103 protein-coding genes, 1 tRNA gene and 2 riboswitches (1 of these 106 cut by a window edge) are annotated in these 109288 nt (G+C 67.5%); of the genes, 47 read left to right on the forward strand and 57 right to left on the reverse strand.

Going from position 1 to position 109288, the window contains the following annotated elements:
* Positions 1–193: 193 nt before the first annotated feature.
* Both C7389_RS12455 and C7389_RS12460 read right to left on the reverse strand, forming a co-directional pair.
* Positions 194–1654: a sensor histidine kinase gene (locus tag C7389_RS12455; RefSeq protein ID WP_133591875.1), complete on the reverse strand. Its 1461-nt coding sequence runs from the start codon at positions 1652–1654 to the stop codon at positions 194–196.
* The gene (locus C7389_RS12460) at positions 1651–2376 is read right to left on the reverse strand and encodes a response regulator transcription factor (RefSeq protein ID WP_133591878.1); all 726 of its coding nucleotides are present in this window, start codon (positions 2374–2376) and stop codon (positions 1651–1653) included. The genes C7389_RS12455 and C7389_RS12460 overlap by 4 nt, the downstream gene beginning before the upstream one ends.
* 152 nt (positions 2377–2528) lie before the next feature.
* Between C7389_RS12460 and C7389_RS12465 the strand changes: the two genes are divergently transcribed.
* The 3 genes from C7389_RS12465 to C7389_RS12475 all read left to right on the forward strand — a co-directional run bounded on the left by C7389_RS12465 (position 2529) and on the right by C7389_RS12475 (position 4330).
* Positions 2529–3146: a cytochrome b/b6 domain-containing protein gene (locus tag C7389_RS12465; protein ID WP_133591880.1), complete on the forward strand. Its 618-nt coding sequence runs from the start codon at positions 2529–2531 to the stop codon at positions 3144–3146.
* Between the two features lie 19 nt (positions 3147–3165).
* The gene (locus C7389_RS12470) at positions 3166–3975 is read left to right on the forward strand and encodes a molybdopterin-dependent oxidoreductase (protein WP_133591882.1); all 810 of its coding nucleotides are present in this window, start codon (positions 3166–3168) and stop codon (positions 3973–3975) included.
* 73 nt (positions 3976–4048) lie between these two features.
* Positions 4049–4330: a pentapeptide MXKDX repeat protein gene (locus tag C7389_RS12475; protein ID WP_133591884.1), complete on the forward strand. Its 282-nt coding sequence runs from the start codon at positions 4049–4051 to the stop codon at positions 4328–4330.
* Positions 4331–4445: 115 nt separating this feature from the next.
* Here the strand turns inward: C7389_RS12475 and C7389_RS12480 are convergent, their stop codons facing one another.
* The gene (locus C7389_RS12480) at positions 4446–8105 is read right to left on the reverse strand and encodes an indolepyruvate ferredoxin oxidoreductase family protein (protein WP_133591886.1); all 3660 of its coding nucleotides are present in this window, start codon (positions 8103–8105) and stop codon (positions 4446–4448) included.
* Positions 8106–8256: 151 nt separating this feature from the next.
* Between C7389_RS12480 and C7389_RS12485 the strand changes: the two genes are divergently transcribed.
* Entirely contained in the window at positions 8257–8727 is a 471-nt protein-coding gene (locus tag C7389_RS12485; protein WP_211168510.1) for an Lrp/AsnC family transcriptional regulator, read from the forward strand.
* Positions 8728–8964: 237 nt separating this feature from the next.
* Complete coding sequence (locus C7389_RS12490) at positions 8965–9357, forward strand: DUF4260 domain-containing protein (RefSeq protein WP_133591888.1); 393 nt, start codon at positions 8965–8967, stop codon at positions 9355–9357.
* Positions 9358–9545: 188 nt separating this feature from the next.
* Here C7389_RS12490 and C7389_RS12495 read toward each other — a convergent pair whose 3' ends face one another.
* From C7389_RS12495 to C7389_RS12505, 3 genes are all read right to left on the reverse strand, one after another.
* On the reverse strand, positions 9546–9908 hold the full coding sequence (locus C7389_RS12495; protein WP_133591890.1) for a PilZ domain-containing protein: 363 nt from the start codon (positions 9906–9908) through the stop codon (positions 9546–9548).
* Between the two features lie 124 nt (positions 9909–10032).
* Positions 10033–10671, reverse strand: a complete 639-nt coding sequence (locus C7389_RS12500) for a lytic transglycosylase domain-containing protein (protein WP_133591892.1) — start codon at positions 10669–10671, stop codon at positions 10033–10035.
* Positions 10672–10694: 23 nt separating this feature from the next.
* Positions 10695–12440 (reverse strand): proline--tRNA ligase, encoded by a 1746-nt coding sequence (locus tag C7389_RS12505; RefSeq protein WP_133591894.1) that lies wholly within the window; start codon positions 12438–12440, stop codon positions 10695–10697.
* Between the two features lie 163 nt (positions 12441–12603).
* Here C7389_RS12505 and C7389_RS12510 point away from each other — a divergent pair, with 163 nt between their 5' ends.
* From C7389_RS12510 to coq7, 4 genes are all read left to right on the forward strand, one after another.
* Positions 12604–13167 carry an RNA pyrophosphohydrolase gene (locus C7389_RS12510; RefSeq protein ID WP_133591896.1) on the forward strand — a complete coding sequence of 188 codons (564 nt, stop codon included), beginning with the start codon at positions 12604–12606 and terminating at the stop codon, positions 13165–13167.
* 307 nt (positions 13168–13474) lie between these two features.
* Entirely contained in the window at positions 13475–14023 is a 549-nt protein-coding gene (locus C7389_RS12515; protein ID WP_246034741.1) for a CBS domain-containing protein, read from the forward strand.
* A gap of 101 nt (positions 14024–14124) precedes the next feature.
* Positions 14125–14691, forward strand: a complete 567-nt coding sequence (locus C7389_RS12520) for a CNP1-like family protein (protein WP_246034743.1) — start codon at positions 14125–14127, stop codon at positions 14689–14691.
* The gene (coq7, locus tag C7389_RS12525; protein ID WP_133591901.1) at positions 14688–15308 is read left to right on the forward strand and encodes a 2-polyprenyl-3-methyl-6-methoxy-1,4-benzoquinone monooxygenase; all 621 of its coding nucleotides are present in this window, start codon (positions 14688–14690) and stop codon (positions 15306–15308) included. Before C7389_RS12520 ends, coq7 begins: the two co-directional genes overlap by 4 nt.
* Positions 15309–15347: 39 nt before the next feature.
* Here coq7 and C7389_RS12530 read toward each other — a convergent pair whose 3' ends face one another.
* Positions 15348–15767 carry an OsmC family protein gene (locus C7389_RS12530; RefSeq protein WP_133591903.1) on the reverse strand — a complete coding sequence of 140 codons (420 nt, stop codon included), beginning with the start codon at positions 15765–15767 and terminating at the stop codon, positions 15348–15350.
* A 536-nt stretch (positions 15768–16303) separates the two neighbouring features.
* Between C7389_RS12530 and rplM the strand changes: the two genes are divergently transcribed.
* The 3 genes from rplM to erpA all read left to right on the forward strand — a co-directional run bounded on the left by rplM (position 16304) and on the right by erpA (position 17750).
* Positions 16304–16732 (forward strand): 50S ribosomal protein L13, encoded by a 429-nt coding sequence (gene rplM / locus C7389_RS12535; protein WP_133591905.1) that lies wholly within the window; start codon positions 16304–16306, stop codon positions 16730–16732.
* A gap of 14 nt (positions 16733–16746) precedes the next feature.
* On the forward strand, positions 16747–17139 hold the full coding sequence (gene rpsI / locus C7389_RS12540; protein ID WP_133591907.1) for a 30S ribosomal protein S9: 393 nt from the start codon (positions 16747–16749) through the stop codon (positions 17137–17139).
* A gap of 260 nt (positions 17140–17399) precedes the next feature.
* The gene (gene erpA / locus C7389_RS12545) at positions 17400–17750 is read left to right on the forward strand and encodes an iron-sulfur cluster insertion protein ErpA (RefSeq protein ID WP_133591909.1); all 351 of its coding nucleotides are present in this window, start codon (positions 17400–17402) and stop codon (positions 17748–17750) included.
* 71 nt (positions 17751–17821) lie between these two features.
* Here erpA and C7389_RS12550 read toward each other — a convergent pair whose 3' ends face one another.
* Positions 17822–19156 (reverse strand): M23 family metallopeptidase, encoded by a 1335-nt coding sequence (locus C7389_RS12550; RefSeq protein ID WP_133591911.1) that lies wholly within the window; start codon positions 19154–19156, stop codon positions 17822–17824.
* 79 nt (positions 19157–19235) lie between these two features.
* Here C7389_RS12550 and tyrS point away from each other — a divergent pair, with 79 nt between their 5' ends.
* Both tyrS and murI read left to right on the forward strand, forming a co-directional pair.
* Positions 19236–20435, forward strand: coding sequence for a tyrosine--tRNA ligase (gene tyrS, locus C7389_RS12555; protein ID WP_133591913.1), 1200 nt, complete (start codon positions 19236–19238; stop codon positions 20433–20435).
* Positions 20432–21241 (forward strand): glutamate racemase, encoded by an 810-nt coding sequence (gene murI, locus C7389_RS12560; protein WP_133591915.1) that lies wholly within the window; start codon positions 20432–20434, stop codon positions 21239–21241. The genes tyrS and murI overlap by 4 nt, the downstream gene beginning before the upstream one ends.
* A 117-nt stretch (positions 21242–21358) precedes the next feature.
* On the opposite strand, the gene C7389_RS12565 is transcribed toward murI, so the two are convergent.
* The 4 genes from C7389_RS12565 to C7389_RS12580 form a co-directional block, all read right to left on the reverse strand.
* Positions 21359–22213: a sulfurtransferase gene (locus C7389_RS12565; protein WP_133591917.1), complete on the reverse strand. Its 855-nt coding sequence runs from the start codon at positions 22211–22213 to the stop codon at positions 21359–21361.
* Positions 22210–22572, reverse strand: coding sequence for a SpoIIAA family protein (locus tag C7389_RS12570; RefSeq protein ID WP_133591919.1), 363 nt, complete (start codon positions 22570–22572; stop codon positions 22210–22212). The genes C7389_RS12565 and C7389_RS12570 overlap by 4 nt, the downstream gene beginning before the upstream one ends.
* 59 nt (positions 22573–22631) lie before the next feature.
* Positions 22632–23540, reverse strand: coding sequence for a DMT family transporter (locus C7389_RS12575; RefSeq protein ID WP_133591921.1), 909 nt, complete (start codon positions 23538–23540; stop codon positions 22632–22634).
* Positions 23541–23637: 97 nt separating this feature from the next.
* Positions 23638–24573 carry a branched-chain amino acid transaminase gene (locus C7389_RS12580; protein ID WP_246034744.1) on the reverse strand — a complete coding sequence of 312 codons (936 nt, stop codon included), beginning with the start codon at positions 24571–24573 and terminating at the stop codon, positions 23638–23640.
* A 285-nt stretch (positions 24574–24858) separates the two neighbouring features.
* On the opposite strand from C7389_RS12580, the gene glpK reads away from it, so the two are divergent.
* Both glpK and C7389_RS12590 read left to right on the forward strand, forming a co-directional pair.
* Positions 24859–26352, forward strand: coding sequence for a glycerol kinase GlpK (gene glpK, locus C7389_RS12585; protein WP_133591923.1), 1494 nt, complete (start codon positions 24859–24861; stop codon positions 26350–26352).
* A gap of 220 nt (positions 26353–26572) precedes the next feature.
* The gene (locus C7389_RS12590) at positions 26573–28150 is read left to right on the forward strand and encodes a glycerol-3-phosphate dehydrogenase/oxidase (RefSeq protein ID WP_133591925.1); all 1578 of its coding nucleotides are present in this window, start codon (positions 26573–26575) and stop codon (positions 28148–28150) included.
* Positions 28151–28596: 446 nt separating this feature from the next.
* Here C7389_RS12590 and C7389_RS12595 read toward each other — a convergent pair whose 3' ends face one another.
* The 3 genes from C7389_RS12595 to C7389_RS12605 form a co-directional block, all read right to left on the reverse strand.
* Complete coding sequence (locus C7389_RS12595) at positions 28597–29472, reverse strand: LysR substrate-binding domain-containing protein (RefSeq protein ID WP_162851728.1); 876 nt, start codon at positions 29470–29472, stop codon at positions 28597–28599.
* Positions 29473–29710: 238 nt separating this feature from the next.
* Positions 29711–31042, reverse strand: coding sequence for an ATP-binding protein (locus C7389_RS12600; protein ID WP_133591927.1), 1332 nt, complete (start codon positions 31040–31042; stop codon positions 29711–29713).
* Positions 31039–31806, reverse strand: a complete 768-nt coding sequence (locus tag C7389_RS12605; protein ID WP_133591929.1) for a response regulator — start codon at positions 31804–31806, stop codon at positions 31039–31041. The genes C7389_RS12600 and C7389_RS12605 overlap by 4 nt, the downstream gene beginning before the upstream one ends.
* 190 nt (positions 31807–31996) lie before the next feature.
* Between C7389_RS12605 and C7389_RS12610 the strand changes: the two genes are divergently transcribed.
* Positions 31997–32524 carry a Spy/CpxP family protein refolding chaperone gene (locus C7389_RS12610; RefSeq protein WP_133591931.1) on the forward strand — a complete coding sequence of 176 codons (528 nt, stop codon included), beginning with the start codon at positions 31997–31999 and terminating at the stop codon, positions 32522–32524.
* A gap of 222 nt (positions 32525–32746) precedes the next feature.
* On the opposite strand, the gene C7389_RS12615 is transcribed toward C7389_RS12610, so the two are convergent.
* From C7389_RS12615 to C7389_RS12625, 3 genes are all read right to left on the reverse strand, one after another.
* The gene (locus tag C7389_RS12615) at positions 32747–34291 is read right to left on the reverse strand and encodes a diguanylate cyclase (protein WP_133591933.1); all 1545 of its coding nucleotides are present in this window, start codon (positions 34289–34291) and stop codon (positions 32747–32749) included.
* A 55-nt stretch (positions 34292–34346) separates the two neighbouring features.
* Entirely contained in the window at positions 34347–36995 is a 2649-nt protein-coding gene (locus tag C7389_RS12620; RefSeq protein ID WP_133591935.1) for an EAL domain-containing protein, read from the reverse strand.
* 166 nt (positions 36996–37161) lie between these two features.
* On the reverse strand, positions 37162–39705 hold the full coding sequence (locus C7389_RS12625) for a putative bifunctional diguanylate cyclase/phosphodiesterase (protein ID WP_133591938.1): 2544 nt from the start codon (positions 39703–39705) through the stop codon (positions 37162–37164).
* Positions 39706–39982: 277 nt separating this feature from the next.
* Here C7389_RS12625 and C7389_RS12630 point away from each other — a divergent pair, with 277 nt between their 5' ends.
* The gene (locus C7389_RS12630; protein WP_211168356.1) at positions 39983–40378 is read left to right on the forward strand and encodes a hypothetical protein; all 396 of its coding nucleotides are present in this window, start codon (positions 39983–39985) and stop codon (positions 40376–40378) included.
* A 42-nt stretch (positions 40379–40420) separates the two neighbouring features.
* Here the strand turns inward: C7389_RS12630 and C7389_RS12635 are convergent, their stop codons facing one another.
* Together C7389_RS12635 and aceA are read right to left on the reverse strand one after the other, a co-directional pair.
* Positions 40421–41035 carry a trimeric intracellular cation channel family protein gene (locus C7389_RS12635; protein ID WP_133591939.1) on the reverse strand — a complete coding sequence of 205 codons (615 nt, stop codon included), beginning with the start codon at positions 41033–41035 and terminating at the stop codon, positions 40421–40423.
* Between the two features lie 127 nt (positions 41036–41162).
* A riboswitch (glycine riboswitch) is annotated at positions 41163–41257 on the reverse strand.
* A gap of 6 nt (positions 41258–41263) precedes the next feature.
* A riboswitch (glycine riboswitch) is annotated at positions 41264–41359 on the reverse strand.
* Positions 41360–41538: 179 nt separating this feature from the next.
* The gene (gene aceA / locus C7389_RS12640) at positions 41539–42840 is read right to left on the reverse strand and encodes an isocitrate lyase (RefSeq protein ID WP_133591941.1); all 1302 of its coding nucleotides are present in this window, start codon (positions 42838–42840) and stop codon (positions 41539–41541) included.
* 582 nt (positions 42841–43422) lie between these two features.
* Between aceA and C7389_RS12645 the strand changes: the two genes are divergently transcribed.
* From C7389_RS12645 to C7389_RS12655, 3 genes are all read left to right on the forward strand, one after another.
* A complete protein-coding gene (locus tag C7389_RS12645) occupies positions 43423–44454 on the forward strand; it encodes an AraC family transcriptional regulator (RefSeq protein ID WP_133591943.1) in 1032 nt (343 codons plus the stop codon).
* A gap of 50 nt (positions 44455–44504) precedes the next feature.
* The gene (locus C7389_RS12650) at positions 44505–44876 is read left to right on the forward strand and encodes a VOC family protein (RefSeq protein ID WP_211168355.1); all 372 of its coding nucleotides are present in this window, start codon (positions 44505–44507) and stop codon (positions 44874–44876) included.
* A 236-nt stretch (positions 44877–45112) separates the two neighbouring features.
* Positions 45113–46693 (forward strand): phytoene desaturase family protein, encoded by a 1581-nt coding sequence (locus tag C7389_RS12655; protein WP_133591947.1) that lies wholly within the window; start codon positions 45113–45115, stop codon positions 46691–46693.
* 86 nt (positions 46694–46779) lie between these two features.
* Here C7389_RS12655 and C7389_RS12660 read toward each other — a convergent pair whose 3' ends face one another.
* From C7389_RS12660 to C7389_RS12690, 7 genes are all read right to left on the reverse strand, one after another.
* On the reverse strand, positions 46780–47457 hold the full coding sequence (locus C7389_RS12660; protein WP_133591949.1) for a DUF6933 domain-containing protein: 678 nt from the start codon (positions 47455–47457) through the stop codon (positions 46780–46782).
* A gap of 1 nt (position 47458) precedes the next feature.
* A complete protein-coding gene (locus C7389_RS25155) occupies positions 47459–47740 on the reverse strand; it encodes a hypothetical protein (RefSeq protein ID WP_211168354.1) in 282 nt (93 codons plus the stop codon).
* A gap of 147 nt (positions 47741–47887) precedes the next feature.
* Positions 47888–48724 (reverse strand): SDR family oxidoreductase, encoded by an 837-nt coding sequence (locus C7389_RS12670; RefSeq protein ID WP_133591951.1) that lies wholly within the window; start codon positions 48722–48724, stop codon positions 47888–47890.
* Entirely contained in the window at positions 48721–49332 is a 612-nt protein-coding gene (locus tag C7389_RS12675) for a cysteine hydrolase family protein (RefSeq protein ID WP_133591953.1), read from the reverse strand. Before C7389_RS12675 ends, C7389_RS12670 begins: the two co-directional genes overlap by 4 nt.
* A 152-nt stretch (positions 49333–49484) precedes the next feature.
* Positions 49485–50021, reverse strand: a complete 537-nt coding sequence (locus C7389_RS12680) for an aromatic-ring-hydroxylating dioxygenase subunit beta (protein WP_133591955.1) — start codon at positions 50019–50021, stop codon at positions 49485–49487.
* A complete protein-coding gene (locus tag C7389_RS12685) occupies positions 50008–51360 on the reverse strand; it encodes an aromatic ring-hydroxylating dioxygenase subunit alpha (protein ID WP_133591957.1) in 1353 nt (450 codons plus the stop codon). Before C7389_RS12685 ends, C7389_RS12680 begins: the two co-directional genes overlap by 14 nt.
* 29 nt (positions 51361–51389) lie before the next feature.
* Positions 51390–52337, reverse strand: coding sequence for a PDR/VanB family oxidoreductase (locus C7389_RS12690; RefSeq protein WP_133591959.1), 948 nt, complete (start codon positions 52335–52337; stop codon positions 51390–51392).
* 577 nt (positions 52338–52914) lie between these two features.
* Between C7389_RS12690 and C7389_RS12695 the strand changes: the two genes are divergently transcribed.
* From C7389_RS12695 to C7389_RS12715, 5 genes are all read left to right on the forward strand, one after another.
* Positions 52915–53835, forward strand: coding sequence for a branched-chain amino acid ABC transporter permease (locus C7389_RS12695; protein WP_133591961.1), 921 nt, complete (start codon positions 52915–52917; stop codon positions 53833–53835).
* A gap of 2 nt (positions 53836–53837) precedes the next feature.
* Positions 53838–54839, forward strand: a complete 1002-nt coding sequence (locus tag C7389_RS12700) for a branched-chain amino acid ABC transporter permease (protein ID WP_281275381.1) — start codon at positions 53838–53840, stop codon at positions 54837–54839.
* Positions 54836–55585: an ABC transporter ATP-binding protein gene (locus tag C7389_RS12705; protein WP_133591965.1), complete on the forward strand. Its 750-nt coding sequence runs from the start codon at positions 54836–54838 to the stop codon at positions 55583–55585. Before C7389_RS12700 ends, C7389_RS12705 begins: the two co-directional genes overlap by 4 nt.
* Positions 55582–56298, forward strand: a complete 717-nt coding sequence (locus tag C7389_RS12710; protein ID WP_133591967.1) for an ABC transporter ATP-binding protein — start codon at positions 55582–55584, stop codon at positions 56296–56298. The genes C7389_RS12705 and C7389_RS12710 overlap by 4 nt, the downstream gene beginning before the upstream one ends.
* 107 nt (positions 56299–56405) lie before the next feature.
* Positions 56406–57587, forward strand: a complete 1182-nt coding sequence (locus C7389_RS12715) for an ABC transporter substrate-binding protein (protein ID WP_133591969.1) — start codon at positions 56406–56408, stop codon at positions 57585–57587.
* 93 nt (positions 57588–57680) lie between these two features.
* On the opposite strand, the gene rraA is transcribed toward C7389_RS12715, so the two are convergent.
* From rraA to clpS, 4 genes are all read right to left on the reverse strand, one after another.
* Positions 57681–58166 carry a ribonuclease E activity regulator RraA gene (gene rraA / locus C7389_RS12720; RefSeq protein WP_133591971.1) on the reverse strand — a complete coding sequence of 162 codons (486 nt, stop codon included), beginning with the start codon at positions 58164–58166 and terminating at the stop codon, positions 57681–57683.
* 163 nt (positions 58167–58329) lie between these two features.
* Positions 58330–58893 carry a hypothetical protein gene (locus C7389_RS12725; protein ID WP_133591973.1) on the reverse strand — a complete coding sequence of 188 codons (564 nt, stop codon included), beginning with the start codon at positions 58891–58893 and terminating at the stop codon, positions 58330–58332.
* Between the two features lie 186 nt (positions 58894–59079).
* Positions 59080–61356 (reverse strand): ATP-dependent Clp protease ATP-binding subunit ClpA, encoded by a 2277-nt coding sequence (gene clpA, locus C7389_RS12730; protein WP_133591975.1) that lies wholly within the window; start codon positions 61354–61356, stop codon positions 59080–59082.
* A complete protein-coding gene (gene clpS / locus C7389_RS12735; RefSeq protein ID WP_133591977.1) occupies positions 61357–61665 on the reverse strand; it encodes an ATP-dependent Clp protease adapter ClpS in 309 nt (102 codons plus the stop codon).
* Positions 61666–62060: 395 nt separating this feature from the next.
* Here clpS and C7389_RS12740 point away from each other — a divergent pair, with 395 nt between their 5' ends.
* Positions 62061–62264, forward strand: a complete 204-nt coding sequence (locus C7389_RS12740; RefSeq protein WP_107493706.1) for a cold-shock protein — start codon at positions 62061–62063, stop codon at positions 62262–62264.
* A 148-nt stretch (positions 62265–62412) separates the two neighbouring features.
* Here C7389_RS12740 and rpmG read toward each other — a convergent pair whose 3' ends face one another.
* From rpmG to radC, 3 genes are all read right to left on the reverse strand, one after another.
* Positions 62413–62580, reverse strand: a complete 168-nt coding sequence (rpmG, locus tag C7389_RS12745; protein WP_004335521.1) for a 50S ribosomal protein L33 — start codon at positions 62578–62580, stop codon at positions 62413–62415.
* Positions 62581–62622: 42 nt separating this feature from the next.
* Positions 62623–62859 (reverse strand): 50S ribosomal protein L28, encoded by a 237-nt coding sequence (gene rpmB, locus C7389_RS12750; protein ID WP_133591978.1) that lies wholly within the window; start codon positions 62857–62859, stop codon positions 62623–62625.
* A 118-nt stretch (positions 62860–62977) separates the two neighbouring features.
* The gene (gene radC, locus C7389_RS12755) at positions 62978–63661 is read right to left on the reverse strand and encodes a RadC family protein (protein WP_133591980.1); all 684 of its coding nucleotides are present in this window, start codon (positions 63659–63661) and stop codon (positions 62978–62980) included.
* 43 nt (positions 63662–63704) lie between these two features.
* Between radC and coaBC the strand changes: the two genes are divergently transcribed.
* The 3 genes from coaBC to C7389_RS12770 are packed head-to-tail and all read left to right on the forward strand — an operon-like array spanning position 63705 to position 65814.
* The gene (coaBC, locus tag C7389_RS12760; protein ID WP_133591982.1) at positions 63705–64916 is read left to right on the forward strand and encodes a bifunctional phosphopantothenoylcysteine decarboxylase/phosphopantothenate--cysteine ligase CoaBC; all 1212 of its coding nucleotides are present in this window, start codon (positions 63705–63707) and stop codon (positions 64914–64916) included.
* Between the two features lie 18 nt (positions 64917–64934).
* Positions 64935–65384, forward strand: coding sequence for a dUTP diphosphatase (gene dut, locus C7389_RS12765; RefSeq protein WP_133591984.1), 450 nt, complete (start codon positions 64935–64937; stop codon positions 65382–65384).
* Between the two features lies 1 nt (position 65385).
* The gene (locus C7389_RS12770) at positions 65386–65814 is read left to right on the forward strand and encodes an NUDIX domain-containing protein (protein ID WP_281275382.1); all 429 of its coding nucleotides are present in this window, start codon (positions 65386–65388) and stop codon (positions 65812–65814) included.
* 87 nt (positions 65815–65901) lie between these two features.
* Here C7389_RS12770 and C7389_RS12775 read toward each other — a convergent pair whose 3' ends face one another.
* On the reverse strand, positions 65902–67179 hold the full coding sequence (locus tag C7389_RS12775) for an NAD(P)/FAD-dependent oxidoreductase (protein ID WP_133591988.1): 1278 nt from the start codon (positions 67177–67179) through the stop codon (positions 65902–65904).
* Positions 67180–67193: 14 nt separating this feature from the next.
* The gene (locus C7389_RS12780; protein ID WP_133591990.1) at positions 67194–67493 is read right to left on the reverse strand and encodes a c-type cytochrome; all 300 of its coding nucleotides are present in this window, start codon (positions 67491–67493) and stop codon (positions 67194–67196) included.
* A gap of 353 nt (positions 67494–67846) precedes the next feature.
* Between C7389_RS12780 and soxY the strand changes: the two genes are divergently transcribed.
* From soxY to soxB, 5 genes are all read left to right on the forward strand, one after another.
* Positions 67847–68314 carry a thiosulfate oxidation carrier protein SoxY gene (soxY, locus tag C7389_RS12785; RefSeq protein ID WP_133591992.1) on the forward strand — a complete coding sequence of 156 codons (468 nt, stop codon included), beginning with the start codon at positions 67847–67849 and terminating at the stop codon, positions 68312–68314.
* Positions 68315–68335: 21 nt separating this feature from the next.
* Positions 68336–68647: a thiosulfate oxidation carrier complex protein SoxZ gene (gene soxZ, locus C7389_RS12790; RefSeq protein WP_133591994.1), complete on the forward strand. Its 312-nt coding sequence runs from the start codon at positions 68336–68338 to the stop codon at positions 68645–68647.
* A 91-nt stretch (positions 68648–68738) separates the two neighbouring features.
* On the forward strand, positions 68739–69533 hold the full coding sequence (soxA, locus tag C7389_RS12795; protein WP_133591996.1) for a sulfur oxidation c-type cytochrome SoxA: 795 nt from the start codon (positions 68739–68741) through the stop codon (positions 69531–69533).
* Between the two features lie 10 nt (positions 69534–69543).
* Positions 69544–70161: a sulfur oxidation c-type cytochrome SoxX gene (soxX, locus tag C7389_RS12800; protein WP_211168353.1), complete on the forward strand. Its 618-nt coding sequence runs from the start codon at positions 69544–69546 to the stop codon at positions 70159–70161.
* Positions 70162–70261: 100 nt separating this feature from the next.
* A complete protein-coding gene (gene soxB, locus C7389_RS12805) occupies positions 70262–71983 on the forward strand; it encodes a thiosulfohydrolase SoxB (protein WP_133592000.1) in 1722 nt (573 codons plus the stop codon).
* 28 nt (positions 71984–72011) lie between these two features.
* Here soxB and aceK read toward each other — a convergent pair whose 3' ends face one another.
* Positions 72012–73781 (reverse strand): bifunctional isocitrate dehydrogenase kinase/phosphatase, encoded by a 1770-nt coding sequence (aceK, locus tag C7389_RS12810; protein ID WP_133592002.1) that lies wholly within the window; start codon positions 73779–73781, stop codon positions 72012–72014.
* 547 nt (positions 73782–74328) lie between these two features.
* On the opposite strand from aceK, the gene C7389_RS12815 reads away from it, so the two are divergent.
* Together C7389_RS12815 and icd are read left to right on the forward strand one after the other, a co-directional pair.
* Positions 74329–76563 (forward strand): NADP-dependent isocitrate dehydrogenase, encoded by a 2235-nt coding sequence (locus C7389_RS12815; protein ID WP_133592004.1) that lies wholly within the window; start codon positions 74329–74331, stop codon positions 76561–76563.
* A 275-nt stretch (positions 76564–76838) separates the two neighbouring features.
* A complete protein-coding gene (icd, locus tag C7389_RS12820) occupies positions 76839–78083 on the forward strand; it encodes an NADP-dependent isocitrate dehydrogenase (RefSeq protein ID WP_133592006.1) in 1245 nt (414 codons plus the stop codon).
* A gap of 125 nt (positions 78084–78208) precedes the next feature.
* Here the strand turns inward: icd and C7389_RS12825 are convergent, their stop codons facing one another.
* From C7389_RS12825 to C7389_RS12865, 9 genes are all read right to left on the reverse strand, one after another.
* Positions 78209–79996, reverse strand: coding sequence for a sodium:solute symporter family protein (locus tag C7389_RS12825; protein WP_133592008.1), 1788 nt, complete (start codon positions 79994–79996; stop codon positions 78209–78211).
* 13 nt (positions 79997–80009) lie between these two features.
* Complete coding sequence (locus tag C7389_RS12830; protein WP_133592010.1) at positions 80010–80270, reverse strand: DUF4212 domain-containing protein; 261 nt, start codon at positions 80268–80270, stop codon at positions 80010–80012.
* 169 nt (positions 80271–80439) lie between these two features.
* Positions 80440–80703, reverse strand: a complete 264-nt coding sequence (locus C7389_RS12835; RefSeq protein ID WP_133592012.1) for a DUF4212 domain-containing protein — start codon at positions 80701–80703, stop codon at positions 80440–80442.
* Positions 80704–80708: 5 nt separating this feature from the next.
* Entirely contained in the window at positions 80709–82757 is a 2049-nt protein-coding gene (gene fusA, locus C7389_RS12840) for an elongation factor G (protein ID WP_133592014.1), read from the reverse strand.
* A gap of 161 nt (positions 82758–82918) precedes the next feature.
* On the reverse strand, positions 82919–84484 hold the full coding sequence (locus C7389_RS12845; protein WP_133592206.1) for an MFS transporter: 1566 nt from the start codon (positions 84482–84484) through the stop codon (positions 82919–82921).
* Positions 84485–84601: 117 nt separating this feature from the next.
* Positions 84602–85336 carry an LrgB family protein gene (locus tag C7389_RS12850; protein WP_133592017.1) on the reverse strand — a complete coding sequence of 245 codons (735 nt, stop codon included), beginning with the start codon at positions 85334–85336 and terminating at the stop codon, positions 84602–84604.
* Positions 85333–85704, reverse strand: a complete 372-nt coding sequence (locus C7389_RS12855) for a CidA/LrgA family protein (RefSeq protein ID WP_133592019.1) — start codon at positions 85702–85704, stop codon at positions 85333–85335. The genes C7389_RS12850 and C7389_RS12855 overlap by 4 nt, the downstream gene beginning before the upstream one ends.
* A gap of 195 nt (positions 85705–85899) precedes the next feature.
* Positions 85900–86838: a nucleoside recognition family protein gene (locus C7389_RS12860; RefSeq protein ID WP_133592021.1), complete on the reverse strand. Its 939-nt coding sequence runs from the start codon at positions 86836–86838 to the stop codon at positions 85900–85902.
* Between the two features lie 124 nt (positions 86839–86962).
* A complete protein-coding gene (locus C7389_RS12865; protein WP_133592023.1) occupies positions 86963–87163 on the reverse strand; it encodes a hypothetical protein in 201 nt (66 codons plus the stop codon).
* Positions 87164–87608: 445 nt separating this feature from the next.
* Here C7389_RS12865 and C7389_RS12870 point away from each other — a divergent pair, with 445 nt between their 5' ends.
* The gene (locus tag C7389_RS12870) at positions 87609–89168 is read left to right on the forward strand and encodes an extracellular catalytic domain type 2 short-chain-length polyhydroxyalkanoate depolymerase (protein WP_162851729.1); all 1560 of its coding nucleotides are present in this window, start codon (positions 87609–87611) and stop codon (positions 89166–89168) included.
* 120 nt (positions 89169–89288) lie between these two features.
* Here C7389_RS12870 and C7389_RS12875 read toward each other — a convergent pair whose 3' ends face one another.
* From C7389_RS12875 to C7389_RS12885, 3 genes are all read right to left on the reverse strand, one after another.
* The gene (locus C7389_RS12875) at positions 89289–89609 is read right to left on the reverse strand and encodes a hypothetical protein (RefSeq protein WP_133592027.1); all 321 of its coding nucleotides are present in this window, start codon (positions 89607–89609) and stop codon (positions 89289–89291) included.
* A 304-nt stretch (positions 89610–89913) separates the two neighbouring features.
* Positions 89914–91518, reverse strand: coding sequence for a malate synthase A (gene aceB / locus C7389_RS12880; RefSeq protein ID WP_133592029.1), 1605 nt, complete (start codon positions 91516–91518; stop codon positions 89914–89916).
* A gap of 90 nt (positions 91519–91608) precedes the next feature.
* Positions 91609–92304, reverse strand: coding sequence for a haloacid dehalogenase type II (locus C7389_RS12885; protein WP_133592031.1), 696 nt, complete (start codon positions 92302–92304; stop codon positions 91609–91611).
* 211 nt (positions 92305–92515) lie between these two features.
* Between C7389_RS12885 and C7389_RS12890 the strand changes: the two genes are divergently transcribed.
* On the forward strand, positions 92516–93418 hold the full coding sequence (locus C7389_RS12890; RefSeq protein ID WP_133592208.1) for a LysR family transcriptional regulator: 903 nt from the start codon (positions 92516–92518) through the stop codon (positions 93416–93418).
* Between the two features lie 278 nt (positions 93419–93696).
* Here C7389_RS12890 and C7389_RS12895 read toward each other — a convergent pair whose 3' ends face one another.
* Positions 93697–95901 (reverse strand): OsmC domain/YcaO domain-containing protein, encoded by a 2205-nt coding sequence (locus tag C7389_RS12895; RefSeq protein WP_133592034.1) that lies wholly within the window; start codon positions 95899–95901, stop codon positions 93697–93699.
* 610 nt (positions 95902–96511) lie between these two features.
* On the opposite strand from C7389_RS12895, the gene pqqA reads away from it, so the two are divergent.
* The 6 genes from pqqA to C7389_RS12925 all read left to right on the forward strand — a co-directional run bounded on the left by pqqA (position 96512) and on the right by C7389_RS12925 (position 100270).
* A complete protein-coding gene (gene pqqA / locus C7389_RS12900; RefSeq protein ID WP_133592210.1) occupies positions 96512–96586 on the forward strand; it encodes a pyrroloquinoline quinone precursor peptide PqqA in 75 nt (24 codons plus the stop codon).
* 56 nt (positions 96587–96642) lie between these two features.
* Positions 96643–97554, forward strand: coding sequence for a pyrroloquinoline quinone biosynthesis protein PqqB (gene pqqB, locus C7389_RS12905; protein WP_133592036.1), 912 nt, complete (start codon positions 96643–96645; stop codon positions 97552–97554).
* 55 nt (positions 97555–97609) lie between these two features.
* On the forward strand, positions 97610–98374 hold the full coding sequence (gene pqqC, locus C7389_RS12910; RefSeq protein ID WP_133592212.1) for a pyrroloquinoline-quinone synthase PqqC: 765 nt from the start codon (positions 97610–97612) through the stop codon (positions 98372–98374).
* Complete coding sequence (gene pqqD / locus C7389_RS25860) at positions 98371–98829, forward strand: pyrroloquinoline quinone biosynthesis peptide chaperone PqqD (protein ID WP_211168351.1); 459 nt, start codon at positions 98371–98373, stop codon at positions 98827–98829. The genes pqqC and pqqD overlap by 4 nt, the downstream gene beginning before the upstream one ends.
* Positions 98830–98987: 158 nt before the next feature.
* The gene (pqqE, locus tag C7389_RS12920; protein ID WP_133592038.1) at positions 98988–100175 is read left to right on the forward strand and encodes a pyrroloquinoline quinone biosynthesis protein PqqE; all 1188 of its coding nucleotides are present in this window, start codon (positions 98988–98990) and stop codon (positions 100173–100175) included.
* Between the two features lie 19 nt (positions 100176–100194).
* Positions 100195–100270 (forward strand) — tRNA-Thr (locus C7389_RS12925).
* A 209-nt stretch (positions 100271–100479) separates the two neighbouring features.
* Here the strand turns inward: C7389_RS12925 and C7389_RS24875 are convergent.
* The 4 genes from C7389_RS24875 to C7389_RS12940 form a co-directional block, all read right to left on the reverse strand.
* Positions 100480–100644, reverse strand: coding sequence for a hypothetical protein (locus tag C7389_RS24875; RefSeq protein WP_162851730.1), 165 nt, complete (start codon positions 100642–100644; stop codon positions 100480–100482).
* A 121-nt stretch (positions 100645–100765) separates the two neighbouring features.
* Positions 100766–101746: a PDR/VanB family oxidoreductase gene (locus tag C7389_RS12930; protein WP_133592040.1), complete on the reverse strand. Its 981-nt coding sequence runs from the start codon at positions 101744–101746 to the stop codon at positions 100766–100768.
* Between the two features lie 85 nt (positions 101747–101831).
* Positions 101832–102854 (reverse strand): aromatic ring-hydroxylating dioxygenase subunit alpha, encoded by a 1023-nt coding sequence (locus tag C7389_RS12935; RefSeq protein ID WP_133592042.1) that lies wholly within the window; start codon positions 102852–102854, stop codon positions 101832–101834.
* Positions 102855–103032: 178 nt separating this feature from the next.
* On the reverse strand, positions 103033–104187 hold the full coding sequence (locus tag C7389_RS12940; RefSeq protein ID WP_133592044.1) for an ABC transporter substrate-binding protein: 1155 nt from the start codon (positions 104185–104187) through the stop codon (positions 103033–103035).
* A 101-nt stretch (positions 104188–104288) separates the two neighbouring features.
* On the opposite strand from C7389_RS12940, the gene C7389_RS12945 reads away from it, so the two are divergent.
* On the forward strand, positions 104289–105206 hold the full coding sequence (locus tag C7389_RS12945; protein WP_133592046.1) for a LysR family transcriptional regulator: 918 nt from the start codon (positions 104289–104291) through the stop codon (positions 105204–105206).
* Positions 105207–105264: 58 nt separating this feature from the next.
* On the opposite strand, the gene C7389_RS12950 is transcribed toward C7389_RS12945, so the two are convergent.
* Positions 105265–106635, reverse strand: a complete 1371-nt coding sequence (locus C7389_RS12950) for an MFS transporter (RefSeq protein WP_133592048.1) — start codon at positions 106633–106635, stop codon at positions 105265–105267.
* Between the two features lie 372 nt (positions 106636–107007).
* Between C7389_RS12950 and C7389_RS12955 the strand changes: the two genes are divergently transcribed.
* Positions 107008–107475, forward strand: a complete 468-nt coding sequence (locus tag C7389_RS12955) for a hemerythrin domain-containing protein (protein ID WP_133592050.1) — start codon at positions 107008–107010, stop codon at positions 107473–107475.
* 77 nt (positions 107476–107552) lie between these two features.
* Here the strand turns inward: C7389_RS12955 and C7389_RS24880 are convergent, their stop codons facing one another.
* Together C7389_RS24880 and C7389_RS12960 are read right to left on the reverse strand one after the other, a co-directional pair.
* The gene (locus C7389_RS24880) at positions 107553–107723 is read right to left on the reverse strand and encodes a hypothetical protein (RefSeq protein ID WP_162851731.1); all 171 of its coding nucleotides are present in this window, start codon (positions 107721–107723) and stop codon (positions 107553–107555) included.
* A gap of 173 nt (positions 107724–107896) precedes the next feature.
* On the reverse strand, positions 107897–109288 hold the 3' portion of the coding sequence (locus tag C7389_RS12960; protein ID WP_162851732.1) for a methyl-accepting chemotaxis protein. The gene runs 231 nt beyond the window's last position; the window shows 1392 of its 1623 coding nt (coding positions 232–1623); its start codon lies beyond the right edge, outside the window; it ends in the stop codon at positions 107897–107899.

A 109288-nucleotide genomic window follows, 5' to 3' on the forward strand; every position in this document is an offset into this window, starting at 1 on the left:
TTGCTCCTGAGATGAATCGACGACGTGGCCTTCCCAGAAGACCACGCCCAACATAGCATCGCGCATGACGGGGAAGAGGAAGGGGATCGGTTTGTTTGGCGACTGCCAATCTACCAACCTCCGAACCGTCAACCACTACTTCCCCCAGATTGCGCGAAGAACCTTTTTTTTCGCCGTGCCGGGGGCGCCTGCCTCAGCCGGCGGCCGGCAGGCTGAAGTCGAAGGCGGTGCCGCCGGCACCGCTGTCGGCGAGGATGATGTCGCTGCCGTGCAGCTGCAGCAGCCGATGGACGATGAGCAGGCCCAGTCCGCCGCCATGGCTGCCGTCCGAACGCCGTGCCATCGCGCGGATGAAGAGATTGTCGCGGGTGGCGGCCGGAATGCCGGGGCCGTTGTCGCTGATGCGCACCAGCACCCGCCCGCCGGCGGCGCGCAGGCGGACGGTGATGCGGGTGCCGGCCGGGGTGTGGCGGATGGCGTTGTCCAGCAGGTTGGTCAGCACGCGCTCTACCATGCCGAGATCGGCGTGGACCGGCGGCAGCGGGGTTTCGAGGTCCACCGCGAGGGATTGTTGCCGGGTCTGTGCGGCGAGTTCGAACTTCTGCGCCACGTCCTGCAGCAGTTCGGGCAGGGCGAAGGGCTCGGGGGCCGCCTGCACCAGGCCGGACTCCAGGCGGGCGAGGTCGAACAGCTCCTGCGCCAGGCGGCCCACCTTGCGGCTCTGGTCGAGGGCGATGTCGAGGTAGCGCTGGCGCGCCCCGGGGGCCAGCGCGGCGTCTTTCAGGCGCAGGGTTTCCAGGTAGCCGTGCAGCGCGGTCAGCGGTGTGCGCAGATCGTGCGAGATGTTGGCGATGAGCTCGCGCCGGCACTGGTCCTGCCGGCCCAGTTCGGCCCACTGCTGGGCGATGCGCCCGCCCATCTGGGCGAAGGCGCGGCGCAGCACGGCGATCTCGTCGCCGCCGGCCGGCTCGCTGGCGCTGGCGAGGGCGGCGGCGCGCTCGCCGTCGCCGTCGAAACGGCTCACCGCCTCGGTGAGGGCGCGCAGTGGGCGGGTGATGAGGCGGAAGGCGAGCAGACCCATCAGCAGCGCCAGCAGCGCCGCCAGCGCGGTGGTCCACAGCGCCATGCGCAACGCGGTGTCGCGCGCCAGCGGGGTGGAGACCGCCTCCAGGTCCTCGCCCTGCAGGATCACGTAGACCCAGCCCGCCGCTTGCCCGGCCACCTCCACCGGGGCGGCGCTGAAGACCTTGCGCGCCTGCGCGCTGCGCGGGTCGTCGCCCATCACCGGCAGGGCCGCGCCGGCCTGCAGGCTGCGCAGCGGGGCGAGGGCCACGCGCTGGCGGCGCAGGTGGCCCGGCGGCGCGGCGTGGGCGACGATAAGGCCGTCCTGGTCGAGCAGGTAGACCTCCACCGAGGGATTGACCGCCATCAGCTTGTCGAACAGCTCGCGCACCGCGGCCGAGCGCCAGCCGGCGGCGTCGGCGAGCTGGGCGTTGGCGGCGATGTGCGCCGCCAGCCCGCTGGACAGCTGCTGGATGGCGGCCTGCTCGTGGCGCTCGGCGGTGCGCATCTGCAGCCATACCGAAATGCCGCTGCAGGCCAGCAGCAGGCTGGCGAAAACGAGGAACAGGCGGTGGCTGATGGAGGCGGTCATGGCGCCTCTCCCGCTACCGGGCGGGCGGCGAACTTGTAGCCCTTGCCCCACACGGTGAGGATGCGGCGCGGCGCCGCCGGGTCGGCCTCGATCTTGGCGCGCAGGCGGTTGATGTGGGTGTTCACCGTGTGTTCGTAGCCCTCGTGGGCATAGCCCCACACCTTGTCCAGCAACTCCAGGCGGGAGAACACCCGGTCCGGGTGGCGGGCGAAGAAGTGCAGCAGGTCGAACTCGCGCGGGGTCAGGTCCAGCACGGCGCCGTCGGCGGCGGCGGTGCGCGCCACCGGGTCGATGGCGATGCCGTGGCAGGCCAGCGCGCCGGCGTCCAGGCGGGCGTTGCGGGCGAGCGCGTCGGCGCGGCGCAGCAGGGCCTTCACCCGGGCGACCAGTTCGAGCATGGAGAAGGGCTTGGCGAGGTAGTCGTCGGCGCCCAGCTCCAGCCCGAGGATGCGGTGCATCTCGCTGGAGCGCGCGCTGATGATGATGATGGGCAGGTAGCGGGCGAGGCCGCGGGCGCGCTTGCAGATCTCCAGCCCGTCCACCCCCGGCAGCATCAGGTCCAGCACCAGCAGGTCCCAGGCTTGTTCTTCCACCAGGCGCAGGCCGCGGTCGCCGTCGGCGGCGTGTTCGACCGCATAGCCTTCGTCGCCGAGGTGCATGCGCAGCAGTTCGGCGATGTGGGCGTCGTCCTCGACGACGAGCAGCCGCGGCGGCTTGTCCATGGTGATTCCGTAGGCCTGTCTGCGTGCATCTTCGCCGAATCGGCGCCGGCCAGGTATCACGGATTGTTTAACTCTGCGTGAGGACTCCGCGACCGCGGCGGCGGAACAATGCGCCGCATCGAGGCCGCCGTGCCGCCCACCGGAGTTACGCCATGTCCGCTCCCGCCGCTTCCCCGGCCCTGCCCGCCGCGCCCGTTCATGCGGCCTGGCTGCGGCTATGCCACTGGGCGAACGCCCTGGCCGTGGTGCTCATGATGGCGAGCGGCTGGCGCATCTACAACGCCTCGCCGCTGTTCGGTTTCACCTTTCCGCCGGGATGGACCCTGGGCGGCTGGCTGGGCGGCGCGCTGCAGTGGCACTTCGCCGCGATGTGGCTGCTGGTGGCCAACGGCCTGGTCTATCTGGCCGCGGGTATCGCCGGGGGCGGTTTGCGCCGGCGCCTGCTGCCGCTGTCGCCGGCGGGGCTGGGGTGTGACTTGCGCGCCGCCTTGCGCGGACGGCTGCAGCACCCGCAGGCCGGCCGCTACAACCAGCTGCAGCGCGCGGCTTACTTGTTCGCGCTGGCGGTGCTGGCGGTGCTGGCGATGTCCGGGCTGGTGTTGTGGAAGCCGGTGCAGTTCGAACTGCTGCGGGGCTTGCTGGGGGGTTATGAGGCTGCCCGCCGGGTGCATTTCTTCGCCATGGCGGCGCTGCTGGCGTTTGTTCTCGGCCATGCCGCGCTGGCCTTGCTGGTGCCGCGCACGCTGGTGGCGATGGTTCGCGGACGCTGAACGAACAGGACAAGCACACATGGAAACCGGCTTCTTCTCCCGCCCGCGCCCGGCGCCGCTGGCTCCCGCCGAGGAGGCCGCCGCGCTGAAGGCGGCGCGCGGCCTCCTCGCGGCGCGGCTGCCGTCGTCACGCCGCGGCTTCCTGCGCCGGCTCACCCTGGGCGGCGTCGCGCTGCTGTCGGGCTGTTCGCTGCGCGGCGACGATGGCGGCGACAGCGTGGAGCAGGCGCTGATGGCGATTTCGCGCTTCAACGACGCCGCGCAGGGCTGGCTGTTCGATCCGGCCGCGCTGGCGCCGACCTACCCCGGCAGCATGATCACCCGGCCTTTCCCGTTCAACGGCTTCTACCCGGAAGCGCTGGCGCCGGTGGTGGATGAGGCCGACTACCAGCTGGAGGTGCGCGGCCGGGTGGCCGACCGCCGGCCGTGGCGGCTGGCGCAGCTGTGGGCGCTGCCGCAGCAGGAACAGATAACCCGGCACATCTGCGTCGAAGGCTGGAGCGCCATCGGCCGCTGGGGCGGCGTGCCCTTTGCCGATTTCCTGCGCCGCGTGGGCGCCGATCTGGGCGCGCGCTATGTGGGCTTCGAATGCGCCGATGGTTACTACACCGCCATCGACATGCCGACCGCGCTGCACCCCCAGACCCTGATAGCGCTGAGCTACGACGGCCAGGTGCTGCCGCGCAGCTATGGCTTCCCGATGAAGCTGCGCATCCCCACCAAGCTTGGCTACAAGAACCCGAAGCATGTACGGGCGCTGTTCGTGACCGATCGCCGTCCCGGCGGCTATTGGGAGGACCAGGGCTACAACTGGTTCGGCGGCCTGTGAGCCGCAGGCATTTTCCGCGTCCGGCAGCGGCCGGGCGCTTCTTTCGCAGTTCCCTTCCTAGCAGGAGCACACCATGAAGAAGCCGACCGCAGCGACCCTCGTTCTGTCCCTGATGCTTGCCGCCTCCGCCGCGCTGGCTGCCGATATGGGCATGGACAAGACCACGACGCCGGAGACGATGAAGAAGGACGGCATGGCGGCCGACGGCATGAAGAAGGATGCCATGGGCCACGATGCGATGAAGAAACCCGAGGCGATGAAGAAGGACGGGATGACCAAGGACGGCATGAAGAAAGACGCCATGGGGCATGACACCATGGGCAAGCCGGCGGCAGACGAAATGATGAAGAAGTAAGCCGGTCGCAAGGGCCATAGGGCCATAGGGCCACAGCGCAGCGGGGGAGCAGGCGTGAGGCTGCTCCCCCGCTTTGCCGTGTTCACCGTTGCCCGGCCGACGGTCGGGCAACGGTTCAGCGCGCGGTGACCACCGGGATGCCCTTGAGGCGGGCACCGGCCGGCGGCAGCGCGTCTTCCGGCACCGCGCGCGCGAGGTGGGGCGACAGGCCGAGGCGGGGCGCCAGCCGGGCCTCCTGTGCCAGCACGCCGCGCAGGCTGGCGAGCTTGACGTGGCCGTAGCCGCGGACGCGCTCCGGCAGGGCGGCGAGCTCCACCGCGCTGGCGAGGTTTTCGGCGGTGAGGCGCGGCAGCAGGGCCTCCATCATCTCGGCGTAGCGGGCGGCCAGTTCGCGCTCCATGCGGCGTTCGGCGGTATGGCCGAAGGGGTCCAGCCAGCTCCCGCGCAGGAACTTGCCTTTGGCCAGCCAGCCCATGGCCTTGTGCATCCAGCCGCCGTAGCGCAGCTTGCGCGGCGCACCGCCGTCTTTGGCCCGCGCCAGCAGCGGCGGCGCCATGTGGAAGGAGAGTTTGAGCTCGCCTTCGAAGGTTTCTTCCAGCGCCTTGGTGAAGCGGCCGTCGGTGTAGAGGCGGGCGACTTCGTATTCGTCCTTGTAGGCCAGCAGCTTGGCGTAGCCCTGGGCGACGGCGCGGGTGAGCACCAGTTCGCCGGCGGGGGCGAGCTGGCTTTCGGCGGCGCGCACCGCGTCCACCAGCTTGCAGTAGCGCGCGGCGTAGGCGGCGTTCTGGTAGCCGGTGAGGAGTTCGCTGCGGTGGGCGATCAGGGCGTCCAGCGTCATCGCCTTGGGCGCCGGCTCTTCGGCCAGCTCCAGCACGGTGTCCGGCGCGTCGGCGGCGAGGCGGCCGAGGTGGAAGGCCATGCGGTTCATCTCCACCGCCACGCCGTTGAGCTGGATGGCGCGCTCCAGTGCCGCCAGCGACACCGGGACCCGGCCGCGCTGCCAGGCGTAGCCGAGCAGCAGGAGGTTGGCGCCGATGGAGTCGCCCAGCAGGCGCAGCGCGAGGTCGTAGGCATCCACCGTTTCCAGCGCGGCGGGGTCGTCGGCGGCGCCGGCGGCGTGGCGCAGCTTGTCGATCAGGGCGTCGGCATGGAGGCTGGCGTCGGGATCGCGCACGAACTTGTCGGTGGGGTTCTGGTGGCTGCTGGCGACGATGCGGGTGCGGCCGCGGCGCACCGTCTGCAGGGCGTCGGCGGAGGCGCCGACCACCAGGTCGCAGGCCAGCAGCAGGTCGGCCTGCTGGGTGTCGATGCGCACCTGGTTGAGCAGCTCCGGCCGCTTGGCCCAGCGGATGAAGGCGAGCACCGCGCCGCCCTTCTGGGCGAAGCCCATGAAGTCCAGCTGGGAGCTGGCCATGCCGTCCAGGTGGGCGGCCATGCTCACCAGCGCGCCGACGGTGACGACGCCGGTGCCGCCGACGCCGGTGATCAGCATGTCGTAGGGCGCTTCGTCCAGCCCGGTGGCTGGCTGCGGCAGGTGGGCGATGAGTTCGTCCAGGCGGGCGCCGGACAGCCTGGCGACGCGCTTCTTCAGCCTGGCGCCTTCCACCGAGACGAAGCTGGGGCAGAAGCCCTGCACGCAGGAGTAGTCCTTGTTGCAGGAGGATTGCTCGATCTGGCGCTTGCGCCCCAGCGGCGTTTCCAGCGGCAGTACCGACAGGCAGTTGGACTGCTGGCCGCAGTCGCCGCAGCCTTCGCACACTTCGGCGTTGATGAAGATGCGGCGGTCGGGGTCGGGGAAGGCGCCTTTCTTGCGCCGGCGGCGCTTCTCGGCGGCGCAGGTCTGGTCGTAGATGAGGCAGGTGACGCCGGCGATGTCGCGCAGCGTGCGCTGCACCGCGTCCAGCTCGCTGCGGTGGTGGAAGGTGGTGCCGGGTGGGAACAGGTTCTCCTGGCCCTGGTACTTCTCCGGCTCGTCGGACACCACCGCCAGCTTCTTCACCCCCTCGGCCTCGACTTGGCGGGCGATGCGCTCGACGCCGATGACGCCGTCCACCGGCTGGCCGCCGGTCATCGCCACCGCGTCGTTGTAGAGGATCTTGTAGGTGAGGTTGGCGCGGGCGGCGATGGCCTGGCGGATGGCGAGCAGGCCGGAATGGAAGTAGGTGCCGTCTCCCAGGTTCTGGAACACGTGCGGGCGCTTGGTGAAGCGGCCGTGGGCGGCCCAGTCCACGCCCTCGCCGCCCATCTGGATCAGGCCGGTGGTGTCGCGCTCCATCCACGAGGCCATGAAGTGGCAGCCGATGCCGGCCTGGGCGATGGAGCCTTCCGGCACCCGGGTGGAGGTGTTGTGCGGACAGCCGGAGCAGAAGTAGGGCAGGCGGCGCACCGCGTCGGCGGCGTTGGAGAGCAGCTCGGGGGCGGTGAAGTGGCGCACCCGGTCGCGGCGGTCCAGCGCCGGCTTGTGCCGCGCCAGCCAGTCGGCGAAGGCCGGCATGATGCGCGAGGGGCGCAGCTCGCCCAGCGCGGAGAGCAGCGCGCCGCCGGTGACGTCCTGCTTGCCGATGATGCGCGGGCGGGCGTCGGCGGCGCGGTTGAACAGCAGCTCCTTCAGCTGGCGCTCCACCACCGGCGCTTTCTCCTCGATCACCAGCACCTCGGCGAGGCCGTCGATGAAGGCTTCCATGCCCACCGTTTCCAGCGGGAACACCAGGCCGACCTTGTAGACGCGGATGCCGGCGGCTTCCAGGTCGGCCGGCGTCAGGTCCAGCCGGCGCAGCACTTCGAGGAAGTCGTAGTGGGCCTTGCCGACGGTGACGATGCCCAGGTCGGCGCCCGGCGTGGCGCATACCAGGCGGTCCAGCGGGTTGGCGCGGGCGAAGGCGCGCACCGCGTCCAGCTTGGCCGCCAGGCGCTGTTCGATGGTGAGGCTGGGCAGGTCCGGCCAGCGGTAGTGCAGGCCGCCGGCGGGAACGATGAACTCGGCCGGCGGCGGGAATTCGGTGCGCACCCGGGAGAGGTCCACCGTCATGCCGGATTCGACCACTTCCGAGATGGCCTTGAAGCCCACCCAGTTGCCGGAGAAGCGCGACAGCGCCCAGCCCCACAGGCCGAACTCCAGGTACTCGGCGACGTTGCCGGGATGGATCACCGGCATGCTCCAGGCCTGCATGGCGAGGTCGCTCTGGTGCGGCATGGAGGAAGAGACGCAGCCGTGGTCGTCGCCCGCCACCACCAGCACGCCGCCGCGTGGCGAAGCGCCGTAGGCGTTGCCGTGCTTGAGGGCGTCGCCGGCGCGGTCCACGCCCGGGCCCTTGCCGTACCACATGGCGAACACGCCATCGACGGTGCGCTCCGGGTCGCTCTCCACCTGCTGGCTGCCGAGCACCGCGGTGCCGCCCAGTTCCTCGTTGATGGCCGGCAGGAACTCGACGCGGGCGGCGTCCAGCATCTTCTTCGCCTTCCACATCGCCTGGTCCAGCCCGCCCAGCGGCGAGCCGCGGTAGCCGGAGACGAAGCCGGCGGTTTCCAGCCCGCGGGCGCGGTCCAGCGCCGCCTGCATCAGCGGCAGCCGCACCAGCGCCTGGATGCCGGTGAGGAAGACGGTGCCGGCGGTGGCGCGCAGATTGTCGGCGAGCTGGTAGTCCGGGCGGGCCAGCGGGGTGGCGGGTGCTGGCAGCGCGGCAGAGTGAGTGGGGGCCGCAGTCGGCTGCGGGGTGGTGCCCGGGCTGCTACAGGCGTCTTTTTCAGGGACGTGCTTGGGGCTGGGGGTGTGCATCGGTCTCTCCACTGGTGGGCGGTCGTGTAGCGGCCGCTCCTTGTCGTCATTGGAGAAAGCTTAGGGGGCGCGGGTGGATGATGTGTTCTTCAATTCGCCGGAATGGGGTTCAATCGAGTAGATTCATTCTCTGATTTGCCGGATTGGAGGAATGATGATGTTCGATCGGATGACGCGCCGCATCCTGGACGCGCTGCAGCGCGACGCCCGGCTGTCGGTGCAGGACCTGGCGGCGGCGGTCGGCCTGTCCGCCACGCCGTGCTGGCGGCGGTTGAAGGAGATCGAGAAATCCGGCGTGGTGCGGCGGCACACGGTGCTGCTGGACCGCGAGGCGCTGGGGCTGAAGGAGTGCCTGATGGCGCATGTGACGCTGCTGCGCCACGCCGGCAACACGGTGGAGGAGTTCGAGCGCGCGGTGCTCACCCATCCGGAGGTGATCGAGTGCTACAGCACCACCGGCGATGCGGACTACATCCTGAAGATCGTGGTGCCGGACATGAAGGCCTACGACGCCTTCCTGCACAAGCGCATCTTCAGCATTCCCGGCGTGGCCAACGTGCGCACGGCGGTGGTGCTGCGGGAGGTGAAGTACGACACGCTGCTGCCGATAGACACGGAATGAGGGATGGCCCCCGGCGTGTCGCCCCTGACCACACGGCTTCTTGCAATGGCCATGTGGCCACGAGCAAGGCCTTTGCTGGCGCCACTACGCTTGCCGTAGCATTCCAGCGCGGACGCGGCCTTTCCGCCCTGCGGAATTCGGTCCCGGCTTTCGATTCCGGGTGGGAAGAAGCCTCTTTGCCGTCACATTGAGCCGCGCTGCGGCCTATGCATACACTGTCAGGTGCAGGAGCGTTCCATGGCAAGTGCAGTATCCGGTGGTGTGCGGGTCTTGCTCCGCATCGAAGGCTTGTGCATGTTTGCGGCCAGCTTGCTGGCCTATGGGAAGTTCGGTGATGGCTGGGGCAGCTTCGCGCTGTTCTTCTTGGCGCCGGATCTGTCATTCCTGGCTTATCTGGCCGGGGCGAGAGTCGGGGCCGTGGCGTACAACCTGGCGCATTCCTTGGTCGGTCCCCTGGCGTTGTTGGCGGTGGGCGTCCTTGCGCCGGTGCCCGCGGCGCTCACCGCCGGCATCATCTGGCTGGCCCACATCGGCCTTGACCGTGCGCTGGGCTATGGGCTCAAGTATTCAGCCGGGTTCGGGTTCACCCACTTGGGGCGCATCGGACGGGTGCGGGCTGAGGCCGGATGACGCGTGGCATTCCGTTCTGCTAGCCCGGTTGTCGAACAGACCCCTGCCTTTGCGTTGGGCTTTGCCGCCCCAGGGCCCATCGGCGCGCATTCCAGTGCCGTTTGCGAAGCGGTACTCGCCCTTGAGCGAGGCGCCGCCGGCAGGAGTGACTCATGCGCAGACGGAATACCGGGAGCGGCGCCGGGCGCTTACTCTTCGACTTCCGGGTTCTCGCCGACGGTGAAGCGCTCCAGCAGGGTTTCCAGGGCCTTGGCGGTAGCGGGTTTGTCCAGGTTCACCAGGCGCAGGCCGGTGATCTGCAGGTCGGGCTGGGCGTCCGGGCCGCTCCACTGGGCGAGGGCTTCGAACACCACCGAGCGGGTCTTGCCGTTGGCATCCGGGTAATCGACCCGCAGCTTGTGCACCGGGCCGGCGGGCAGCGGCTTTTCCCCGTAGAGCAGGAAACCGCCGGGCGAGATGTCGCCAATGCGGCCGAGCAAGGCGTCGCTGTCGGCAGCGTGCACCCGGAAGTTGAGGGAGATGGCGCGGCGGCGGTAGAGGCGTCTGTCCATGGTGGCGCTCTCAGTGGGCCGCTTGCTGCTGCGGCTGGGTGGCGGCTTGGTCCATCGGTCTCCTCCTCAAGGCGTCAGTTCTTGTTGGCGGGCCCGGTGATGGCTGCGCCGTGGCCGGTCTTGCTCAGTTCACCGGGGCCGCGTCGCCGACGGCGAGGCGGGCCGGCGCCCAGCTCCAGTGCTTTTCCCAGGCGGTGCGGACCAGGTTGGGATACTCCGGCTTGCCCAGGCTGCCGTTGTAGCGGCCCAGGGCGCGGAAGAGGTCTCCCTTTTCGATGTCCAGGTAGTGGCGCAGGATGGTGCAGCCGTAGCGCAGGTTGGTGCGCAGGTGGAAGAGGTTGTCGTTCGGCCGGCCGAGCACGTCCAGCCAGAAGGGCATTACCTGCATGAAGCCGCGCGCACCGGCGCTGGAGATGGCGTATTTGCGGAAGTTGCTTTCGACCTGGATCAGGCCCAGCACCAGCTGCGGGTCCAGCCCGGCGCGGGTGGCTTCGTAATGCACGCTGACCAGCAACTCGCTGCGGTAGGCGGCATCCGGGATGCGTTTCTCCAGCCGGCGCGACATCTCCGCCAGCCAGCGGGCGCGCTCGCCGGCGTCCGGAATCGGCAGCGTCGGCGCTGCCGAATCGCTCACCGCCGCATGCAGCGCCGCCTGCACGCTGGCCGCCAGCGGCTCGTACTGCTGCGCGCCCGCCAGAGCGAAGCCGCTGGTGGCAGAGAGCAGCGCGAAGACGAGCGGGCGCAGGAGGCGGAGGGCGTGCATGCCGACGTTATAGTCGAGGCGGATCAGCCGCGGCAACGGGCAATGACGTGGGCGGCGATGTCGGCCGGCGCCAGCTTGCTGGCCTCGGTGTCACGCCGGCCCTGGTATTCCACCACGCCGTCCTTGAGGCCACGGTCGCCAATGGTGACGCGGTGGGGGACGCCAATGAGCTCCCAGTCGGCGAACATCACGCCGGGGCGCTCGTCGCGGTCGTCGAGGATGACGTCGATGCCGGCGGCCAGCAGCGCTTCGTAGAGCTTCTCCGCCTCCGCGCGCACCGCTTCGGACTTGCTCCAGCCCACCGGGCAGAGCACGACTTCGAAGGGGGCAATGGCGTTCGGCCAGATGATGCCGCGCTCGTCGTTGTTCTGTTCGATGGCGGCGCCGACGATGCGGGTGACGCCGATGCCGTAGCAGCCCATCTCGAAGTGGCGCGGCTTGCCATCCTCGGCGAGGAAGGTGGCATTCATTGCCTTGGAGTACTTGGTGCCGAGGTAGAACACATGGCCGACCTCGATCCCGCGCTGGATGGCGAGCACGCCCTTGCCGTCCGGCGAGGGGTCGCCTTCGACCACGTTGCGGAGGTCGGCGACCAGTTCCGGCTCCGGCAGGTCGCGGCCCCAGTTCACGCCGGTGTAGTGGAAGTCCGCCTCGTTGGCGCCGCAGACGAAGTTGCCCATGTCGGCAACGGTGCGGTCGGCGACGATGCGCACCGGCTTCTTCAGGCCGATGGGGCCGAGGTAGCCGGGCTTGCAGCCGAAGTGTTCCAGGATCTCGGCTTCGGTGGCGAAGCGGAAGCCGGCCTTCAGGCCTTCCACCTTGCCCGCCTTCACTTCGTTCAGCTCGTGGTCGCCGCGCACCAGCAGCAGCCAGACGGTGGTCTTGACCACGCGGCCAGCCTCGTCCGTTTCCTCGGTGGCCAGCACCAGGGACTTCACCGTCTGCGCCAGCGGCAGGCCGAGCAGTCCGGCCACGTCCTCGCAGCGTTCCTTGCCCGGCGTTGGCGCCTTCTCCAGCGCGGCGGTGGGGGATACGCGGCCCGGCAGCAGCGATACCGCTTCGGCCAGCTCGATGTTGGCGGCGTAGTCGGAGGTGGGACAGTAGACCAGCGCGTCTTCGCCGGTGTCGGCGATCACCTGGAACTCGTGCGAGCGGTCGCCGCCGATGGCGCCGGTGTCGGCCGCCACCGCGCGGTAGGTGAGGCCCAGGCGCTCGAAGATGCGGCCGTAGGCGGCGTACATGCGGTCGTAGCTCACGCCGGCGGCGGCTTCGTCGCGGTCGAAGGAATAGCCGTCCTTCATCACGAACTCGCGGCCGCGCATGACGCCGAAGCGGGGGCGGCGTTCGTCGCGGAACTTGGTCTGGATCTGGTAGAAGTTCTTCGGCAGCTGGCGGTAGCTCTTCAGCTCCTGGCGGGCGATGTCGGTCACCACTTCCTCGGAGGTGGGCTGCAGCGCGAAGTCGCGTTCATGGCGGTCCTTCAAGCGAAGCAGTTCGGGGCCCATCTTGTCCCAGCGGCCGGTCTCCTGCCACAGCTCGGCGGGCTGCACCAGCGGCATCACCAACTCGATGGCGCCGGCGCGGTTCAGCTCTTCGCGGATGATGGCTTCCACCTTGCGGATGCTGCGCAGGCCCATCGGCATGTAGTTGTAGATGCCGGCGGCGACCTTGCGGATCATCCCGGCGCGCAGCATCAGCTTCTGGCTGATCACTTCGGCGTCGGAGGGGGCTTCCTTCAGGGTGGAAATATGGAACTGGCTCGCGCGCATGCTGGGTCGGAATTCTTGGTAGGTGGAATCGGCGGATTCTAGCGCATGGCAGGCGTGCCGGCGCCTTCCGGACGATGCTCAAAACCGCCCCGGGCGCAAGCTTTCCAACCCCGGGCAAGTGTGGAAGAATCGAGACAGTCCATCAAATTCAGAAGGTTCCATCATGCTCGATCGTGAAGGCTATCGCCCGAACGTCGGCATCCTCCTGGTCAATACGCGCAACGAGGTTTTCTGGGGCAAACGCATCCGCGAACATTCCTGGCAGTTCCCGCAAGGCGGCATCAAGCACGGCGAAACGCCGGAGCAGGCGATGTACCGGGAGCTTCACGAGGAAGTGGGTCTGCGCCCCGAGCACGTGAAAATCCTCGGCCGTACCCGGGGCTGGTTGCGTTACGACGTCCCCAAGCACTGGATCAAGCGCGAATGGCGTAATACCTACCGCGGCCAGAAGCAGATCTGGTTCCTGCTGCGGCTGGTGGGGCGGGATTCGGATGTGTGCCTGCGGGCCAGTTCGCATCCGGAATTCGACGCCTGGCGCTGGAGCGACTACTGGGTGCCGCTGGATGCGGTGATCGAGTTCAAGCGCCAGGTTTATCAGCAGGCGTTGACCGAGCTCTCGCGCATCCTGTTCCGCTCGCGGCCCTGCGAGTTGCCTGAGAGCTACCAGCAACTGGCGGCGACCCAGCCGCCGGTGCAACTGCAGGCGGCGATCACGCAGCGTCCCTGATCTCCGCTTTGCGTATGAACGAATCCCCCGGTCGGCGCTGCCAACCGGGGGATTCTGCTTTCGCAGCGTCCCTCGTGCCGTCTTTTCCCCCGGCGGCACCTCGAAGCTTCCCATTGCAAGCAGTGCCCAGCGAACTCCCCTGAGGTCTGCTGGTCCTTGCGCGTATGCCGGGGCGTTCCCGGTTGTTCGGTGCGTCCCCGGCAGGGCTGCCCGGTAAAAGGCCGGGCGAGGTGTTGTTGTGCCGTGCGGGAGGTGTGCCATGTTGAGGGAACGTTTCGAACCCATGCGCAGGGTCGAGCTTACGGGAATGAGTTGCAGCATCGCCGACGTGATCGAGGAGGGTCGCGTCCATCTGGATTCCCCGGCAATCGAGGTCATGACGGACCTCAAGCGAATTCCCGCTGCAAGCCTGGCCGCCGCGGAGTCACATGAGGAGGCGCTGCGGGTGATGCAGATGCGGGGCGTGAGGCTGCTACTGGTGGTGGATGGGAGTGACATGGTCGTCGGAGTGGTGACCGCTGCGGATCTGCTTGGCGAGCGTCCGCTGCGCGCTGCGCGGGAACAGGGCTTGCGTCGCGGGGAGGTGATGGTGGCGCGTGTGATGACGCCGCTGTCGGCTATGGATGCGGTGCGCTACGAGGATGTGCTGCGCGCGGAGGTGGGGGACGTCATCGCAACGCTTGGACGCTCCGGGCGTCAGCATGCCTTGGTAATAGAGATCATGCTGGAGGGCAGGGTAAGCGTCCGCGGAATCTTCTCGCGAACGCAGATCGCTCGCCAATTGCGCGTGGCCTTGCCCGAAGGGACGGAAATCGCTCGTAACTTCGCGGAGATCGAAGCTGCCATCGCTGCCTAGCTCTTGGCCCTTAGCGGCAGGATGTGGCGCGAGCGCTTACAATGCGGCTGGAAGCCCGGCACTGCCGGGCTGCTTCGGCTTCATTGTGGAGAGCAACAGGTTTGAATCGTTTGCCGAATTTGCTGCGCTGCCTGGGAGCAGCGGTCGTGGTGGGAGCGGTATCACAGGCTCTCGCCGTAGGCCCGCTGGATGACCGGCGGGAGAATACTCTGAACGTGGATCCCGAGGACGAAATCTGGAAGGAGCAGGGCTACGAGATGCCGGGGGCGCCGGATCCGGCGAACTATGTCGGCTTCTTCGTAAATGCAACCGCGACCAGCCAGTTCTTCGTCGACCGCAGCCATTTGAGCGTCGGGGAGGACGGGATCGTCCGCTACGTGTTGGTGGTGCGTTCTCCCTCCGGTGCGGAAAGCGTCACCTTCGAGGGCATCCGTTGCGATACCCGCGAACGGCGCCTCTATGCAAGCTGGCATGCCCAGGGCGGTTGGGCCCCGCTGAAGAACAGCAGTTGGCAGCTAATGGGGCAGAGCGCCTATAACCGGCCCCGCGCGGCTCTGGCGGAAGATTACTTCTGCGATGGGAATGCGCCGCCGCGCGACAAGAAAGCCGCCTTGCTCCGCCTCGAAGGAGGCGCGGAATACACCGATCCGAGGAAGAGGATGCCATGATCGACAACGCTATCCTGCAGTTCGACAGGGCGCTGAGGACTGTCTTCGCGCCGGCTCGCTCGCTCAGGCCGGTCCCGGGTGACGACATGCCGGACGCCGTCATGGACGACACGCAGCGCAAGCATGTGGCCGGGCTGATGCGGATAAATCATTGCGGTGAGATCTGCGCTCAAGCCCTCTACCAGGGCCAGGCGATCATGTCGGAGGATCCAGCCACTCGCGAGGCATTGGAGCAGGCGTCCCGCGAGGAGACGGAACATTTGGCCTGGACGGAGCAGCGTCTGGGTGAATTGGGGAGCCGCAAGAGTCTGCTGAATCCCCTCTGGTACGGAGGTGCGTTGGCGATCGGCTTGCTGGCGGGGCGCTTCGGGGATCGCTGGAACCTGGGCTTCCTGGCAGAGACCGAGCGTCAGGTCGAGGCCCACTTGAAGGGGCACCTGGACAAATTGCCGGAGGAGGATCGCAAATCCCGGGCTATCCTTGATCAGATGAAAGTGGACGAAGCCGGTCACGCCGACACCGCCGTCCATCTTGGCGCCCATGAACTGCCTGCGCCGGTGAAGGTGGCTATGAAGGTGGCATCAAAAGTGATGACGCGCACGGCTTACTATCTGTAAGCGGCATGACGTCCTTCCCTGGAAGGGCGTCATCCTCAATCAGGCTGCCTCGATGATCTTCCATTCATGGATTATTTCGGCGGTCTTGCCCAGCATGATGGAAGCTGAGCAGTACTTCTCCGCGGAGAGGTGGATTGCACGCTCCACCGCTTCGGGTTTCAGGTTACGGCCGATCACCGTGTAGAGAAAGCGGATTCGGGTGAATACCTTGGGGTCGGTTTCCGCACGCTCGGCTTCCAGTTTCACCTGGCAGCCGGTCACATCTTGCCGCCCCCGTTTCAGGATGAGGACAACGTCGTAGGCGGTGCATCCGCCCGCTCCCGCAAGCATGAGTTCCATTGGACGAGGGGCGAGGTCGCGGCCCCCTCCCTCCGGGGCGCCGTCCATCGTCACCAGATGGCCGCTTCCGGTCTCCGCCATGAAGCTCATGCCGTCAACCCATTTGATGGTGCATTCCATTTCTTGACTCCCTCAGGGGCTGCTGTGTTTCCGCCTGCGCAATGGCGGCGGATTCTACCGGAGGTTGGCGCTGGTCAGGGGCGCGCGGGCGTCTCATGCAGTGCAAGTTGCCATGAGGAAAAAATGACTTTGGTATCTCTCTGTGCGAGGTGCTGAGGCCATGGTGCCGGGCAGTTTCTGTAGATGCGAGCAGGGGTTTGGGGAAATAAGAGAGGTTTATGCTGAGATCAAAACTTTTATAGTGCAATGCACAAAAATCGCTTGCGCCATGTTTGGCCTTTCCGGATAATTCGCTTCAGTCGGATCCAAAGCGCAGCAATCAGAGCAAAAGTAATGCGGCGCTGATCCAAAGGTGTCTCCTCCACCCTCCTCCTTTGGTGTGGATTTAACGCAGTCCCAAGAGGGCTGCGTTTTTTTTTCTGCGCCCCGATGCGTGTTCAATTAGTAAATTGACACAGCGGGCGGTTTCGCTTTAGGATTGCGAGCTTTCCGTTTGGTGGCCGGCTCGCCAGGCCTGACAAAGATCGAGGATTCGAATGAAAACGTTTTCTGCCAAGCCGCACGAGGTTCAGCGCGACTGGTTCGTTGTCGACGGCACGGACAAGGTGCTTGGCCGTCTGGCCGCCGAGGTTGCTCGCCGCCTGCGTGGCAAGCATAAAGCCATCTACACGCCGCACGTGGATACCGGTGACTACATCATCGTTGTCAACGTCGAAAAGCTGCGTGTGACCGGCAACAAGGCGCTGGACAAGAAGTACTACCGTCACTCCGGCTATCCGGGCGGGATCTACGAGACCAACTTCACCAAGCTGCAGCAACGCTTCCCGGAGCGCGTGCTGGAGAAAGCGGTGAAGGGCATGCTGCCGAAGGGTCCGCTGGGCTATGCCATGCTGAAGAAGCTGAAGTGCTATGCGGGGCCCGCTCATCCGCACACCGCTCAGCAGCCCCAAGTTCTCGAGATCTGACAGGAGCCTAGATAATGGCTGTGACTTACAACTACGGAACCGGTCGCCGCAAGACCGCGGTCGCCCGTGTGTTCATCAAGCCGGGCTCCGGCAACATCGTCGTCAACGGCAAGCCGGTCGACGAGTTCTTCTCCCGCGAAACAGGCCGCATGATCGTACGTCAGCCGCTGGTTCTGACCGGCAACGAAGGCCGTTTCGACATCATGGTGAATGTCACTGGCGGTGGTGAATCCGGCCAAGCTGGCGCTGTGCGCCACGGCATCACCCGCGCGCTGATCGATTACAGCGCCGAGCTCAAGGGCGAACTGCGCACCGCCGGTTTCGTGACTCGCGATGCGCGTGAAGTCGAGCGTAAGAAGGTTGGTCTGCGCAAGGCGCGCCGCCGGAAGCAGTTCTCCAAGCGCTGATACGCGCGGGTGCTGTATCAAAAGCCGCCTCTGGGCGGCTTTTTGCATTCCAAGCCAGGTGCATACGTAGGTGGTGGTTTGGTCCGCGCCCTGGTCGTTGGTCTTGCGTTATGCCGGGTGTGCCCACATATTGGTCAGAGGTTTTTGCGTAATTCGTGCCGTTAGCCTCTGAGGAACTTTGGTGGTTGTTGTAGGATCCGATTTTGACGACTGAGGGCGGGAAAGCGCATCATCCGCTTCAGCCCCGACAAGGAGAGAATATGAGCGAAGTGATCGATACCCCCGAAATCCTGGTCTTCACCGACAGTGCTGCCAACAAGGTGCGCGAGCTGATCGACGAGGAAGGCAACCCCGAGTTGAAGCTGCGTGTATTCGTGACTGGCGGTGGTTGCTCCGGCTTCCAGTACGGCTTCACCTTCGATGAAGAAGTGAACGAAGACGACACCACCTTCGAGAAGAATGGCGTGATGCTGCTGATCGATCCGATGAGCTACCAGTATCTGGTTGGCGCTGAAATCGATTACAGCGAAGGCTTGGAGGGGTCGCAGTTCGTGATTCGCAATCCGAACGCCACCAGTACCTGCGGTTGCGGTTCTTCCTTCTCGGCCTGATCGGCGATCGGCAGCAAATAGCAAACGGGGCGCCCAGGCGCCCCGTTTGCTTTGGGAGGCCGAGAAAAGACTCAGTTCTTGCTGGCGACCGGTGCCGGCGCGTTGTTCAGCAGGCTCAGGCGGTTCAGCAGGGGCGCGCTGGCCGTACGGAACTGGCCCAGTTCCTGGGGCGTCAGCGGGTCGGCGGTCGGCAGGGCGATCTTCATGGGATCCTGGGCGATGTTGTTCACCCGGACTTCATAGTGCAGATGCGGGCCTGTGGCCCAGCCGGTGGAGCCGACGAAGGCGATGAGGTCCCCCTGGCTCACCGACATGCCTTTCTTCAGCCCGGTGGCGAAGCGGCTGAGGTGGGCATAGGCGGTGGCGTAGCGGTTGCTGTGACGCAGGACGACGATGTTGCCGTAGCCGTTCTGGGTGCCGACGAACTCCACCACGCCGTCCGAACTCGCCTTTACCGGAGTGCCGGTGGGGGCGGCGAAGTCCACGCCGGCATGGGTGCGCCAGTTCTTGTGGATGGGGTGGAAGCGGCGGCCGAAGCCGGAAGAGATCCGGGTGAAGGCCAGCGGCGAGCGCAGGAAGCCCTGGCGCAGGCTGCGGCCATCGGCGGTGTAATACTGCTCCTTGCCGCTGGCGCCCTTGTAGAGCACGACGACGTGGCGCTTGCCCTGGTTCACGAATTCCGCCGCCAGCACGCGGCCGGTGCGTACCGGCACGCCGTGGTCGTAGATGGTTTCGTAGACGACGCTGAACTGGTCGCCGCTGCGCAGGTCAGTATGGAAGTCGATCTCGGTGCCGAAGAGATCCGCCAGTTTGGTGGCGATGCTGTCGGGCAGGCCGACCGAGTCGGTGGCGCCGAAGAGCGAGTGGCGGATGGTGGCTGAGCGCATCTCGACCACGGTCATCGCAGGCGCGGCGGCTTCCTTGCGTACGCGGATGGTGCCGGCGCTGTCCCGCTCTATGGTCAGCCGGTCGCCGCTCTGGGAGGTCGGCAGGCTGAGCGTGGCGAGGCGGCCGTTGCCGTGGACCAGTGCAGTGACGGACAAGCCGGCACGCAATTGTCGTAGCGCCAGCTTGCCTTCCGGCGACGATAGCAAGAAGTCCAGTGCTTCCGGGTCGGCGATGCCGAGGCGGCGGAAAATGGAATTCACCGTATCGCCCGGCATCACCCTGTCATCATGGACGTAGGGCAACTCCCCCGCGCCGTCCAGTGTGGTGGCCTGGGGAGCCGCAAGGGTTTCAACCACCGAGGTCAGATTGAGCGGACCGGGGTCATTCGGGACGACTGCGGTGGCCGCGACCACGCCGAGAAGGGAGGTGCCGAAGACGCCCGCCAGCAGCCAGGGCCGCTTGCGACTGAAGAGATGCGCCGGCAGTTCGGCTAGAATCCTGCTTTTTCTGGCCTGCATTGGCTTTCACGGACAAAAAACTTCGTGGAGTCTATCAAAGTTTTTGCAGGCCCCGCTGTGCGAATTTTGGAGAGAGGAAATGAGTGACGTCCAGGCCGCGCTGGCGCTGATCAAACGCGGTGCAGACGGGCTGCTGGTCGAGTCCGAGCTGGTGCAGAAACTGGAGAGCGGACGGCCGCTGCGGGTGAAGGCGGGCTTCGACCCCACCGCGCCCGACCTGCACTTTGGTCATACGGTATTGATCAACAAGCTGCGCCATTTCCAGGACCTGGGCCACCAGGTGCAGTTCCTGATCGGCGACTTCACCGGGATGATCGGCGACCCCAGCGGCAAGAACGCCACCCGCCCGCCTTTGTCGCGCGAGCAGGTGCTGGAGAATGCCCGCACCTACCAGGAGCAGGTGTTCAAGATCCTGGACCCGGAAAAGACCGAGATCTGCTTCAACTCCACCTGGATGCAAAGCATGAATGCGGCGGACATGATTCGCCTCGCCTCCCTGCAGACGGTGGCGCGCATGCTGGAGCGCGACGACTTCGCCAAGCGCTACGCCGGCCAGCAGCCGATCTCCATCCACGAGTTCCTCTACCCGCTGTGCCAGGGCTACGACTCGGTGGCGATGAAAGCGGACGTCGAACTCGGCGGCACCGACCAGCGTTTCAACCTGCTGATGGGCCGCGAGTTGCAGAAGCACTATGGCCAGACGCCGCAGTGTGTGCTGATGATGCCGCTACTGGAAGGCTTGGACGGCGTGAACAAGATGTCCAAGTCGCTCGGCAATTACATCGGCATCGCCGAGCCGGCGAAGGAGATCTTCGGCAAGGTGATGTCGGTGTCCGACACGCTGATGTGGCGCTATTTCGAGTTGTTGTCCTTCCGCAGCCTGGAGGAGATCGCCGGGCTGCGCCGCGGCGTCGAGCAGGAAGGCCGCAACCCGCGCGACGTGAAGGTGATGCTGGCACAGGAGTTGGTGGCCCGCTTCCACGGTGCTGCTGCCGCTGACGAAGCGCTGGCTGACTTCGAAGCCCGCTTCCAGCGCAACGCCATTCCCGACGACATCCCGGAAGTGCGGGTCGCCGTGGGCGAGGGCATGCCGGTGTTCCAGGTGATCAAGCAGGCCGGCCTCACTGGCAGCACCTCGGAGGCGATGCGCATGATCGACCAGGGCGCGGTGAAGCTGAACGGCGAGCGGGTGGATGACAAGGCGCGGCTGCTGCCGGCGGGCGAAACCGTGGTGCTGCAGGTGGGCAAGCGCAAGTTCGCTTCCGTGGTGCTGGAGTGAGCGGCGGCGCCGGCCGCCCGATCGGCGTCTTCGATTCGGGCATCGGCGGCCTCACCGTGGTGCGGGCGCTGATGGAGCGCCTGCCGATGGAAGACATCGTCTATTTCGGCGACACCGCCCGCGTGCCTTACGGTGTCAAGTCGGTGGCCACCATCGGGCAATTCACCGCACAGATCACCGACTTCCTGCTGCAGCAGGACGTGAAGATGCTGATCGTCGCCTGCAACACCATGGCAGCGGTCGCTGCCGAGGTGGTGCGCCAGCGCGCCGGCGACATCCCGGTGCTGGACGTGATCGAGGCCGGCGCGCGTGCTGCGGTGGCCGAGGCGCCGGGCGGGCGTATCGGCGTCATCGGCACCCCGACCACCATCAACAGCAACGCCTACGCCCGCCGCATCCATGCACTGGACCCGACGGTGCGAGTCTATTCACGCGCCTGTCCGCTGTTCGTGCCGCTGGTGGAAGAGGGCTGGCTGGATCACGAGGTGACCCGGCTGACCGCGCAGGAATATCTGCGCCCGGTGTTGGCGGAAGAGGTGGATGGGCTGGTGTTGGGCTGTACTCACTACCCGCTGCTGAAACCGCTGCTGCGCGACGTGGTGGGGTCGGGAGTGAAGCTGATCGACTCCGCCTACACGACTGCCGAGTTCGCCGCCGCCAGCCTGCAGGCCGCCGGTCTGGCGCATGTCAGCGAGCTGCCGGCGCGCTACCGCTACGTGGTCACCGACGTGCCCTTGCGCTTCCAGACCATAGGTGAGCGCTTCCTCGGCCGTTCGCTGGGCAGGGTGGAGAAGGTCGACTGGTAGTGCTCCGGTTCGGGGCGGGAGCAACGGATAGGAAAAACGGCAGGGGCGATTCGCCACCTGCCGTTTTTCTTATCCGCGCATCCAGTCTGGTTGCCGCGTTCCTTGCTGCTCTCCCGCTCAGCCCGGCCCGGTCGCCACCGGCCGCTTCGGGTCGGCGCACCATTCGCTCCACGAACCGGCGTACAGCCGCGAGCCGCTGAGGCCGGCGGCCTCCATTGCCAGCAGGTTGTGGCAGGCGGTGACGCCGGATCCGCACTGGTGCACCACCTTGTGGATGTCGTGGCCCTTCAGCAGCGCGCCGAATTCCTCGCGTAATACCGAAGCCTGCTTGAAGCAGCCGTCGCCGCCGAGGTTGTCCTTGAAGAAGCGGTTGGTGGCGCCGGGGATGTGGCCGCCCACCGGGTCCAGCGTCTCGTTCTCGCCGCGGAAGCGGTCCGGGCTGCGGGCGTCCAGCAGCAGCATGTCCGGGCGGTTCAGATGGGCGTACACATAGTCGGCATCCACTCGCGAGGGCTGCAGCGCCAGCGTGTAGGTGGCGGGGCGGGCCTCCGGTGTTTCGGTGGACAGCGCCTGGCTGGCGCGGCACCAGGCCTGGAAGCCGCCGTCCAGCACCGCGACGCGGTGGTGGCCCAGCCAGCGCAGCAGCCACCACAGACGGGCGGCGAACATGCCGCCGGCGTCGTCATAGGCGACGACCTGGGTGTGGTTGCCGACGCCGCACTCGGCGAGCCGTGCTGCCAGGTGGGCGGGGTCCGGCAGCGGATGGCGGCCATTGTGGCCGTTCTTGGGGCCGGAGAGGTCGTCATCCAGGTCGAGGTAGAAGGCGCCAGGCAGGTGGCCGACGCTGTAGGCATCGAAACCGAAGTCCGGGTTGGTGAGGTCGAAGCGGCAGTCGAACAGCACCCAGTCGGGATCATGCAGATGCTGGGCGAGCTCGTTGGCGCCGATCAGCGTCGCATAGGAGGCGCTCACCGCGCTTCCTCCGCGGTCTCCTCCAGCCAGGCGCGGGCGGAGGCTTCGTCCTCGAACACCTGCACGTCGGCATCGACGAAGAGTTGGGAAACCCAGGCGCTCCAGGTGATCCACTGGTCGTTGGTCAGCAGCGCGATGCGGCGGAAGTCGCGGGCGTGGGCGCGGGAGAACTTGATCTCCTCCCAGGCAACGTCCAGCGTGAAGCCCAGCATCTCGCGCAGATCGAAGAGCAGGTCCACCGGACCCTCGAAGCGGATCTTGTAGCTGACGAGCTCCTCGAACTCCTTGTAGTCGGCCAGGGTGAACTCGCCGAAAACGCTGACGGCAACCAGGCTGTCGCTGTGCTCGGTGCTGATCATGGTGGCCTCCTGAGGGCGTTAAATGGTGTCTGCCACTATAGCCCCAGGCTGGAAAGCGCTCAATCCGGGGTCTGGCTGGCGGCGTTTCCTGCGGGCGCGGGGCGCTGCCCTCCGGCTTGCGCCGAGGGCGGCCGCGGCCGGGTGGCCAGCGAAGTGGCGATGCCGCTGGCGACGATGAGGGCGATGGCGAACCAGGCGGCCAGCGGCAGCAGCTCGTTCCACAGCAGCACGCCGAATAGGCTGGAGAACAGCACGGTGGTGTAGCTGAGGTTGGCGGAGACCACGGTGCGGCCGTAGCGGTAGGAGCGCGTCATCGCCAGTTGCGCGCAGCCGCCGAACAGGCCGGCGCCAGCGAGCAGGGCGAAGCCGCGCAGGTCCGGCAGGTGCAGGCCGCGCGCCAGCGCCCAGGGCAGGCCGAGCGCGGCGGTGAGGGCGGAGAACCAGAACACAGTGCGCACTTCCGGCTCGCCGGCGCGGCCCAATTCGCGCACGCTGACGTAGGCCAGGCTGGCGAGCAGGCCGCCGCACAAGCCGGCCACCGCGCCCGGCCATTGCTCCGGCTGCACCGTGGGGCGCAGCAGCAGGGCGACGCCGACGAAGCCCATCGCCACCGAGGCCAGCGCCGGCCAGCGCAGGCGCTCGCCGAACCACAGCACCAGCAGCAGGGCGACGAAGATGGGCGAGGTGTAGCTCAGGGTGACGGCGCTGGCCAGCGGCAGGATGCCGAGAGCGAAGAAGTAGCACATCAGCGCCAGCGAGCCGGAAAAGCCGCGGGAGAGCTGCAGCCGCCAGTGCGGCGTGCGCAGCGGAATGCCGCCGAGGCGGGCGACGATCCACATCATCAGCACGCCGACCGCGCCGCGGTAGAACACCAGCTCGCCGGTAGAAAACTCGTCCGACCCCAGTTTCACGCACACGCCCATGCAGGCGAACAGGAAGCTGGCGACGATCATCCACAGGGAAGGCATGGTGCGCTGCAAAAGGAACGGAAGGCCGGCATTGGACCACAGCCGCCGCACCGGCGACAGTCCGGCGCGGCGGTCGCGGCAGCGCTTCGCGGCGCCTTTAGGCCAGCGTCAGCCAGTCCGCATGGCGTTCGTCCTCGCCGCGCACGCAGGCGAAGAAGCGCCGTTGCAGCTCGCGGGTGATGGCGCCGGGCTGGCCGCTGCCGACGCGGCGCCTGTCCACCTCCACCACCGGGGTGATCTCCGCCGCAGTGCCGGTGAAGAACACTTCATCGGCGATGTAGAGCTCGTCGCGGGTGATGCGGCGGGCGACGATCTCGTAGCCAGCCTCGCGCGCCAGCGTGTGCAGCGTGCGGCGGGTGATGCCGTCCAGCGCCGAGGTGATCTCCGGCTCGTAGATCACGCCGCGCTTCACCAGGAAGACGTTCTCGCCCGGCCCTTCGGCGACGAAGCCGTCGGTATCCAGCAGCAGCGCTTCGTCATAGCCCTCCTGGCGCGCCTCGCGGCAGGCGAGGATGGAGTTGGTGTAGGTAGACACCGCCTTGGCGCGGCACATCTGCACGTTCACATGGTGCCGGGCGAAGCTCGCCACCTTGACGCGGATGCCGCGCTCCAGCCCGTTGTCGCCCAAGTAGGCGCCCCAGGCCCAGGCCGCCACCATTACATGCACCGCCGCGCCCAGCGGATCGACGCCGACCTTCTCGGCGCCGAGGAAAACCAGCGGGCGGATGTAGCCGCCGGCAAGTGCGTTGCGGCGGATGGCGTCGCGGCAGGCCTGGCGCAGGGCGTCGCGGTCGAAGGGCATGTCCAGGCCGAGGATGTGGGCGGATTCGAACAGCCGCTCGACATGGTCGTCCAGCCGGAAGATGGCGGCGCCGCGCGGCGTCGCATAGGCGCGCAGGCCCTCGAAGCAGCCGAGGCCGTAGTGCAGGGTGTGGGTCAGCGCGTGCACCCTGGCTTCGCGCCAGGGCAGCCATTGGCCGTCCAGCCAGATCCAGCCGTCGCGGTCTTCCATCGTGGTGGGGGTGATGCTCATGAGGTCGCACTCCTGGTGTCGGATCGAAGGGGAAAAGGCCGCGGGCGGTGGGAGCGGCTTCGATCGGCGGAGGAAAACGGGGTGCGCTTTGCCGGGCAACGCCGCCGGGGTGGGGCGGCGCTGGAGGTGCCGAAGAGGAGGTCCAGATTGCGCGCTGCAGCAGCGGCTTTCAAACGAAAGCGGCGTGGCGTCGGATGAGCCTGATTCATCCGAATGGTCCGACTTGGGTGGTCAGCCGCAGCCGCTGGGGCTAGGCTAGGGTCATGTCCAAGCGAGGAGAGGCCGATGTCCTACGTGCTGGCGCTGGACCAGGGCACCACCAGTTCGCGTGCCATGGTGTTCGATGCCGACGGCCGGGTGCGCAGTGTCGCCCGGCGCGACTTCCCGCAGCATTTCCCGCGGCCCGGCTGGGTGGAGCACGACCCCGCCGACATTCTGCGCAGCCAGCTGGAATGCGCCCGCGCGGCGCTGGCGGATGCCGGCCTGCGCGCCGGCCAGCTGGCGGCGGTGGGCATCGCCAACCAGCGCGAAACCACCGTGCTGTGGGAGCGCGCCAGCGGCCGCGCGGTGGCGCCGGCCATCGTCTGGCAGGACCGCCGCACCGCCGCCGACTGCGAACGCCTGCGCAGCCAGGGCTGGAGCGCGGCCCTGCGCGAACGCACCGGGCTGGAGCTGGACCCCTACTTCTCCGCCACCAAGCTCGCCTGGCTGCTGGACCATGTGCCCGGCGCCCGCGAGCGCGCCGAGGCCGGCGAACTTGCCTTCGGCACGGTGGATAGCTGGCTGCTGTGGCATCTGAGCGGTGGTCAGCTGCACCTCACCGACCGCGGCAACGCCTCCCGCACCCTGCTGCTGGACGTGCACGCCCGCGAGTGGGACGCCGATCTGCTCGCTCGCTTCCGCATCCCGGCGGCGGTGCTGCCGCGGCTGGTGGACAGCCTGGGCGTTTGCGGCGAAACCGCGCCCGAAGTGCTGGGCGCCGCGGTGCCCATCGCCGGCATCGCCGGCGACCAGCAGGCCGCCACCTTCGGCCAGGCCTGCTTTGCCCCCGGCATGGCCAAGAACACCTACGGCACCGGCTGCTTCCTGCTGATGAACACCGGCGAAGCGCCGGTCGCCTCGCACAACCGCCTGCTCTCCACCGTCGGCTGGACCGGCGGCGGCCGCCACGCCTACGCGCTGGAAGGCAGCGTGTTCATGGCCGGCGCCGTCGTGCAATGGCTGCGCGACAGCCTGGGCCTGATCCGCAACGCCAACGACATCGAAGCCCTGGCCGCCAGCGTGGAAGACAGCGCCGGCGTGGTCTTCGTGCCCGCCTTCACCGGCCTGGGCGCGCCGCACTGGGATGCCCGTGCCCGTGGCACCCTGCTCGGCCTCACCCGCGGCGCCGGCCCCGGCCACATCGCCCGCGCCGCGCTGGAAGCCATCGCCCTGCAGACGGTGGACTTGGTCGCCGCCATGCGCCGCGACGGCGCCCAGTCGCTCACCGAGCTGCGGGTGGATGGCGGTGCCGCCGCCAACGATCTGCTGATGCAGCTGCAGGCCGACCTGCTGGGCGTGCCGGTGCTGCGCCCGCGCATGCTGGAGACCACCGCGCTGGGCGCCGCCTGGCTGGCCGGGCTGGGCGTTGGCCTGTGGCGCGATACCGATGCGTTGGCGACCCAATGGCGGCTGGATCGCCGCTTCGAGCCGAGCTGGAGCGACGACCGCCGCGCGGCGGTGATCGCCCGCTGGGCACGGGCGGTGGAGCGCGCCAAAGACTGGGCGGAGGAGGAATGAGGCGGCTGGCCATGGGAAGGGAGCGCATGCGGCCCGCCGTGCTGCCGGCCGGCGCGGTGGAGGCAAGCGGGCGGGCAGCTGCTCCGGCCGATGTTGAAGCGGTGCTTGCCTCGCCAGCCGGCGGCTGCGGGCGTTGCCGGCGCGGGCGCCGTGCAAGCCGGCGGTTCCGCGGCGGCCTGCGTGTTCCGCGCCGGCCGGGGCCGGAGGCAGGGGAGGCGGGATGGCGCTGACGCCCGCCGCCGCAAGCCGCGCCGCCGCGCTCGCCCGGCTGGCGGAAACGCCGGAGTGGGACATGCTCGTCATCGGCGGCGGCGCCACCGGCCTGGGCTGCGCGGTGGATGCCGCCGCCCGCGGCTACAAGGTGCTGCTGGTGGAAGCGCAGGACTTCGCCAAGGGCACCAGTTCGCGCGCCACCAAGCTGGTACACGGCGGCGTGCGCTACCTCGCCCAGGGCAATCTGCCGCTGGTGCGCGAGGCGCTGGCCGAGCGCGCCCGCCTGCTGGCCAACGCGCCCCATCTGGTGCATCCGCTGCGCTTCGTCGTGCCCAGCTACCGCCGGCGCGACACCGCCCTGCTGGCCGTAGGCCTGGGCGCCTACGATCTCCTCGGCGGCTTCGGCAGTCAGGGCGGCATCGCCCGCAGCCGGGTGCTGGACGTGGCGCAGACGCGCGCCGCCCTGCCGACGGTGAAGACCGCCGGCCTGCGGGGCGGCATCGCCTACTGGGACGCGCAGTTCGACGACGCCCGCCTGGCGCTGGCCCTGGCGCGCACGGTGGAAGACCTGGGCGGCCTCGCCCTCAACTACTGCGCGCTTGCCGATCTGCTGGTGGAGGGCGGCCGGCTGCGCGGCGCGGTGTTGCAGGAGGCGGGCGGGCGCGTGTTCCGGGTGGCCGCCCGGGTGGTCATCAACGCCACCGGCGTGTGGGCGGACAGCGTGCGCCGCCTCGCCCAGCCGGCGACGCCGCCGCTGCTGCGGCCCAGCCAGGGCATCCACCTGGTGGTAGACCGCGGTTTCCTGCCCGGCACGGACGCCCTGCTGGTGCCGCGCACCGCCGACGGCCGGGTGCTGTTCATGATTCCCTGGCAGGGCCGGCTGCTGCTGGGCACCACCGACAGCCTGCGTGCAGACTTGCCGCTGGAGCCGCAGCCTTTGCCGGGCGAGGTGGATTTCGTGCTCGATACCGCCGCCGCCTACCTCGAACGCCCGCCGCGGCGGCAGGATGTACTCAGCCAGTTCGCCGGCCTGCGGCCCTTGATCGGCGGGGGCATGGGCAATGACGAGCGCCCCACTGGCGGCCTGTCGCGGGAGCATCTGATCGAGGTTTCCGCCACCGGCCTGGTCAGCGTGCTGGGCGGCAAGTGGACCACCTATCGCCATATGGCCGAAGAGGCGGTGGACCGCGCCCTGGCGGTGGCTGGCCTGCCACGGCGGGCCGCGGCGACCGCCACCTTGAGGCTGCATGGCGCGCGGGAGGGCGACGACCCCTACGGCAGCGACCGCGAGGCGGTGGAAGCCCTGCCCGGCGCCGGCCGCCGCCTGCTGGAGGGCCTGACGCTGACCGAGGCCGAGGTGCGCCACGCCGCGCGGGCGGAATACGCGCTGAGCGTGGAGGATGTGCTGGCGCGGCGGCACCGCGCGCTCTTCCTGGATGTTCGTTTGGCGGAACAGATTGCCGGGCAAGTGGCCGTCATCTTGGCCGACGAGCTTGGCCGGGACGGAAATTGGTGCGAGCTACAGGTGAAGCGTTTTCGCATGCTGGCGCAAAGCTATGCGGCCGCCTCTGCTACTTCACGGTAGGCGCCGCTGTTGGCTGCTTTGCCATTCCTTGCCGGGTTTGAAAAGCCTTGACAGCAGAAATAGGCAAGGAGAAAGAGTAGCCATTACTGCAGCTCACGACGATGAGGTTCTCACCGTGCCCTTTGGACTCCAACCGGGCTTTTGGCGAATGGTCGCATTCGGCTGAAAGTCGTGCGGTATGTGTGGCTGCTTCAAGCAGGGAGCGGGTATCTGCGGAATCGGGGCCGAGGTCAGCTTGAGCAGGGAAGGAGAGGCTGAAGAGGGCTGCCAAGCAGAGAAATCCGGAAAGCGAACGAGCGCGATGCAAAGGCATTTATTCTTAATTGAAGAGGGTAGATATACCCATTTTGGGCCTTTGAGCTAGACTTTTGTACTACTCCAATCAATTTATCTATTGAGGTGCGAAATCAGTCACGTATTAACTGTACTTGCTTTGCGGTTAATTGCTAATCGGAAGTGGTAGCCCGTGCCCGCGCTTGCAACCAGCGCACGAAGTGCCGCACCCAGGGCAGGGTCTGCGCCGCTGGCGAGACGACGGCATAGAAACCCTTGTCCGCCACTTCGATGTCGAACGGCTTTACCAGCGTGCCGGCGGCGAGATAGGGCTTGGCCAGCAGGCTGACGGTGAGGGCGATGCCGGCGCCGGCGGCGGCGGCCTCCAGCATCATCATCGAGTCCTCGAACAGCGGGCCTTCGGCCGGCTCGCCACGGGCCAGGTCGGCGGCAGCGAACCAGGGCGACCACGCCAGCAGCGGATGGCGCAGCAGGCGCTGGCCGTCCAGGTCGGCGGGCCGGGCGAGGCGGTCGGCGAGGGCGGGGCTGCACACAGGGAAGACGGTTTCGCGCCGCAGCTCGTAGGCCTCCAGCCCCGGCCAGGGCGGATCGCCGTAGCGCAGGCCGACGTCGGCCTCGCCGGCGGTGAGCGGCGCCAGGCTGGTGGAGGTGGAGAGCACGAAGTCGATGCGCGGGTCTTCCTGCGGGTAGTCGGCGAGCTGGCCGACCAGCCATTTGGCGCCGATCGCTGGCGCCACCGACAGGCGCAGCGGCCGTGCTTCCAGGCGGCGCAGACGGGTGCTGGCGGTTTCCAGCCGGCGCAGGGCGGCGCGGACTTCGACCAGGTAATCCTGGCCGGCGGCGGTCAGCGTCACCAGCCGGTTGTGGCGCTCGAACAGCGGCAGGCCCAGCCAGTCTTCCAGCGCGTGGATGCGGTGGCTGATGGCGGAGGGCGTGAGGTGCAGCTCCTCGGCCGCAGCCAGGAAGCTGCCGCTGCGGGCGGCGGCCTCGAAGGCGACCAGGGCGGGCAGGGGCGGCAGGCGGATCATGGCTGGGTGGCGGCGGGCATGGTAGCGATACTACCGCCGCGGGCGAGAGGCGGCGAAGCGGCGGCGGCGCTGCGAAAGGCTGCAATTGGCCGTTCGGGGGCGCCAGCCGCATCAGCAGGCAAGCCGGCAACTCAATAGCCGGTGGCCCTCCACCCCGCCTTCTTCGGCAGGCTCCGGGGCAGGCCCGCATCCTGCAGCGCCCTGCACCCGCCGCGGGGCTCAGGGCGAATGGCCGTGCTTACCTGCTTGCTGGGTCACTAACTGCCCGCGGCAGCGTCACCCGCGCTTCCAGCCCGCCCTCGGGATGGTTGCCCAGCGCCACCTCGCCACGCTGGGCGCGCAGCAGGTTGCGGGCGATCGCCAGGCCCAGGCCGGTGCCACCGGTTTCGCGGTTGCGGGAGGACTCGGTGCGGTAGAACGGCTCGAACACCTTCTCCAACTCATCCGCCGGCAGGCCGGGGCCGTGGTCGCGGATGCGGATCTCGTAGCGGTCCGGCAACTCGGCCAGCGTGATGTTGACCTCGCCGCCGAACTTCACCCCGTTCTCCACCAGGTTCCACAGCGCCCGGCGCAGCGCCGTAGGGCGGCTGGGGCAGGGCGTGGGCGCGCTGCCGCTGACGGTGACCGTCCAGCCGAGGTCGGCGGCGTCGGCGCGCAGCACGTCGGCCAGGCTTTCCAGGCTCACCGGCTGCGGCGGGCTGGAGGCGTCCATGCTGCGGGCGTAGGCCAGTCCTTCCTTGACCAGCGATTGCATGGCGTCGAGGTCGGCCTGGATGCGGTCGCGCAGGTTTTCCTCGTCCACCATCTCGGCGCGCAGGCGCAGGCGGGTGATGGGCGTCTGCAGATCGTGGGAGATGGCGGCGAGGATGCGGGTGCGCTCGGCCACATGCTCGCGGATGCGCTGCTGCATCTGGTTGAAGGCGGCGGCGGCCTGGGCTACCTCGGTGGGGCCGCTGGAGCTCATCGGCGCGCGCTCCGGGTCTTCGCCCAGGGCGCGGGCGGCGGCGGCCAGCCGCGACAGCGGCCGGGTGGCGATGCGCACCGCCAGCCAGGTGAGCAGGGCGACGCCGATGACCAGCGCCGCCAGCGCGGCGATGAGGCGATCCGGCGGCGCCAGCGGCGGGCCGGGTTCCGGGCCGATGCCGGGCAGGCGCACGCTCAAGGGCGTGCCGTCGCGCAGCGGGATGGTGACCAGGTAGAAGGGATGGTTGTCCGGCCGCTGGACGACGGTGAGGCTGGCCTTGTGGTCCGGCAGGGCGGTGCCTAGCGCGCGCAGCAGGGCGTGGTCGCGCACCGGCTGGGCGTTGTCCGGCGGCGGGCGCAGGGCCAGGCGCAGGCGGCGGCGGCCGAGGTCGTCTATCCAGCCGGCGCGCTCCTGGGGCGGCAGGCGCTCCAGCACCTGCACGGTGGCGGCGATTTCCTGGGCGATGCCCTCGAACAGCACGTTGCGGCCGACGCGGTCGCGCTCGCCGACGAAGAGGGCGAAGCTCACCGCCAGCACCACTGCCATGCCCAGCAGCCAGATCAGCATCAGGCGGGCGAACAGGCTGCGCGGCAGCGGCAGCCTCATTGCGCGCCCTCGCCGCCGAGTTGGCCGACGCTGTGCACCTCGCTGCTCAGCACATAGCCTTCATTGCGCACCGTCTTGATGATGGCCGGCTCGCGGGCGTTGTCGCCCAGGCGCTGGCGCAGCCGGCTCACCAGCAGGTCGATGGAGCGGTCGAACACGTCCGCCTCGCGGCCCTGGGTGAATTCCATCAGCTGGTCGCGCGACAGCACCCGCTGCGGATGGGCGAGGAACACGCCCAGCATGCGGTATTCGGCGCCGGACAGCGGCACCACCGTGCCGGCCCCGTCGATGAGGTGGCGGTTCACCGTATCCAGCCGCCAGCCGGCGAAGTGCAGCTCGCGCGCCTGCCCGGGCGGGGAGGCTTCCAGGTTGGGCGGCAGCGCGCGGGCACGGCGCAGGATGGCGCGGATGCGGGCGTACAGCTCGCGCGGCACGAAGGGCTTGGGCAGGTAATCGTCGGCGCCCATCTCCAGGCCGATGATGCGGTCCATGTCTTCGCCGCGGGCGGTCAGCATCAGGATGGGCGTGTTGGCGTGGGCGTGGGTGGCGCGCAGGTTGCGGCACAGGGTGAGGCCGTCCTCGCCGGGCATCATCAGGTCGAGCACGATGAGGTCCACCCGGTGTTTCTCCAGCGCCGCCTTCATCTCGCGGCCGTCGGCGGCGGTGGTGCAGCGCAGGCCCTGCTTTTCGAGGTAGTCGGCCAGCAGGCCGCGGATGTCGCGGTCGTCATCGACGATCAGGATGTGGTCTTGCTGATTGCTCATGGTCGTGATCTCTCCGTGGGACGCATCTTAAGGTCCGGCTGTGGTGGCTTTGTATCCCTGCGTATCCGGAGCGGGCCGGGAGACATGTTCATGCAAAAGCAGCCCTTGCGAGACAAATGCGGCTTACACGGCGCTGTTCAAATGGCTCCGTCGCCCGAACGAACGGGCACATCAACGCAAGGAGAGACACATGAAGACCTGGATGAAGACCTCGATTGCCGCCGCCGTCATCGCCGTTCATGCGCTGGGCACCACCGCTGCATTCGCCCGGGACGACGACCACCGCGGCCCGGGCCGTGGGCCGGGCTGGACCCAGACCTCGCCGGAGAAGGCCCAGCAGCACGCCGAGCTGCGCCTCGCCAGGCTGGAGCTGGCGCTGGCGATCAAGCCGGAACAGCAAGCCGCGTGGGATCAGTTCAAGACCAGCATCGCCGCCCAGCAGGCCAAGGCTGGCGAACGCTTCGCCGCACGCAAGGACAAGGCGGAGGCGCCCCGTACCGCCAGCGAGCGTCTGGCGAAGATGGAGGAAATGAGCCAGCTGCGCCTGGCCGAGCTGGCCGAGACCCGCAAGGCGGTGGATACGCTCTACCCGCGGCTGAGCGACGCGCAGAAGAAGGTGTTCGACGCCGAGTTCATGAAGGGCCCCGACCCGCGTGGCGACCACCGTGGTCCGGGCAAGGGCCCGGGCCGCGATGCTGGCCCGCAGCAGGGCCACTGAGCTTCAGTCGCAGTACACACCCGCCCGCGTCGATGGCGGCGCGGGGAGGCGGAACGGCCCGGCGACGGGCCGTTCCGCCGTTCACGCGGTGCGACGCCTTTGGCGTGGAGGGGCGCCGGGAGAAGGCCAGGGAGGCCGGGCTTGGGCGCCCGGTCGGAGGAAAGATGGCCCCTTGCTGCCGGGCGCGGGCGGAAGGCCTGCTGCTTGAAGCCGCCGCCCGCTTCAGCCGGCCTGGCTCAGCGGCGCGGGGGAAACCCGCTGACGGGGCAGGTAAGGCAGCGCCGCCGCGGTCGGTACCTCTTCGTTCAACTGCGTCAGCACCATCAGGATCCAGCCGGCACAGGTGCTCTCGGTGACGCGGAAGCGGCGGCCGTCGACCATGTAAACGTCGAATACATGGTTGGGGTGGCTGTGGCGCTTGCGCTCGGTGAGGCGCAGCCAGGTGTCCAGCTCGGCATCGCCGATGCGGGGGCCGACCTGCTTGCTGTGGCAGTGGCGGATCAGGCCGGCGTAGGTGCTGACGGTGGGTGGCAGCTGGTGGAGTTCGCGGAAGGCGTCGTTGGTGAGCACCAGGCGGTCGGATGCGTCCAGCAGCGCCATCGGCTGGCGCATGCTGTCCAGCCCGCTCAGCAGGGCGGTGAGGGCGAAGCCGTTCTCGCGCGCGCTGCCGAACTGCCGTGCCGGCGGGAGGGGCGGCGTGGTGGCGGCTGGCGGCTCGCCGAAGTCCAGGCCGGCGACGCGGTCCCGCCCTTGGTGCTTGGCGCGGTACAGCATCTGGTCGGCCAGCCGCATCCAGGCTTCGTGGCTGTCCAGGTCGGGGCTGAGTTCGGCGACGCCAAAGCTGGCGGTGACCAGGGTGTCGTCCAGCAGCGGGGTTTCATGCAGGCGGGCGCGCAGGCGCTCGATCAGCACGCGTGCTTCCTTGGCGCGGGTCTGCGGCAGCAGCATGCCGAATTCCTCGCCGCCGTAGCGGCCGGCGATGTCGGTGGTGCGCAGGCACTCGCGCAGCAGGCCGGCGAAGCGGCGTATGGCGTCGTCGCCGGCTTCGTGGCCGTGATCGTCGTTGATGCGCTTGAAGTGGTCGATGTCCGTCAGCACCAGGGTGGCCGGCAGGCCGGCGCGGCGGTAGCGGGCGAATTCGTTGCGTACCTGGGCTTCCCAATGGCTGCGGTTGTAGAGGCCGGAAAGGCCGTCGTGGCGCGTCTGGTGCTCCAGTTCGGCGCGCTTGTTGCGCAACTTGGTGATGGCCTGGTGGGCGGTGTGCGCCACCAGCAGCGGGTGGGTGAGCAGCAGCGGCAGGCAGGACAGTATGTTGGCCATGGTGGATTCCGGCAGCCAGCGGAAGCCGCCGAGGAGCAGCCCCAACACCAGGCCGGCGGCCTGCCAGGCGAGGCCGCGGCCGAGCAGCTGCATGCCGCCGGCGGTCAGGCTGCTCATGCACAGCAGGGTGATGGTGAGCGCGCTGGGCAGGGCGTTGAAGCCGATCAGCGCAATCCAGAAGCCACCGGCGAACTGGTCGACCAGCAGGTTGCGCTGTTCGGCGCGGAAGGGATTGCCTGCCCGCCGCGCCCAGGCCCAGGCCAGGTGCGGCCAGACGAAGCAATAGAGCAGCAGGCCTATCCATTCCGCCAGCGGGGCGCCGGTGTGATGGAAGACGGTGAGAACCAGTGGCGAACCCACGGCCAGCCCTAGCACGCGCGGCAAGTAGGACTTGCGGGCGAAGCCGAGCTGGGCAGCATGGAGGCTGGGTTCGTTGGCGGTAAGCATGGGGCTAGCATGCCATGCGCCGAAAGTATTACCCGTGTGATTCTTGGCAGCTGCCTTATCGCCCTGCCAGCCACTGTTCCAGCGTATCCGGGGCTAGCGGACGGGCATAGAGATAACCCTGCCCGATGTGGCAGCCGTGCCGGGCGAGGAAGCGGGCCTGCTCTTGCCGCTCTATGCCTTCGGCGACGACGGTGAGGTTGAGGCTCTCGCCCATGCGGATGACTGCGTCCACCAGCGCGCCGGTCTTGTCGTCGCGGCCGAGGTCGCGGATGAAGCTGCGGTCCAGCTTCAGCTCGCTCACCGGCAGGCTGCGCAGGTAGCCCAGGCTGGAGTAGCCGGTGCCGAAATCGTCCAGCGCCAGATGCACGCCGGCGGCGTGGATGGCGGCGACGTTCTCCTGGGTGATGGGGTGGGCGTCCATCACCATGCTCTCGGTGGCTTCCAGGGTGATGTCGCGCGGGGTGAGGCAGTGGCGGGCCAGGGTGTCGGCGATCAGCGCCGGCAGTGTGGGGTCGCGGAAGTGGGGCGAAGAGAGGTTGAGCGATACCGAAGGAATCGGCACGCCGCGCCGGCGCCAGTCGGCGAGCTGGCGACAGGCTTCGTCCAGCACCACCCGGCCGAGCTCGACGATGAGGCCGCATTCCTCTGCCAGCGGAATGAAGTGGGAGGGCGGCACGTCGCCGAAGTGCGGATCGCGCCAGCGCGCCAGCGCTTCCACGCCGTACAGGCGGTTGTCGTCCAGCCGCAGCTGGGGCTGGTAGTGCAGGTACAGGCCGCCGCCGCTGAGGGCGTCGCGCAGCGCCGCCTCCAGCGCCATGCGCTCGTGGGCGTAGCGGTTCATCTCCGGGCTGAAGAATTCGTAGGCGTTGCGGCCGGCGGCCTTGGCCTGGTACATGGCGACATCGGCGTGGCGCAGCAGGGTGTCTACATCGCAGCCGTTGTCCGGGAACAGGCTGACGCCGATGCTGGCGGAGGGATTGAGCCGGGCGCCGGCCACCTGCAGCGGGCGGGCGAGGCTGGCGAGCAGCCGCTCCACCGCCGCGCAGGCCTGCTCGGCGTTGGTCTGCGGCAGCACGATGGCGAACTCGTCGCCGGACAGGCGGCCGACCAGGTCGGCGTCGCGCACGCATTCCTGCAGGCGCTGGGCGATCTCGCGCAGCAGGGCGTCGCCGCTGTCGTGGCCCAGGGTGTCGTTCACCTGCTTGAAGCGGTCGAGGTCGATGAACAGCATCGCCAGCGGCGTACCGTGGCGGGCGCACAGGGCAAGGGCGCGGCTGGCCTGGGCGAGCAGCAGGCGGCGGTTGGGCAGGCCGGTGAGGGCGTCGTAGAAGGCGAGGCGCTCGATGTGGATCTTGGCCGCTTCGCGTTCTATCGCCACCGCGCACAGCGGCGCACACAACTCCACCAGTTGGCGGTGCAGATCGTCCGGCCGGCGCTGGTCCACGAAGTAGCAGGCGAGCGTGCCCAGCACCCGGCCGTTGCGCGCCTTGATGGGGTGCGCCCAGCAGGCGGCGATGCCGGCCGCCGCCGCCAGCTCGCGGTAGGGCGCCCAGGCCGGCGAACTGGCCACCGAGCTGGCCTCCACCGACGTGCCGTACCAGGCGGCGGTGCCGCTGGAGGCGGAGTCCGGCGCGATCGGCAACTGGTGCAGCACCGGCCTGAACACCTCCGGCACGCTGGGGGCGGCGAGCAGGCGCAGGTATTTGCTGTCGTCCGAGGCCACCAGGATGGCCACCCGCAGTTCCGGGGCGATGCTCTCCACCTTGCGGCAGACGGTGTCCATCACCTCCCGCACCGGGCGGTCCTGGATCATGGTTTCGAGCACGCTGCGCTGGAGCAGCTCGTACATCTTGCTGCGGGTGATCTCGGTGAGGGCGATCACGCAGTTGCGCAGGCTGCCGTCCTCGCGGTGTATCGGGTCCATGACCAGCGAGGCCCACAGCGGCCGTCCGTCCTTGCGATAGACGATCTCGTCGGCGCGGAAGGTTTCGCCGCGGTGCTGCTGGCCATCCAGGCGGGCGAGGCTGGCGGCCTCGGTGTGGGCGCCGGCCAGCAGCTCTCCGGGCCTGCGGCCACAGGCTTCCTCGGCGTCGTGGCCGAACAGGCGGCGGAAGCCGGCGTTGATGAAGACGATGCGGTGTTCGTCGTCGGTGATGATCACCGCGTTGCCGGTGGCGTCGGTGCCCAGCGACAGCAGTCGCAGCTGCTCCTGGTCTTCATGCTCGCGGGTGACGTCGCGCAGGAAGGCGGTGTACATCACCCGCCTGTCCACCGTGATGCGCGACAGCGACAGCGTGGCCCACAGGGCCCGGCCGTCCTTGCGCTCCAGCCTCACCTTGCGGCTGGAGCCGACGATGTGGCTCTCATTGGTGCGCCGGTTGCGCTCTATGAGTTCGTCGTGGCGCGGCTGGATGTCGGCGGGCACCAGCATGGTGACGCTGCGGCCGATGACTTCCCGGTTGCCCCAGCCCCATAGCCGCTCGGCGGCCGCATTGAAGAACACCACCCGGTTGTGCTCGTCGATGACCACCACCGCGTCTATCGCCTGCTCCAGCGTCTGCACCAGGATCTCGCCGGCGTTGGTGGCGCCGGTGAGCGCGGTGTGGCGCAGCAGCGGCAACTCCGGCAGGGGCGGGCGTTTTTCCGTTGCGTGTGTCGGCTTGACGACATCGGCGGGCGTCAGCGTGATCGGGGGTGGCGGCATCGTCGAGCAGGCTCAGCTAGGCAAGTCGTTGTATTTCCGGGCGCACAGCGGTTTTTTCCCCGACGGGCAGGGGCGGCTGCACGTTCGGCTCGGATTACGGCCGCAACGGCTTTCCCGCTAAAGCAAGTTCGATACCGCTTTGGGCTTAGCACGGCCGCGCTGTTGTTCAGCGCGGGCGTTTTTCCGCCCGCTGGCCCAGCCACTGTTCGAACTCGGCGGCGGCCATGGGCCGGGCGAACAGGAAGCCCTGCGCGAGCTGGCAGCCCAGCGCCTGCAGCCGGCGGCGCTGGGCTTCGGTTTCCACGCCTTCGGCCAGCACCGAGAGGCCCAGGCTCTCGCCCATGCGGATCACGGTGTCGGTAAGCGCCAGGGCGCGGTCGTCGCCCGCCAGGTCGGCGACGAAGCGGCGGTCCAGCTTCAGCTCGCTGATCGGTAGGCGGCAGAGGTCGCCCAGGCTGGAGTAGCCGGTGCCGAAGTCGTCCATGGCAATGCGCAGCCCGGCGCGGTGCAGGGCGTGCAGGATGTCCAGCGTGCCGCCGTCGCTGTCCATCATCACGCTTTCGGTGGCTTCGATGATGAGGTCGGCCGGCTGCAGCCCGTGCTGCAGCAGCAGGCGGGCGATCTGTGCTGGCAGTGCCGGATCGCGGAAGTGGTGGGCGGAGAGGTTGACCGCCACCGCCGGTACCGCCAGGCCGCGGCGGCGCCAGTCGGCGAGTTGGCGGCAGGCGCCGTCCAGCATGTGCAGGCCGAGGCGGTCGATGAGGCCGCATTCCTCGGCCAGGGCGATGAAGCGGGCCGGCTGGATGTCGCCGTATTGCGGGTGGCGCCAGCGGGCGAGGACTTCCACGCCCCGCAGCACCCCGCTGGCCAGGCGGACCTGCGGCTGGTAATGCAGCTGCAGGCCCTCGGGCTGGGCGAGGGCTTCGCGCAGGGCGATCTCCAGTGCCAGGCGTTCGCGCGCCAGCCGGTTCATGTCGGCGCGGAAGAAGTGGATGGCATGGACGGCGGGGCGCTGGCCGTTCTTGGCCTGATGCATGGCGAGGTCGGCGTGGCGCAGCAGGGTATCCAGCTCCTGGCCGTCCTCCGGGAACAGGCTGATGCCTATGCTGGCGGTGGGTGTCAGCGTGATGCCGTTCAACGGATAAGTGCAGGCCAGCGCGGCGAGCAGGCGTTCGGCGCTGGCGGCGGCGCGCAGTGCATCGGCCTGGGGGAGGACGAGGGCGAATTCGTCGCCACCGAGGTGGCCAAGCAGATCGCCGCCGCGGGCGCTTTCGCGCAGGCGGCGGGCGGTTTCGCGCAGCAGGGTGTCGCCGGCGGCGTGGCCCAGCGTGTCGTTGACCTGCTTGAAGCGGTCCAGGTTGAGGAAAAGCACTGCCAGCGGGGCACGGGCGCGCGCGACCTGGGCGATCAGCCGGCCAGCCTGGGCGGCGAGCAGCCGGCGGTTGGGCAGGCGGGTGAGCGGGTCGTAGAAAGCGAGGTGGTGGATGCGCGAGCGCGCCAGCTCGCGTTCCAGCGCGAGGGTGCAGAGCGGTTGGCAGACTTCGGCCAGGCGCAGTTGCAGCTCGTCCGGCCGGGCATCGGCGTTCGGATAGTGGAAGACCAGCGCGCCCAGGGGGCTGCCATCGCTGCCACTGAGGAGGCCGACCCAACTGGCGGGATAGCCGGCGTTGGAGAGGCGCGCGTGGTAGCCGCTCCAGTCCGCGAGTTCGCGGCTGTCGGTGAGGGTGGCGGTCAGGCTGGTCAGGGTAGGCGCCGGCGGCGCGGTGGCGGCGGCCAGCGCGGCGGGCGTGGAAAGCGCAGGCGCGGCGAGCAGCTTGAGCGGAGTGGCACTGGCGGTGGACTCCTCAGTCCAGGTCTCGGGGCTGGCGGGGCCGAAGACGGCAAGCGCCACCGCCGGCGCAATGCGGCCCGCCTCGCGGCACAGGATGTCCAGCAGCGCTGCCAGGGGTGCGTCCCGGGTGAGGGCGTCGAGGGCGCGCTGGCGGAGTGTTTCCGGCATCTTGCGCGAGGTGACGTCGCTCAGCAGGCAGAGCAGGCGGCGGTGGCGGCCGTCGCGCAGGGGTATCAGGGTGATGCTGGCCCAGCGTGGCTGGCCGGCGCGGTCGTAGAGCAGCTCTTCGCCCTGCCACTGCTGCGGATGGCGGAGCAGGCGGCGCAGGCTGGCGAGGGTGGCCGGGTCGGAATGCGGGCCGCCGAGCAGTTCGTTCGGCCACCGTCCCAGGCTTTCCGCCGCCGGGTAACCGAAGAGATGCTCGAAGCCGGCGCTGGCATGGGCGATGCGCAGCGTTGCATCGAGGATGAGGACGGCCTGGCCAGCCTGTAGCAGTCCGAGGGTGGTCAGGTGCGCGGCGGCGGTGTCGGACAGGCCCGCGGGGCCGCCACCCGGGGACGCTGGTGCGCCTGTCGGAACAGCGGGTGCGGTGCTTTCGGCCGGAATGGGCTGTCGCGCCGGGGGTGAAGTCGCGGGTGCGGTGGGAGAGGGGGCGGAGTGGGTGGCAGAGTGGGGGCTGGGGGTGGCCAGGGCGGCGTCCGGAGTGCTACCGGATGCGCCTGGGGCCGGGATGGCGGTGGGGTTTGCCATGCCCGGCGCCAGCGCCTTGGGGGCGGCGGCCTCGTCGTCGGGAGCCGGTTCGGCCGCGATCAGCGTGCTAGTGCCCACCCTGCAGCAGGGCGGCGCGGGGTAGCGGTCGCGGGGCAGGGCGGCATGCACCGGATCGGGCGCCGGTTATCATGCCGGCCCGCTTGAGGGCGCAGGGGCGTGCGTCCGCAGGCGGGCGGGGCTCGGCAGGGCTGTCTGCGGGCCGCCGGGCGGGGAGGGGGGAGGTTGCGGCGCCCGGCGCTGGATTCCTTTGCTGTTGGTGGTTTGTGTCATCTGGTTATTCATTTCAAGTCGACCGTTAGTCAAATTGATTGTGCGCGAAAGTCGACAGTTGGTCAATCGGCAGGGAGCGGCTGATTGGCGGTTACCGGGTTGTTAGTTTCCGCGCATGCAATCGAGCATCGAACGAGAGGCCTTCAGTACGCGCCTGCGGCAGACGCTGGAGCGGGCTGGCATGGTGGAACCCGGCGCGACCGACCTGGCGCGGGAGTTCAACCGCCGCTATCCGGGCACGCCGGTGACGCCGCATGCGACGCGCAAATGGCTGCTGGGTGAGTCCATACCGGCGCAGGCGCGGCTGCGGGTGCTGGCGCGCTGGCTGGGCGTGAGCGCCGAGTGGCTGCGCTTCGGCGAGGGGGCGATGAGCGTGACGGCCAGCGACGAGCCGCAACCGGAAGTCGATTTCCAGCTCGCCCGTGAGATCGCGGCGCTGTCGGCGCCGCATCGCGAAGTGGTGCGGGAGATGGTGCGCGCACTGCGGCGCGCGGAAGGCGGCAAGGACTGACTTCCCGCCGCCGCGGGCGTTAAAGCAGCGGCGCCCGCTCCTTCATTCCCAGCGTTCCCGATAGGAAAAGGTCGGTAGCTTCCAGCCCCGCCACAGCGCCGCCATGCGCAGGCTGAGGCCCAGGCCGAAGGCCGCCGGCAGTGCGATCTGCTGCCCCACGCCAACGGCCTGCAGGCCCAGGTAGAGCGCGCAGACGGCGAGCGACACGCTGGCATACAGCTCGCGCCGGAACACCACCGGCACCTGGTTGCACAGCACATCCCGCAGCACGCCGCCGCAGATGCCGGTGATCATGCCGGCCATCACCACCACCGGCAGGGCGTAGCCCATCGCCAGCGCCACCTGGCAGCCGATGACGGAGAAGGCGACCAGCCCCAGCGCGTCCAGCACCAGGAAGAGCCGCTTCAGGTGGTGCAGGTGGCGCGCCAACAGGATGGTCGCCAGGCCGGCGCCTATCACCAGGTAGATGTATTCCGGATGCTGCGTCCACGACAGCGGGAAGTGGCCGAGCACCAGGTCGCGCACGGTGCCGCCGCCCAGCGCGGTGACGAAGGCGATCACCGCCACGCCGAAGGCGTCCATGTTGCGGCGGCCGGCAGCCAGTGCGCCGGACATGGCTTCGGCGACGATGGCGATGAGGTAGATGGTGGTCAGCATGGCAGGCCCCCGCGGAAGGGGGCGCGCCGAAGGGCAAGGCAGCGCATGGGAAGCTCCACGAGACGCGGCACCGGCGGGCCGAGCCTGTTGCTCGCGCCTGCTGCAATGCTGCGTAACGCCGCTCCCCCTGTCCCTTGTGCCTGAGCGTTTCGCCCGTTGCGGGCTTGCGTCTTCGGCGGATCGGCTACGCGGCCCTTACGGGCTGCGCCGATCGCTCTCCAGTCGGCGAATGCTTCCGCGGTCCTTGCTGCCTGAGCGATTACGGGAGTCTGCGCCTTCGGCGGAAGCGGGCGGTGGCCTGCTTCGCTCTCCCACGGAAGCGGTGGATTATCCCGGCCGGCGGTGGCCGGGTCAAACCCTGTTGCACCAATTCGGGGCGCGGCCTTGCGCGGGCGGGCGAGGACGCAAAAAAGCCCCCGCCCCTTGCGGGGCGGAGGCGAATGCGCATTACAAGGGCGCAGGGAACATCATGGGCAGACCGGCCTGGCCGGCCCGACCCGCGATCAGTGGAATTGCTCTTCTTCGGTGGAGCCGGTGAGGGCGGTGACGCTGGATTTGCCGCCCTGGATCACGGTGGTGACGTCGTCGAAGTAGCCGGTGCCGACTTCCTGCTGGTGCGACACGAAGGTGTAGCCACGGTCGCGGGCGGCGAATTCCGGCTCCTGCACCTTCTCGACGTAGGCCGACATGCCGCGCTTGGCGTAGTCCTGGGCCAGATCGAACATGTTGTACCACATGGAGTGGATGCCAGCGAGGGTGATGAACTGGTACTTGTAGCCCATGGCGCCCAACTCGCGCTGGAACTTGGCGATGGTGGCATCGTCCAGGTTCTTCTTCCAGTTGAAGGAGGGCGAGCAGTTGTAGGCCAGCAGCTTGCCCGGGTGCTTGGCATGCACCGCCTCAGCGAACTTGCGGGCGAACTCCAGATCCGGCGTGCCGGTTTCGCACCACACCAGGTCGGCGTACTCGGCGTAGGCGACGGCGCGGGAGATGGCCTGCTCCAGGCCCTTCTTGGTCTTGTAGAAGCCTTCGGCGGTGCGCTCGCCGGTGAGGAAGGGCTTGTCGTTCTCGTCGTAGTCGGAGGTGATCAGGTCGGCCGCTTCCGCGTCGGTACGGGCGATCACCAGCGTCGGCACGCCATAGACGTCGGCAGCCATGCGGGCGGCGATCAGCTTCTGCACCGCTTCGGTGGTCGGAACCAGCACCTTGCCGCCCATGTGGCCGCACTTCTTCACGGAAGCCAGCTGGTCTTCCCAATGCACGCCAGCGGCACCGGCACGAATCATGGCCTTCATCAGCTCGTAGGCGTTCAGCACGCCGCCGAAGCCGGCTTCAGCGTCGGCAACGATGGGCAGGTGGTATTCCACATGGCCGGCATCACCCGGGTTGATGTTCTTGGACCACTGGATTTCGTCGGCGCGGTTGAAGGCGTTGTTGATGCGCTCCACCACCTTCGGCACGGAGTCCACCGGGTACAGGGACTGGTCCGGGTACATGGCGGCGTATTCGTTGTTGTCGGCGGCGACCTGCCAGCCGGACAGGTAGATGGCCTTGATGCCGGCCTTGGCTTGCTGCACCGCCTGGCCGCCGGTGAGGGCACCCAGACAGTTCACATAAGGTTCGGTGTTCACCAGGCTCCACAGCTTCTCGGCACCGCGGCGGGCCAGGGTGTGTTCGACCTGGAAGGAGCCACGCAGGCGGACGACGTCGGCAGCGGTGTAGCCACGCTTGATGCCTTTCCAGCGCGGGTTTTCGGCCCAGTCTTTCTCGATGGCGGCAATTTGCTGTTCGCGGGTCAGGGTCATGATGCTTCCTTGTCGAAAGGTTGGATTTGATGTCCGGCGTGTATCCGGGGGCTGTCCGGCAGGCCGGCGGGTGGTGAGGCCCGCCGGTTTCGACTGCGCTACCGCCGCGTTTCCGAGGGAGAAAAGCCGCGTCGGTTGAAGGGCAGTATAGGGAGCATCCCGCGCAGCAGCAATATGTCTTATATAAGATATAAGAAAAAATGTTTTTATTTAAAATCAGTGTGTTGAAAATATCGGTCCGCATTGTGAAACGTCGGTCAGCGTGGTGAAACGAAAAGGCGCCCCGGCGCTGTTGCGGCGCACATCCGGGTGGCAGCGGGGCCGGTAGGCAAGGGGCTGCCCCCGGGTCTGTCTTTGGTGATAGGCAGCTGGTCCGGTGCTTGCTTTAAGGAAGGCGGAGAATGCGTCCTCCGGCTGCAAGCGCTGGCTAGGGTAGCCGCCCCTCGTCAGGTTTGCGGGAGACCCCGAGGGCGTGTAAATTCAGCTTATAAGTACATAAAAGGACTTTCTTGCTGACGGTGCCTCCCTTCTCCACATGGGATAGGGCACGGGCCGGAAAGCCAACGGAGAGGCGGACACACCATGAGTCTTTCGTCCAATCTGGACCTGACCAAGGTCTATCGGAACTGCGTTTTCCAGTCCCGTTCGGCGGTCACTTCCCATGCTCAACTCAGCCATGAGTTCTCTGAGCACGACCTGGAGTGGCGCCGTGGCAGCGTGGACACCGCGCTTTTTCGCGCGGCCATCAACCGCATGAGCTTCTTCGTGCTGCGCTATGGGCCGGAGGTGGAGGTGCGCCCGGAGCCGTTCAAGGACTTCGCTTTGGTGCAGATGCCCCTTCGTGGTGCAGCCGAGATCGAGTGCGACGGCGTGCGCCTCACGGTACAGCAGGGCGAGACGGCGATCGTGGCGCCGCGACGGAACATCCGCCTGGTGTGGCAGCCGGGTTGCGAGCAGCTGATCCTGAAAGTGCCCTTCGATCTGCTCAAGCAGGTGTCCTGTTACACCTGTCCGCGCAGCCACTGCCCGCCGAACGTGCCGGACTGCGAAGTACAGCTGGAGTCTGCCTTCATCCTCAATTCCGGCCTGCTGGGGCAATGGCAGGCGCTGGTGCAGCAGTTGCTGAACCTGCTGCCGGCACCGGGCGACGTCGCCCTGCACCCCGGCTGGCTCAACCAGTTTGAACAGACCGTGGCGATGTTCCTGCTCGCCCATCAACCCGCTGCCCTGGAGCGCGATCTGCGCGGCAGCGAGGAGGAAGTCATCGAGATGTCCTCGTCCGCCCGCCTGGCGGCGCGCAAGCTGGAGGCGGTGGAAGAGTACATGCGCGGCCGGCTGTTCGCGCCCATCTCCCTTGCGGACCTGGCCAAGGCGGCCGGCGTCAGCGCACGCACGCTCAACATCCTGTGCCATCGCTACCGTGGCGTGGCGCCCATGGTTCTGCTGCGCAATATGCGGCTGGAGGCGGCGCGCGCCAAGCTGCTCACCAATCCGGCGGTGAGCGTGACCGAAGTGGCGCTGGAGTACGGCTTCGGCCATCTGGGGCGCTTCTCCGCCTATTACCGCGAGCGCTTCGGCGAACTGCCGCGGGAAACCTGTTTCCTGCGCCATTGAGGTGTGCGTGTGCGGATGAGCCTTGCCTATATGTATGAGGAAGGGCGTTGATGGATCTCGGCGCCGGTGAGCTGCGCACCTTCGTGCCAGCGCAGGACTTCGCGCTGTCCCAGGCTTTCTACTCGGCGCTGGGCTGCGAGCTGGAATGGTCGGACGACAGCCTGGCGCTGTTCAGGGTGGGGGCATCTCGCTTCTACCTGCAGCGCTACTACCTGAAGGAATGGGCGGAGAACTGCGCGCTGCACATCTCGGTGCAGGATGCGGCGGCCTGCCACGCCGACATTTCCGCACTGGTGGAGTCCGGCCGCTTTCCCACTGTGCGGGTGGCGGCGCCGAAGCGGGAGCCCTATGGCGCGCTGGTCACTTACGTGTGGGATCCGGCGGGCGTGCTGCTGCACCTGGCCCAGTGGGACGAGGGCTGAGCGGACTCCCACGCTGCGCGTTTTCCCGCTGCGCTGAGCGCTCCTCCATCAGCCCGCGAAGCCCTGCTCAAAGCGGATAGCCGGTGTGCGCGAATCGGCTAGTCGCCTCCTTTCGGCGACAGGCACCCTGAGGGGGCGAATTTCCCCAACTGCCTGGAGCCCGAAAACATGAACACGCTCTTCCCCCGCATGCCGTTCGCAACGCCGGCTGAACCCGAGATGGCGGAGGTGCGCGCATGAGCGCCCATGACGTCATCGTCGTCGGCAGCGGCATCAACTCGCTGGTGTGCGCCGGCGTGCTGGCCAAGCGCGGCAAGAAGGTGCTGGTGCTGGAGCGGGAGGCCGTGCTGGGCGGCTGCATCCGCAGCGAGGAACTGACCGCGCCCGGCTATCTGCACGACACCCTGTCCGCCGCGCATCCGCTGTTCGTGACCTCGCCCGGCTATGCCGAGCTGAAGGACGGGCTGCACGCCAACGGACTGGACTACTGCAACAACAACACCCCCACCGGCGTGCTGCTGCCGGACGGCCGCTCGCTCATCCTGCGCCGCGACCGCGCCGCCAACATCGCGGCGATGAACGCGCTGGCCACCGGCGATGGCGACAGCTACGCCGAGGCGATGGCCTTCATCGAGCAGAACGCGCCCTTCATCTTCGCCATGCTGGGCAGCGAGCTGTGGAGCAAGGACATCGCCAAGACGGTGGCGGGGCGGGTGTGGAAGCAGGGCGCGCATGAAACCCTGGCCTTCTTCGGCCCGGCGATGCAGAGCGGCCGCGCCTGGCTGGAAGCGCGCTTCAAGTCGGACCTGGTGCATGCGCTGCTGGCGCCGTGGATACTGCACACCGGCCTGGGGCCGGAGAGCGCCATGTCGGCGCTGATGGCGCAGGTCATCGCCTTCTCCATCGAGGCGGTGGGCGTGCCGCTGGTGAAGGGCGGCAACGCGCGCACGGTGGACGCCTTCCGCGCCATCATCGAGGCCGGCGGCGGCCGCCTCGAAACCGGCGCCGACGTCGCCGAAGTGCTGGTGCAGAACGGCCGCGCCCGTGGCGTGCGCACCAGCGACGGCCGCATCTTCGAGGCCGCGCAGGTGGTGTGCAACGTCACCCCCACCCAGCTCTACGGCCGCCTGCTGGCGTCGGCGCACACCACCGAGCCGCTGCGTCGCCAGGCGGCGGAATACCGCTACGGCAAGGGCAACATGCAGATCCACCTCGCCCTGTCGGAGCCGCCGCAGTGGGCCGATCCGGCGCTGCGCGAGATCACCTACCTGCACCTCACCGCCGGGCTGGACGGGGTGTCGCGCGCGGTGAACGAAGCCGAACGCGGCCTGCTGCCGGCCGACGGCACCATCTGCGTCTCCCAGCCCACCGCGCTGGACCCCTCGCGTGCGCCCGCCGGCGGCTGGGTGATGTGGATACAGCTGCCGGAATGCCCGCGTGAAATCCGCGGCGACGCCGCCGGCGAGATCGCCGCCCCGGCCGACGGCCGGTGGACCGAGGAAGTGCGCGAGCGCTACGCTGACCGCATCCTCGCCCGCATCGCTCAGCATGTGCCCAACCTCATGGGCAGCATCGTCGGCCGCAAAGTGATCTCGCCGGGCGACCTGGCGAGCATGAACATCAACCTGGTCGGCGGCGATCCCTACTCCGGCGAGTGCTCGCTGAGCCAGTACCTGTTCTGGCGCCCGCTCGCCGGGGCGAAGAACCACGCCACGCCGGTGAAGGGCCTGTACCACATCGGCGCCTCCACCCATCCGGGGCCGGGGCTGGGCGGGGTGTCGGGCTTCCACGTCGCCAACGCGCTGGCGAAGGGCTGACGGAACTCAGGGCCGGGCGTCGTTTCTGCCCGGCCCGTTCCTGGCCCATCTCCGGCCGGGATCAGGGCCGCGCTCGCCGCCGCGGTTCAAGCGCAGCGGCGATTCCGCTTGCCACGCGAGATCTTATCCAGCAGCGCTTCACGATCCGGCGCGACGCCGGCGTAGTAGGTGATGAGCCAGTCGACCAGCATCTCTTCGCCTGGGTAGAAATAGTCCTCCGACGTGCTGGTTTTTCTCGGCGTACGGTTGGCAATGGCGTCGACGGCTGCGCACGCTTCATGGCCAACAGGCAGGCCGCCGGCTTCGTCGCTGCAGTGTGCCAGTTGCCAGGCGATTTCTTTCAGGTGCGCCTGGGCGCTGCGGTGGGCACGCAGGAAGAAGCGGAATGCATGGTGATGCGCCAGAAAGCGAGCGATCGGCGCTTGAGGATGCAGCGCCATGCCGGCCTCGTTGGCGGCAAAAGCCATCTCATTGGCGAGGCGTTCGATCAGCGCGTTGATGAAGCCGGCCGCATCCCCTTTCTTCAGTCCGGTGAACACCATCGCGTAGCGGGTGCGCAACTCCATCGCCAGCACGCAGGGCTTGCGGCGCAGCCGTACGAGGTGGACCAGCCATTGCTGCACCGGTGCGGCCCCGGTGCGCAGCGCGGCGGCGTCCTCGTCCGGGTCGGGCGAGGGGGCGGGCGTCACCAGCGTCTCCACCCCATGTCGCGCGGCGGGCTCGAGGAAGTCGGCGAAGGCCCTGGAGCAGTTGAAGATCAGCATTTCAGCCTGGCCAGGGCTGTGCCCAGCTCGTCAGTTCGCAGCCACCCGGCTGTCTCCTGCCGCAGGCCTTGCAGCCAGGCGTTGGCCTTGGGCGGCTGGTAAAGCAGATCGTCCGGCTGCCAGCCGGCCTTCGGTGGGCCTTGTTGCCGCGCACGACGACGCGGCCATCGGTGAGATTCACCTCTTCGCGCATCTGCACATCGGTGCGCCAGCCACCCGCGGCGATGGCGGGCGTGATGAACCTGGTGCAGATATCGCGTTCGGACAGCGCCTTTTTATCCATGAGCCCGTGTGTTTGCCGTATTCATCCGCGAAGCGGAATGATACCAACACGGGTTTTTGATGCGATCCGGATGCTGGGCCGCCGCCGTGGCGATGGGAGGGCGGCGGTTTGTCCGGATGGCGGCTGGGCGGTGTTGCGCGGGGCGCGTCAGCTTTCCGGCAACAGCTTGCCGAACCACTCCCGCGGCGAGCGCCCCTGGTCCGGGCCGAGGATGGAGAAGCCGCCGTCCACCGGGATGTCGATGCCGGTGATCCACGACGCATCCGAGCTGGCGGCGAAGGCGATGGCGCGGCCGATTTCCTCGCCGCGGCCGACGCGGCCCAGCGGGTGGAAGTGGGCGCCGACGGCGTCGGCCTTGGCGATGTCGCCGCCCGTCATGCTTTCCACCGAGGGCGACCAAGTCCAGGCCGGTGAGATGGAGACCACGCGGATGCCCAGCGGCGCCAGGCTGACGGCGAAGTTCTTGGTGATCTGGATGATGGCGGCCTTGGAGGCGGGATAGACGGCGCGGCCGTCGGCGCCGAACTTGCCGCCGGTGCTGCCGAGATTGATGACCACGCTGCCGGGCCGCATCACCTCGGCGGCCTTCTGGGTGAAGATGGCGCCGGATACCAGGTTCACGTTCAGCGTGGCCAGCCATTCGGCGCGGGAGGAGGCCAGGCCGCGGTCGTTGTAGCTGCAGGCGTTGTTCACCAGTAGGTCCAGCCGGCCGCAGTCGTCCATCACCGTGCGGATGCAGCGTTCGATGGCGGCATCGTCGGTGATGTCGGCTTCCAGGTAGCGGGCGCTGCCGCCGACGGCTGCGGCTCCACTCTCGCCGATGCCGGCGGCGACGGCCTCGCCGGCTTCGCGGCCGCGGCCGACGATGTACACGGTGGCGCCGGCACCGGCGAGCACGCGGGCGATGTCGGCGCCCAGGCCCTGGGTGGCGCCGGTGACGATGGCGACCTTGTCGGCCAGCCGCTGTGTTTCGGTGGTGCTCATGCGGATTTCCCCTGCGCGCTCAGCGCGGCGAGCGCGCCTTCCACGTCGCTGACCTCGGCGATCAGCTTCATGCTGGCGAGCGCATTGTCATGGGCGGAGCCGGCGGCGGCGCAGGCATCGGCGGCCACGGTGACTTCGAAGCCGCGGTCGGCGGCGTCACGCACGGTGCTTTCCACCACCGAGTGGGTGGCGATGCCGCCGATCACCAGCCGGGTGGCGCCGAGCAGGCGCAGCAGCGCTTCCAGCTCGGTGCCGTAGAAGGCGCTGATGCGGTTGTGCTTGAAGGCGAACTCGCGCGGGCTGTCTGGCAGCGGCGCGAGTTCGGCGAAGAATTCGGAGCCCCAGTGGCCGTCGCGCACCGCGCCAATTTCCGCCGTCTTGCGGAAGATGGGGGTGTTGCGGGCGAGGTCGGCGTAGTCCGGGCGGAAGGCCATGCGCACGTGGATGACGGGCCACCCGCGTTCGCGGGCGCCCGCCAGCAGCCGCCCGGCGGCGGCGATGAGGCGGGCGCGCGCCGGATCGTCCTCACTGAGGCCCACACGGATGCGGCCCTCGGGGTGCAGCTGGTCGTTCTGGTAGTGCAGAGCGAGGACAACCGGCGCTGTCATGTTTCTGCCCTCCCGTCCAGGCGCACCGGAGCGCCGGCTTTGCGCAGCCGGCTCGTTACGCAGGCGCGGAGCGGGGCGCCGCGAAACCCCTGCTCCACCCTCCCCAGGGGAGGGGCGCACTTTCCTTCGGGCGGCCGTGCGGACGCGCGCATTTAGATGAACACCTCGAGGTTGGCGAACACGTCGTCGCAATTCACCAGGTTCACCCGCTTGAGCACGATCTTCCAGCCGCCGTCTTCGGTGGCCGCCAGCTTGTGGAACACCGAGCCGGCGAGCTGGCGCTGGTCGATGCGCCATTCGGTGAGCTGCAACGTGGAGCGCACGATGAGGTGGCCGGCGGCGTCCAGGCCTTCGATGGTGATGTTGCCGACGAGGTGGGCGCTGCGGGTGAGCGGCTGCTGCGACCAGTTGCGGGCGTTCTCGACGCGGCGCACGCGTACCTCGCGCAGCATCTTGTCTTCCCAGAACAGGGAGATCTGCTCGAAGGGGTTGGCCTGGTCGTGGAAGCGCGGCACCCAGTAGCGGCCGTCTTCGGTCCACAGCGCCAGCCATTCGGCGAACTTGCGTTCGTCGAGCAGGCGGGCTTCGCGGAACAGGAACTGCTCGACGCCACGGATGGCTTCCAGCGACAGGGTGGCGCCGGCGACCGGCGTGGTGGAGACGTCGAAACTACGATCAAGCAGCTGCACGGTCGGCCTCCTTGTTGTCAGCCTGGGTGGGAGTCTTGGCGGGGTTCAGCATGTACTGCTTCCAGGCGGCGAACTGGTTGCGCATCGGCAGTTCGCTGGTGCCGTTGGTGGACACCATGCCGTCCGGCGTTTCCTTGTCGGTGCCGAGGTAGCGGTGCAGGCTCACCCAGTCGCCGCCGCGGGTCTGGTTGCCTTCCTGGCAGCGCTTGTACACCTCGACGTCGTCCGGCATGACGTTGGAGGAGGGCGAGTTGATCAGGTTGGCGTAGGTCAGCGCACGGTCGAACACCGCGTCCGGCGCGCCCTTCAGGCGGAAGGTCTGGATCTCGATCATGGTGCGGTCCACGCTGATCGGGCGGATCACGCGGAATTGCTGGAACACCGTGTGCGGCGAGCCGCTGCCGTAGATGATGGTGTTGTGGCGGTTCATGCCCATGATCTGGCGCGCCTTCTCTTCGCCGTAGGCTTCGGTGAGCACCGCAAAGTGCTCGCGCGACACCGGGTCGCGGGTGGCGGCGGCCGGGTCGAAGATGGCTTCCATGTAGCCGTGGCCGTTGTGGTAGGCGCGCAGCTCCAGCTTTTCCCAGAATTCGTAGGGCTCGCCGTTGCCGTCCATGATCAGCAGCTCAAAGGGCATTTCGCCGATTTCCTTGGCTTCCTCGCGCGCGGCGACGAAGGAGGATTCATGGGTGACGCGGGCGTGCATGGTGTCGTGCAGGTTCTCGTAGAACACCTTCCAGTTCGATTTCTGCATGACGCGGAAGGTGCCGCCGGCCACTTCCACCTCGCCCACCGGCGAGCGCTCGCACAGGTTGTCGATGGAGGAGGCGACGCCGCCGAGGAAGGTCTTGAGGTCCGGGCCTTCGGCCGACTGGCTGGCGAAGACGAAGCCGCGGTAGCTGTCGACGCGGGCCACCGCCTTCATCGAGAAGTCGGGGTTGGCGGGGTCGTAGCAGGTGCCTTCCAGGCCGTTCTTCAGCGGCAGCGACAGATGCGAGCCGTCGAGCTTGAAGGTCCAGGCGTGGTAGGGGCAGCGGAAGAACTTGCCGGTACAGCCATCGCCATCGGGCACGACCTTGGCGCCCTTGTGCGGGCAGCGGTTGTACACCACGTGCACCTTGCCGTCGGCGGCGCGGACCATGATGACGTCCTGGTCGCCGATGCGGGTGGTGTGGTAGTCGCCGGTCTTCTTCACCTGGCTTTCATGGCCGACGTAGATCCAGGCCTGGCCGTAGATGCGCTCCATCTCCAGGGCGAAGATCTCGGGGTCGGTGTACACGCGCTTGTGCACGCTGTCGTCGCGCACCATGGCGGCAAGCGCTTCGGTGGTCAGACTCATGGCTGCTCTCCTGATGACAAGGTTATTGGTTAAAGCTCGAGCACCAGCCGCTCGGACCGGGCACGGGAAACACAGGTACAAAAGCCGCCTTCCTTGCGCTCGCGCTCGGACAGGCAGATGTCGCGGTGGTCGGCCTCGCCATCCAGCACCTTGGCGACGCAGATGCCGCATTCGCCGCGGCGGCAGTCGAACATCGGGTCGAGGCCGGCTTCCTCCATCACGTCCATCACCGTCTTGCCCACCGGCACTTCCAGGGTGACGCCGCTGGTGCTGAGTTCCACGGTGAAGGGGCGGTCGCCGGCTTCATCCAGCGCGCCGGTGAAGAGTTCGCAGTGCAGGTTGGCGTCCGCCCAGCCGAGCTGGCGGCCGGTATCCAGTACCGCGGCGATGAAGCCCTTGGGGCCGCAGACGTAGAGGTGTCGGCCGGCGGCCGGCGCGGCTATGACTTCGGCCAGCGGCATGCCCTTGGCGGGATCGCCGCCGTCGAACCAGCAGCGCGCGTGCTCCAGCGCCTCGACCTCGGTGCAGTAAGCGGCGCGCTCGCGGTCGCGGGCGGCGTAGTGCATGGCGTAGCGCTTGCCGGCGGCGGCCAGCGCCCGCGCCATACAGAGGATGGGGGTGATGCCGATGCCGCCGGCGAACAGCAGGTGTTCCTCGGCGGCCTCTTCCAGCGGAAAGAGGTTTTTCGGCGGCGACACTTCCACCACCTCGCCCACGCTCAGGCTGTGTACCCAGCGCGAACCACCGGTGCCTTCGGCTTCCAGCTGCACCGCGATTTCCAGCGCATCGCCGCCGCTCGCCGGGGTCACCAGCGAGTAGGCGCGGCGCAGCGGGCGCTCGCCCGGCACATGCAGTTCGATATGGGCGCCAGCGGTGTAGTCCGGCGCCGGGGTGCCGTCGGTGGTGCGCAGGATGAGCCTGCGGATCAGCGGGGTGAGCGTGTCGATCTGGTCGACGCGCAGGGAAAGCGGGGTCATGAACAAAGCTCCGTGAAATGCCGCCGGCTGTGCCAGCGAGGAAAAATTTATTCGTCCCGGCGGTAGGGGAATAGCCGCGATTGGCAGCACTTGTCCGCTTATTGCACCGCCGCGGTGCGGGCCGCCGGGCGGCCGGCTCCTGCAGGGGTGGAAATCGGCTGCTGGCAGTGCGGTGGAGGAGGGCCGCCGGCAGGGCGTGGCGCCAGACTGCGTATGGATTTGCCGCTTGCGGGCCGGGGCGGCGGCGGCGGCCCGGCCCGCAAGGTGTGCGCTGCAGCGCCGATTTGGTGCTTGCCTGATTCGGACAAAGCGGTTTTTGCAGCTTGCCTATTCCGGATAGTCCCTGCCGGGAAATTCCCCAAGAATCGTTTTCAGGCTGGCGGGAAAGCAATCCCCCCGAACGCCGGGCTAGCCCGGCAAAGAGGCCGCGCAGCGGGCCGCTCCCAATGGAGAGATCAACTTGAAAGCAGAAGCATCGATTGCGGAGAGCCGCCGCGGCAGTGTTGCGCCGGCCCCTTCCTGTAGCCCTTGTTTCCGCATGCGGACTGCCTGACGGCGGACACGGCGGAGAACGGCAATGGACAGCATTTTCATCATCGAGCAGTTGATCAACGGCATCGGCTACGGCCTGATGCTGTTCCTGCTCGCTGCGGGCCTGACCCTGGTGTTCGGGGTCATGGATACGATGAACCTGGCGCACGGCACCCTCTTCATGTTCGGTGCCTACATCGCCGCCACCGTGCATGAGGCCAGCCATTCCTTCCTGGCGGCGGTGCTGTGCGGCGTGCTGGTCACCATGCTGATCGGCGCGCTGCTGGAGGTGACGCTGATGCGCCGCCTCTACAAGCGCAACCACCTCAACCAGGTGGTGGCCACCTTCGGCGTGATCCTGCTCGCCGATGACTTCGTCAAGTGGATGTGGGGCGCCTCGCCCATCATGGCGTCCACCCCGGCCGCGCTCGCGGGCCCGGTGCAGCTGCTGCCGGACCTGCCCTATCCCTCCTACCGCCTGTTGATCCTGGTGGCGGGCGTGGTGGCGGCGCTGGCGCTGTACGTTGTGGTGAACCACACCCGGTTGGGCATGCTGGTGCGCGCCGGTGCTTCGGACCGGCCGATGGCCGAGCTGATGGGCGTGCGGGTGCAGTCGGTATTCACCCTGGTGTTCGTGATTGGTGCCGCGCTGGCCGGCGTGGCCGGCGCCTTGATGGGGCCGCTGACCTCGGTGCAGATCGGCATGGGCGAGGGCATTCTGATTCCGGCGCTGGTGGTGATCGTGATCGGCGGCATCGGCTCGGTGCGCGGCTCCTTCGTCGCCGCCATGCTGGTCGGCGTGGTGGATACCGCCGGCCGCGCCTTCGTGCCGCCGCTGCTGCGCGAGGTGATGGCGCCGGCGCTGGCGGCCGACGTGGGCCCGGCGCTGGCCGGCATCGCCATGTATGTGTTGATGGCGGTGGTTCTTTGCTTCAAGCCGGGCGGCCTGTTCCCGGCCAGGGGATGAGCATGACGACGAAAGAGACGAATCCCATGGCCGTCGCCGGACCGGCGCTGGTGCTGCTGGGCCTGGCGGTATTCCCGGCGGTGGCGCCGCACTTCGGGCTGGACTACTACACCGGCTTCGTGATGCGCATGCTGATCGTGATGCTGATCGCGACCAGCCTGAACTACCTGATGGGCTACGGCGGCATGGTGGCGCTGGGCCACGCCGGCTTCGTCGGCGTCGGCGCCTATGCGCTGGTGGCGATGACCGAGGCCGGCGTCACCAACGCCTGGGCGCTGTGGGGCGGGGCGATGCTGGCGGCGGCGGTGGCTGCGCTGCTGATCGGCGCGGTGTCGCTGCGCACCAAGGGGGTGTATTTCATCATGATCACCCTGGCCTTTGCCCAGATGCTCTATTACCTGGCGGTGTCGCTGCGGGTGTATGGCGGCGACGACGGCTACAACCTGTACTCCCGGCCGGTGCTGGGCTTCGGCCTGGATGCGGCGGACGATGCCACGCTGTACTGGGTAGTGCTGGCGGTGTGCGCGGCCTGCTTCCTGTTCTTCCACCGCAGCGTGGGCTCGCGCTTCGGCCAGGCGCTGGTCGGCATCCGCGACAACGAGTCGCGCATGATGGCGCTGGGCTATCCGGTATTCCTGCTCAAGCTCCAGGCCTTCGTCATTGCCGCGGCGGTGGCCGGGCTGGGCGGCGCGCTGATGGTGACGCAGAACAGCTTCATCAGCCCGAGCAGCATGCACTGGTCGCAGTCGGCGGTGCTCATCGTCATCGTCGTGCTCGGCGGGCTGGGGCATCGCTGGGGCGGCGTCATCGGCGCTGCGGTGTGGGTGTCGCTGGAAGAAACCCTGCGCATGAGCACCGAGTACTGGCACTGGCCGCTGGGCGCGCTGCTGATCACCATCATCCTGTTCGCGCCGGAGGGGCTGGGCGCGCTGTTCCACCGTTCGCCGGCGGGCAAGGGCGAAGGCCGCGGCGGCATCTTCTATCTGCTGCGGAGGTCGGCATGACGCTGTTTTCCACCCGTGGCCTGGTCAAGCAGTTCGGCAGCCTGCGCGCCACCGACGATGTTTCCATCGAGGTCGCGCCGAACGAGGTGCATGCGCTGATCGGCCCCAACGGCGCCGGCAAGAGCACGCTGGTGAACCTCATCTCCGGCATGCTGCCGGCCGATGGCGGCAGCATTGTGCTGGATGGCGTCGATCTCACCGGCATGCCGCCGCACAAGCGGGTGCGGGCGGGGCTGTCGCGCTGCTTCCAGGTCACCAATCTGTTCAAGAAGGCCACCGTGCTCAGCAACCTGATGCTGGCGGTGCAGTCGCATCGCGGCAGCAGTTTCCTGCCGCTGGGGCGGCGCGATGGCGAGGCGGAGTTGATCGAGCGGGCGGTTGCGCTGGCGGGCCGCGTCGGCCTGGGCAGCGAGCTGGACCGCATTGCCGGCAGCCTGCCGCACGGCGCCCAGCGCCAACTGGACGTGGCGCTGGCGTTGGCGGCCAATCCCAAGCTGCTGTTGCTGGACGAGCCGATGGCCGGCATGGGGCCGGACGAGTCCGCGCGCATGGTGGAGCTGATCCAGCTCCTGCGCCGCGACATGGCCATCCTGTTGATCGAGCACGACATGGACGCCGTGTTCAGGCTGGCCGACCGCATTTCGGTGCTGGTGTACGGCAAGGTGCTGGCCAGCGGCAATGCCGAGCAGATCAAGTCCCATCCGGAAGTGCAGGCGGTGTATCTCGGTTCGGAGGTGGAGGCATGAAGCACGAGGCCCTTCTGTCCTGTTCCGGCCTGCAGGCCGGTTATGGCGGCAGCCAGGTATTGTTCGGGCTGGATTTCGAGATCCAGCCGGGCGAGGTGATCGGCCTGCTGGGCCGCAACGGCATGGGCAAGAGCACCACGATCAAGAGCATCGTCGGCCTGCTCGCGCCCAGCCGCGGCGACATCCGCTTCCTTGGCAAGCCCATTGGCGGCCAGCGCCCGGACGCCATCGCCCGCATGGGCGTGGCCATCGTGCCGGAAGGCCGCCACTGCTTCCCCAACCTCACGGTGCGGGAACACTTGGTGGCCTTCGCCGACAACCGTAACGACCTACGTGATGGCTGGACGCTGGAGCGCATCTACGCCCTCTTCCCGCGCCTGAAGGAGCGTGCCGACAACCTCGGCAACCAGCTCTCCGGCGGCGAGCAGCAGATGCTGGCCATAGGGCGTGCGCTGTCGACCAATCCCCGGCTGTTGATCCTGGACGAGGCCACCGAAGGCTTGGCGCCGGTGATCCGCGACGAGATCTGGCGCTGCCTGGCGCTGCTCAAGGAGCAGGGGCAAACCACGCTGGTGGTGGACAAGTATGTGGATCGGCTGGTGCAACTGGCCGACCGCCACCTCATCGTCGAGCGCGGCCGCATCGTGTGGTCGGGTTCGTCTGCAGAACTGGCTGCGGACCGCAGCCTGTGGCACCGCTACATGGGCGTATGAACACGCGCCCGGCTTTGGTGGCAGGGACGGCGCGATCCACGAGACGCGCTGCCATGCCGTTCTTCATCCGCCGTTCCGCATCCCAAACCCCCCCACGGAGATTCACGATGAAAGGCACGCTTACCCGTACCGCCGCCGCCTTGCTGGCGCTTGGCCTGACCTGCGCCCCGGCGCTGGCCGCCGACGAGATCAAGATCGGCTTCCTCACCACCCTGTCCGGCCCCGGCGCCTCCCTTGGCTCCGACGTGCGCGACGGCTTCAAGCTGGCGTTGACCCATTCCGGCGACAAGCTGGGCGGCCTGCCGGTGAAGCTGGACGTAGTCGATGACCAGCAGAACCCGCAGACCGGCCGCCAGACGGTGGAGCGCTTCCTCAAGCGCGACAAGGTGGACCTGGTGACCGGCGTGGTCTTCTCCAACGTGCTGCTGCCGGTGCTGCCGGGCATCCTGCAGGCCAATGTGCCCTACCTGTCGGTGAACACCGGTCCGCGCGACTACGCCGGGGAAAAGTGTGACCCCAACTTCTTCGCCGTGGCCTGGCAGAACGAAGACATTCCGGCGGCCATGGGCAAGTTCGCCACCGACAAGGGTTACAAGCGCGTCGCCATGATCGCGCCCAACTACCCCGGTGGCCGCGAATCCCTGGATGGCTTCAAGCGCCTCTACAAGGGCGAGATCGTCGAGGAGATCTACACCAAGCTCGGCCAGCTGGACTATGCCGCCGAGCTGGCGACCATCCGCGTCGCCAAGCCGGACGCGGTGTTCTTCTTCCTGCCGGGCGGCATGGGCGTGAACTTCATCAAGCAGTTCGACGGTGCCGGCCTCAACAAGCAGATGGCGCTGCTCGCCCCCGGCTTCTCGGCGGACGAAGACACCATCAAGGCGGTGGGCGAATCCATCGTCGGCCTGTACAACTCCTCCCAGTGGGCAGCCGACCTGGACAACCCGGCGAACAAGCGCTTCGTCGCCGACTTCGTGAAGACCTACGGCCGCACGCCGACCATGTACGCCGCCCAGGCCTACGACACTGCCCTGCTGATCGACAGCGCGGTGAAGAAGGTCGGCGGCAAGATCGAAGACCATGCGGCCTTCCAGAAGGCGCTGAAGGCGGCGGACTTCCAGTCGGTACGCGGCAAGTTCAGCTTCAACAACAACCAGTACCCCATCCACGATCTGTATATGCGCGAGGTCTACAAGACCGCGGACGGCAAGATCACCAACAAGACGGTGAGCACGGTGGTGCAGGGCTACAAGGACCCGTTTGCCGGCGAGTGCAAGATGGGCGGCTGATCCCGGCGGCGGGATGGCGCGGCCGGACGGCCGCGCCGGTGTTTTTCGCAAGATGGGCGCGGTGGCCGCAAGGCTCCGCGCCCTTCGTCCTTCTTACAGCAGGGCTTCGGCGGAAACGATGACGCCGTCCTCGTCCGCGTACAGATAGTGGCCGGGCGCGAAGGTGACGCCACCGAAGGTGACGGGTATGTCGACCTCGCCGACGTTGCGCTTGATGGACTTGCGCGGATGGGTGCCGAGGGCGAACACGCCCAGGTCCATGCCGCCCAGCATCTTGGAATCGCGGATGCAGCCGTACACCACCACGCCCGCCCAGCCGTTCTTCACGCCCAGCTCGCCGAGCTGGTCGCCGACCAGGGCGCAACGCTGCGAGCCGCCGCCATCCACCACCAGCACGCGGCCATTGCCGGGCGAGGCGAGGGCGGTGCGGACGAGGGCGTTGTCCTCGAACAGCTTGAGGGTGGAGATGGGGCCGCCGAAGGCGCTACGGCCGCCAAAGCTGCGGAACATGGGGGCGACGACGCTGACCTTGTCTTCGTGGGCGTCGCACAGATCTGCGGTCTGAATGGCGAGGGACATGCTGGCTCCGTGATGAGGCGGGGACAAACCGGAAGCGGGGTCCGGACCCGGCGGCGCCGGGGCGTCCGCATCATAACGGATGCTGAGGGAGCTTCGGGCGGCCCGCCGGCCGTCCGTTGTAGGACAGCCGACAGGGCCGAACGCGACAAGTCGCGCGAAGGACTCAGACCGGACCGCGTGCCTCGCGCACCGCGTTGGTCTTGGTGGCCACCACTTCGTCCCAGCCCACGGTCGGATACTTGGGGGCGTAGTCACCAAAGGCAGCCGCCACGGTCAGCACCTTGTCGGCGGCGGACTGGCCCTTGAAGTCGCCCTTTTCCAGCTTCAGCTCATCGATCAGCTCGTTCCACACCATGCCGTCCTGCAGCGGGATCAGAGTGGCGGAACTGCCATTGAACTCGGTGAACAGCGGCTTGGCGACGTTCACCACGAAGAACAGCAGCTTGCTGTCGGGGGTGAGGTCGGCACCGTACTTCTGGAAGAAGAGCGGCACTTCATCGATGTCGTTCAGCATGCCGCCGGCCATGACGACCTTGTCGCCATCCGACAGCAGCACCGCGCCCCGCATCACCACCGTGGGCGGCTTGCGGCGGCCCGCCGCATCACCGACCTCGCCTTCGACCAGGACAAGCTCGCCCCGGTAGGCGGCCTTGCCGGCCTCGCTGGTGGCTTCCTTGAAGTTCATGTTGAACAGCAGCCCTTGTTGCTCATAGCGGTCGAACAGCATCTAACACTCCTGCTTGGTTTGAGTTAAGAAATGCCAAGCAGTCCTGCAATAACCGCGCCAGGAGAAAGGAAATAGGGCTGGACATGACCGGGGGAAGGGAGCGCGTCCGCCAAGAACGGAGCCGAAGCAGGGCACAAAAAAACAGCCCCATAAAGGGGCTGTGTTGCCTGTGACCTTGCTGCGGGATCAGGCGGTGACCGCCTCCGTCTCGTCGAACACCAGCTTGACCTTCTGCTCGTCGTCCAGGTCGATGGTGACCCTGCCGCCGTTGACCAGCCGGCCGAACAGCAACTCGTCCGCCAGCGCCGACCGGATGGTGTCCTGGATCAGACGGGCCATCGGGCGGGCACCCATCAGCGGGTCGAAGCCCTTCTCCGCCAGCCAGGTCTTCAACTCGTCGGAGAAGTGGGCCTCGACCTTCTTCTCGTGGAGCTGGGCTTCCAACTGCATCAGGAACTTGTCCACCACCCGCAGGATGATCTCGTTGTCCAGCGCCTTGAACGGGATGATGGCGTCCAGGCGGTTGCGGAATTCCGGTGAGAACATCCGCTTGATCTCCGACATCTCGTCGCCCACCTCGCGCTTGGCGGAGAAGCCGATCACCGACTTCTGCATCACGTCCGCCCCTGCGTTGGTGGTCATGATCACGATCACGTTGCGGAAATCCGCCTGTCGGCCGTTGTTGTCGGTCAGCGTGCCATGGTCCATGACCTGCAGCAGGATGTTGTAGATGTCCGGATGTGCCTTTTCGATTTCGTCAAGCAGCAGTACGCAATGCGGCTTCTTGGTGATCTGCTCGGTCAGTAGCCCGCCCTGGTCGAAGCCGACATATCCCGGTGGCGCGCCGATCAGCCGGCTCACCGCATGACGTTCCATGTATTCCGACATATCGAAGCGCACCAGCTCGATGCCCAGCGTATAGGCAAGCTGGCGGGCCACTTCCGTCTTGCCGACGCCGGTGGGGCCGGAGAACAGGAAGGAACCGATCGGCTTCTGCGGGTTGCCCAGGCCGGAACGCGACATCTTGATCGCCTTGGCGAGCGCGTCGATGGCGTTGTTCTGGCCGAACACCACGTTCTTCAGGTCGCGGTCCAGCGTCTTCAGCGCGGCCTTGTCGTCGTTGGACACGGTGCGCGGCGGGATACGGGCGATCTTGGCGACGATCTCCTCGATCTCGTTCTTGCCGATGGTCTTCTTCTGCTTGGACTTCGGCAGGATGCGTTGGGCCGCGCCCGCCTCGTCGATCACGTCGATGGCCTTGTCGGGAAGGTGACGATCGTTGATGTACTTGGCCGACAACTCCGCAGCGCTGGACAGCGCCGAACTGGAGTACTTGACGCCGTGATGCTCCTCGAAGCGGCTCTTCAGCCCCTTCAGGATTTCCACCGTTTCATTCACCGATGGTTCGACCACATCGACCTTCTGGAAACGCCGGGACAGGGCGTGATCCTTCTCGAAGATCTGACGGAACTCGGTGTAGGTCGTCGCGCCGATGCACTTCAACTGACCGGAGGAGAGCGCAGGCTTCAATAGGTTGGATGCATCCAGGGTGCCGCCGGAGGCTGCACCGGCACCGATCAGCGTGTGGATCTCGTCGATGAACAGGATGGCATCCTGGTTCTCGACCAGTTGCTTCAGTACCGCCTTGAGGCGTTGCTCGAAGTCGCCGCGGTACTTGGTGCCGGCCAGCAGGGCACCCATGTCCAGCGAATAGACTTGCGCATTCTCCAGGATTTCCGGCACGCGGCCTTCGACGATGCGGCGGGCCAGACCTTCGGCGATCGCGGTCTTGCCAACGCCAGCCTCGCCGACCAGCAGCGGGTTGTTCTTGCGCCGACGGCACAGGGTCTGGATGACGCGCTCGACTTCCTTCTCGCGGCCGATCAGCGGGTCGATCTTGCCCACCAGCGCTTGCTGGTTGAGATTCTGCGTGTAGTTTTCCAGCGCGCCGCCCGGGGCCTTCTCCTCGTGCTCCTGCTCGCCCTGTTCGGACTCGCTGCGTCCGGAAGGCGTGCCCGCACCGTGTTGGGGCGTCTTGGCGATGCCGTGGGAGATGAAATTCACCACGTCGAGGCGGGAGATGTTCTGGCGCTGCAGGAAATAGACCGCATGCGAATCCTTCTCGCCGAAGATTGCGACCAGCACATTGGCGCCGGTCACTTCCTTCTTGCCGGAGGATTGCACATGGAGGATCGCGCGCTGAATCACACGCTGGAAGCCAAGGGTCGGCTGGGTATCGATCTCTTCGCTACCTTCGACCTTCGGCGTGTGCTCGTTGATGAAGTTGGTCAACTCGCGCCGCAGTTCGTCCAGATTGGCTGCGCAGGCGCGCAGAACCTCGGCGGCGGAAGGATTGTCGAGCAGGGCGAGCAGCAGATGTTCCACGGTGATGAACTCGTGGCGTTTCTGCCGAGCCTCTACGAAGGCCATATGCAGACTGACTTCAAGCTCTTGCGCGATCATTCAGTTTTCCTCCATCACGCATGCCAGCGGATGCTGGTGCTGGCGGGCATAGGAGACGACCTGTTCCACCTTGGTCGAGGCGATGTCCCGGGGGAAGACACCGCACACCCCCATACCCTCTCTGTGGACTTGGAGCATGACCCGCGTGGCACGTTCGCGGTCCATGCCGAAATATTTCTGGAGGACGACGATCACGAAATCCATGGGTGTGAAGTCATCGTTCAACAGAAGCACCTTGTACATCGGCGGCGGACGGGTGCGCGTCCGTTGCGCTTCCAACACGAAATCGTCTTGTTTATGCGTGGCCATGCGGACCATTCTAATCAAGTCGAAGCAGAGTGCAACACGCCGCCACGGGACCTATTTGGGGGTATTCCGGCAATTTGCAACACCCCTGAATGCGGTGCCGCAGCGAGGTTCTGCCGCCCTTCTCAAAGCCAGAAACGTGCCATCAAAAAGGTGCAAATCCGGCTGCCGTATTGATGCAACGCAGAATTATGAGACTGGAAAGAAATCGTTGACGGTGTGCTGACAAGTGCGTAAAAGCTAGCCGGTGCATCGTTCAAGACGTAATGCGCTGGTTCTGTTTGTTGTGGCCGTCCCTTCGGTCCGAATCGGCAGTGCTGGTTGCGCTTGACTTGACATGAAGCATCGGCCGGGAGGGACCCGGTCTTGTACCAAGTAACTTTAAGGATTAGGGCAATATGGCAACTGGCACTGTTAAGTGGTTCAATGATTCCAAGGGCTTCGGCTTCATTACCCCTGACGATGGCAGCGAAGACCTGTTCGCGCACTTCTCGGCCATCAACATGAGCGGCTTCAAGACCCTGAAGGAAGGCGAGAAGGTTTCCTTCGAGGTCACGCAGGGGCCCAAGGGCAAGCAGGCTTCCAACATCCAGAAGGCCTGATCGTCTCGGCGGGGCCGTCGCTTACAGGCAACGGTCTGCCAGAAAAAGCAGAAGGCCGCCGGGGAACCGGCGGCCTTCTGCTTTTTCTGGAGTGCGTACGGCCGATGCCGTAGGTGTTACGGGGCGGGCTGGGCCCGCCCGGTGCTGCTTACTTCAGTTTGACTTCCTTGTACGGCACGTGCTTGCGAGCAACCGGGTCATACTTGTTGAACTCGAGCTTACCCGGGGTGGTGCGCTTGTTCTTAGAGGTCGTGTAGAAATGACCGGTGCCGGCAGTGGATTCCAGCTTGATCTTTTCGCGGATGCCTTTGGCCATGGCTTTCTCCGTTCTGTTCGGTACGGCGGGGTGGACCCGCGGTTACAGCTTCTCGCCGCGGGCGCGAAGCTCGGCAACGACGACGTCGATGCCTTTCTTGTCGATGGTGCGCAGACCCGCGTTGGAAACGCGCAGGCGGATCCAGCGGTTTTCGCTCTCGCTCCAGAACCGGCGGTTTTGCAGGTTGGGCAGGAAGCGGCGCTTGGTTTTGTTGTTGGCGTGGGAAACGTGATTTCCCACCATCGGTGCTTTACCGGTCACTTGGCAGACGCGAGCCATACGATGCTCCAGGGGAATTCGGATTGCGAAAAGCGTTCGAATATACCGTAGGTGACTAGGCAAAAGCAAGACCTTGAACGAGCATGCCTCATGCCCGGGCAGGGGAGCCGAACCGGATTCACCTGCGTAGCAGTCCGTGCTCGGCGAAAGAGTAGGGGCGACCATGGGCTGGGATAATGAAATGGTCCAGAACCCGGACATCCACCAGCCCGAGCGCGTCCGTGAGCGTGCGGGTGAGTACCTGGTCAGCGGTGCTCGGTTCGGCGGCCCCCGAGGGGTGATTGTGGGCGAGGATGACCGCCGCGGCGTTGCGGGACAGGGCGAGCTTCACTACCTCGCGGGGATAAACGCTGGTCTGCGTCAGCGTTCCCCTGAAGAGATCCACCGCTTCGATCAGGCTGTGACGGGCGTCCAGCAGTAGCACGCAGAAGGTCTCATGGGGAAGGTGACCCAGCCGCAGTTGCAGCCACTCGCGCACTGCAGCGGGCGAGTCGAAGATGTCACGCTCGCTGAGGCGTTCGCTGAGGGCGCGGCGGGCCAGTTCCATCACCGCCTGCAGTTGGGCATACTTCGCCAGCCCCATGCCGGGGATGGCCGAGAACTCTTCGGCGCCGGCCGCGCAGAGGCGGGTCAGCGTGCCGAAATGGGCGATGAGGTCGCGGGCCAGGTCCACCGCACTGCGGCCTTTCACTCCGACGCGCAGGAACAGCGCGAGCAGTTCTGCATCCGACAGGGCGTCCGGGCCGCGGCTGAGTAGTTTTTCCCGCGGTCTTTCTGTTTCGGGCCAGTCCGTGATCGCCATCGCCTTATCCTGTTTGGGTACAACCCGATTTTAGCTGAATGTCATGATTGATCTGCAAGGCAAGAAACTGGTGCTGGGAGTGACCGGCGGCGTGGCGGCCTACAAGGCGGCGGAATTGGTGCGTCTGCTGGGCAAGGCCGGCGCCGAGGTACACGTGGTGCTGACCGAGGCTGGCGCGCATTTTGTCGGCGCGCCGACCTTTCAGGCCCTGTCCGGCAATCCGGTGTGGACCGACCTGTGGGACGTCCGCATGGACAACGGCATGGCACACATCGATCTCAGCCGCGACGCGGACGCGATCCTGGTGGCGCCGGCGACGGCAGACTTCATCGCCAAGCTGGCGCAGGGACGGGCGGACGACCTGCTTTCCACCCTGTGTCTGGCACGCGACTGTCCGCTGCTGCTGGCGCCGGCGATGAACCGGCAGATGTGGGAGCACCCGGCAACCCGCCGCAACGCCGACACCGTCGCCGCCGACGGCGCGGTGCTGTTCGGCCCCGCCGCGGGCGACCAGGCCTGCGGCGAGATCGGCATGGGGCGCATGGAGGAGCCGGAGGCGTTGCTGGAACGCACGCTTGCCTTTTTCACGCCGAAGCAACTGGCGGGGCGCAAGGTGGTGCTGACTGCCGGCCCCACCTTCGAGGCGATAGACCCGGTGCGTGGGATTACCAACAGCAGCTCCGGCAAGATGGGCTATGCGCTGGCCCGCGCCTGTATTCGCGCCGGGGCCGAGGTGATACTGGTCAGCGGGCCGGTGGCGCTGCCAGTACCGCCTGGCGCGCGGCGGGTGCCGGTGGCGAGCGCGCTGCAGATGCGCGATGCGGTGCTGGCGGCATTGCCGGGCACGGACGTCTTCATCGGTGTGGCCGCGGTAGCGGATTACCGGCCGGCGGAGTCGGCCGAGCACAAGATCAAGAAATCCGCAGTCGACCGCAGCCTGGCGCTGACGCCCAATCCGGACATCCTGGCCGAAGTCGCCGCGCTGCCGGATGCGCCCTTCTGCGTCGGCTTCGCCGCCGAGAGCCGCGATCTCGACACTTATGCCGAAGGCAAGCGCCGCAACAAGAAGCTGCCGCTGCTGGTCGGCAACCTGGTGGGCGATGGCCTGGGCGGCGACGACAACACCATCATCCTGTATGACGATGCTGGCCGCCATCCGCTGCCGCGGGCGCCCAAGGCTGAGTTGGCGCAGCACATCGTCACCCACCTTGCTGCCTTGCTGGATGCGCGCGCCGCGTCCGGCAAGGTGGTCTGACGCAACCAAGGAACCCAAATGCATCGCATCGACGTCAAGCTTCTCGACCCCCGCCTCAAGTCGCATCCGCCGGCCTACGCTACGGCCGGTTCCGCCGGACTGGACCTGAGGGCCTGTCTGGATGCGCCGGTGGTGCTGCACCCGGGCGAGACTACGCTGGTCCCGAGCGGCCTGGCCATCCACCTGGCCGATCCCGGGCTGGCGGCGATGGTGCTGCCGCGTTCCGGCCTGGGACACAAGCACGGCATCGTGCTCGGCAACCTCGTCGGCTTGATCGATTCGGACTACCAGGGCCAGATCTTCGTCTCGGTGTGGAACCGCGGCCGGGACGCCTTCACCATCCAGCCGATGGAGCGCATCGCTCAGCTGGTGGTGGTGCCGGTGCTGCAGGTGGGGTTCAACGTCGTCGATGACTTTGCGGCGAGCGACCGAGGCGCCGGTGGATTCGGCAGCACCGGCAAGCACTGAGGTGCGGCGGCACGCCGGGATCCCGACCGGCGTCCATGTCGTCTGCGAACGGGGAGGCCGGGTATTGCTGATGCGCCGCGCCGGCACCGGCTTCTTCGATGGCCTCTACAGCCTGCCTGGCGGGCATGTGGAGGAGGGCGAGTCGGTGCGGGCCGCGGCGGCGCGGGAGCTGGCCGAGGAGACGGGCCTGAGGGTGCAGGCGGGGGCGCTGGAGTGGCTGGGCGTGGTGCATCGCCGCTCCGACAGCAACCGCATCGATTTCTTCCTGCGCGCCCGCGAATGGCAGGGCGAAGCGCAGATCCTGGAGCCGGACAAGTGCGACCGCTTGGTCTGGTGCGACGCGGCCGCAGTGCCGGCGGAAACCGTGCCTTATGTGCGTGTCGCGTTGAGCCAGCCGCAGGCGCCGTGGATGCTGGAGCTGGGCTGGTAGGTGCTGCCCGGGCGGCGGGATGAAGCAGAAGGGCCGGCAATTGCCGGCCCTTGCCACGTCTGTCGTGCGCCTGGAGCAGCCTGCAGGTCAGCCCAGCATGTCCGCCCAGATGTTGCGCGCCCAGGACAGCGCGTATTCCCCTTCCAGCTCGCTGGCTGCGGTTGATACGCCGCCTGCGCCGGCAACCGGCACCGGCTGTTTCTTCTCTGCGTCGTACTGGTGCACCGAGGCGATGTGGATCACCCGCTTGGCATCGACGAAGCTGTAGCAGGTGTTCATCACCACTGGTGCCGGGTTGGGCGCCTCGCCAGCGAGCAGGTTGAGAATGGCGGCGGTGGCGACCTTGGCATGCTGGTTGGCCATGTGGCCGGACTTCGGCATGGCCGGGCCGGGGAACAGTGCGTCGCCTAGCACGTGCACGCCGGGAACGCCCTTGGCCTCGTAGCTCAGCCAGTCGATCTCCACCCACCGCTCATTGAGCAGCGGCAGGCCGGCGTTGCGGGCGATGTCGCCGGCGCGCATCGGCGGGATCACGTTCAGCACGTCGGCGTGGATCCTGTCGAACTCCAGCTCCGCCGTCAGGCTGGCGGCATCCACGCTGCGCAGCTCGCTGTTCGGGTGGTACTCCAGCAGCGCGCCGTACTCGGCGAAGGCGGCGGTGAACAGCGCTTTCTTGGACTGGATCTCCGGGTTGGCGTCGAACACCAGCACCTTGGATTTGGGTTTGTTGCGGCGCAGGTAGTCGGCCACCACACTGGCGCGCTCGTAGGGGCCGGGCGGGCAGCGGTAGGGCGTCTGGGGGATGTGCATGGCGAAGACGCCGCCGTCTGGCATGGCTTCCAGTTGCTGGCGCAGCAGCACCGTCTGGCGGCCGGCTTTCCAGGCGTGGGGAATGCGCTCCTGCTGGCCGTCCAGGCCGGCGACCGCGCCGGGAATGAAGTCGACGCCAGGGGAGAGCACCAGGCGGTCGTAGCTCAGCGTACCGCTGGCGGAGGTATGGACCTGGCGGCTGGTGGTATCGATGCGGGTGACTTCGTCCTGCACCAACCTCACGCCCCAGCGGCTGCGCAGGGTGTCGTAGCCCACCGTGATGTCGCCCATCTGCTTCACGCCGCCCACCACCAGGTTGGAGATGGGGCAGGAGATGAACACCGGGTTGCGCTCCACCAGGGTGACGGCGACGGTGCCCTGGCTCCACATGCGCAGGTATTTGGCGGCGGTGGCGCCGCCGTAGCCGCCGCCGACGATGACTACATGGCCCGCATTGCGGCTGCCACCGCCGGCGCAGGCGGAGAGGCCCGCCAGCATCGTGCTTCCGGCGGCCAGCGCGGCGGCGGACTTGATGAAGTTGCGTCTGCTCGACATGGCTGCGCTCCGGATCAGTGGCGGGTGGAGAGGTGATCGACGATCAGTGCGATCTGCTCGTCGGAATAGCCCTTGGCGATCTGGTGCATGATCGTCGCCGGCCGTTTGCCCGCCTTGAAATCCTGCATCTTCTGCAGCAGTTCGGCGCGGGATTGTCCGGCCAGCCGCGGCATCGCGCCGGTGCTGGCGCCTTCGGTGCCGTGGCAGCTGGCACAGGTGGCGGCGAGGTTGCGCGCCAGCTGCGGGTCCTGCGCCCGGGCGGCGGTCGCGGCCAGGACGCAGAGCGCGGCGCCCAGCATGGTATGAAGCTTCATCGGTCTCTCCTGGTTCTCCTGGGTTTGGGGGCGCGCAACGATGGGCTGCGAGTATATCCCGGCGGAATGAGCGGATCGGGCCGCGGGCTCGCCGGCCTGCCTCCGACAAGATGGGGTGGGCAGGCGTTCTCGGCCGCCGCGCGTCGCGGCGCCGCCAAGGGATATGCGCGTCTGTCCTGGCTATGCCCTTGGCGTGGATTCTCCGGGTTTGCCACGCCGCACGGAGGGCGAGCCGGGCGTATTGGAAAAATAGCTCGCGGCGCTAAGGTAAAATGTGCGGTTTCGCGTTCCAAGCCGCTGCGCTGTAGCCCCGGGCGGGTAAGGGAAAACGCGTTCATGAACAGGAGAAGCAGATGGACCACAAGCGCAGGGATACCCTGAAGGCGGGCGGCGGGCTGGGCATTTTCGGCCTGCTGGTCGCGGCTGGCCTGATCAAGCCGGAACTGGCCGAAGCGGCCTGGAACAAGAGCGCCTTCGAGGCCAAGAACCTGGAAAGTGCGCTGGCGGCGCTGGGTGCCGGCAAGCCGGGCGACAGTGCGGATGTGCAGCTGAACACGCCGGACATCGCCGAGAACGGCGCGGTGGTGCCGGTGGGCGTGATCAGCAAGCTGCCCAACACCGAGCAGATCGCCATCCTGATCGAGAAGAACCCCAATCTGCTGGCGGCCAAGTTCGAGATTCCCGCCGGTACCGCGGCCGAAGTGCAGACCCGGGTGAAGATGGGCCAGACCTCCGACATCTACGCGGTGGTGAAGGCGGACGGCAAGTTCTACGTTACCAAGAAGGAAGTGAAGGTCACCCTCGGCGGCTGCGGCGGCTGAACCGGGCACAGGAGAAAGAGAATGGCAAACCCGATGCGTATCCGCGCCGCGGTGAAGGATGGCTTTACCGAAGTGCGCGTGCTCATGTCCCACGTCATGGAAACCGGCCAGCGCAAGGATTCCAGCGGCGCGCTGGTGCCGGCCCACTTCATCACCGAGCTCACCGCCAAGCACAACGACAAGGTGGTGCTGTCGGCCCAGTTCGGCCCCTCGGTGTCCACCAACCCCTACCTGTCCTTCAAGTTCGAGGGCGGGGCCAAGGGCGACAAGATCGTCGTCAGCTGGGTGGACAACAAGGGCGACAGCCGCAGCGACGAAGCCCAGATCGCCTGACGGGGCCGCGTGCCGGGCCTCGCCGGCCACGCCGCGGGCCCTTGGCGGTCCGCTCAAAACCAGACCAATCATCCGTCCCCGGAGACGCAGCATGAGAAAGACCCTGGGCATGGCCGCGCTGGCGGCGATGCTGGCGGGCGGCGCACAGGCGCAATCCACCGCCGATGAGATCGCCAAGTACCGCGAGATGATCGCTGACGGCAACCCTGCCGAACTGTTCGAGATGGAAGGCGAAAGCCTGTGGAAGACGCCGCGCGGGCCGAAGAAGGCCACGCTGGAGCAATGCGACCTTGGCCAGGGGCCGGGCGTGGTGGATGGCGCTTTCGCCCGGATGCCGCGCTATTTCGCCGATACCGGCCGGGTGCAGGACCTCGAATCCCGCCTGCTCACCTGCATGGAAACCCTGCAGGGCATTCCCGCCTCCGCGGTGGTGGACGGCGACTGGAACAAGGGCGAGCGCAAGACCATGGATGCGCTGGCGGCCTACGTCGTCACCCATTCCCGTGGCCAGAAAATCCAGCTGGACCTCGCCAATCCCCAGACCCGCCGCATGTACGAGCTGGGCAAGCGCGCCTTCCACTACCGCAGCGGGCCGATGGACTTCTCCTGTGCCACCTGCCACGGCGAGGACGGCAAACGCATCCGCCTGCAGGATCTGCCCAACCTCACCCACAAGGAAGGCGCCATCGCCGCCTGGGGCAGCTGGCCGGCCTACCGGGTGTCCAATAGCCAGTTCTGGACCATGCAGCACCGCCTCAACGACTGCTTCCGCCAGCAGCGCACCGCCGAGCCGGTGTTCGCCTCCGAAGTGACGGTGGCGCTGTCGGTCTACATGGCGGCCACCGCCCAGGGCGGCGTGCTGCAAACCCCTGGACTGAAGCGTTGAGGTGCCCACGATGAAAGCTGTTTCCATCCTGCGGCCGGCGCTTGCCGCCCTGCTGGCCGCCACCGCCGGCCTGAGCGCCGCCGCCGGCGAAGACTACGACGCGCAGGTGCGCGAGATGATGCAGTCCTCCTTCAAGGAGAACGGCATCGCCAGCAAGTACCGCCAGCTTCAGCTGGACTTCCAGAAAACCTGTTCCGCGCTGGTGCCGCCGTCGGCGGAAGCCATGCGGCAGATCGAAGCCGAGCAGATGCAGACGGTGCGCTGGCCGGCCGACGGCAAGTTCTTCGGCGACTGGAAGGAGGGCGAGAAGATCGCCCAGAGTGGCCGCGGCCTCACCTGGACGGACAAGGCCGGCGAGAGCAACGGCGGCGGCTGCTACAACTGCCACCAGCTGGCGCCGCAGGAACTCTCCTTCGGCACCATAGGCCCCAGCCTGCACCGCTACGGCAAGCTGCGCGGCAGCGACGAAGGCATGGTCAAGTACACCTGGGGCAAGCTGTGGAACGCCAAGGCCTACAACGCCTGCTCGCAGATGCCGCGCATGGGCGACGCCCATATCCTCAGCGAAGCCCAGATCAAGCATGTGATGGCCTACCTGTTCGACCCGGCCTCGCCGGTCAACCAGTAGGCTGCCCGGCCAGCGGCGGCGCTTCTCGCGGAGCGCCGCCTTTTTTCATTCCCGTTCTTCTGCTGTGGCCGATGCCGGCCGCAGCCCGCGGAGCCCGCCCATGTCCATGCATCGCCGAGAATTCCTGCAACTGCTGGCGGTGGCCGCCGCCGGGGGGCTGGCCCTGCACAACGGCAGGGCGGAGGCGGCGCGGGCCGGCGAGGTTTTCTACGATCTGCCGCGCTTCGGCAACGTCAGCCTGCTGCACATGACGGACTGCCACGCCCAGCTGCTGCCGCTGCATTTCCGCGAGCCTTCGGTGAACCTGGGCGTCGGCGCCATGGCTGGGCAGGTGCCGCACCTGGTGGGCGAGCACCTGCTCAGGCGCTTCGGCATTCCGCCGGGCAGCGCCGAGGCTCACGCCTTCACCTGCCTGGACTTCACCGAGGCGGCGCGCAACTACGGCAAGGTCGGCGGCTTCGCCCAGCTCGCCACCCTGGTCAAGCGCCTGAAGGCGAGCCGGCCCGGCGCGCTGCTGCTGGATGGCGGCGACACCTGGCAGGGCTCCGCCACCGCGCTGTGGACCCGCGCCCAGGACATGGTGGACGCCGCCAAGCTGCTGGGCGTGGACCTGATGACGCTGCACTGGGAATCCACTTACGGCGCGGAGCGCGTCAAGGAAGTGGAGGAGAAGGACTTCGCCGGCCGCATCGACATCGTGGCGCAGAACGTGCGCACCACCGATTTCGAAGACCCGGTGTTCAAACCCTATGTGATCCGCGAGATCAACCGGGTGCCGGTGGCCATCATCGGCCAGGCCTTTCCCTACACCCCCATCGCCAATCCGCGCTGGCTCACGCCGGAGTGGAGCTTCGGCATCCAGGAACAGGGCCTGCAGCAGGCGGTGGAGCAGGCGCGCGCAGAGGGCGCCCAGGTGGTCGTGTTGCTGTCGCACAACGGCATGGATGTGGACCTCAAGCTGGCCTCGCGTGTCAGCGGCATCGACGCCATCTTCGGCGGTCACACCCACGACGGCGTGCCGGCGCCGGTGGTGGTGGCCAACCCCGGCGGCCGCACGCTGGTGACCAACGCCGGCTCCAACGGCAAGTTCCTTGGCGTGATGGACTTCGAGGTGAAGGACGGCCGGGTGGCGGACTTCCGCTACCGCCTGTTGCCGGTGTTCGCCGATCTGCTGCCGGCGGATGCCGAAATGGCCGCCTTCATCCAGCGGGTGCGCGCGCCCTTCGCCGAGCGCCTGGCTGAACCGCTGGCGCTCACCGAGGGCCTGCTCTATCGCCGCGGCAACTTCAACGGCTCCTGGGACCAGCTGCTGCTGGACGCGCTGATGGCGGAGAAGGAGGCGGAGATCGCCTTCTCGCCCGGCTTCCGCTGGGGCACCACGCTGCTGCCGGGCGAAACCCTGACCATGGAGCAGCTGATGGACCAGACCGCCATCACCTATCCCTGGACCACGGTGACGCGCATGAGCGGCGCGACGATCAAGACGGTGCTGGAAGACGTCTGCGACAACCTTTTCAACCCCGATCCCTACTACCAGCAGGGCGGCGACATGGTGCGGGTGGGCGGGCTGCAGTACGCCTGCGAGCCGGCCGCGGCCATGGGCCGGCGCATCAGCGACATGCGCCTGAACGGCAGGCCGCTGGAAGCGGACAAGCTCTACACCGTGGCCGGCTGGGCCCCGGTGGCGGAAGAGGCGAGGGATGCCGGCGAGCCGGTGTGGGAAGTGGTGGCGCGCTACCTGCGCGGGCGCAGAGTGGTGCCGCTGGCCACGCCGGCCCAGCCGGTGCTGAAGGGCGTGGCGGGCAATCCCGGCTTGATCTGAGAACGGCCGGCCAGACGAGCCGGCGGCTTCACTCCGCCGGCAGCGGCCGCCGGCGCGGGAAGAGGTTGCAGAAGCGCAGCTCCACCGGATAGGGGAAGAAGTCCTCCACATAGCCGCTGCGTATCTTGTCTTGCGCCGCGCGCCAGAAATCCGGCTGCAGCAGGTCGGCGTGGTGCTTGAGGAAGGCTTTGCGCACCCGCGGCTGGCCGAGCAGGAAGGTGGCGAACTCCTCCGGGAACACGTCCATCGGCCCGGCGGTGTACCAGGGCTCGCCGGACAGCTCCATCTCTTCGTAGGGGGCCGGCGGAATGCGGCGGAAGCGCATGCTGGTCATGTACTCGATCTCGTCGTAGTCGTAGAACACGACGCGGCCGTAGCGGGTGACGCCGAAGTTCTTCCACAGCATGTCGCCGGGGAAGATGTTGGCGATGGCCAGTTCGCGGATGGCGTTGCCGTACTCGCGCACCGCATGCTCCACCTCCTCGTCGCTGGCCTGCTCCAGGTAGAGGTTGAGCGGCGTCATCCGGCGTTCGATGTAGAGGTGCTTGATGACCAGGCTGTCGCCCTCGATCTCGAAGCAGGAGGGCGCCAGCTGGCGCAGCTCCTCCAGCAACTCCGGGTGGAAGCGCGACAGCGGCAGCGCCGCGTAGGAAAACTCCAGCGTGTCCGCCATGCGGCCCACCCGGTCCACCTGCTTCACCAGCAGGTACTTGCGCTTCACCGTGGCGCGATCGACGTTCTTGGTGCTGCCGAACACATCCTTGATCACCTTGAACACATAGGGGTAGGAGGGCAGCGTGAACACCAGCATCACCAGTCCGCGTATGCCGGGCGCGACGATGAACTGGTCGTTGGAATGGCGCAGGTGGGCGAGCAGGTCGCGGAAGAACATCGTCTTGCCCTGCTTGCCCAGGCCCAGCATGGTGTAGAGCTCGCTGCGCGGCTTGTTGGGCATGATGGAGCGCAGGAACTGCACGTAGCCGGACGGCACCTCCATGTCCACCATGAAGTAGGCGCGCGACAGCGAGAACAGCACCGAAATGCGCCAGGCCTCCAGCAGCACCGCATCGATGTAGAGCAGGCCCTGGGCGTTGTGCCGCACCGCCAGGGTGAAGGGGTATTCCTGGTAGCCGTTGATGGCCTTGCCGATGATGTAGGCCGTCTTGTTGCGGTAGAAGGCGGCGTACAGCACCTGCAGCTGGCAGTTCACCTCCATCTTCGGCCAGTGGCCCAGGTGCTGGTGGGCGGCGCGCAGGATGTGGCGGATGTCCCGCTCCAGGTCCTCGAAGGGGCGCTGCCAGTCGAAGTCCTCGACGATGTCCCGCAGCGTGCCGGCCAGGCCGCGGTCGCGCGGGTAGTAGCTGGAATACACCGGCGGGTAGGACTCGATGTACTCGGTGGAGGCGGCCGGGCGGGCGAACAGGTAGTCGTTGTTGAAATAGGTGCGGTGCAGGATGCGGCAGCACACCGAGTTGAAGAAGCTCTCCGCCAGTTCCGGCTGCTTGTGCTTGATCAGCATGGCGATGAAGTGGTGCTTCACCTGCTGCCAGGTGGCGTCGTCCACCGAATCGGCATGGAACTCGCGGTGCAGGCGCTGCACCGTCTCGTCCACCCGGTCGTCGTAGAACTGCACCCGCTCGCGCACCGCGTCCAGCTGGGCCTGCCATTCGGCGCCCTCGAAGAATTCCTTGGCCCGCCGCGAGGTCTCGCGAAAGATGCGGTAGTGCTTGTTGAAACCCTCGACGAGGGCCTGGGCGATCGCGAGCGACACCGGGCTGTTCCTGTAGGGCGCGTCCATCTCGGCTTTCCCCTGGCGGCAATGCGCACAGGATACCCAGCCGGAAGGCGCTGGCAACAGCCGGCGCGAGAGGCCCTGTTCGCTTGCCTGCGGGCGTGCTTGAAAGGCCGGGCGGACGAACGGAGGGCGCGGCCCGGCCGGTGCGTGGCGGGGCTGGGCGGAGGCCGCTTACCGGAGGAAAAACAAGGGCTTGATGGCTCCAGTCGGTGCATTTTTTGATACCCGGCTCGGCAAGTCTTATATCTTTTATCTTCTGTATTTTTTCATATTGTGAAAGCCTGTTTTACTTCTGGCGTGCACGCCGGGTCGCGGCGCTATAATGCGGCGCTCGAAAAGTCGGTTGGGAGTCGCGAGGCACCGCGGAGGCAGACAAGCCGCGGGCGTGCCGGAAGTGGCTGCGCACAGGGCGGGAGACAGTCGCGGGTGAGCGCGCTCTCCATGCCGGGCCCGCGTTCCCCATGTCTTTCGACGCGCTGGCGCCTCGGGCCACCGCCCGTCCGCGCCATCGTTCGATCAGCGCACCCAGACCATGAGGGAGAAACAAGCAATGTCGCAGCAGCCGACCATCTTCTACACCATCACCGACGAAGCGCCGATGCTGGCGACCGCCGCCTTCCTGCCGGTGATCCGCGCCTTCACCGCTCCCGCCGGCATCAACGTCGAGGAAGCCGACATCTCGCTGGCCAGCCGCATCCTGGCGGAGTTCCCCGAATTCCTGACCGACGAACAGAAGGTGCCCAACACCCTGGCCGAACTGGGCGCGCTGACGCTGCAGCCGGATGCGAACATCATCAAGTTGCCCAACATCTCCGCCTCGGTGGCCCAGCTCAAGGCCGCGGTCAAGGAGCTGCAGACCAAGGGCTACAAGGTGCCGGATTTCCCGGAAGACCCGAAGAGCGACGAAGACAAGGCCATCAAGACGCGCTACTCCAAGTGCCTGGGCTCCGCGGTGAACCCGGTGCTGCGTGAAGGCAACTCCGACCGTCGCGCGCCGCTGGCGGTGAAGAACTACGCCAAGAAGCACCCGCACTCCATGGGCGAGTGGAAGCAGTGGTCGCAGACCCATGTCTCCCACATGCACCACGGCGACTTCTACCACGGCGAAAAATCGATGACGCTGGACAAGGCGCGCGACGTGAAGATGGAGCTGATCACCGCCTCCGGCAAGACCATCGTGCTCAAGCCCAAGGTCGCGCTGCTGGCCGGCGAGATAATCGACTCGATGTTCATGAGCAAGAAGGCGCTGTGCGAGTTCTACGAGAAGGAACTCGAGGATTGCCGCGAAGCCGGCATCCTGTTCTCGCTGCACGTGAAGGCGACGATGATGAAGGTCTCGCACCCCATCGTCTTCGGCCACTGCGTCAAGATCTACTACAAGGAGGCCTTCGCCAAGCACGGCAAGCTGTTCGACGAGCTGGGCATCAACGTCAACAACGGCATGGTCGACCTCTACGAGAAGATCAAGACCCTGCCGGAATCCAAGCGCGACGAGATCATCCGCGACCTGCACGCCTGCCAGGAGCACCGCCCCGAGCTGGCCATGGTGGACTCCGCCAAGGGCATCACCAACTTCCATTCGCCCAATGACGTCATCGTCGATGCCTCCATGCCGGCCATGATCCGCCAGGGCGGCAAGATGTGGGGCGCCGACGGCAAGCCCTACGACTGCAAGGCGGTGATGCCGGAGTCGACCTTCGCCCGCATCTACCAGGAGATGATCAACTTCTGCAAATGGCACGGCAACTTCGATCCGAAGACCATGGGCACCGTGCCCAACGTCGGTCTGATGGCGCAGAAGGCTGAGGAGTACGGCTCCCACGACAAGACCTTCGAGATCCCGGAAGACGGTATCGCCAACATCACCGACCTCGCCACCGGCGAAGTGCTGCTGACGCAGAACGTGGAAGCCGGCGACATCTGGCGCATGTGCCAGGTGAAGGACGCGCCCATCCGCGACTGGGTCAAGCTGGCCGTCACCCGCGCCCGCAACTCCGGCATGCCGGCGGTGTTCTGGCTGGACCCCTACCGTCCGCATGAGAACGAGCTGATCAAGAAGGTCGAGACCTACCTGAAGGACTACGACACCCAGGGCCTGGAGATCAAGATCCTGTCCCAGGTGCGCGCCATGCGCTTCACCCTGGAGCGGGTCGCCCGCGGCCTGGACACCATCTCGGTCACCGGCAACATCCTGCGCGACTACCTCACCGACCTGTTCCCCATCATGGAACTGGGCACCTCGGCCAAGATGCTCTCCATCGTGCCGCTGATGGCCGGTGGCGGCATGTACGAGACCGGCGCCGGCGGTTCCGCGCCCAAGCATGTGCAGCAGCTGGTGGAAGAGAACCACCTGCGCTGGGATTCGCTGGGCGAGTTCCTGGCGCTGGCGGTATCGCTGGAAGACCTCGGCATCAAGAACGACAACGCCAAGGCCAAGATCCTGGCCAAGACGCTGGATGAAGCCACCGGCAAGCTGCTGGACCTGGACAAGTCCCCCTCGCGCCGTACCGGCGAGCTGGACAACCGCGGCAGCCAGTTCTACCTGACCCTGTACTGGGCCCAGGCGCTGGCCGCGCAGACCGAGGATGCCGCGCTGGCCGCCCACTTCGCCCCCCTGGCGAAGTCGTTGGAAGAAGGCGAGCAGAACATTGTCGCCGAGCTGAAGGCGGTGCAGGGCAAGCCGGTGGACATCGGCGGTTACTACCAGGTGGATCCCGCCAAGTGCAAGGCGGTGATGTGCCCCAGCACCACCTTCAACGCCGCGCTGGCCACGGTGGGTGTTTGATACCTTGCAGCGATGACCGGGATGGGCGGGCGCCCATCCTGTCGCACCAGAACGCCGGGCGGGTCCCGGCGTTTTTCTTTTCCGCTTCCCTGGGCCCTTGCCCGGGTTTCCCCCCGCCTCAGCCGCGCCGGTGTTTCATGGATAATCGAAACGCAGTCCGGTCAAGGCGGCTCCGGCCGATCAATAACAGCATCCTGCCCAGGGATAGACATCGCCGGCCGGCGGTCGCAAAGGCAAATCCGTTTGTCCAACGCGCACACCAGGAGGGGGCAGCAATGAGTGCATCTCACATCAAGGTTCCGGCGGCTGGCAGCAAGATCGTCCCCGGACAGCCGATACCCGACGAACCCATCATCCCGTACATCGAAGGCGACGGCATCGGTGTGGACATCACGCCGGTGATGCTCAAGGTCATCGACGCGGCGGTGGACAAAGCCTACGGCGGCAGGAAGAAGATCCACTGGATGGAAGTGTTCGCCGGCGAGAAAGCCACCCGGCTCTACGGCCCGGACGAGTGGCTGCCGAAGGAGACCTTCGACGCGCTGAAGGAGTACGCCGTCTCCATCAAGGGGCCGATGACCACGCCGGTGGGTGGCGGCATCCGCTCGCTCAACGTTGCCCTGCGCCAGGAACTGGACCTCTACCAGTGCGTGCGCCCGGTGCGCTACTTCAACGGCGTGCCCTCGCCGCTGCGCGACCCGAGCAAGGTGGACATGGTGATCTTCCGTGAGAACACCGAGGACATCTACGCCGGCATCGAATGGGCGGCGGAGTCCGAGGGGGCAAAGAAGCTTATCCGCTTCCTGCAGGAAGAGATGGGGGTGAAGAAGATCCGCTTCCCCGCCACCTCTGGCATCGGCATCAAGCCGGTGTCGCGTGAAGGCAGCTCCCGCCTGTTCCGCGCAGCGATGCAGTACGCGATCGACAACGACCGCCGCAACGTCACCATCGTGCACAAGGGCAACATCATGAAGTTCACCGAAGGGGCCTTCCGTGATTGGGCCTACGAGGTGGCGCAGCAGGAATTCGGCGCCGAACCGATCGACGGCGGTCCGTGGTGCCGCTTCAAGAACCCGAAGAGCGGGCGGGAGATCATCGTCAAGGACGCCATCGCCGATGCCTTCCTGCAGCAGATCCTGCTGCGGCCGGCGGAATACGACGTGATCGCCTGCTGCAACCTCAACGGCGACTACATCTCCGACGCGCTCGCCGCCCAGGTGGGAGGCATCGGCATCGCGCCGGGCGCCAACATCTCCGACAAGTACGCCTGCTTCGAGGCCACCCACGGCACTGCGCCCAAGTACGCCGGGCAGGACAAGGTGAATCCCGGTTCGCTCATCCTCTCCGCCGAGATGATGCTGCGCCACCTCGGCTGGAAGGAGGCGGCGGACCGGGTCATCAAGTCCATGGAAGACGCCATCGGCGACAAGGTCGTGACCTACGACTTCGCCCGCCTGATGGAAGGCGCCACCGAAGTCAGCTGCTCCGCTTTCGGCGACGCGATGATCGCGCGCATGTAGAACGCGCCCGGGCGGCGCAAACCGGCAAGGCCGCCGCCCAGGGCGGCCTTCTTCATTGCGCCGGCGGAAAGTGAAAAGCCCCGCCGGTGGCCGGCGGGGCTGTGCTCAGGGCAAGCCTGCGGGTATCAGTGGCTGTGGGCGAGCCCCGAGCCTCGCGGCGTGCGGATGTCCTCCACCATGTGCTGGATGTGGTCCGGGCACGGCGCGGTGAGCTTGGACACCACCAAGGCGACCACCACGTTGAGGATGGCGCCCACCATGCCTATCCCCTCGGGCGAGATGCCGAACAGCCAGTTGGCCGGAATGTTCTCCGCCATCGGCGTGATGAAGATGCCCTTGAAGTAGAGGATGTAGCCGAAGGTGAAGCCCAGGCCGACGAGCATGCCGCTGATCGCGCCTTCCTTGTTCATCGTCTTGCTGAAGATGCCCAGCAGGATGGTGGGGAAGAGCGAGGCGCAGGCAAGGCCGAAGGCGAAGGCCACCACCTGGGCGACGAACCCTGGCGGGTTGTAGCCGAGGTAGCCGGCAATCATCACCGCCACTGCGGCGGCCAGGCGTCCCGCCAGCAGTTCGGACTTCTCCGAGATCCTGGGCATGAATACGCCTTTGAGCAGATCGTGGGAGATTGCCGCCGAGATCACCAGCAGCAGCCCCGCCGCGGTAGACAGCGCGGCGGCGATGCCGCCCGCCGCCACCAGCGCAATCACCCAGTTCGGCAGGCCGGCGACTTCGGGGTTGGCGAGCACCATGATGTCATTATCCACGGTGAGCTCGTTGCCCTTCCAGCCTGCGGCCTCCGCCCGGGCGGTGAAGTCGGCGCTGGTGTTCTTGTCGTTGTAGTACTGGATTCGGCCATCGCCGTTCTTGTCCTGGAACTTCAGCAGGCCGGTCTGCTCCCAGCGCCGCATCCAGTCCGGCCGGGCCTCATAGAGCAGCGCGGAATCGGTGGCGAAGAGGTCGCCCCCGCTGGCGGTGACCGCACTATTCACCGTGGCATGGACGTTGTACCTGGCCATTGCGCCCACCGCCGGCGCGGTGGTGTAGAGGATGGCGATGAAGACCAGCGCCCAGCCGGCGGAAGAGCGCGCGTCCTTCACCTTGGGCACGGTGAAGAAGCGCACGATCACATGGGGCAGGCCGGCGGTGCCCGCCATCAGTGCGAAGGTGATGGCGAAGATGTTGATCGTCGACATGCTGGACGAGGTGTAGGCGGCGAAGCCCAGGTCCTGCACCACAGCGTCCAGCTTCTGCAGGAAGGGTTCGCCACTTGCCACCGTGCCGCCCAGCCCCAGTTGCGGAATGGGATTGCCGGTGATCTGCAACGCGATGAAGGCCGCCGGAATGGTGTAGGCAAAGATCAGCACCACGTACTGAGCCACCTGGGTATAGGTGATGCCCTTCATGCCGCCCAGCACCGCGTAGAAGAACACTAGCCCCATGCCCACCATCAGGCCGGTGACGATGTCCACCTCCAGGAAGCGGGAGAACACGATGCCAACGCCGCGCATCTGCCCCGCCACATAGGTGAAGGAGATGAAGATGAGGCAGATCACCGCGACGATGCGGGCGGTACGCGAGTAATAGCGGTCGCCTATGAACTCCGGCACGGTGAATTTGCCGAATTTGCGCAGATAGGGCGCAAGCAGCACCGCCAGCAGCACATAGCCGCCGGTCCAGCCCATCAGGTAGACCGAGCCGCCGTAGCCGAGGAAGGCGATGAGACCGGCCATCGAGATGAAGGACGCGGCGGACATCCAGTCGGCCGCCGTCGCCATGCCGTTCACCACGGGGTGCACGCCGCCGCCGGCAACATAGAACTCGCCGGTACTGGCCGCGCGGGCCCAGATGGCGACGCCGATGTAGAGGGCGAAGGACAGGCCGACGACGATGTATGTGAGCAGTTTCAGGTCCATGTGCCTATTCCCCTCAGTCTTCGTGGACGTCGTGTTCGCGGTCGAGCTTGTTCATGCGCGCCGCATACCAGAAGATCAGCACCAGGAAGGCGTAGATCGAGCCCTGCTGGGCGAACCAGAAGCCGAGCGGATAACCGCCGAGGTGGATGCCATCGAGAATCGGCCGCAGCAGGATGCCGAAGCCATAGGACACAACGAACCACAGGACCAGGACGGTAGTCAGCAGCCCCAGCGTTGCCCGCCAGTAAGCTGCCCCTCCATTGGGCTTTTCCATTGCTTGTCTCCTCTTATGCGTTTTGTCGGTGTGGAAGGCCCGTGCCGCGGCAGAGTGGCGTGGAGTCCTGTTGAACCGGTCGCAGCGGACGGACAAGCGGAGTATTGGAAGATAAAGCTTACAGCTTCCTTATAAAAATCTAATTTATAGATAGAATATTTTTATTTGATTATCGTCCGTGTTCGTCTACGCCGAAGCGCTTATCCAGGCGATTCATGATCAGCACGTAAATACCGATGATCAAAAGGTGAATCAGCGGCGTGCCTTGGGCGAAGACATAGAAGCCCAGCGGGAAGCCGAGGAAGACGATGTTGTTCAACTCGGTAGCGTAGTACCCGGGCAGGAAGGATACGAGGAACCACAGGGCGAGCAGCCCCAGCGTCAGGGCGAGGTTGCGGCGCCAGTAGGCGCGATGTCGGGCGGTCAGCGTCATGGTGGTCAGTGTTGCGGGCTGGCGCCCTTGTGGGCTTGGGCCAGGCGGTCCTGGATCTCGGTGGGGGCGGCTTCGTAGCCGGCGGCGCTGAGGGCGAACTCGCTCTCGCCACCGCAGATGGCCTTCAGCCTGGCCTCGAAGCCGTCCAGCTCGGCCATCGGCACCCGGGCGGAGAGTGTGGTCCAGCCGGGCGCGGGGCTGTCGGTGGCGGTGAGGCGGCCGCGGCGGCCGGCGAGCTCGGCGCTCACCTCGCCGAACTGGGCGTCCGCGATCTTCACCGTCAGCTCCAGCAGCGGCTCCAGCACCTGCGGCCGGGCGGCGCGCACCGCCTCGATCAGCGCATGGCGGGCGGCGGTGACGAAGGAGACTTCGTTGGAGTCCACCGCATGGTGCTTGCCGTCGGTCACCACCACCTTGAGATCCTGCAGCGGGAAGCCGGCGTGGGCGCCTTCGGCCAGTGCCTGGCGCACGCCCTTCTCCACCGCCGGCATGAAGTGGGTGGGAATGGTGCCGCCCTTCACCTCGTCGGCCAGCTCCAGGCCGGCGCCGCGCGCCAGCGGCTCCACCCGCAGCGCCACTTCGCCGAACTGGCCGGCGCCGCCGCTCTGCTTTTTGTGGCGGTAGCGGGCTTCGGCGCTGATGCTGATGGTTTCGCGGTAAGGCACTGCCGGCGGTGCGGTATCCAGCTGCAGGCTCCAGCGGCTGGCGAGTTGTTCGAGCACGATCTGCAGATGCTGGCGGCCGAGGCCGCGTACCACGGTGTGGCGGCTGCGCGGGTCGAAGCTCACCTCCAGGCAGGGATCTTCGTCCACCAGCCGGGCCAGCGCCTCGGCCAGCTTCTGCTCGTCCGCCGGCTTGCGCGCGATCAGCGCCAGGCCGTGCACCGGCTGCGGGTAGGGCGGCGCGGCGACGTGGAAGGCGTCTTCGTCATGGGAGTCGTGCAGCACCGCGTCGCGGCGGATTTCATCCACCCGCGCCACCGCGCACAGGTCACCGGCCACGCCCAGTGGCGTTTCCACCGCGTTGCGGCCTTGCAGGCGCAGCAGGTGGGCGACCTTGAAGGGCTTGCGGCCGTCGCCGATGAAGAGCTGGGAGTTGGGCGTGATGCGGCCCTGATGGATGCGGAACAGCGCCAGCTTGCCGCGGTAGGGGTCGTTGGCGATCTGGAACACATGGGCCAGTACGTGGCCCTCGGCGCTGGCCGCGACCGCCACTGGCGTTGCAGCCACGCCTTCACCCTTGAGGAAGCGCGGCGGATTGCCTTCGGTAGGGTCGGGCATCAGCCGGCCGAGGATATCCAGCAACTCGCGCACGCCGGCGCCGCTGCGGGCGGAGACGAAGCACACCGGCACCAGGTGGCCTTCGCGCAGGGCCTGTTCGAAGGGGGCGTGCAGCTGTTCCGGCGTCAGGCTCTCGCCCTGCTCCAGGTAGGCGGCCATCAGCGCTTCGTCCAACTCCACCACCTGGTCGACGATGGCTTCGTGGGCGGCGGTGACGCTGGAGAAGGCGGTGGCCGCGGCGGTGTCCGGGGTGAAGAAGCAGTCCACCACGCCCTGGCCATCGGCCGCCGGCAGGTTGAGCGGCAGGCATTCCGGGCCGAAGGCGGCGACGATCTCGCCCAGGGTGGCAGCGCAATCGGCGCCGGCGGTGTCCATCTTGCTGACGATGATGAGGCGGCACTTGTCCGTGGCGGCGGCCATCAGCCGGCGGCTGGCGCTGTCTACGCCGGCGCTGGCGCTGATGACGATGGCGGCGGTCTCCACCGCCGGCAGCACCGCCAGCGCGCGGCCGGCGAGATCGGGCAGGCCGGGGGCGTCCACCAGGTTGATCCAGTGGCCGGCCCATTCCAGGTGGGCCAGGCTGGCGTTGAGCGAGTGGCCCAGCGCCTTCTCCTGTGCGTCATGGTCGGAGACGGTGTCACCGCGCTCCACGCTGCCGGCGCTGCCGATCTCCCCGCCGGCAGCGAGCAGGGCTTCCAGCAGGCTGGTCTTACCGCCGCCGGCGGGGCCGAGCAGGGCGATGTTGCGGATGTCGTGGACGGAACTGGGCGTCATGGCTGGTCTCCCGACGTGCGCGTGTTTTCTGGTGAGACTTCTTGTTTATGCGCGCAGTGTCCGTCCGACGCCCCGTGCAGGCAATGTGCGGGATCAAAGTTCCGGCCGCCGGGCGGTGGCGTGCTGCGCTGCGGAAGCCGCTGGACGCGCTGGCGGGCTGCTCAGGCGCTCTTCAGGCCGGCCCGGCGGGTGAGCCAGATCGCCGCCAGCGGCAGCAGCAGGGTGAGCACCGCGATGGTGAGCAGCAGGCCGCCGAGTTCGCTGTAATCCGCCGGGGTGGTGACGGTGCCGGCGGCATCTTTCACCTCGCGGGTGACCACGTAAATGCGGTTGAGGTACTCGGTGGCGAGCTGGGAGGCGGACAGCGCCAGGTTGGTGAAGGAGGCCATCACCGCGAAGAAGGTGGCCTTCAGGTGCTGCGGTGCGGAATTCGCGATCCAGGCCAGCATCGGCACCATGGAAACCTGGCCCAGCGGCGATTCCAGCGCGGTGTTGGCGATGGCGATGAAGCGCGCATCCACCACGCCGCCGGTGTGGGCGGCGGTCCATTCATGCAGCCCATGGAACATGCCGATGATGGGCACCGACAGCAGCGTGGTCGCCAGCGTGAGGAAGACGACGATGTAGGCGATGGAGCGCTCGGCCATGAAGCGGCGGAACAGGAAGAGGCCGGCCAGGGTGAGGCCGCTGGTGATGAGGTCCAGCCGGGAAAGGAAGGACTGGTCGAAACCGAGCACGTCTATCATCCACCAGGTGGCGCCGGCGCCCGGCAGCGGCATGGCGCGGAACACGAAGATGACGATGGCGGTGCCCAGCAGGGTGCGCCGCGCCGCCGGCTCCAGCTCGCCCAGCAGGCGGCGCATGAGGAAGGCGATGACGGCGAAGGAGCCGAGGAAGATGGCCTCCTGGCTGTATTCGAAGTCGGACAGGCCCAGGCTCAGCGTCAGCGTGACGAAGACCGCGCTGCCGCCCAGCACCCACCAGTTGGGCGAGGTGGTTTCTTCCGGCTCGTGCACCGCGCGGGCGATCTCCTCCTCGCTGCGGCCCAGCGCCCGCAGCCGCCGCGCCTCCCTGCGCTTGAGCCAGCCGGCGAGCAGCACGCCGCTGACCGACAGCAGCGGAATCGCCAGGGCGAACTCGTAGATGCGCAGGTAGATCGCCACCTTCTCAGCTTCGCCCAGCCCGGCCGCGCCCTGGAACATGACGACGTTGGCGAGGGACACCAGTACGCTGCCGCCGATGATGGCGACGCGGCCCAGCATCTGCATGGTGGTATGCATGAGGCGGATGTCCTCCGCCGGCAGCGGCTGGCCACGCTCGTCCAGCCGCGGCACCGCTTCCACCGTCATCGCGTCGGCCACCGCATCCTGCATCACATAGCCCACCGGCGCCAGCAGGGTAGAGAGCACGAACCAGGCGCTGGCCGGCATCACTGCCTTCATCGCCTCAGGCTGGCCGAGTAGGCCGATCATGATCAGCAGGCTGGCGGCGATCAGCAGCGCGCCCAGGTAGACCAGCCCCGCCTTGTAGCGCCACAGCAGATCCACCAGGTGGCCGATGGGCATCTTCAGCGCCCAGGGAATCACCGCCCAGAAGCCGAGGGCGGCGATGAAGGCGGCAGAGAGGTCCAGGTAGTCCTTGATGAAGAAGGTGCCGACGATGCCGGTGAGGGTGGAGACGCCGTAGGCGCAATACACCATCAGCGGCGGCAGGTAGGACAGCCGCATCTCGCGGCCCAGCTCCAGGATGTTGCGGTCGAACCAGCGGAAGAGGGCGTTGCGGTGCTGGGCAGTGGCCACGCGGGGGCTCCTTGGGTAGCGGTCGGTCGGCGGGGTGGGGCGGGTTCAGCGGCCCAGCAGTCTTTCCAGCCAGGGCAGCAGCCAGGGCAGGGACACGGCGGTGAGCAGGCCGTTCAATCCCATCGCCAGCGCGGCGAAGGCGCCGGCTTGCTCGCTCACTTGGAAGGCGCGGGCGGTGCCTATGCCGTGGGAGGCGATGCCGATGGCGAAGCCACGCACCGCGTGGTCGTCGATGCGCAGCAGACGGTAGAGGTAGCGCGCGCCGACCGCGCCCAGGATGCCGGTGGTGATCACCAGCACCGCGGTGAGCGAGGGCAGGCCGCCCAGGCTCTCCGCCACCGCCATCGCGATCGGCGTGGTGACGCTCTTGGGCGCCAGCGACATCAGCGATTCCCGGCTGGCACCGAGCATGGCGCCGATGGCGTAGGCCGACAGCGCGGCGGTGAGCGAGCCGGCCACCAGCGCGATCACCAGCGGCCCGGCCATCGCCTTCAGCTTCGGCCACTGGGCATAGAGCGGAATCGCCAGCGCCACCGTGGCCGGGCCGAGCAGGAAGTGCACGAATTGCGCGCCGTCGAAATAGGTTTTGTACGGCATGCCGGTGACCAGCAGCAGTACGGCGATGAAGCTGACCGACAGCAGCACCGGGTTGGCCAGCGGATGGAAGCCGGCGCGGCGGTAGAGCCAGAAGGCGGCCTGGTAGGCGAGCAGGGTGAGGGTGAGGCCGAGCAGCGGCGTGGCGGAGAGATAGACCCAGATTTCGCTGAGGCTGTGGCTCATGGCCGGGCCTCCCCGCCGGCGCGCGGCGTTTCCCGGCGGCGCATCAGCGCGCGCAGCACCAGCGCGGTAACGGCGATGGCGAGGGCGGTGCTGCCCAGCAGCGCGGCGGTCAGCGGCAGCCATTCGGCGGCCAGACGGTCGCCGTAGAGCACGATGCCGGTGCCGGCGGGCACGAACAGCAGGGAGAGGTGCATCAGCAGCGTGCCGGAGGTGGTGCGCAATTCCTCGCTCGGCCCGCCGCGCAGCAGCAAGGCGAGGAAGAGCAGGCCCATGCCGATCACCGGGCCGGGAATGGGCAGCGCCAGCGCGCGGGCGATCACTTCGCCTATCAATTGGAACAACAGCAGCAGGGTGAGGGCGCCTAACATGGTCTATCTCGCTTTTCTCGCCCCGGCGGCGGGAGGTTCGCCGGGGTAAGCGAGCATAGCCGATGCAGTGGCGGATGCTGCAGCACGGAATCGCCGCAAGCCGGCGGATTGCATCGCTTGCAGCCTCGAGCCTCCCGTTTCAGGCGGGCGATTCCCGGCCGGCGGCGCCGGGCCGGGCGTACCAACTCAGCAGCGTCAGATCAGCAACACATGCCCCGCGGTGCGTACCGCGATGCCCGCCACTGCGCCCAGCGCGGCCGGCTTCCACACCGCCGCCACCCGCCGGCCGGCGGACATCATGATGGCCACGCCGGCCACGTCCAGCGGATGGGTGAGGAAGCCGGCGCTGTGGTTCAGCGTGGCGACGGTGGTGGTGCCGCTCTTCAGCATCTCGTCCATCACGCCCATCATCGCGGTGCCGCCGGCGATGTACTTGGTAAGGCTGAGCAGGATCAGCGCCGGGTCTATGCCCAGCAGCGCCAGCAGCGGCGTCAGCACATCCTTGATTGCATCGATGGCGCCGGTGGCGCGCAGCGCCATCACCGCGACCAGCGCCAGCACCAGCATAGGAATGGCACCCACCGCGATCTTGAAGGCCTCGGCGCCGGCGCGGTTGATCACGTCCAGCACGCCCTTGGCGCTGTCTGCCACGTGGTGGTGCAGGGTTTCGTCCACCGTGCCCTCGGCGGTGGACAGGCGGCGGCCGAAGCCGTGGTAGGTGGCGGCTGCGGCCACCAGCCCGCCGAGCACCGACAGCAGCAGGGTGAGGCCGAACTGCAGGCCCATGGCGGCCATCGGGAAGGTGACGTTGGCCTGCGCCATCGCCATCACCATCGCCAATGTGGCGGCGAGGTGGCGGTCGGAGGCGCCGCGGCTTTCCATCATGGTCAGCGTGGCCACCGGCGCGGCGAAGCTGACGAAGTTGATCTGCAGCGCGGCGAATACCCCCAGGCCGGTGAGGCCGGCGGGGCGCAGCAGGGGGGCAACGCGGGCGACCAGCCAGTCGAGCACGCCCTTCGCCTCCAGCAGCCGCATCAGCGACAGCATCACCACCATCACCGGCAGCAGCACGAAGAGGGAGAGTTCGATGGCCGAACGGCCGGCGCGCAGGATGATGTCGGTCAGCAGGTCCATGCGGCCTTGTTGTTCTTTTGCGGAGCAGCAGATGCTAACCGCAGGGCGGCTTCAAGGCGAGCCGGCTGCGCGGGCAACGGCGTACCCGCGGCGCGGCGTGCCCTTGCGATGCGGGGAGGCGGGCTCAGTCGTCCTTGCGGTGCTCGTCGTCGTCCACCGGAGCAGGCACCGTCGGGGCGCCCAGCGTTACCGTGATCAGCATCAGCAGCATCGGCGCGAGGGTGAGTGCGAAGGCTTCGAAACTGCGCATGCCGAAACCGATGACAAGCGGCAGCACCAGCACGCCACAGGCCAGGAATTCGGTAATTTTGCTCCAGCGGTCCATAACGGTTCTCCTGTCGGGATCCTATCTTCTTATGCCCTCTATGACTTTCCGGCAGTCGCCGCCGGCTGCCCGAGGGGCTTTGTGCAATGCACAAATACGGCTGTAGCTTAGACCGCCTGCCCGGTGTGCGCCCGTGTGGAATTCCACAATAAGGCGTAGCGGAAAGCGGCAGCCCTACTGCTTCTTCCTGCAAGCGGCCTGCCCGAGTGGAGCGGGGGAAGGCTTGCCGCCCTCGCCCGGTCCCAGGCAGTGCAAGGCTAAAGGATGAGTGACTGTGAAAGCGCGCCGGTGTTGCACCGGAGGCGTAGAACTTTCACCCCTTCAGCTCAATTGCATTCCCCAAAGCGGGCGGCGAAATCCAGACGAATGGATGAAGTGCCTTGCTCACCGCAGCCCCTCAAACTATGTTTCCAGCATCTTTTGCGGTGCAACAAGGAGACGTGGAATGAAGACCAACCCGCATGCCCGGGCGCTTTCCGGGCTGGCCCTGATATGGCTGCTGGGCAGCGCTGCCGCCGGCGCGGCAGAGCCGCTGCCGGCCTTGAACCTCGACCTCGGCCAGACCACCGTGTCCGGCATTTCCTCCGGCGCTTTCATGGCGGTGCAATTCGGTACCGCGCATTCGGCGACCGTCGCCGGCGTGGCCGCCACCGCAGGCGGGCCCTATTTCTGCGCCGGGCAGGATTCCTGGGCGGGGGCAGGGGTGGGCCGTGCCATCGCCCGTTGCATGCAGGGCGATCCCAGCTATCCGGCGGTACCCATCACCGCCACCGACCTGTCGCAGATGAGCGCCGCGGTGCGTGCCTGGGGGGCGCGCGGGCTGATAGATGACAGCGCCAACCTGGCGCGCCAGCGGGTGTGGATCTTCCACGGCTACAACGACGGCATCGTCAAGCGGCCGGTGAGCGATGCGCTGCAGAGCTGGTACGGCGGCTTCGTGCCGGCCGGCCAGATCTTCTACAAGGACGAGTTGCGTGCGGCCCATGCGCAGATTTCCGCCAGCTGCGCGGTGAGCGGCAATGGTGCCGCGATGGCCGAGGGGGCCAGTTGCAACCCCTGCGCCATCACCGGCGGCAACTTCATCAATCAGTGCCCGGCCGCCAGCGCATCCGGCAGTGCCGCCTACGATGCCGCCGGTGTGGCGCTGCAACTCTTCTACGGCCCGCTGCAGCGCACCGCCAGCGGCAGCCTGGGTGGCCAGGTGGTGGCCTTCGACCAGCGGCCCTACATCCAGCGGGACGGCGGCTCGCTGCCGGCCATCCGCGCCTCGATGGCCGATGGCGGCTACCTCTACCTGCCGGCCGCCTGCGCCGCCGGCCAGCCTTGCCGGCTGCATGTGGCCTTCCACGGCTGCCAGCAGCAGTCCGGCAACATCGGCACCGCCTTCGTCACTGGCGCTGGCTTCAACGAATGGGCGGATGCCAACCGCATCGTGGTGCTCTACCCGCAGACAGCCGCCACCACCGCGGTGCCGCTCACGCCCTTCAACCCGCAGGGCTGCTGGGACTGGTGGGGCTACGGCGATTTCGGCTATCAGGCCGCCGGCCACTATGCGACCAAGGACGGCACCCAGATCGCCGCCATCTGGCGCATGGTGCAGCGGCTGGCGAGCGGCGGCAGCGCGACAGTGGGCGTCAGCCCCACCACGGTGCCGGCCTTGCAGGTGCTGGATGCCTCCGCCAGCCAGGTCGCGCTGGCGTGGCCGCCGGTGGCCGGCGCCGCTGGCTACCGGCTCTACCGTGGCACCGGAGCGGACGGCCCGCTGCAGCCGCTGACGGCCACGCCGGTGGACGGGCCCTCCTGGGTGGATGGCGGCCTCACGCCGCAGTCCAGCTATCGCTACCAACTGCGGCCGGTGGACAGCAACGGCACCGAGGGCAGCCCCTCCGCCACGGTGACGTTGAGTACCGGGCAGACGGCGCCGGCTTGCGATCCCTACTTCTCGCTGGCGCAGGACACGGTGGTGGACCGCAACAACCGGCCGACGACCAAGGTCTGCCCCTGAGGCGCGCGCAGCCGGGCGGAGCCGAGCCTGCGGCCACGGCTGCACCGTGCAGGGGCGGCGCCGGGGGGAGGAGGGGCCGTCCCGGCGCCGCCCCCTCCACCGGAGCCCCGTCCCCGGCGCTCAAGGCCGCCGTCGATGGTACTGGGCGACCAGAACCTGGATCTTGAGCCGGATGATGTCCGCCAGCATTCGCATCTTCCTGTCGTGCTCCTGATGCGCGACGTCGTAGATCTGTTTCTTCAGCGCTTCGTTGCCGTCCTTGGGCAGGCTGAGGGACCACTCGGTGAAGAAGGCGTCATAGCTGTCCACCGTCTTGATGAGCTCGAAGCGGAGCTTCTCCCGCTCCTTTTCCGGAATGGTGCTCAGGGCCGCGTCGATGACGGCTTCGAGGTCAGAACGCTTCTGTTGATTCTGGAGGGGAAACTGGATGACTTCGGACATGGGCGCCTCTGGCCTAGCGTGTAAGCAGGATGGAGGCCTGAATCAATTTTCGCGCCAATCCGTAAGTTGCTGATTCTTCAATCCGGGCACTGCGTCCCCGTGCCATTTGCGACAAATGCCGCAGGCCTTCTCCCTCCGCTCCAGCTCCGGAAATGCCGGATGACGCCGCGCCGCCGGCTTTGTGCCTGCCGCCCATCCCGGGGCAACATGGGCCTTGGCCCGCGGGCGCAAAAAAGGGCGCACCCTTTGCCGGGTGCGCCCTTCGTTCCACGCCGGCCCGCTCGCGTGGGCCGGACCCAGGCTCTCACTCCATTGCTTCGTACAGCGGCAGGGTGAGGAACTCGGGGAAGTTGGCCGACAGGCTCATTTCCTCGAAGATCGCCGCCGCCTGGTCGTAGGTCTCGGTCTTCTCGCCGGCGGCGGTCACGGTGGCCTTCACCTTGGCCAGCTCTTCTGGAATCATCGCCCGCACCATCTCGGCGGTGACCTTGCGGCCATCGTCCAGCTTGCCCTTGGGGCTTACCACCCACTGCCAGATCTGGGAGCGGCTGATTTCGGCGGTGGCGGCGTCTTCCATCAGGTTGTGGATGGGCACGCAGCCGTTGCCGGCCAGCCAGCTGCCGAGGTAGTGGATGCCGACGTTGATGTTGTTGCGCACGCCGGCTTCGGTGATGGGCTGTTCCGGCTGGAAGTTCATCCAGTCCTTCGGGCCGTAGCTGCCGCTCACCTGTTTTTCCCACTGGTTGGGCTTGTCGCCCAGCACCTTGACGAACTCTTCCATCGCGATCGGCACCAGGCCCGGGTGCGCCACCCAGCCGCCGTCGTAGCCGTCGTTGGCGTCGCGGGTCTTGTCGTGGCGGATGCCGGCCAGCGCCTTCTCGTTGGCGACCGGGTCGCTCTTGATCGGGATCAGCGCGCTCATGCCGCCCATCGCCGGGGCGCCGCGCTTGTGGCAGGCCTGCACCAGGGCCAGCGCGTAGGAGCGCATGAAGGGCACTTCCATCGTGATGGCGCCACGGTTGGCCAGGCAGAAGTCCTTGTTGTTCTTGAACTTCTTGATGCAGGAGAAGATGTAGTCCCAGCGCCCGGCGTTGAGGCCGGCGGAGTGGTTGCGCAGTTCGTACAGGATCTCTTCCATTTCGAAGGTGGCGAGGATGGTTTCGACCAGCACGGTGGCCTTGATGGTGCCCTGCGGCAGGCCGATGTGGTCCTGCGCCATCACGAAGATGTCGTTCCACAGCCGGGCTTCCAGATGGGATTCCATCTTCGGCAGGTAGTAGAAGGGGCCGGCGCCGCGGGCGATCTGCTCCTTGGCGTTGTGGAAGAACACCAGCGCGAAGTCGAAGATGCCGCCGGAGACGCGCTGGCCGTCGACCAGCACGTGCTTCTCGTCCAGGTGCCAGCCGCGCGGGCGGATCTGCAGGGTGGCGATCTTGTCGTTGAGCTTGTAGACCTTGCCGGCCTCGTTGGTGTAGCTGATCTCGCGGCGGATCGCGTCGTAGAGGTTCACCTGGCCCTGGATCTGGTTGTACCAGTTGGGGCTGTTGGAATCTTCGAAGTCGGTCATGTAGGAATCAGCGCCGGAGTTGTAGGCGTTGATGATCATCTTGCGCTCGACCGGGCCGGTGATCTCCACCCGGCGGCACTCCAGCGCCTTCGGCAGCGGCGCCACCTTCCAGTCGCCTTCGCGGATGTGCTTGGTTTCCGGCAGGAAGTCGGGCAGCTCGCCGGCGTCGATGCGGGCCTGGCGGGCGACGCGGGCCTTCAGCAGTTCCTGGCGGCGCGGCTCGAAGGCGCGGTGCAGCTTGGCGACGAGTTCCAGCGCGTCGCGGCTCAGGATCTGGTCGAAGCGGGGATGCAGCGGGGCGTTGATCTGCAGGCCTTGCGGCAGGTCCAGGGTCTGGCTCATGGTCATGCTCCTTGTCGTTCCGGGTGATTCGATGTTCGGTGGCGCCGGCGGTGGCCGCCGGTGCCGCTTTGCTGTTTCAGGGCGGCGGGCTCAGCCCGGCCGCCGCCTGCGTATGAATTCGACGACGTCGCCCAGGCTGTCGCCGCTGCCGTGCGGGCTTACATCCAGCGCCTCGGCCGGCTGGCCGTTGCGGTTGATCCAGAAGGTGGTATAGCCGAACCAGGTGGCGCCGGCCGCATCCCACCCATTGGCGGAAACGAACAGGATCTCCCGCGCCTCGCAGCCCAGCGCCGCCGGGCCCATCGCGTAGGCGTCCGGGTGCGGCTTGTAGCGCTCCACCTTCTCTACCGACAAAACATGGTCGAACAGGCCTGCCAGCCCGGCGCTGCGCACCGAGACCTCCAGCATCTGCGGCGTGCCGTTGGAGAGGATGGCGGTGGGCACGCCCAGGGCCTTCAGCTCGCGCAGCGCCGCCGCGTTCTCCGGGAAGGGCGACAGGCAGGAATACTGGTTCAGCAACTGGGTACCGGCTGCTTCGGACATCGCCAGGCCCAGCTTGCGGGCGGCGAAATCGAGGGCGTCGCGCGTCAGCTCCCAGAACGGACGGTGGCGTCCGGCCAGGGTGCGCAGCTGCGAGTATTCGATCTGCTTCTGCCGCCACAGCGCCGCCAGCGCCTCGCCCTTGCCGGGGAAGAGCTGCTCCGCCAGCAGTCCGACGGAATAGACGTCGAACAGGGTGCCGAAGGCGTCGAAGACAACGGCTTTCAGGCGGGGCGTAGCGGTCATGGCGATGTCCGAGCTTTGCATTGCCGGGCCTCGTGGGCCCGCCGGTTCGTTCTTGTTGGGGGCGGCGCCGGCGGCGGGAGATCGTCCCGCGGCGGTCCGCTCGTCTGGGGGTAGCGTCTCCTCTCACCCCGTATTGAGGCCTAGTCTATTGCGCACGCGTTCGATACAGAAGATGCGCTAAGATCAATTGATCTTTTACTTTTGGTACAAGATGGACCATCTCAAGCAGATCGAGAGCTTCGTGAACGTCGCCACCCGCGGCAGCCTCTCCGCCGCCGCCCGGCTGGAAGGGGTGACGCCGGCGGTGATCGGCCGCCGGCTGGACGCGCTGGAGCAGCGCCTGGGCGTGAAGCTGATGGTGCGCACCACCCGCAGCATTGCCCTCACCTTCGAGGGCAGCGCTTTCCTTGAAGACTGCCAGCGCATCCTCCACGAGCTCGCCAACGCCGAGGCCTCGGTGACCCTGGGCGGCGTCAAGGCCAGCGGCCATGTGCGCATCTCGGCGCCGGCCGGCTTCGGCCGCCGCCATGTGGCGCCGCTGGTGCGGGAATTCCTGGAAGCGAACCCGGAGGTGAGCTGCACGCTGGACCTCACCGACCGCCTGGTGGACCTCGCCAACGAGGGCATAGACTGCGCCATCCGCATCGGTGGCCTGGCGGATTCCAGCCTGGTGTCGGTGCGGCTGGCGGAGAACCGCCGGGTGGTGGTCGCCAGCCCCGATTACCTCGCCCGCCGCGGCGTGCCGGTGACGCCGGACGAGCTCATCCGCCACACCTGCCTGTCGCTCGGCCAGCAGCGCGGCTGGCTGTTCCGCACCGGCGACGGCGACGTGGTGGCGGTGCGGGTGAGCGGTCGGCTGGAGTGCAACGACGGTGCGGTGCTGCACGACGCCGCGCTGGCCGGCGAAGGCCTGGCCTGGCGCTCGCTATGGGAAGTGGAGGCCGACCTGCGCGCCGGCCGGCTGGTGTCGGTGCTGGACCAGTACGCCGCCCCGGTCACCGGCATCTACGCCGTCTTTCCCCAGCGCCGCCAGCTGGCGCTGCGGGTGCGGTTGCTCATCGACCATTTCAAGAACCGCTACGGCAGGGCGGATTACTGGCGGGAGGTGGGATGAGGGCGGCCGGGCGGCGACTGACGCCGAGCTCGCGCTTTTTCCTTCTCCCCGTGGGAGAAGGGCCGGGGAGAGGGTGCGCAAGCGGGCCAAGCCACGGACAGCGGATCTGCACGAAGTGCCCGTGAGGGGCTTCAGCTGCTCGAGAGCGGGGCCAGTGGCGGATGTCGTCGAGCGAGGACGGGCAGCGTGTCAGGCTCGGCCTGCTGCTCAGAAGATCCTGAACAGGCGCCAGCGCGAGTGGCGATTTGCACTGGCGCAGTGAGACGCTTGATCCGCTCCTACCCCGGCACGGCCTCCGCCTTGGCCCGTGCCTTGTGCAGCTTCTTGTAGCTGTCGATCAGGCGCTGGTGTCTGTCCAGGCCCTCGAGCTTCATGCTCGTCGGCGTCAGGCCGAAGAAGCGCACGCTGCCGTCTACCGAGCCCATCGCCGCGTCCATCCGGGCGTCGCCGAACATGCGGCGGAAGTTGGCCTCGTAGTCTGCCAGTTCCAGTTCATCGTCCAGCAGCACTTCCAGCACCACGTTCAGCGCCTGGTAGAACAAGCCGCGCTCCACGGTGTTCTCGTTGTACTGCAGGTAGGCGCCGACCAGTTCGTGCGCCGCGTCGAATTGCTTGAGGGCGAGCTGGATCAGCAGCTTGAGTTCCAGGATGGTGAGCTGGCCCCAATCGGTGTTTTCGTCGAACTCGATGCCGATCAGGGTGATGATGTCGGTGTAATCATCCAGCTCGCTCTCTTCCAGGCGTTCGAGCAGGGCTCGCAGGGCGTCGTCGTCCAGGCGGTGCAGGTTCAGGATGTCGGCACGGAAGGACAGCGCCTTGTTGGTGTTGTCCCAGATCAGATCCTCGATGGGATAGACCTCCGAATAGCCCGGCACCAGGATGCGGCAGGCGCTTGCTCCCAGCTGGTCGTAAACCGCCATGTACACTTCCTTGCCCATGTCTTCGAGGAGGCCGAACAGCGTCGCCGCCTCCTGGGCGGTGGAATTCCCGCCGTCGCCGGAGAAATCCCATTCGACGAAGTCGTAATCCGCCTTGGCGCTGAAGAAACGCCAGGACACCACGCCGCTGGAGTCGATGAAATGCTCGACGAAATTGTTCGGTTCGGTCAGCGCATTGCTTTCAAAAGTGGGCCGGGGTAGATCGTTCAGGCCCTCGAAGCTGCGGCCCTGCAGCAATTCGGTAAGGCTGCGCTCCAGCGCCACCTCGAGGCTGGGGTGCGCGCCGAAGGAGGCGAACACGCCGCCGGTTCGCGGATTCATCAGGGTGACGCACATCACCGGGAATGCCCCACCCAGCGAAGCGTCTTTCACCAGCACGGGGAAACCCTGTTCCTCCAGCCCCCGGATGCCCGCCAGGATGCGGGGGTATTTCATCAGCACTTCCTGCGGCACATCGGGCAGCGCAAGCTCGCCTTCCAGGATTTCGCGTTTCACCGCGCGCTCGAATATCTCCGACAGGCATTGCACCTGTGCCTCGGCCAGCGTATTGCCGGCACTCATGCCGTTGCTGAGGAAGAGGTTGTCTATGAGATTGCTCGGGAAATAAACCACTTCGCCGTCCGATTGCCGCACATAGGGCAGCGAACAGATTCCGCGCTCGATATTGCCGGAATTGGTGTCGTACAGATGCGAGCCGCGCAATTCGCCATCCGGGTTGTAAATCCGCAGGCAGTATTCATCCAGGATTTCCGCCGGCAATGCATCCTTGCGGCCTGGCTTGAACCAGCGCTCGTCCGGATAGTGGACGAAGGCCGCATTGGCAATATCCTCGCCCCAGAACTGATCGTTGTAGAAATGATTGCAATTCATCCGCTCGATGAATTCGCCTAGCGCCGAGGCCAGCGCGCTTTCCTTGGTCGAGCCCTTGCCATTGGTGAAACACATCGGCGAATGCGCATCGCGGATATGCAGCGACCATACATTGGGAACCAGATTGCGCCAGGAGGCGATTTCGATCTTGATCCCCAACCCTGCGAGGATTCCCGACATATTGGCGATGGTCTGCTCCAGCGGCAGATCCTTGCCCGCGATACAGGTCTTCGCTTCGCTATCCGGATTCAGCGTGAGCAAGGCCTGGGCGTCGGCATCCAGGTTTTCGACCTCCTCGATGACGAAATCCGGGCCGGTCTGCACCACTCTTTTCACCGTGCAACGATCTATGGAACGCAGGATGCCCTGGCGATCCTTGGCGGAAATGTCCTCTGGCAGCTCGACCTGGATCTTGAAGATCTGCTTGTAGCGATCCTCCGGGTCGACGATGTTGTTCTGCGACAGGCGGATGTTCTCGGTCGGAATATTGCGGGTGACGCAATACAGCTTCACGAAGTAGGCCGCGCACAGGGCGGACGAAGCCAGAAAGTAATCGAACGGCCCTGGCGCCGAACCATCGCCCTTGTAGCGGATGGGCTGATCGGCGATTACCGTGAAGTCATCAAATTTGGCCTCGAGGCGAAGCTTGTCGAGGAAATTGACCTTGATTTCCATGGGGGAATCCTGAAATGGCGTTCAACAGATCGGCCGCCATTATCTTTGAACCGCCGAGTAGCGGTTTGCAGATTCGAGCCTGACTCGAGCACGCTGCGACCTCTGCCGCGCATCGTCGGTCCCTGCCGCGGGGGAGCGCGTCGCCCCGGACGCTCATCCTTCCGCCAGACGAGGCGGCATCCGCTTGCACTCCATCTCCCGTTGGAAAATCCGGCGGAAGAAGAACCCGTGGTAGATCGACACGTTCCGGCGCTTGGGGAAGAAGGGGGCGCGAAGGCCCCGCACCAGCCTGCAGTCGATCTCTCTCGGCTTTCCCGGCCTGTTGCTCAGAAGACCGCGAACAGGCGCCGAGGGATGGGGGAATCGGAGCGGCCGTTGTACCGCGATGCCGCTCGGTATCTTCCGGCCGGCCTCCCATTCCCGCGGCCGCAGCTCGTCTTCCCCCGCCTGGCGAACATCACCGTCCTTCATTCCCGAAAATCGCTAGCCCGGTTTCACGCTTTTGCGGACGCTTCCCGCCCCGGGCCACGCGCATCCTTCTGTTCGCGCCGGGGCAACCGGGCCGGCGCCGGACCAGCCAGGTCCGTCATCCACCTACAGGAGAATCGCCATGAAATGGGAAACCCCGAGCGCAGTCGATTTCCGCTTCGGCTTCGAAATCACCATGTACATCGCCACCCGCTGAGCGACCTCCCGGCGGCGCGGCCAACGCTGCCGCCGGGTCTCCGGAATCCATCCGCGATGAAGATACGCATCCTCGGCGCAGCGGCCGGTGGCGGCTTTCCGCAGTGGAACTGCAACTGCCGCAACTGCAGCGGCCTGCGCAGCGGCACGCTGCGGGCCAGGGCGCGCAGCCAGTCCTCGATCGCAGCCAGCGGCGATGGCGAGCACTGGCTGCTGGTCAACGCCTCGCCGGACGTGCTGCAGCAGTTGCGCGGCTTTCCCGCGCTGCAGCCGGGGCGGGTGCTGCGCGACAGCGCCATCGCCGCCATCCTGCTCATCGACGCCCAGATCGACCACAGCACCGGCCTGTTGATGTTGCGCGAGCACCTGAAGCCGCATGCGCTGTGGTGCACCGCCGCGGTGCATGAAGACCTGAGCGGCGCCTACCCGCTGTTCCCTCTGCTCTCCGCCTACTGCGGGCTGGACTGGCACGAGCTGCCGCTGGCGCGGCAGGTGGCGGTGGAGGGCGTGCCGGGGCTGACGCTGTCTGCGCTGGCGCTGCACAGCAATGCGCCGCCGTATTCGCCTTACCGCGACCGCCCGCGCGAGGGCGACAACGTCGGCATCAGCCTCATCGCCGCCAACGGCCGACGGCTGTTCTACGCCCCTGGCCTGGGGGAGATGACGCCGGCGGTGTGGGCGGCGATGCGCGAGGCCGACTGCGTACTGGTGGACGGCACGCTGTGGACCGACGATGAACTCATCCGCCTCGGCGTCTCCAGCCGCAGCGCGCGGGAGATGGGCCATCTGCCGCTGTCCGGCGCCGGCGGCATGCTGGCATGGCTGGCGCGGCTGCCGGCCGGCACCCGCAAGGTGCTCATCCACATCAACAACACCAACCCGGTGCTGGACGAAGACAGCCCGGAACATGCCGAACTCGCCGCCCGCGGGGTGGAACTGGCGTGGGACGGCATGGAGATAGACCTGTGAGCCGCCGCAGCGCAGCGGCCGGCCGGCGCGAGCGCCACCAAGGAGAACGCAGATGATGGATACCGCCACCCTGGCCGACCCCGCGCTGCATCAGGGCGCCGCCAGCGAAGCGCCGTTGAGCCGGGCCGCTTTCGAGGCCCGCCTGCGCGGCCATGAATCCCGTTACCACATTCATCACCCCTTCCACCGCCTGATGGCCGAGGGCCGGCTCAGCCGCGCCCAACTGCAGGGCTGGGTGGCGAACCGCTTCTATTACCAGCTCGCCATTCCGCGCAAGGACGCCGCCATCCTCGCCAACTGCCCGGACCGCGAGATCCGCCGGGAGTGGGTGCAGCGCATCCTGGACCACGACGGCCGTGGCGACGATCCCGGCGGCATCGAGGCCTGGATCGCGCTGGCCGAGGCAGTGGGCATAGTCCGCGAGGAGTTGCTGTCGCTGCGCCGGGTGGTGCCGGCGGCGCGCTTCGCGGTGGATGCCTATGTCGAGTTTGCTCGCCGCCAGCCGTGGCAGGAGGCGGTGGCGAGCAGCCTCACCGAGCTGTTCGCGCCCCACATCCACCAGCAGCGCATCGACCTCTGGCCGGCGCACTACCCCTGGGTGAAGCCGGAAGGCCTGGCCTATTTCCGCAAGCGCCTGCAGCAGGCGCGCCGCGATGTGGACCACGGCCTCGCCTTCACGCTGGACTACTTCGGCCAGAGCCGCGCGCTGCAGGAGCGGGCGGTGGACATCCTGCGCTTCAAGCTGGACGTGCTGTGGGCGCTGGCCGACGCCATCCTGCTCGACCAGTGCGAGATCGAGATCAAGGGGGCGAAGGCATGAGCGCCGCGGGTTTTCAGGCTGATGGGGAGGTGCGGCGCTGCGCGAATGCGGCGGGTGACGGCGGCGCGCCGGAGGTCGTAGCCGGCGGCGCGGGGCCGGCGCGGGAGGGCGCGCCGGGCGGAGGCAATGCAGCCCTGTCTGCCGCGGCCTTCCTCGGGCAACCGGCGGCCACTGCGCCTTCTCCGGCAAGCGGTGCGGGCCACGCTCCGCACCTGTCGCCGCGCTTCCGCCTGCAATGGGAAGCGGCGCAGCAGGCCTGGGTGCTGCTCTACCCGGAAGGCATGGTCAGGCTCAACCACAGCGCGGCTGAGATCCTGCGCCGCTGCGACGGCAGCCGTGATGCGGCGGCGCTCACCGCCGAGCTCGAAGCCGCTTTCGACACCTGCGACCTGCAGGCGGAGGTGGCGGCCTTCCTCGCCCACGCCCGCGAGCGCGGCTGGGTGCAGGGCGGATGAGGCGGCGGGGCGGGCAGTCGCCGCCGCGCTGCTTGCCCGAATCCACCCTTGCGCCCGCCTGTCGGTCGGACCAAGCCCGTCGCAGGTCGGACGAGCGTGGCGCCGCGGCCAGCAGGCAGCAGTTCGACCACACCGCACAGGAACCCCCGCAGATGGACATGACGCCGCCCTCCCCGCCGCCCGGCCACCAGCAGCCCGGTCCGCCGCTGTGGCTGCTCGCCGAGCTCACCTACCGCTGCCCGCTGCACTGCGCCTTCTGCTACAACCCGGTGGATTTCGCCCATACCGGCGCCGAGCTGGGCACCGAAGACTGGCTGCGGGTGCTGGGTGAGGCGCGTGCCGCCGGCAGCGTGCAATGCGGCTTTTCCGGCGGCGAACCGCTGCTGCGCGACGACCTCGAAATCCTGGTCGCCGAGGCCCATCGGCTGGGCTACTACACCAATCTGCTGACCTCCGGCGTCGGCCTTACCGAGGCCAGGGCGAGGGCGCTGCGGGCCGCCGGGCTGGACCATGTCCAGCTTTCCTTCCAGGACGCCAGCCGCGAGGTGAACGACTTCCTCTCCCACACCCGCAGCTTCGACCTCAAGCGCCGGGTTGCGGCGCTGATCAAGGCCCAGGGCTGGCCGATGGTGATGAACTGCGTCATCCACCGCCTCAACATCGACCATATCGACCGCATCATCGAACTCGCCATCGAGGTCGAGGCCGAGTACCTGGAACTGGCCAACAGCCAGTACTACGCCTGGGCCCTGCACAACCGCGACCACCTGCTGCCCAGCCGCGCCCAGCTGGAGCGCGCCGAGCGCACCGTCGCCGACTATCGCGCCCGCTTGGGCGAGCGCATGCGTCTCTTCTTCGTCGTGCCGGACTACTACGAAGGCCGGCCGAAGAAGTGCATGAACGGCTGGGGCAACGTCTTCCTCACCGTCACCCCCGACGGCACCGCGCTGCCCTGCCACACCGCCCGCATGCTGCCCGGCCTGGCCTTTCCCAACGTGCGGGAGCAGGCGGTGGCCGACATCTGGTACCGCTCCGAAGGCTTCAACCGCTACCGCGGCGATGGCTGGATGCGAGAGCCCTGCCGCCGCTGCCCGGACAAGGAAAAAGACCTCGGCGGCTGCCGCTGCCAGGCCTGGCAACTCGCCGGCGACCCCGCCGCCGCCGATCCCGCCTGCGCCCGCTCGCCGGATCACCACCGGGTGCTGGCAGCGGTGGAGCGGGCCAATCACCCGCAGCCGGCAGCCGTCGCGCCGCTGCTGTTCCGCGACCCCGCCCGCTCCCGCAGGCTGGGCCGCGCCGACCCCCGCTACCCGCCGCCCACAGGCTTGAAGCCACCCGCGCCCTAAGGTATAGTCGGCGCCCTTCGCTGCTGTAGCTCAGTCGGTAGAGCAACTGATTCGTAATCAGTAGGTCACCAGTTCGATTCCGGTCAGCAGCACCATAGTTTCAAGCACTTAGCTCGGCCTCGCGCCGGGCTTTTTGCAAATTCGGCCGGCTTTTTGCCGGCCGGGTGCGACTTTGGTTCAAACGGCCCGCTTGCTGCGGGCCGTTTTCATTTCCGCTGCGGGTTTGCTCGCAGGCTGGCTCGGCGCGATGCCGGCGGACGGGTGGCTCGCGCTACCGGATGCGGCACGCCTGGGCTCTCAGGCTTCAGGCGTAGATGAAGCTCAGCGCCACCGCCACGCCGATCAGCAGGCAGAACAGCAAACCGGCGAGGGCCCGCAGGAGGCGGATCAGGCGGTAGCGCTTCGCCCCTTTGGTGGTGACGGCGTCCGCTGCGGCGAGAAGGGTCAGGCCTATCAGTTCGTCAGCCATTCGGTTCCCCGGCTTCCAAGCGGCCCGGCCGGCGTGGGCGCCGGCCCGAGCTTATTCGATCCGGGTGAAGGCTAGCGGAATTCCCCGACAGTGGCACGCAGGGCGGCGGCTGCCGTGGCGCTCACAGGTCCAGCTCCAGCACTTCGCCACGGGCGCGGGACACGCAGATCATCATCGACTTGCCCGCTGCCCGTTCCGCCTCCGAGAGCACGTAGTCGCGGTGCTCCACCTCGCCGGCGCAGACCGCGGTTTCGCAAGTGCGGCACAGGCCTTCACGGCAGGCGCAAGGCAGCGCAAGGCCGTTTGCCTCCAGCGTTTCCAGGATGCTGAGGTGGGCGGGCACTTCCAGGGTGATGCCCTGCTGGCGCAGCACCAGCTGGAAGGGCCGGGGCCCGGCAGCAGCTTCGGCCGGGCTGGAGGCTGGTGTCTCGGCGGGGGCGGAGAACCACTCGAAGTGCAGTTGCTCCGGCACCCAGCCGGTGGCCCGCTTCCGTACCGCCTGCATCAATCCGTCCGGCCCGCAGCAGTAGAGCTGTTCTCCTTCCGCCGGCGCGGCCAGCGCGGCTTCCAGGTCCAGCGGCCGGCCGGCGTGTTCGTCGTCCGCATGCCAGCTCACCCGCTGCGGCCAGCATGCCAGCAGTTCCTGGAAGGCGGCGCGGCTGCGGCTGCGCACGCAGTAGAGTAGCGACCATTCCGCGCCCCGGGCCTCGCAGGCGTGGATCATGGCCAGCAGCGGGGTGATGCCGATGCCGCCGGCAATGAAGCGGTAGCGCGGCGCGCCGGCCTGCAGCGGAAAGTTGTTGCGCAGCGCGGTCGCCGTCAGCACATCGCCCACCCGCAGCTGCTGGTGGATGTGGCGGGAGCCGCCGCGGCTGGCCGGCGCGCGGCCGACGGCGATCAGGTAGCGCTCGCGTTCGCGGGGGTCGTTGCACAGGGAGTAGTGGCGGCGCAGGCCGCCGGGCAGCTGCAGTTCGAGGTGGGCGCCGGGCTCGAAGGGCGGCAGCGGGCCGCCCTCCGGCGCGCGCAGTTCGATGCTGACCACGTCGCGCGCCTCGGCGGTGAATTCACTCACCCGCAGCTTCAGGGGCGTATCGCAGTTCATCGGCGGGGCTTCCTGTGTGGGCGTGGCGTGCGGCCTTCTACGGCGGGAGAAAAGCCGTGGCTCCGGCTGGAGAGGGGAGGGGCGCTCATGCTGCCTGCTCCTCGCGGATGCGCTTGTTCATCACCCAGCGGAAGTGGGACAGCGCCGCATCCACGCCCAGCGGCACCATGCGCACCTCCGGGTCGTGGGCCAGCATGCGGCTCTGGCCGCTGATGATGCGGCGGTCTTCCTCGAAGGCGTCCAGCAGTACCTGGTGGATGCGGCGGGTGGCTTCCGGATCGTCGATGGAGAAGTTGTGCGGCTGGGCGAAGAAGTAGTGGGTGCTGTCGGCTGTTTCCGGGGTGACGGCCTGGCAGCTGCGGAACTCGAGTGCGCCTTCGCGGCTGCCGTTGGCGCCGCCGCGGCCCACCGGCACGCTGCCGGAATCCATCAGCAGCACGCCGGGCACGAGGAAGTCGTAGTTGTTCCAGCGATCCACCGTTTCCCATTCGGGCCGCAGCTTGCGCACGAAGGGCGCCGGTTCGTCGCCCTCCAGCCCGCGGATGATGCGCACGCCGTTGGCCAGGCGCTCCACCTGCGGCTGGGCGCGGGCATAGGCCACCGAGCCGCCCACCGTCTCCGGATGCACGAAGGAGAAGTGGGAGAAGTCGCACAGGTTGTCCGCCACCTGCAGGTAGTTGGCCTGGTGCAGCATGTAGCCGGAGAGGCTGCGCCAGCCGGGGTCGTCCAGCCAGTGGGTGTCGGGCAGCAGGGCAGGGTCGGCCTTGTCCGGGTCGCCCATCCAGATCCATACCCAGCGCGAGCGTTCTTCCACCGGGTAGGCGCGCACCCGCGCCTGCGGCGGAATGTGCTCCTGCATCGGGATTTCGACGCAGCGGCCGCTGGGGTCGAACTTCAGGCCGTGGTACATGCAGCGCACGCAGTCGCCCTCCAGCCGGCCGAGGGAGAGCGGCGCGGCGCGGTGGCAGCAGCGGTTGTCCAGGGCGACGACGCGGCCGGCGGTGTCGCGGTAGAACAGGATGGGGGTGTCGAGCAGGGTGCGGCTGAACAGGCCGTCGCCGATTTCGTCGCTCCAGGCGGCGACATACCAGCAGTTCTTCAGGAACATGGCGGGCTCCTTGGCAGGGATGGGAGGGAAAAGAGGGCACCCGCGGGCGTGCGGTGGCCCACCGCCAGCCGGCGCGGGCCGGCGGCGGAGCGGGGTTGCGGATGGAGAACGGGGGAAGGAGACCGGGGAAGGAGACCGGGGCGAGCCAGACCCTCACGCCGCCTTCAGGCTGCGGTCCTCAGTCGGCGCCCAGGTAGTGCCAGCCGCCCTGGCGCACTTCCACCAGCGCGACCGCGCGGCGGTCGTAGCCGACGTGGTCGGCGGCGGAGAGGTTCATCACGCCCTGGCTGGTCACCAGTTCGCGGGTGGCCTCCAGGCCATCGCGCAGCGCGGCGCGGAACTCCGGCGTGCCCGGCTTGTGTTTCGCCAGCGCCCGCTTGAGGCCCTCGCCGATCAGCAGGCCGGCGTCCCAGGTGTTGGCGGCGAAGATGGACATCGAACCGGCGCCGTAAGTTTTCTCATAGCGCGCGGTGACTTCGGTGGCCACCGGCCGCACCGGGTTGCTTGGCGGCAGTTGCCCGGCCACCAGCACCGGGCCGACGGCGAACACCGCGCCCTCGGCGTCGCGCCCGGCGATGCGCAGGAAGTCCCGGTTGGCGATGCCGTAGGTCTGGTAGATGCGGCCCTTGTAGCCGCGCTCGACCAGCGTCTTCTGCGGCAGCGCGGCCGGCGTGCCGGAGGCGGCGATCAGCACCGCGTCCGGCTTGTCGGCCATCAGCTTCAGCACCTGGGAGAGCACGCTGGTGTCGGTCTGGCCGTAGCGCTCCACCGTGCTCAGGCGCAGGCCCTGCGCTTCCGCCTGCTTGCGCACCTCGTTGAGCCAGCCTTCGCCGAAGGCGTTGCTGAAGCCGATGAAGCCCAGTGTCTTCACGCCGGCGGCCTTCATATGCGCCACCGTGGCTTCCACCATCAGCGCCTCGTTCTGCACCGCCTTGAAGGACCAGCGGCGGATGTCGTCCTGCGGCGCGACGATGGCGGTGCCGCTGGCCACGCTCACCAGCGGTACGCCGGCGCGCGCCGCCGGCTCCACCATGGAGAGGGTGGAGGGCGTAGTGGAGGAGCCGATCACCACGTCCGCCTTGTGCTCCTCCACCAGCTTGCGGAAGTTCTTCACCGCCACCGTGGGGTCGGAGGCATCGTCCAGCACGGTGTAGTCGATGCGGGTGCCGTCGATCTCCCGCGGCAGCAGTTCGATCATGTTGCGGGCCGGTGCGCCCAGCGAGGCGGCCGGGCCGGTGAGCGAGAGGGTGACGCCGACATTGACCTGCGCGAACGCCGGACAGGCGGCGGCGAGCAGGGTGAGCAACAAGCCTCTCGGAGTGCTGGGAATCATGGTTTTTGTCTCCATCGTTGTCGTGCCGTCTCGTGCGGACGGTTGCAGCCAAGATAGTCCCGCCACCAAAATTGGTACACAACATGGCCTCGATTAAGGTAATGAACATGATTCATAACCAGTTCGACCTCAACCTGGTGATGGTGCTGGACGCCCTGATCCGCGAGCGCAGCACCACCCGCGCGGCCGAGCAACTGGGGCTGGGGCAGAGCGCGGTGAGCCACGCCCTGGGCCGCCTGCGCCGGGCGCTGGACGATCCGCTGTTCATCAAGACCGCCGGCGGCCTCAAGCCGACGCCGCGCACCGAGGCGCTGACGCCGGCGGTGCTGCAGATGATGGAGATCGTGCGCAACGAGCTGCACAGCCAGCCGCGCTTCGACCCGGCGCGGGTGGAGCGCTGCTTCCGCTTCTGCATGACCGACATGGGCGAGCTGGTCTTCTTGCCGCCGCTGATGGAGCGGCTGCGCCGCGAAGCGCCCCACTGCACCCTGCAGACGCTGCAGGTGCCGCAGGCGCGCATCGCCGAAACGCTGGAATCCGGCGAGGCCGACCTTGCCATCGGCTCGCTGCGCGCGATTCCGCAGGGGCTGTTCCAGCAGCAGTTGTTCACCCATCCCTTCGTCACCATCGTCGCCACCGACGCGCCGGTGGGCGAGCGGCTGACGCTGGCGGAGTTCGAGGCGATGGACCATGTCGTCGTCTCGCTCGACGGCGGCCGTGGCTCCGCCTACGACAAGGCCATCGAGGAGCTGGGCGTGCGCCGGCGCATCTTCCTCACCACGCCGCACTTCCTGCTCATCCCGCCGCTGCTGGAGCGCCAGCCCAACCTGGTCGCCACCGTGCCGCGCGAACTGGGCACCGTGTTCGCCCGCTACAAGGTGGTGCGGGTGGTGGAGCCGCCCATCGGCCTGCCGCGCTTCGAGCTGCGCCAGCACTGGCACCCGCGCTTCCACTACGACCCCGCCAACCTGTGGCTGCGCAAGCTGGTGAAGGAGACCTTCGCGGATTATCCGGAGTGAGGGGCCGGGAGTCAGGCGTCGGGCCCGGCCAAGGCGGGGCGCGCCGGCCGCCTCGCGCTCAAGCGGCGTGCCGCCGCTTCACCGCGCGGGTGGACACCAGCGCCGCCGCCACCGCCAGCGCGGCGGCCAGGCCGAGGCCGATGCGCGGCGCATGTTCCGGGGTGATGCCGAGCAGCAGCGCGATGGCGGCGGAGCCGGCGGCCATGCCGGTCTGGCGGGCGGTGGCCTGCATGCCGCCGGTGGCGCCGTCGCGATGCGCAGGCGTGGAGGTGAGCAGCACCCGGTTGTTCGGCACCTGGAAGAAGCCGAAGCCAAACCCGCTGATCGCCATGAACAGCACCACCAGGCTGGGCTGGCCCGCCAGCGGCCACAGCGCGGCGCAGGCGGCGCCCACGGCGATGGCCAGGCCGCCGAACGCGCACAGCGCCTGCGGCGGATGGCGGTCCGCCAGGCGGCCGGACCACTGCGCCGCCACCGCCACCGTCAGCGGCCAAGCCATCATCAGCAGGCCAGTGTGCATCGGGCTCAGCCCCAACTGGTGCTGCAGGTAGAAGGGCAGGGCGATGAAGCACAGCATCTGCGAGGAGAACAGGCACAGCGAGCCCAGCATGGCGTGGCGGAACAGGGTGTGGTCCAGCAGGTCCAGCGGCAGCAGCGGCGCTGGCTTGCCGCGCTCGCGCCGCAGCAGGCCGGCCAGGCAGAGCGCGGCGACGGCGAGCAGCCCCAGGCTGAGCCGCGGCTGCTCGGCGATGCGCTCCAGGCCGGTGATGCCCAGGCAGAACAGGCCGGCGTTCAGCACCACGCTGAGGCCGTCGATGCGGCGCGGCGCCCGCGGCCCTTCCGGAATCGCCCGCAGCAGCGTCAGCGTCAGCAGGCCGATGGGCAGGTTGATGGCGAACAGCCAGGGCCAGCCCGCCCAGGTGAGTAGCGCCGCGCCCAGCGTCGGCGCCGCCGCCGAGCCTATCGCCACGCAGAGGGCGTTGATGCCGATGCCACGGCCGAGCTGCGCGCGGGGGTAGGTATTACGCACGATGCCGGCGCTGACGCACATGATGGCCGCCGCGCCCACGCCCTGCAACGCCCGCCCTGCCACCAGCCAGCCCAGCGTCGGTGCCAGCGCGCAGGCCAGCGAGGCCAGGGTGAATAGCGCCACGCCGGCGCCGAACACCCGCCGCAGGCCCACCCGCTCTGCCAGCGCGGCGAAGGGAAACAGCAGGGCCACCAGCGCCAGCTGGTAGGCGGTGACGATCCACACCGAACCGGCCGCGCTCACCCCCAGTGCTTCCGAGATGCTGGGCAGCGCCAGGTTGGCGATGCCGCCGTCCAGCACCGTCATGGTGATGGCGGCCAGCAGCGCGGCGATGGCCTGGTAGCGGCGGGGAAGGGGCAGGCCGTCGGCACGCGCCTGGGCCGGGGTGGAGGGCTGCATCGGAACGCGGGAGTCGGGCGGGAAAGGGGAAGAGGAGAGGGTGAGGGAGGCCGGCCAGGAGCTCAACGAGGGCCCAATGAGGGGGAAGGATCATAGCGGCCTTTTCCCGGCATGGTTTTTCTGCGTGCGGGCCTAGTGGCGCGATGCTCCGCGGGTGGGGCGGGGGCGGTTGCTGCCGGGTGGGCCGGAGGCGTCTGCGCTGGCGAGCATGCTCTCGCTGGCGTCTGCCCTCATGGCGCGCTTTTTTCCAGTGTGGTTTGCATCTTTTACCCCGGCGGCCCTTCGCGCCTGATTCCGGCCTCAGGCCCGGGCTTTGCTCGGCAGCCGGCGGGCCTCGTGCCACATTCATCTGACTGGAAAAGGAGAAACGCCATGAACAAGTCCAGCCTGCCGACCGGCCTCAAGGAAGTCGTGGGGAGCCTGATCGACGACCACCGCAAGGTGAAGAAGCTGTTCAAGGAGTTCGAGTCGGCCAAGACCCCGGAGGAAAAGGAGGCCATCGCCCGCAGCGCCTGCATGGAGCTGAAGGTGCATACCCAACTGGAAGAGGAGCTGTTCTATCCGGCGGTGCGCAACAGCGACCCGGAGAAATTCCACGATCTGCTCGACGAGGCGGTGGTGGAGCACGCCTCGGCCAAGGACCTGATCAAGCAGCTCGACGGCATGCACGCCGGCGACGACCTCTTCGACGCCAAGGTGACGGTGCTGGGGGAATACATCGAGCACCATGTGAAGGAAGAGGAGGAAGCGCTTTTCCCCAAGCTGATGGAGGAGAAGCTGGACCTGCGCGACCTGGCCTCGGAGATGGAGCAGAAGCGGGCGACGCTGACGGCGCATTGAGGGGGCAGCTGCCGCTTTGGACGGCCGTTTGTGGACGTTGGCCCGTCTGGTGCCGCAGGCCGATCAAGGTGGCCCCATCAGCGGAGTTCGAGGATGGATGGCTCTTCGAAGAGAAGCTGCAGTCGGTCCGCTTCGATGTAAAGAAAGCGGGCAAAGGGCAGCTTTTTTCCGCCGGAGAGGCAGTAAGCGGCGGCCCGGTTTGCGATTCCCTGACCGTTGAAGGCGGATAAGCCGTCGGATGGTTCCATGAGCTCAACGCCATATCTGTTTTGAGTTGGATGTTACTCAAGGGGAATCATCGGACGTCAAATCATGGCGGTCCGGCTTGTCAGGGGCGATGGTCTTGCCAGCAAAAAGGGGGGCTGATCCAAGGCCCCCCTTTTTTGCCCCGCCTGGCGGTGTCGAGCGCGTTGAGTGCCCCTCAGCGCCCGCTGAGCGTAAACCGCTGCACGCTGGCGTGCAGCATCTCGGCCAGGGACTTCATGTCGGACGAGGCGCCGGACATGGAGTGGGCGGCGGCGGAGGTTTCCTCGGCCATCTGCACGATGTTCTCCACCCGGGCGGCGATGTCGCGGCCGGCGGCGGATTGCTCCTGCAGCGCGGAGGAGACGTCGTCGATGGCGCGCTGCACCGACTGCGCGTCGGCGTCGATCTCGTGGACCATGTTGCCGGCGCTGCGGGCTTCCTCCAGGCCGTCCTGCACCGCGGTGACGGCAGCCGAGAGGCGGCTGCTCATCTGCTGGGTGCCGGACTGGATGGAGGCCACCATGGCGCTGATCTCCTGGGTAGAGTGGGTGGTTTTCTCCGCCAGCTTGCGCACTTCGTCGGCCACCACGGCGAAGCCGCGGCCCTGTTCGCCGGCGCGGGCGGCTTCGATGGCGGCGTTGAGCGCCAGCAGGTTGGTCTGGTCGGCCACTTCCTTGATGACGGTGACGATGGAGGAGATGCGCTCCGATTCGTTGCCCAGCATCTGCGCGGTTTCCGAGCTGCGGTTGATGGTCTCGGCCACGGTGTCGATGCGGTCCACCATCTGACGGATGCTGTTGGCGCTGGTGTTGGCCTTGCTGCTGGCCACGGTGGAGGCGTCGCGCGCTTCCTGGGAGATGGCGGCGATGTGATCCACGCTGGTGGACATTTCCTCCAGCGCGGCGGCCATGGCGCTGGCGAATTCGGACTGCGCCTCGATGCTCTTGAACACCGTCTGCGAGTCGGTTTCCAGCTGGCGGGCGGCGTCGCCCACCTGGCGGGCGCCGCCGTTCACCTGGCCCAGCGCCTCGTTGAGGGCGTCGGCCATGCGGATGAAGGCGTTCTGCAGCTGGCCGACTTCGTCCGCCGAGCTGGCCTGCATGCGCACGCCGAGGTTGCCGGCGGCGAGCTGGTCGGCCACCCGCACCAGGTCGCCCACCGGCCGGGTGATGGAGCGGGTGACCAGCACCGCGCAGACGATGGCGGCCAGCGCGGCGACGGTGAAGGCGGTGAGCAGCACGACGAGGCTGGAGCGGGCGTCGGCCTTCATGTCCTGCATTACTTGCTGGGCGCGCACGCGGACGACGTCGATGAGCTTGTTGGCGTTGTCCTGGATGGCGCCGATGAGGTGGCGGCTGTTGCCCATGCCGCTCATGACGCCGCTGCGGTCGCCCTGGTTGGCGGCGCGCACGATGTCGCTGACGTAGGGGCGCAGTGCATCCAGTGTGTCGGCGATGGCCTTGCCGGTGGCGGCGATCTCCGGTTCCGGCGCGGAGACGAAGGGCTGGGTGTCGCGGCGCAGGCCGTCCAGGGTGTCCAGCTGCTGCTGGGCGATCTTGCCGATGTC

The organism is Azoarcus indigens, from assembly GCF_004361735.1.
In the GTDB taxonomy this organism is placed as follows: Bacteria; Pseudomonadota; Gammaproteobacteria; order Burkholderiales; family Rhodocyclaceae; genus Azoarcus; species Azoarcus indigens.

Excerpts from the sequence above, each read along its gene's own strand:
- C7389_RS12455 (WP_133591875.1), bottom strand. The coding sequence starts at position 1,654 with ATGACCGCCTCCATCAGCCACCGCCTGTTCCTCGTTTTCGCCAGCCTG.
- C7389_RS12460 (WP_133591878.1), bottom strand. The coding sequence starts at position 2,376 with ATGGACAAGCCGCCGCGGCTGCTCGTCGTCGAGGACGACGCCCACATC.
- C7389_RS12465 (WP_133591880.1), top strand. The coding sequence starts at position 2,529 with ATGTCCGCTCCCGCCGCTTCCCCGGCCCTGCCCGCCGCGCCCGTTCAT.
- C7389_RS12470 (WP_133591882.1), top strand. The coding sequence starts at position 3,166 with ATGGAAACCGGCTTCTTCTCCCGCCCGCGCCCGGCGCCGCTGGCTCCC.
- C7389_RS12475 (WP_133591884.1), top strand. The coding sequence starts at position 4,049 with ATGAAGAAGCCGACCGCAGCGACCCTCGTTCTGTCCCTGATGCTTGCC.
- C7389_RS12480 (WP_133591886.1), bottom strand. The coding sequence starts at position 8,105 with ATGCACACCCCCAGCCCCAAGCACGTCCCTGAAAAAGACGCCTGTAGC.
- C7389_RS12485 (WP_211168510.1), top strand. The coding sequence starts at position 8,257 with ATGATGATGTTCGATCGGATGACGCGCCGCATCCTGGACGCGCTGCAG.
- C7389_RS12490 (WP_133591888.1), top strand. The coding sequence starts at position 8,965 with ATGGCAAGTGCAGTATCCGGTGGTGTGCGGGTCTTGCTCCGCATCGAA.
- C7389_RS12495 (WP_133591890.1), bottom strand. The coding sequence starts at position 9,908 with ATGGACAGACGCCTCTACCGCCGCCGCGCCATCTCCCTCAACTTCCGG.
- C7389_RS12500 (WP_133591892.1), bottom strand. The coding sequence starts at position 10,671 with ATGCACGCCCTCCGCCTCCTGCGCCCGCTCGTCTTCGCGCTGCTCTCT.
- C7389_RS12505 (WP_133591894.1), bottom strand. The coding sequence starts at position 12,440 with ATGCGCGCGAGCCAGTTCCATATTTCCACCCTGAAGGAAGCCCCCTCC.
- C7389_RS12510 (WP_133591896.1), top strand. The coding sequence starts at position 12,604 with ATGCTCGATCGTGAAGGCTATCGCCCGAACGTCGGCATCCTCCTGGTC.
- C7389_RS12515 (WP_246034741.1), top strand. The coding sequence starts at position 13,475 with ATGAGTTGCAGCATCGCCGACGTGATCGAGGAGGGTCGCGTCCATCTG.
- coq7 (WP_133591901.1), top strand. The coding sequence starts at position 14,688 with ATGATCGACAACGCTATCCTGCAGTTCGACAGGGCGCTGAGGACTGTC.
- C7389_RS12530 (WP_133591903.1), bottom strand. The coding sequence starts at position 15,767 with ATGGAATGCACCATCAAATGGGTTGACGGCATGAGCTTCATGGCGGAG.
- rplM (WP_133591905.1), top strand. The coding sequence starts at position 16,304 with ATGAAAACGTTTTCTGCCAAGCCGCACGAGGTTCAGCGCGACTGGTTC.
- rpsI (WP_133591907.1), top strand. The coding sequence starts at position 16,747 with ATGGCTGTGACTTACAACTACGGAACCGGTCGCCGCAAGACCGCGGTC.
- erpA (WP_133591909.1), top strand. The coding sequence starts at position 17,400 with ATGAGCGAAGTGATCGATACCCCCGAAATCCTGGTCTTCACCGACAGT.
- C7389_RS12550 (WP_133591911.1), bottom strand. The coding sequence starts at position 19,156 with ATGCAGGCCAGAAAAAGCAGGATTCTAGCCGAACTGCCGGCGCATCTC.
- tyrS (WP_133591913.1), top strand. The coding sequence starts at position 19,236 with ATGAGTGACGTCCAGGCCGCGCTGGCGCTGATCAAACGCGGTGCAGAC.
- C7389_RS12570 (WP_133591919.1), bottom strand. The coding sequence starts at position 22,572 with ATGATCAGCACCGAGCACAGCGACAGCCTGGTTGCCGTCAGCGTTTTC.
- C7389_RS12575 (WP_133591921.1), bottom strand. The coding sequence starts at position 23,540 with ATGCCTTCCCTGTGGATGATCGTCGCCAGCTTCCTGTTCGCCTGCATG.
- C7389_RS12580 (WP_246034744.1), bottom strand. The coding sequence starts at position 24,573 with ATGAGCATCACCCCCACCACGATGGAAGACCGCGACGGCTGGATCTGG.
- glpK (WP_133591923.1), top strand. The coding sequence starts at position 24,859 with ATGTCCTACGTGCTGGCGCTGGACCAGGGCACCACCAGTTCGCGTGCC.
- C7389_RS12590 (WP_133591925.1), top strand. The coding sequence starts at position 26,573 with ATGGCGCTGACGCCCGCCGCCGCAAGCCGCGCCGCCGCGCTCGCCCGG.
- C7389_RS12595 (WP_162851728.1), bottom strand. The coding sequence starts at position 29,472 with ATGATCCGCCTGCCGCCCCTGCCCGCCCTGGTCGCCTTCGAGGCCGCC.
- C7389_RS12600 (WP_133591927.1), bottom strand. The coding sequence starts at position 31,042 with ATGAGGCTGCCGCTGCCGCGCAGCCTGTTCGCCCGCCTGATGCTGATC.
- C7389_RS12605 (WP_133591929.1), bottom strand. The coding sequence starts at position 31,806 with ATGAGCAATCAGCAAGACCACATCCTGATCGTCGATGACGACCGCGAC.
- C7389_RS12610 (WP_133591931.1), top strand. The coding sequence starts at position 31,997 with ATGAAGACCTGGATGAAGACCTCGATTGCCGCCGCCGTCATCGCCGTT.
- C7389_RS12615 (WP_133591933.1), bottom strand. The coding sequence starts at position 34,291 with ATGCTTACCGCCAACGAACCCAGCCTCCATGCTGCCCAGCTCGGCTTC.
- C7389_RS12620 (WP_133591935.1), bottom strand. The coding sequence starts at position 36,995 with ATGCCGCCACCCCCGATCACGCTGACGCCCGCCGATGTCGTCAAGCCG.
- C7389_RS12630 (WP_211168356.1), top strand. The coding sequence starts at position 39,983 with ATGCAATCGAGCATCGAACGAGAGGCCTTCAGTACGCGCCTGCGGCAG.
- C7389_RS12635 (WP_133591939.1), bottom strand. The coding sequence starts at position 41,035 with ATGCTGACCACCATCTACCTCATCGCCATCGTCGCCGAAGCCATGTCC.
- aceA (WP_133591941.1), bottom strand. The coding sequence starts at position 42,840 with ATGACCCTGACCCGCGAACAGCAAATTGCCGCCATCGAGAAAGACTGG.
- C7389_RS12645 (WP_133591943.1), top strand. The coding sequence starts at position 43,423 with ATGAGTCTTTCGTCCAATCTGGACCTGACCAAGGTCTATCGGAACTGC.
- C7389_RS12650 (WP_211168355.1), top strand. The coding sequence starts at position 44,505 with ATGGATCTCGGCGCCGGTGAGCTGCGCACCTTCGTGCCAGCGCAGGAC.
- C7389_RS12655 (WP_133591947.1), top strand. The coding sequence starts at position 45,113 with ATGAGCGCCCATGACGTCATCGTCGTCGGCAGCGGCATCAACTCGCTG.
- C7389_RS12660 (WP_133591949.1), bottom strand. The coding sequence starts at position 47,457 with ATGCTGATCTTCAACTGCTCCAGGGCCTTCGCCGACTTCCTCGAGCCC.
- C7389_RS25155 (WP_211168354.1), bottom strand. The coding sequence starts at position 47,740 with ATGGATAAAAAGGCGCTGTCCGAACGCGATATCTGCACCAGGTTCATC.
- C7389_RS12670 (WP_133591951.1), bottom strand. The coding sequence starts at position 48,724 with ATGAGCACCACCGAAACACAGCGGCTGGCCGACAAGGTCGCCATCGTC.
- C7389_RS12675 (WP_133591953.1), bottom strand. The coding sequence starts at position 49,332 with ATGACAGCGCCGGTTGTCCTCGCTCTGCACTACCAGAACGACCAGCTG.
- C7389_RS12685 (WP_133591957.1), bottom strand. The coding sequence starts at position 51,360 with ATGAGTCTGACCACCGAAGCGCTTGCCGCCATGGTGCGCGACGACAGC.
- C7389_RS12690 (WP_133591959.1), bottom strand. The coding sequence starts at position 52,337 with ATGACCCCGCTTTCCCTGCGCGTCGACCAGATCGACACGCTCACCCCG.
- C7389_RS12695 (WP_133591961.1), top strand. The coding sequence starts at position 52,915 with ATGGACAGCATTTTCATCATCGAGCAGTTGATCAACGGCATCGGCTAC.
- C7389_RS12700 (WP_281275381.1), top strand. The coding sequence starts at position 53,838 with ATGACGACGAAAGAGACGAATCCCATGGCCGTCGCCGGACCGGCGCTG.
- C7389_RS12705 (WP_133591965.1), top strand. The coding sequence starts at position 54,836 with ATGACGCTGTTTTCCACCCGTGGCCTGGTCAAGCAGTTCGGCAGCCTG.
- C7389_RS12710 (WP_133591967.1), top strand. The coding sequence starts at position 55,582 with ATGAAGCACGAGGCCCTTCTGTCCTGTTCCGGCCTGCAGGCCGGTTAT.
- C7389_RS12715 (WP_133591969.1), top strand. The coding sequence starts at position 56,406 with ATGAAAGGCACGCTTACCCGTACCGCCGCCGCCTTGCTGGCGCTTGGC.
- rraA (WP_133591971.1), bottom strand. The coding sequence starts at position 58,166 with ATGTCCCTCGCCATTCAGACCGCAGATCTGTGCGACGCCCACGAAGAC.
- C7389_RS12725 (WP_133591973.1), bottom strand. The coding sequence starts at position 58,893 with ATGCTGTTCGACCGCTATGAGCAACAAGGGCTGCTGTTCAACATGAAC.
- clpA (WP_133591975.1), bottom strand. The coding sequence starts at position 61,356 with ATGATCGCGCAAGAGCTTGAAGTCAGTCTGCATATGGCCTTCGTAGAG.
- clpS (WP_133591977.1), bottom strand. The coding sequence starts at position 61,665 with ATGGCCACGCATAAACAAGACGATTTCGTGTTGGAAGCGCAACGGACG.
- C7389_RS12740 (WP_107493706.1), top strand. The coding sequence starts at position 62,061 with ATGGCAACTGGCACTGTTAAGTGGTTCAATGATTCCAAGGGCTTCGGC.
- rpmG (WP_004335521.1), bottom strand. The coding sequence starts at position 62,580 with ATGGCCAAAGGCATCCGCGAAAAGATCAAGCTGGAATCCACTGCCGGC.
- rpmB (WP_133591978.1), bottom strand. The coding sequence starts at position 62,859 with ATGGCTCGCGTCTGCCAAGTGACCGGTAAAGCACCGATGGTGGGAAAT.
- radC (WP_133591980.1), bottom strand. The coding sequence starts at position 63,661 with ATGGCGATCACGGACTGGCCCGAAACAGAAAGACCGCGGGAAAAACTA.
- coaBC (WP_133591982.1), top strand. The coding sequence starts at position 63,705 with ATGATTGATCTGCAAGGCAAGAAACTGGTGCTGGGAGTGACCGGCGGC.
- dut (WP_133591984.1), top strand. The coding sequence starts at position 64,935 with ATGCATCGCATCGACGTCAAGCTTCTCGACCCCCGCCTCAAGTCGCAT.
- C7389_RS12775 (WP_133591988.1), bottom strand. The coding sequence starts at position 67,179 with ATGTCGAGCAGACGCAACTTCATCAAGTCCGCCGCCGCGCTGGCCGCC.
- C7389_RS12780 (WP_133591990.1), bottom strand. The coding sequence starts at position 67,493 with ATGAAGCTTCATACCATGCTGGGCGCCGCGCTCTGCGTCCTGGCCGCG.
- soxY (WP_133591992.1), top strand. The coding sequence starts at position 67,847 with ATGGACCACAAGCGCAGGGATACCCTGAAGGCGGGCGGCGGGCTGGGC.
- soxZ (WP_133591994.1), top strand. The coding sequence starts at position 68,336 with ATGGCAAACCCGATGCGTATCCGCGCCGCGGTGAAGGATGGCTTTACC.
- soxA (WP_133591996.1), top strand. The coding sequence starts at position 68,739 with ATGAGAAAGACCCTGGGCATGGCCGCGCTGGCGGCGATGCTGGCGGGC.
- soxX (WP_211168353.1), top strand. The coding sequence starts at position 69,544 with ATGAAAGCTGTTTCCATCCTGCGGCCGGCGCTTGCCGCCCTGCTGGCC.
- soxB (WP_133592000.1), top strand. The coding sequence starts at position 70,262 with ATGTCCATGCATCGCCGAGAATTCCTGCAACTGCTGGCGGTGGCCGCC.
- aceK (WP_133592002.1), bottom strand. The coding sequence starts at position 73,781 with ATGGACGCGCCCTACAGGAACAGCCCGGTGTCGCTCGCGATCGCCCAG.
- C7389_RS12815 (WP_133592004.1), top strand. The coding sequence starts at position 74,329 with ATGTCGCAGCAGCCGACCATCTTCTACACCATCACCGACGAAGCGCCG.
- icd (WP_133592006.1), top strand. The coding sequence starts at position 76,839 with ATGAGTGCATCTCACATCAAGGTTCCGGCGGCTGGCAGCAAGATCGTC.
- C7389_RS12825 (WP_133592008.1), bottom strand. The coding sequence starts at position 79,996 with ATGGACCTGAAACTGCTCACATACATCGTCGTCGGCCTGTCCTTCGCC.
- C7389_RS12830 (WP_133592010.1), bottom strand. The coding sequence starts at position 80,270 with ATGGAAAAGCCCAATGGAGGGGCAGCTTACTGGCGGGCAACGCTGGGG.
- C7389_RS12835 (WP_133592012.1), bottom strand. The coding sequence starts at position 80,703 with ATGACGCTGACCGCCCGACATCGCGCCTACTGGCGCCGCAACCTCGCC.
- fusA (WP_133592014.1), bottom strand. The coding sequence starts at position 82,757 with ATGACGCCCAGTTCCGTCCACGACATCCGCAACATCGCCCTGCTCGGC.
- C7389_RS12845 (WP_133592206.1), bottom strand. The coding sequence starts at position 84,484 with ATGCGGCTGTCCTACCTGCCGCCGCTGATGGTGTATTGCGCCTACGGC.
- C7389_RS12850 (WP_133592017.1), bottom strand. The coding sequence starts at position 85,336 with ATGAGCCACAGCCTCAGCGAAATCTGGGTCTATCTCTCCGCCACGCCG.
- C7389_RS12855 (WP_133592019.1), bottom strand. The coding sequence starts at position 85,704 with ATGTTAGGCGCCCTCACCCTGCTGCTGTTGTTCCAATTGATAGGCGAA.
- C7389_RS12860 (WP_133592021.1), bottom strand. The coding sequence starts at position 86,838 with ATGGACCTGCTGACCGACATCATCCTGCGCGCCGGCCGTTCGGCCATC.
- C7389_RS12865 (WP_133592023.1), bottom strand. The coding sequence starts at position 87,163 with ATGGACCGCTGGAGCAAAATTACCGAATTCCTGGCCTGTGGCGTGCTG.
- C7389_RS12870 (WP_162851729.1), top strand. The coding sequence starts at position 87,609 with ATGAAGACCAACCCGCATGCCCGGGCGCTTTCCGGGCTGGCCCTGATA.
- C7389_RS12875 (WP_133592027.1), bottom strand. The coding sequence starts at position 89,609 with ATGTCCGAAGTCATCCAGTTTCCCCTCCAGAATCAACAGAAGCGTTCT.
- aceB (WP_133592029.1), bottom strand. The coding sequence starts at position 91,518 with ATGAGCCAGACCCTGGACCTGCCGCAAGGCCTGCAGATCAACGCCCCG.
- C7389_RS12885 (WP_133592031.1), bottom strand. The coding sequence starts at position 92,304 with ATGACCGCTACGCCCCGCCTGAAAGCCGTTGTCTTCGACGCCTTCGGC.
- C7389_RS12890 (WP_133592208.1), top strand. The coding sequence starts at position 92,516 with ATGGACCATCTCAAGCAGATCGAGAGCTTCGTGAACGTCGCCACCCGC.
- C7389_RS12895 (WP_133592034.1), bottom strand. The coding sequence starts at position 95,901 with ATGGAAATCAAGGTCAATTTCCTCGACAAGCTTCGCCTCGAGGCCAAA.
- pqqB (WP_133592036.1), top strand. The coding sequence starts at position 96,643 with ATGAAGATACGCATCCTCGGCGCAGCGGCCGGTGGCGGCTTTCCGCAG.
- pqqC (WP_133592212.1), top strand. The coding sequence starts at position 97,610 with ATGGATACCGCCACCCTGGCCGACCCCGCGCTGCATCAGGGCGCCGCC.
- pqqD (WP_211168351.1), top strand. The coding sequence starts at position 98,371 with ATGAGCGCCGCGGGTTTTCAGGCTGATGGGGAGGTGCGGCGCTGCGCG.
- pqqE (WP_133592038.1), top strand. The coding sequence starts at position 98,988 with ATGACGCCGCCCTCCCCGCCGCCCGGCCACCAGCAGCCCGGTCCGCCG.
- C7389_RS24875 (WP_162851730.1), bottom strand. The coding sequence starts at position 100,644 with ATGGCTGACGAACTGATAGGCCTGACCCTTCTCGCCGCAGCGGACGCC.
- C7389_RS12930 (WP_133592040.1), bottom strand. The coding sequence starts at position 101,746 with ATGAACTGCGATACGCCCCTGAAGCTGCGGGTGAGTGAATTCACCGCC.
- C7389_RS12935 (WP_133592042.1), bottom strand. The coding sequence starts at position 102,854 with ATGTTCCTGAAGAACTGCTGGTATGTCGCCGCCTGGAGCGACGAAATC.
- C7389_RS12940 (WP_133592044.1), bottom strand. The coding sequence starts at position 104,187 with ATGATTCCCAGCACTCCGAGAGGCTTGTTGCTCACCCTGCTCGCCGCC.
- C7389_RS12945 (WP_133592046.1), top strand. The coding sequence starts at position 104,289 with ATGAACATGATTCATAACCAGTTCGACCTCAACCTGGTGATGGTGCTG.
- C7389_RS12950 (WP_133592048.1), bottom strand. The coding sequence starts at position 106,635 with ATGCAGCCCTCCACCCCGGCCCAGGCGCGTGCCGACGGCCTGCCCCTT.
- C7389_RS12955 (WP_133592050.1), top strand. The coding sequence starts at position 107,008 with ATGAACAAGTCCAGCCTGCCGACCGGCCTCAAGGAAGTCGTGGGGAGC.
- C7389_RS24880 (WP_162851731.1), bottom strand. The coding sequence starts at position 107,723 with ATGGAACCATCCGACGGCTTATCCGCCTTCAACGGTCAGGGAATCGCA.